Genomic DNA, 81,628 nt, shown 5'->3' with positions numbered 1-81,628 from the left:
AAGTTGGTTTGAGGCTTGTTTTTGGAAGATGACGCGTATAGTACGCGGGAAGGGAAGTAAGAAGAGAAAGAACGAGAGAAGCGAAGAGCGGAATAAGAAAGCGAAAGCGCGGAAAGGAGAGAGGATAGTCATCAAAGAATATTGGCGGCGATAGTGCGGTGGTACCACCTGAAACCATACCGAACTCAGAAGTGAAAGGCCGTAATGCCGATGGTAGTGTGGGGCATCCCCATGTGAGAGTAGGTCACCGCCAAGCCTGATAGTGAGCCCTGATGTGAGAGCATCGGGGCTTTTTGTTTTAGTGGAATAAATGGGATTGGAATTTGGGGTCAGGAAGGGGATAAAAAAACACTGAAATTTTTTACCGCACTTTATTGGCTAAATCTTCATTTTTCCAAGATGAATTATCCAGAATTTTACCAAAATGGCTTTCAATGAGGCGTTTGGTTACATCGGTTTTAGGCGCAGTAAATAAGGAATGCGTGTCGCCATATTCAATCATTTTCCCGTCTTCCATCACGAGAATCGTATCGGCAATATGTTTGATGATGCCGAGATTTTGTCCGACATAAATATAGGCAAGTTTGAGTTTTTTCTGTAATTCCAACACGAGATTAGTCAGTTGTGTTTTTACCGTGGCATCTAATGAACCAAGTGCATCATCAATAATAACGACCTCCGGATTTAAAATCAGTGCGCGGGCTAGGGCGATACGTTGCTTTTGGCTGACGGAAAGCGTATTGATTTTTATATTAGTGTGATCCGGGTGCATTCCTACGAGTTTTAAAATATCAAAAATTTTCTGATTGCGTTGCTGCTCATCAAATTTTGTCGTGAGAAGTAGGGGGGCATCCAGCACTTGACCAACATTTAGACGCGGATTAAAGGCGGTATTCGGATCTTGGAATACCATGCGAATATGCTTGGCACGATAATGATAATCGCCGAATACGAGGGGATTGTCTTTAAACAAGATGTTTCCTGATGTGGGTTTTGTGATACCTACAATCATTTTTGCTAGGGTTGATTTTCCTGAACCGTTTCTTCCGATAATTGCCAGGGTGTTACCTGCTTCAAGACTAAAGCTGATTTGTTCCACAGCGTGAAAATAGCCGGAGCTAAAGAGGCCGAGGCTACCCTTAAAGGATTTTGTTAAATCTTCCACTTGTAATAACGGCATTTCTTATTCCTGTTTATCGGTGTTTAGGGTGAGCGGTTGAATCTGCTCTTTTTCTTTGATTTTCTTTTCCCGTAAATTAATCGGGAAATGACAGAAAAATTCATGTTGTTTAATACGAAGTGCGGTCGGTTTTACAATACATTTTTTTTGCGCGAAAGGGCAACGCGGACCGAGGCGACAACCGATCGGCATTTGCTCCAATAATGGTACCGACCCCTTTAATGTACCCAGATAGCCTTTAAACGGTAAGGGCTGTGTAAAATCCGGGATGGAATGCAACAAGGCTTGCGTATAAGGATGATGAGGATTTTCCAAAATATTTTCCTTCGGTCCCGATTCCGCGTTTTGTCCGGAATAAAGCACAATAAAAGAGTCACACCATTCACTAATACTATTAATATCATTGCTGGCAAGCAAAATAGAAGTGCCTTGGTTTTGATTCATGCTCGATAAAAGGCGGAATATTTGTACCCTTGTAATGGATTCCACGGAATTTGCCGGTTCGTCGGCAATAAGTAAACGCGGTTGGTTTGCCACAGCGATGGCAACCATCACTTTTTGCCCTTCCCCTTCGGTCAGTTCGTGCGGGTAGCTGGCCATGATGTCTTTGTGTTCTTTGATCCCTACGCGATGCAATAATTCGATGGCGCGACGTTTTTTCCAATTGAATAAACGCTGCCACCAGTGCCCTTTAAACGTCCAGTTCGGGATGCTTTCAATCAGTTGCTTGCCGATTTTTTGGCTGGGATCAAGACAGGTGAGCGGATCCTGAAACACCATAGAAATTTCTTTACCGACAATTTTGCGCCGTTGGGGCGGTGTGAGTTTGAGTAATTCAATATCGTTAAAGCGAAAGCGGTCAGCTGTGACAATCCAGGAATCTTTGAAGGCATTGCAAATGACTTTAGCAATTAAACTTTTACCGGAACCGGATTCACCGACTAAGCCGCAAATTTCCCCTTCGTTTAAGGTTAAACTTACGTTATCAACAATCCGAATAAGCCCCGCCGGCGTTTTTATATCAATGCGTAAGTTACGAATATCCAATAAAGCCATTTCTTACCTACTCATAATATTTATCAATGGCTTTGCAGAGCCCGTTGGTGAAAATTAAGCTGATTAATACGCTCAGAATGATCGCCAGCCCGGGTAAAATCACAGTCCAAGGAGCGAGGTAAATCAGCTCTAAAGAATCTTGGATTATCGCGCCCCATTCCGGTGCGGGACGTTGTGCGCCGAGGGCGATAAAACTTAATGCGCTGATATCCAGAATGGCAATATTGAAGGCACGGGAAATTTCCTGAATATAGCGGGTGGCAATATTTGGTAAGATGGTATCCTTTAACAAAAGTCGCTTTGAAATGCCATCCAGACGTAACATGAGAACGTATTCTTTCTTTAATTCCTGTTGAATGCTGAGATAAATCTCATGTACGAAATACGGCAATAACGCCAGGCTGATTGCCAACATTGCATTGATCAAATTCGGTTCCATTAATGTCGCAATAATAATTGCCACTAAAAGTACCGGAATAGTGAGAAACGCATCAAGAAAATGTCCTAAAACACGGGATTTAATCCCTTGTGACATTCCTGCCAAAATGCCCAGTCCACCACCGACAAGGGCGGTCATCATAGCGACAATAACCGCGGCGCCGACAGTATAGCTGGTGCCGATAAGTATACGACTGAATACGTCGCGTCCAATATCATCGGTGCCAAAGAAGTAGGCGATTTGCCCATCACTTGCCCAAGAAGGCGGTGTCAGTTCTTTGCCGACAAATTGCATTTCACTTGGATAAGGCGCAAGTAATGGTCCGAAAAGTGCGGTCAAAATTAGCAGTAAAAATGCGTAGAAGCCGAATAACGCAATGCGGTCTTTACGAAATAACTGCCAAATATGTTTTAAGGTCGCAGTTTCACGAAAGTCTTTCGGTTCTCTATCTTGCATACCAACCCTTCTTATTTAACGGATCCAAAATAAAGATTAAGCTTTCGGAGAATAATTTGATGAAGATAATACATGATCCGATAGTAATAATACCTGCCGAAATACTGTTGTAATCCTGCTGGGTGACCGAATCAATAAGCCAGCGCCCGATCCCCGGCCAGCCGAGGGTGCTTTCTACCAGCATACATTGTGTGATGACCAAGGTGAATAAACGGGTCATTTGCGGAATAAGCAGAGGCAGGGTATTGCGTAAAATATATTTGCGTAGCACCTTAAATTTTGACCAACCGCGAGTGGCGGCCACTTTAACGTAATTTTGCTGAAAAATAGTTTCCGCTTGTTGCTGCACAAAACGGACAATTTCCATTGTCGGCAGGATGGTTAACACTAAGCTGGGCAATGCCAAATGTTGCAGCACGTTTTGAATGATTTTGAGCCGATAAGGCGCTTCGACAAACCATACGTCAATAATAGGGAAACCGGTTATCGGTTTAATTTCATAGAGTAAATTGTATTGCCCGATTGCGGCGATTTCCCAGCCATTTATCGCGGAGGCGTATAATAAAATCGGTGCAATCCAGAAGACTGGCATGGCCAATCCCATGGAAGATAAAGTGCGGGTGGTTTTTCCGATGAAATGTGATTGGTAAATGGCACCTAATAAACCAAGAGGAATGCCGAACAGCACCGCCAACAAAATGGCACAAAAGCACAATTCAAGGGTGGGGGGTAAAACAGTAAAAATCGTGGATTTTAACAGCTGCCCGCCATTGTAACTGATACCTAAATCACCACGGGTAAGGTTGCCTAAATAATTAAGGTAGCCATTGTAAAAATACGGTGTCGCCAGTTCGGCATTTAATGGATCCTGCATTAAAATAACGTAACTTATCAATGTGAGGATAATTGACGTTAAAACGAGAAAAACACATTGCCGAATCAGTGAATTAAACATTATTTGTGCCCTTTTCGCAGGGAGAGGGTTGAAAAATTCAGGCTACCGAACGGACTCATGTCGATATTTTGAACACGTGAACTGGCGACGAGAACCCGCTTAACGTTCGCGATCGGAATGATTGGTAACTCCGATAAAATTAACGTCTGTGCCTGATTATAAGCAGCGGAGCGTACGCGCTGATTGGAAGTATCCAATGCCTCATCCATAATTTGATCAAATTTTTCGCTGCACCAGTTGGATAAGTTGGTAATTTCATTTGAGGTGCTGCAACTTAAAATTGGGCGCATAAAACTGTCCGGATCTAAATTTCCCCCCAGCCAACCGGTTAAAATCATGTCGTAATCTTCGGCTTTTTTATGTAATTGCTCGATTAAAAAGGTGCGGGTGACAGAACGAATATTAACCTCAACGCCGGCATTTGCTAAATCCGCTTTGATGAGTTCTGCGGTTTTTAATGGCGCAGGGTTATACACCTGTTCTTCATTAATCACCCACATACTCAGGCTTAACTTTTTATCCTGTAAGATTCTCTTCGCCTGTTGCGGATTATAATCATAGTCAAAATCGGGAGTATTCACCGCGGAAGCCCAAGAAATGTTCGGGATGATATTATTCGCCACGGTAGCCGTATTGTGATAAATGGTTTTAATAATCCGTTGCCGATTAATCGCTTGCGAGATAGCGCGGCGTAATTGCTCGTCTTGAAGGGCAGTTTTTTGGAAATTAAACGCCAGATACGCCAAATTCATACCTTCGACACTTTTAATGTAATAACGTTCGTCATTTTCCTGTAATAAGCCCAGTTGGCTGACTTCGGGATAGGACGCAATCTGGCATTCGCCATTGAAAAATTTAATCAACCGCCCCGTACGATCCGTTGAGAGGTCAATAATGATGTCGTTAATTTTGGCGTCTTTTTTCCAATAATCTTTATTTTTTTCTAAACGCACATATTGGTTACGAAAGTAATTTTTCACTTTATACGGACCGGTTCCCACGGGCAATGTATCCAATTGTACCAAGTTGTCGTCCGCATTGAGCTGTACGGCATATTCCTGCGAGAAAATAATGGCGTACTGGCTTGCCAAATGGGACAAAATGGAGGAATCCGGTTTAAATAAGATAATTTCCACTGTATGCGGATTAATGGCTTTTACTGATTCGATTTTTTGATTCAATTTAATGCTTTCAAAATAAGGAAAACGCACCTTTTTTGCCTGTTCGTGAAAGATGCGATACTGAGGATTTTTATAGCTGACCGAGGTCTGTTCTAAGGTCGGTAAATAGGTTTCATAGCCCAGCACGCGATTTAGCGAAAAAACCACATCATCGGCATTGAAATCACGGGTCGGTTTAAACCAATCGGTGTGATGAAATTTAATGCCCTTGCGTAAATGAATCGTAATGACTTTGCCGTCAGGCGAGAGAGAATAGGATTGCGCCAATACCGGCGTTGGCACCGCACTGGTATTGGATATTTCAAAAAGTTTATTATAAATCTGCTCGGTGACCACATTCATGCTGGTGCCGGCATCGGCTGTTTGCGGATTAAAAGAAAAACCGGAAGCATGAGTACAATAAATCAATCCGTTGTTTGTCAACTCTTCCGGCACGCGTGGCGCCGCCATTGCGGAATTAACCGCAAAAGCGAGCAAACAACATGACGTAAGGATTCTTTTATTCAGCATAACAACAGATTTCGCGGTTCTAAAAAATGAATGTCAAATTGTAAAATATATTCCGTGGATATTCTAGCGAATATGCCTTTTCTTAGTATTCACCGTAGAAAATAACCGCACTTTTTAGAATAAGCGCCGTTAATTTAAGCCTAGCTTCATTTTTTCAGTATAATATTCGTCATGATTATTGCGCTATTGCACAAATACTGAAGAATGAAAACCATGCTAAATCATTTGCAAAAAGAATTAAACGATCTGGTTAATCGCGGATTAGACCGTACTTTACGCATTGCTGTGACAGGGTTGAGTCGAAGCGGGAAAACTGCTTTTATCACCAGCCTTATTAACCAATTGTTACATATCAATCGCGTGGATAATAGCCATCTGCCGCTCTTTGATGCGGCGCGGCGGCGCGGGATTATTGCGGTAAAACGTATTCCTCAACCGGATTTATCCGTTCCCCGTTTTGATTATGATGGCAATCTCAATGCCTTTTCGCAGCAACCGCCCGTTTGGCCGCAATCTACCAAAGGCGTAAGCGAAACCCGTTTGGCGATTCGTTATCAGCGCAGTTCGGGCTTATTGCGTCATGTTAAAGAAAAAGGCACATTGTATGTCGATATTTTTGACTACCCGGGCGAATGGCTGTTGGATTTGACTTTGCTGGAGCTGGATTTTCAACAGTGGTCGCAGGAATTGCAACGACAGCTCAATGCGACTCATCTGCAACTGGCGCAACCTTGGTTGGAGAAAACAAAGAAAATCAATTTAACCGATGTTGCCGATGAAGACATTTTGGCGCAACTTGCCAAAGACTACACGGACTATCTATGGCAGTGTAAAAAACACGGATTGCATTTTATTCAGCCGGGGCGATTTGTGTTACCCGGTGAATTGGATGGCGCACCTGCCTTGCAATTCTTTCCTTTGTTACATTTAACCGAGTCACAATGGCAGCAGCTGAAAAAAGAGGCGAAAGAGAACAGTTATTTTGTCGTGCTACGAAAACGCTACGATTATTACCGTCGGCGTATTGTGAAAGATTTCTATGAAAATTACTTTTCCACTTTTGATCGGCAGGTGATTCTGGCGGATTGTTTAACGCCCTTGAATCACAGCCGTGAAGCCTTCGGCGATATGCAGCTGGCGTTACATCAGCTGTTTCGGAATTTTCACTATGGAAAGCGCCATTTTCTTAATCGCCTTTTTTCACCGAAAATCGATAAATTGATGTTTACCGCAACCAAGGCGGATCATATTACTACGGATCAGTTTGCCAATTTGGTCAGCCTGATGCGTCAATTGGTACAGGAAGGCGGACGGTATGTAGAATTTGCCGATATTGCCACCGATTACACCGCTATTGCGGCAATTCGGGCGACGCAGCAGGTGGTAGTAAACCAAAACGGTCGCCAATTTAAAGCTATTCAGGGCGTTCGTAGCAGCGATCAGCAAAAGGTGACGATTTATCCCGGTAGCGTACCAGGTAAATTGCCGAGCGCCGATTTTTGGCAAACCCGGAAATTTGAATTTGACCAATTTGAACCACACCGTTTAGAACAGGGCGAAAATATACCGCACTTACGTATGGATGCCGTGTTGCAGTTTTTGCTGGGCGATAAGTTATAAAGGAGCGAGGATATGGATAAAAAAATGTTTGACCGAGCTGATGACGTGGAGCAACAGGAAGCGTTTATTGCCAAACAGGAATTCCGTGAAGAGCAGGCGGTGCCGGATACGGAAGCGGAAAATTTCCTATTGGATGGGGAATTATTGGAAGATCAATTTGAACAAAGCGTTCAACCGACGCCCCGCTGGTGGAAACGCGTGCTTATCGGCACTGCACTTTTATTTTTGACGGCGACGGTGGCGCAATTGGTGCAATGGCTGATCGATACCTGGCAACAAAATCAATGGATCTATTTTGCGTTTTCCTTGGTGTTATGTTTGGCGGTATTGCTTGGTTTATCCGCAATCATCGGTGAGTGGCGACGCTTGGTGCTGCTACGGAAACGTGGCGAAATGCAACATCAAAGCCGTGAATTGTTAAAAAGTGCGGTCGGTTTTCAGGGTGAATTTTCGAGTGTAAATAATCAACAAGCTGTCGAACTTTGCGGGCAAATCGGCAAACTGCTGCACCTTGAAGGACAACAAGAGGGATTAATCCAATGGCGACAGCAGGTGAATGAATCTTATTCGGCGTCGGAAGTGTTGCATTTGTTTAGTCAGAATGTACTGCAATCTTTTGATAAACAAGCGAAAAAACTGATTAATAAAGCCACTGCTGAATCGGCGGCTTTGGTGGCAATCAGCCCGCTGGCGTTGGCGGATATGTTTTTTATCGCGTGGCGTAATATTCGCTTGGTGAATCAAATTGCGTGTCTTTACGGCATTGAGCTGGGCTATATCAGTCGTCTCCGTTTATTGCGTATAGTATTGGTGAATATGGCATTTGCCGGTGCGACAGAATTAATTCAGGATCTTGGCGTGAATTGGCTTTCGCAAGATCTTACTGCCAAACTTTCTGCCCGAATGGCACAGGGCATTGGCGTCGGTTTGCTAACCGCCCGTTTGGGGATTAAAGCCATGGAATTTTGTCGTCCGCTGGCATTTCAAGCCGATGAAAAACCGCGTTTATCGCAAATTCATAAGGAATTATTAAGCCATCTCGGCTCAACTATTTTTGATAATGTAAAATTTAAACAGAAAGATAAGGTGTAAACTGTAAATAAAAGTTGCCAAATAGTTGGTGATTTTGTTTTGTAGCGGTATGATTATGCTGTTTTCTATTTATTGAGGCACTTATGGCAACTTCTTCAACCACCGATCCTTTTTCACACATCGTCAGCCGAAATCCGCGAATGCGGGATGTTATCGCGAAAGCCAGAAAATTTGCGTTATTGGATGCGCCGTTGGTGATTCAAGGTGAAACCGGCACGGGAAAAGACGTGATTGCCAAAGCCTGCCATGATTTTAGTGCGCGCCGAAATAAAGCATTTCTCGCCGTAAACTGTGCCGGCATTCCCGGCGAAGACGCGGAAACGGAAATGTTCGGGCGGCGTAATAAAGATGGTGAATTTATCGGTTTTTTTGAATATGCCGATGGCGGCACGGTGTTATTAGATGGTGTTGAGGAGTTGCCGCTGACTTTGCAGGCGAAGCTTCTGCGTTTTTTAAGCGACGGTACCTTCCGCCGTGTCGGCGAGGAAGAGGAGCATTATGCCAATGTACGTGTGATTTGCACGGCGCAGCAGCCGTTACAGCATTATGTCGAGCAGGGTAAAATGCGTAGCGATTTGTTCCATCGGCTAAACGTGCTGACGTTAAACCTGCCGTTGCTGCGTGAGCGCGTGGAAGATATTGAGCCTCTTGCCTGCCAATTTATTGCTGAAATCAGTGAAAAACTCGGCATTTCCGCACCGCACTTTGATGCCGAATTTTTGCATTATCTTCAACAATATCCTTGGTTTGGTAACATTCGTGAACTTTATAACGCGCTGTATCGTGCCGTTTCGTTAGCCAAAGAAAATCGTTTACTTATTGAAGATTTAGGGCTGGAGACGCAAGTTTCTACATCTCAGGCTATAGATGATCTTGTTCTGGAAGGTGAAACTTTAGAGGAAATCATGGGGCGATTTGAAGCGGCGGTGTTAAATAAATTTTATGCGAAATATCCCAGCTCCAGAAAACTTGCCGCCCGTTTAGGCGTATCTCACACGGCAATCGCCAATAAATTACGCCAATATGGCATTGGCAAATCTTAGTCTACAGGCTGAATCGGGTTAAATGCGGCAAACGGGGCAAAACGTTTAATCAGTTTCAGACACTCCATTTTTTCAATACGAATATTCGGCAAAAACTCACCGAATTGGTTGATCTCTTCTTTATTGTCCATTTCGCGCTGACCAATAAAATATTGTCTTGAGCGGATTTCGTGAGCAGTTGAAATTCATTTAAATCATCCGTATTTTTTTGTGAATCAAAAAGGCAATGCACGATAGTGGCATGATTCAATCCATGATTTTTCATGTGATGAGGGATTATCAGGCTTATCAGACGCAAAAAGTGCGGTGGAAATTTCCGCAGAATCCACCGCACTTTGGCTTAAATTATTGAGTAAAGGGTTCAATATTTTCAGCTTCGTTATTCTGCCTGAGCTTCAACATTGTTTTCGGCAGGAGTAGTTTCTTGCTGTTGTCCCTGATGTTGCTGCTGTTGGTTAGCATTGTGATGGGCGACGGAACGCGCCGGTACAACAGTCGAGATGGCGTGTTTATAAACCATTTGATTTACTGTGTTTTTCAGTAAAATCACGAATTGATCGAATGACTCGATTTGCCCCTGTAATTTGATACCGTTTACCAAATAAATTGAAACGGGAATGCGTTCACGACGAAGTGCGTTCAAGTAAGGATCTTGTAAAGATTGTCCTTTTGCCATTTTTCTTTCCTTCTATTTTCTACAAATTTTTATTAAAAAACAATACAGCCAAGCTGTACGGCCTCCGAGATTCAATATAACAACAATTGTTTAGAAAGTCACTAGGCGCAATAGGGTTTTACGCTTTATTTGAAAGCAAACTTAACACTTTCTCAAGCGCTTGAGCCGGTTGTAAACTGTCCAGCCATTGAATCGGTGATTTCCAACCGCGTAACCAAGTAATCTGACGCTTGGCTAATTGGCGGGTGGCGCAGATGCCACGAAAAACCATTTCATCATGGCTATAGTCACCACGCAAATATTCCCACATTTGACGATACCCCACACAGCGAATGGAGGGCAAATTCTCGTGCAAATCAGCGCGTCGGTACAGTTTTTCGACCTCTTGTTGAAAGCCAAGTTCAATCATTTTATGAAAACGTTGCTCAATGCGTTGATGCAACAGATCTCTCTGCTCCGGTGCAATGGCGAATTGCAGAATCTCATAGGGCAGCGCGTCGCCTTTTTGTTCGGTTAATTCCGTTAAGGTTTTGCCGCTTAAATAAAACACTTCCAGCGCGCGGTTAATCCGTTGCGAATCATTCGGGTTAATGCGTTGCGCCGAGATGGGGTCGATTTTGTTCAGTTCCTGATGTAATGCCGCCCAGCCGATACGTTCCGCTTTCGCTTCAATTTCTGACCGCACTTTTTCATCGGCGGAGGGCAATGGCGATAAGCCTTCGAGCAACGCTTTGTAATACAACATCGTGCCACCCACCAATAACGGGATTTTACCCAACGAGGTAATGTCCTGCATTTCACGTAGGGCGTCGGTGCGGAAATTGGCGGCGGAATAGCTTTCTGCCGGGTCGCAAATATCAATTAAACGGTGGGGCGCCAGTGCCAACTCGGCTTTTGAGGGCTTTGCCGTGCCAATATCCATGCCGTGATAAATGAGAGCTGAATCCACGCTTATTACTTCCACCGGCAGATGTTGGCGCAGTTGAATGGCTAAATCCGTTTTGCCGGAAGCGGTGGGACCCATTAAAAAAATCGCCAAAGATTTTTGTTCGGAATCTTGCATAGTTAGTGGGGCGGTTATGTCAGTTGGGTTAAATAAGGCTGCCAATCGATTTCCACAAGCAAATCCATCAGGCAGGTTTGCGCTTGTTTGGCAAGTAATTGTTCCGTATCGGTCAGCAAACTTACCGCATCGGCAAGCACGGTGATGGGCGCGAATTCTAAGGACGCCAAAAGTGCGGTCAAAAATTCAGGTAAATTTTCGATGGAGTGATTTAATAGCGAGATAATTATCTGCTGTAAATTTTGTTGGCGTAAATGTGCCGATACTTTTTGCAGCGTTATTTTATGTTGTGTCGCCTCTTCCGTAAAAGTAAAACCGATTTGCTCAAAGAACGTTTTTTGTTGTAACCATGCCTGCCATTGGTCATTAGATAAGCGAAAAATAATCGGGATTAACAATGGCTGAGATGTTGGCGCCAAGGTTAAATTCAACTCCAATTTTAAATGCTGCAAACGGGCTAATGACAACAAATAAAAATGCTGTCCTTGCTGTAACAATAATGCCTCGTCGTTGATAAGCGCAAGCGCGTGTAAAAAATCGGTATTGGGTTTGCTGACTTCCGCTATGGTCATTTCCGTTTGAGGCTGATTTTTTAACGCCGTCCACAAGGTTTTGTGGGCATTCAATACGTTCTGCGTAATTTGTTCACGATGGGCATTTTCACGATAAAAGTGCGGTGAACTTTGCCGGTGTTTTTGCGTGCCGTCATTCTTTTTTTCGGCGTAGGCAGTGGCGGAATAACCGGTAGTCGGTGCGAATATATTTTGCCCTGCCGCCGAGCGATTCGGTTTGGTGTAAGTCGGCGCTTCCCACACACCCGCAGGTTCTTCTACGGCATTTTCCATTGATGACGGGGTCAAGTGTATTTGTTCTGAAGCCAGCGCGTTACTAATGCCTTGGGTGATGAAATCATGCACCAATCGGGATTGCTGGAAACGCACTTCGTGTTTGGTCGGGTGCACATTCACATCCACCTCATTCGGATTGAGATCAATAAACAACACAAAAGCGGGATATTGTTCAGTGGTTAAATAATCCGCATAGGCTTGGCGGATCGCGTGCGTAATGGTTTTATCACGCACCATGCGCCCGTTGACATAGCAATAATTCAGGTCGTTTTGCGGACGGTTAAACTGCGGCAACGCCACCCAGCCGGATAAATGCAGGTCATCGTGTTTCCAGTCGATTTGTAACGCGTTTTGAATAAAATCCTGACCGCAAATAGCAGCGACGCGCTTTAATTTTTGTTCATGGGTGACCGCACTTTTATACTGGCGAAGCACTTTCCCATTGTGTGTCAGAGTAAAGTTAATGTGAAATTTGGCTAATGCAATGCGACGAATAACTTCATCAATATGGGAAAATTCGGTTTTTTCCGAACGTAAAAATTTGCGACGGGCAGGCGTGTTAAAAAATAAATTTGCCACTTCAACGGTAGTGCCCACAGGATGAGAGGCGGGTTGAATGATGGTTTTCATATCCCGCCCTTGGGCATAAACTTGCCAAGCTTCGCTTTGTTCGGCTGTGCGGGAGGTGAGGGTTAAGCGGGAGACAGAACTGATACTGGCGAGCGCTTCACCGCGAAATCCCAGGCTTAAAATGGCTTCCAAATCTGCTAAATCGGCAATTTTGCTGGTGGCATGGCGGGCAAGGGCTAAAGCTAGCTCCTCTTTAGCAATGCCGATGCCATTGTCACGAATGCGAATCAGCCCGGCGCCCCCGTTTTCAATATCAATTTGAATTTTATCGGCACCGGCATCAAGGCTGTTTTCCACCAATTCTTTCACCACCGAAGCAGGGCGTTCAACCACTTCCCCGGCGGCAATTTGGTTAGCTAATTGTGGCGATAAAATGCGTATGGTCATTATTTTTTCCCGTGTTTGTTTTCAACCAGTCGGATTTTTTGCCCGCTTAACACTTTGCCGTTTTTTAATTGCGGGTTCAGTTTTAGCAAGGTATTTGGCGAAAGATTATACTCACGTGCAATGGAGTAGAGCGTTTGATCTTTTTTCACCACATGGAAAGTCGGCACAGCTTGTTTTACTTCCGCTTTGCCTTTCCCCGAGGTGTTTTCGTCCTTGCTTTTCGTATTTTCTGCAGCTTTCCCTTTTTCCGTTTTGGCTTCGGTTTTCATGGTATCTTCCGCTTTGGCAACGGCAGGAATTTTAATGGTTTCACCCAGTTGCAGTTCTTTACGTTTTAGCTTATTGAGCGTAAGAATATCGTTACCGGAAACTTTATATCTTGCCGCAAGTTTAGTTAAAGTTTCGCCTTTTTTCACTTTATGGCGAATGCCGCTGTCTTTAATTTCCGCACTTTTCACCGGTTTAGTTTCGGTGTTTTCCTTCGTGTTGGTCGCGTTGTTTTTGCCATTATCAGGGATTTTAATGGTTTCGCCCACCCACAATTTTTTGCGTTTTAATTTGTTTAACGCAATGATATCCGCGATGTTAACATGGTATTTTTCAGCCAGTTTGCCTAAGCCTTCGCCTGATTTCACCTTATGACGAATGCCACTGTCCGTCACTTCAAGTGCGGTGGATTTTTCAGGTGTTTTTACGGTCGGAATTTTTGGCTCGTCTTTATAATTTTGACGACGATATTCGACCAAACCGTTATAAATGGCTTTTGCAATTTTTTTGCGGTAGGCGGGCGTGCTTAATTTCAGTTCTTCATCTTGATTGGAGAGAAAGCCCGTTTCTACCAAAATGGATGGAATATCCGGCGAACGTAAGACGCCAAGGCTTGCATGGCGTGGTGTCGGGCGGCTTAAAGAAGCAATTTGGGAAAAATGGCGCAGCACGATATTGCCTAATTCATAACCCACCCGTTGGCTATGTCCGAATTGTAAATCTAAAACCGTTTGATCCAAGTATTTTTCATTATGTGAAGCGAGCACGCTACCCGCTCCGCCCAACAGCTCCGAACGTTTTTCATGATCTTCCAGCCATTGCCCCATTTCGTCATTGGCGCGACGGTTTGACAACACCCATACGGAAGCGCCGCGTAAATTCGGGGTTTCTGAGGAATCTGCATGAATGGAAACCAAATAATTGGCTTTGTGCTTACGCGCAATTTCGGAACGTTGCGGCACGGAAATAAAGTAATCGCCGTTGCGGGTTAATACGGCATGAAAACGCGGATCCTTATCTAAAAGCGCTTTTAATTCACGGGCGATAGAAAGGGTTACATTTTTTTCATAAATTTTTAGGTTGCGCCCGATAGCGCCGGGGTCTTTCCCGCCATGACCGGGATCAACGGCAATTGTCCATGCGTTACCGGCGAGAACGGGCATTGCAAAGAAAAAAACGCTGTTGACAAGAAATAATTTAAAGATATTGCCGAGTTTCATTGTGGTACATCATCGTTATTTAATTGTTCAATAATCTGTCTGCCGATTGGCGATTGAGCAACCAATTCAATGTGACGGGCAGTTTCCGCATAGGCAATGTTGACCAACAAATCTGCCGCCATAAGCATGCCTGTTCCTTTCTCAGCCCACTCAATCAAGCAAAGCGTGTTTTCACTAAAATAATCACGAATGCCCATAAATTCCAGCTCTTCAGGATCGGCAAGACGATACAAATCAAAATGGTAAACGGTTTTGTTGCGGAATCGATATTCTTCCACTAACGTGTAAGTCGGGCTTTTTACTTTACCTTGATACCCCAAAGCTTGAATCATCCCACGGCTTAAGGTCGTTTTCCCAGCGCCAAGATCACCGTTCAAATAAAGTGCAATGCCTTGTTGATTCGGAACATGGCTTATCGCATTGATAAGTTTTGCTCCAAAGGCGCACATGGCATTTTCATCAGAAATGTATTGGCTAAATCTATCGATCATGCTGTTTGTCAGTTTAAAAAGTAGTAAGGAATTGTACCGCACTTTGGCGGGATTATGTAGTGGCTTTGAATTGATGTATGGTTACAGTGGGCATTTGGAATGAGAAAAAGTCATTATTTTAAAAAATGACTTTTTCTCATTACATTATAGTTAAGTTATTTGAGTTCGGGTTTAATAAATTTATATAAAATAATATTGGTGTTTTCATTGGCATCAATAAATTCAAGATAATCAGGTATATCTTTCTTATCTATTAATTTTTGAGCCATGATTTCTTTCCCCTTATATTTATCGGCTAAAACATTGGCAAAATTTTTCTCAATCAGAATATAATCCACATTATTTCTAATCAAGTATTTTTCTGCATCATCTGTATTAACTGACGTATAAAACCGCATTGTATCAGAATTTCCTCTTATATTTCTGTGGTAAGGCGCAGAAATAGAAGCATTGGATGTTGTAGCAATAACGGCAGCACCTAAATCAATAGGAGGTAATATAATTTTATTTTCTAAATTGTTTTTATTAAGTAATTTTTTCGTCGCATAGTAGCTATTATTATATTTTTCGTCATAAATCTCTTTGGATTCATTTTCATCGTTGAAATTTATGATTATTTTAGTTGAAATTAATAGAAATGTAGGTATTGATAAAAATAAAATGATAGTTTTTGTTATCGGTAATGAACATTTCTCTCTTAATGAGTAGCAAGTATAAGCTTGTAAAGGAATTGCAACAGACATTGCTGTATAGAACATTCTTACTTGCCAAAATATTGCCAGTAATAAATTAGTGATTAAAGCGATATATATAATCCAGTAATTTAATTCCTTTTTATCAGATAAAAATAATGGAGAAAGGATAGCGGGAAGAATCGCAATAAAATAACCTATATCTCCGATATCCTGAGATATTGTCACAGTTAATGGTCTTGCTTCAGAGACAAAAGATAGCCAGTTATCCTTAAGGAAAATAGGGTAGTCGGCATACCCTCCTTTTATTAGGTTTGGATAAATAATTATGATAGGCAGAACTAAAGCAATACCTGTTACACACAAAAAAGCAATTTTTTTAATTTTGTTAGTAAAATGAATAGAAAACTTAATCAATAAAGTACAAAGAATAGATCCTGCAATAAAACAAAGTAAGAATGGAAATGATAAAGCGTCATATTGTGGGATAAATAATTCATTTGCAGGTCTGTTTAGTATTAATACTGCAAAAGATAGAATACTACTATGCAGGCATATTTTTTTGGCTAATTCTAAGTAATATAAATTATTCAGTAAACCATATAAAACAAATAGCATTAAAATGGCAACAAAGCTATATATGTTTTCTAGCCCTATCCATAATGATAAAACTATACTTATCGCTATAAAGAATGGCTGCCCGTTTTGATTTTGTTTATTTTTTGCTATAGAGAAAATGCAAAAAGATATTAATAAAATAAACTGAAGATTATGGTGATCTAAAGCGCCCGGAAGAAAACGATAACTAATTGGTGCTAATAGTGGAAACAGCATTGCTATTTTAGCTGTCTCCAGCCCAAATAAACGGTAAGATATTAGTGATATAATTAATAAAAAAATTAATAGATAAAGGAGTGGTGTTATAACATTCGATATGGTGAATGCGGTGTTCCAATCGGTGAAAATAGAAGCAAGCAGGGCTACCCCGGCTAATGGAATATCCACAACTCTGGACCAGTGCATGATAACGCCGTCTTGTGGGTTAAATTGAGGATCCGGCAGTAAATACCAATTCCCATTTTTTAACCACTCACTATATTGATGATAGCGCATAAGATCATCAGTATCACTCAATGCGAAATTTGCGACATCACTCCAGTTCCGTATAATTAAAAAAGTGGCACATAATATCCAAATAATACAAGCGATATAAACTAATTTTTTTATGTCATTATTTATAAATAATTTATTATACATATTAACCTTTTTAGTGTTTAATTATTACTTATTATTTCGAAAAACAATATATCTGGAATATAAAAAACCTAGGATTAGGCTTATACCGGAAGAGGTTATTAGCGTAATTGCCGGGAGCGCTTCTATTTTATCGGCTATCAATCCTATGAGATAACTCATTAAACCCATGAAGGAAACATAGAAAACCATTCGTGTAATATTAATTTCTTTTTCAAATGTATATTTTGAATTTACAAAAAAAGAGAATATTACGGCGGTACTGAATCCTATAAGGTTGCTTAATGACTGTACGTATGTTAACCGATAGAAAATATAAAATACTCCCCAGTGTATTATTGTATTTATGATACCTACTGAGAAGTATCGAAAGAATTGCTTTATCATTTTTTATTTAATATTGAGATAATTCATTCTTTTAAGTTCTTTTCTTGCATTGGATATTGAGTCTAGAATTAATGCAATTGCAAAAAATAATATAGCCAGAATCCCCATGCTGGTAGCGAATACAGCAGTAGATATTTTTAGTACCGTACCAAGCTTGAGATACTGGAAGATAACGGAAGTACCGGTAATCAGTGAAAATAGTGTGCAAATTAAAGAGAGTGTCATAAAAAATAATAGCGGTTTTTGCTCTCTAATTAAGAAGAAAATAAAACTTAATATTTTAAACCCATCTCTATATGTTCTTAACTTGCTCTTACTATTTTCTTTTCTTGAACTATAGTTAGTGGGAATTTCCTTTATTGGCATATTTAATTGTAATGCTAATACCGTCATCTCTGTTTCAATTTCAAACCCATTACTGATTAATGGTAAAGATTTGACAAAGCGTTTCGTCATTATTCTATAGCCGGAAAAAAGATCATTTATAGTTGAATTAAAAAAATAACTAATTATTTTTGAAAAAATTTTATTACCCAGTATATGACCTTTAGGGTAGGATTCTGATTTTCTATTTCGCGCCCCGATTATCATATCTAAGTTTTCCTGAATCAGGGTGTTAACTAAATCCGGAGCAATGTTGGCATCATAGGTATTATCTCCATCCACCAGAATATAAATGTCTGCATCAATATCTGCAAACATTCTGCGAACGACGGCACCTTTTCCTTGTTTAGGTTCATTGCGTACAATACAATCTAGTTTACTTGCAATTTCAAAAGTTTTATCTGTCGAATTATTATCATAAACGTAGATTTTTGCCAAAGGCAAAGCGGATCTAAATGAGAGAACAGTATCGGATATACTATGTTCTTCATTATAACAAGGAATTAATATTGCAATTGATTGATTGATTGATTCATTCATAATTTACTTAATTAAAAAATCCATATTTATATTCTGTGATCATGTTTCCATCTGTAATTATTTCTAATGGGCGTCCTAAATTTTGGAAATTTATCTCTTCATAACGAATTAGAGGTTTTATAAAAATAGTATTAACGCCTTTCTCTAACTCTTCTTGTGAATTGAAGACATGACTTCCATTTTCCCATTTTAATCTTGATAATCCGGACGTAATTTGATCTTTGGTTAGTGCGCTGATCGGATTCAATGAAGCTAGTGACATATTCATATATTGATAAACATGAGGGAAAACTTCTTTTGAGGTGTAGTATGCATCATATGATTCCGTTGTGTTGAAATAGATAAAACCATTTTCATTTAAATGCGATTTTGTTAATTCTAAAAACTCTTTACTAAGTAAATTAGATGCATAATTTCTCCAATGGAATGTGGTATTCATTAGAATAAAGTCAAATTTTTTCTCAGGATTACGGTTTAACCAACGGCGACCATCATCAGTGATGAGATTGACCCGCTTGTCCTGCAGAAATTTGCCCATTTCAGAGTACATTCCGGCTAGCTGAGGATAGCCCGGATTTAATTCAATAACAGTCATTGATTCCAATTCGGGCATTGATGTTAAAACTCTTGTCCAAGAGGCTGTACTTAAACCGATAACAAGAATGTTTTTCGCATGAGGTGCAATAACCGGTAATAAATAAGCTCTTTCAATGCCATTATGACTGTGATTCAAATTTGTATTTAGCATACCATCATAAGCATTACCGCCGAATACGAGTTTGTCATTGTTTTCGCTTAAATATACTTGAATAAAACCGTGTTTATTTTCAATCAGTTTCTCTAATTTTAAATATTTCCCGTTTTCATCTTTTTTCTTGGCTAATGAATGAATCATATTTTCAGGTAAAACGAAGGTTATCGCTATAATAATAGTAGCTATAAGAGCGGTTGTGCTTTTTAGCCATTTTTCTTGTATACAGAATGCAGCTGTAACCAGGGTAATAAAAGTGATGATAAAATATGTTTGTTGTGTAGTAAAAATGTCAAGGAGGTAAAATCCAATTAATATCGGAGAAATTGTACATCCCAGAACATTAGCAAAATAGACATTAGAAATTGCTGCACCTGTTTTTTTCTGTTCCGCACCTAAATGATGAACAATTGGGAACACAATTCCTCTTAGTAGTGCGCTGTAAAATATGCATACGATAAAGATGCCTAACATACCCTCAATAGGGAAATTAACTATTAGTGAGATTGTTAAGCAATCAAAAATTGAAGATAGCAGAAAAGAATACCCAATATATTGAACAGTTCCTTTTTCTGATTGGCATAAGCGCTTGCCAATTAAAGAACCACAAGCGATACCCAATAAAAATAAGGCAAGCGTTAAAGAAAATATTTGGGGTAGAGAAATACCATAGAAACCAAAAAGTCTAATCCAAATCACTTCTAATCCTAAGCTTAGGAAGCCACTTAGAAAAGATAATATTATTGCTTTTTTAGTGATTGTCATGACTGATTCCTTTTTTCCCGTATTTTAAGAATATAACTGTCGCTACAAGATAATTAATAATTGCTGCCAAGTAGATTACTTGTGTGATTGTAAAATAATTGAATAAGATAAACCCGGTTGTTATACAGGCAAATGCCGCGCCTAAAGTATTGGTAAAGTATAACCAGCCTATATTATTGCCAATATTATCAAAGTGTTGATTTAAATATTGTGTCAGCAGGGGAAGAGTGCTTCCCATTAGAAACGTAGGGAATAGCAATAAAACAAAGTTAGAGAACGCGACAGTAAGAAGTGCCGAATGTAAAAATAACGCTTGGGTTAAATTAATTAGTGTGGGGCTTAAGAAACCGAATGTACCAATCCCGATTTCTGTTAATGCGAAGAGTAAAATAATTTGTTTAGGAAATTTATCGGCAATGCGTCCGCCAAAATAAGCACCTATGCCTAATCCGGCCATAAAGACGGCAATAATAACAGTGATTGATTCTAAGTCTACTCCAAAAGCAGTAAATAACATTCTTTGCCATGCTATTTGATAAATTAAGGCAGCAAAGCCCGACATAAAAAATACAGATTTTACCGTTCCGGCAGAATATTTATTCATTATGATATCCTATTGTTTTAGTTATAATTTAAAAATTCGGTATATTGTCGTTTTTTAATGTGTCATAAGAAATATTTTCTCTGAAATTAAATACTTTAATGTCTTTATCATCTTTATTTGAGAAAAACTCATAGCCATTATTTAATTCTTCTGTTTTTATTCCTAACCATTCGGCATAACCATAGATAAAATTAAATGCACTTCGCTTCACATTCACTAAATTTCTTGATGTGTCATCACTGGAAAGTTTAACAAAGGGTACTTCAAAATTTTGTTTTGATTCTTCACCAAAATCTAAATCTATTTCTTCTTTGCTTTCTTTATTTTTGTGCGATAATCCATGATCTGAAAAATAAATTAAAGAATAACTTTCATTCTGTGCTTTTAATAAATAGACGATCTCTTCAATTAATTTATCCGTTTTTAAAATACTATTGACATAACAGGATAAACTTTCATTTATAAATTCGTATTTCTTTTCATCTTTTGTGATTCTCTGGCAAAAATTACGATGAGATCCCATCAAATGAATGACAAATAGTCGTGTATTATTTGCATAACTTTTCTCTTTAAATTTGACTTTAAGTTCATCCAGTAATTTGAAATCATCGGTATTATTGGTAATAAATCCACCTTTTTTCGTGAAGTAATGAAAATCTGCACTTGCACCTGATCTGCTGGCAAGAGTGTCATATTTTCCTATACACCCTTGATTTGATAGCCAGAAGGTTTTTATACCGGCCGCCTTCGCTAACGTGATAATATTAAAAGAATAATTTTTTTCGCCCTTATCTTTGGGTTTAAAATATAATGTATTTAATAGTGAATGGTATGTTGCCGGCGCAGCAGAAATATAACCTGCATTAATATATCCATTCGTTTTATCCAGGAATGGTGTTGTCGGCAACTTAAAACCGTAGCTTGACATATAATCCTTTCTCTCACTTTCGCCGATAATTAACACATAATTTTTATATTTAGGATGACTGGAAATAATATGCCAAGGAGATCGCATACTTTTAGCTGATTCTAAGTCTTCTTTATCACTATAATATTCGCTCACACTGTCTATTATATTCGCATAAAACGAAATCAGATTTATTGGGCTGTTGGCTAAAGTCCAACGGGAATCTACTTGTTCTGTGGAAGCATAATCGAAATGATGTTTTGTAGGGAGCCAAATAATACTCAGAATTGCTACTGCCGTTAATGCATACTTTAAGATCTTTTGACGTTTCATTTCTTGTTGAGTCGGTGGGGTTTCCGGTATTGCTTGTTTTCTTAGTCTATATAAAATATATCCGGATAAAATAAATAAGAATGGCAGTAAAAATTGGCTAAATTTTAATTTTCCTAAAAATTCAAAAGATTCTTCCGGGTTGGTTTCAAAAAAAGCAGCAACAACTCCGGAGTTTAAGTTTCCATAAGATAAATATATAGGCTGATAAATAGATAACGTTATGATAACGAATGTAATAAGGCTCCAGAATAATTTCTGATTTAGTGAGAATATTAAATAATAGATAATGTATATTACAAACATGCCATAATAAATAGTATTCTCAGGTGATATAATAAGCGTAATAAATGAGAAAAAGAGTAGCCAAATCCAAAAGATTCGGCTATTTAGATAATTAAGAAATTTTTTAAACATAAATTGGTTCTTTAGGTTTAAGACTGAAGATAACAGAAAAGACAAAGTAAGAGTGCTAATTTTATACCTAATAACTTATAACCTCAATAGCATTAGGGATATGCCAATGTAAAGATAAGTTAAAGATTTGTCAGTTTGTATTGAAAAACACCGGGAATTCTGACCGACTTTTCAGTCTCAAGGTCGCGCACAGAATAAAAAATCCCTCGCTGAAAGGCGAGGGATTGTAAATTTGGAGCGGGAAACGAGGCTCGAACTCGCGACCCCGACCTTGGCAAGGTCGTGCTCTACCAACTGAGCTATTCCCGCGTTCACATAAAACGAATGAGACGGCATTATACGAATATTTTTGTGCAGTGCAAGTATAAAATCGTGGAAATTACGCGCTTGTTTATATATTCGACGATTTAGTCCATCTTCAAAAAATGTTCACGATAATAGGCTAACTCTTTGATAGATTCACGAATATCGTCCAGCGCCAAATGCGTATTTTGCTTATTAAAGCCGTTTAAAATGTCCGGTCTCCAGCGGGCGGCAAGTTCTTTTAAGGTGCTGACGTCAAGGTGGCGATAATGAAAATAGTCGGCAAGTTCAGGCATGTATTTAAACAGGAAGCGTTTGTCCTGCGCAACGCTGTTGCCACAAATCGGGGAGGCGCCTTTCGGAACGTATTTTTTTAAGAAATCAAGTGTTTGTAGCTCTGCCGCGCGTTTGGTGAGTTTGCTGGCTTTAACACGTTCGATCAAGCCGTTTGCCGTGTGGGTTTTTACACACCATTCACTCATTTTATTCAGTAACGCATCGGGCTGGCGAATAGCAAGGACAGGGCCCTCGGCAAGGATGTTTAAATTTTTATCGGTCACGATGGTGGCGATTTCAATAATACGTTCTTTTTCCGGATCAAGTCCGGTCATTTCTAAATCAATCCAAATCAGATTTTGTTTATCGAATGACATGATATAAGGTATCCTATGCAAAATTTTTGTTATTCTAGCGAAAAACGCCCCAAAAAACGACCGCACTTTTATGAGCAAACCGAAATTAACTCAGAATCAACAACGCCGTATTCAGTCCAACAACAAGAAAGTTTTGCATCGCGATCAGAAAAAAGAGATTGAGTGGCAGGATGACATGTTGGGCGCGTCGCAAGAAGGCTTGGTGGTGACCCGCTATGCCCGTCATGCGGATGTCGAAAATGAGCGGGGTGAGATTTTCCGTTGTAATTTGCGTCGGACCTTAGCTGGTGTAGTGGTCGGTGACCGTGTAATTTGGCGACAAGGCAACGAACAATTGCAGGGCGTGAGTGGGGTAATTGAAGGTGTTCATCCGCGCCAAAATGAAATTTCCCGCCCGGATTATTATGATGGAATGAAAGTGATCGCCGCCAATATTGATCGCATTATTATCATTTCTTCCGTATTGCCGAGTTTATCGTTAAATATTATCGATCGTTATTTAGTGGTGTGTGAAGAAGCCAAAATTGAACCGATTATCGTGTTAAATAAGGCGGATATGTTGACGGAGTTGCAGTGGCAGGAGGTGGATTCGCAACTGGAAATTTACCGTAAAATCGGTTACCAAACGTTGATGGTGTCTGCTCAGAGCGGAAAAAATCTGGAAAAACTGACCGCACTTTTATCCGACGGTGTATCTATTTTTGTCGGGCAATCCGGTGTGGGAAAATCCAGTTTGATTAATGCGGTGCTACCTCATGTTGAAGCGCAAGTCGGGGAAATCAGTTCCACTTCAGGTTTGGGACAGCATACCACCACATCATCCCGTTTATATCATTTGCCGCAAGGCGGCAGTCTGATTGATTCGCCGGGAATTCGGGAATTCGGTTTGTGGCATCTGGAAGATGAGCAGATTACAAGAGGTTATCGTGAATTTCAGACCGTGTTGGGAACTTGTAAATTCCGTGATTGTAAGCATTTAAATGACCCGGGGTGCGCTTTGCGACAAGCCGTGGAAGAAGGAAAAATTAGCGCTGTGCGCTACGAAAATTATCACCGCTTACTCACCAGCCGAAGGGACATGAAATCACAACGGCATTTTTCTATTGAGTGAGATGGTTTACTGCTTTTTAGGCATTGAATGTTAATTTTTGGTTAAAAGATTAATTTATTTTGAATTTTTTTGTGATCTGATTCAAACTTTTGGGTAAAACGGCTTGCATCAGAAGATGAAACACAAGATACTGTCATTTATTTTAGTATTTTAAATAAATAATTGAAAAAATACTGAAATGAATTAAATGCATTCTATTAACTTTTTAGAGGAAAGTAACATGTATTCAAAAGATGTTGAAATTACTGCAGCTAATGGTTTACACACGCGTCCGGCAGCGCAATTTGTAAAAGAAGCGAAAGCGTTTGCTTCTGACATTACGGTCACATCCGCCGGTAAAAGTGCCAGTGCGAAAAGTTTGTTTAAATTACAGACACTGGCGTTAACTCAGGGAACTGTGATTACTATCTCGGCAGAAGGTGAGGACGCGGAAAAAGCGGTTGAGCATCTTGTTGCATTAATTCCTACATTAGAATAATTAAGCAGCCATAATTTTCCTCCTTGTTGCTATAAGCTTTTGGATGGCGGGTTATGGCTTTTATTCTATTTAGTGAGTGATTGATTTTTGTTCAGTTTAATAAGAAGGTTACTATGATTTCAGGAATTCCGGCCTCTCCGGGTATTGTTTTTGGCAAAGCACTTGTGCTTAAAGAAGAAAAAATTGTACTTGATACGCAAAAAATTAAAGACAGCCAAATTGAAGATGAAGTGGCACGCTTTTATGCGGGACGCGATGCTGCGGTTGAACAGTTAAATTCTATTAAAGATCGGGCCTATCAATCTTTGGGGGAAGAGAAGGCGGCTATCTTTGAAGGTCATTTAATGATTTTGGAAGATGAGGAACTGGAAGAAGAAATCATTGATTACCTTCGTTCAAATCATGTCAATGCTGCAGTTGCCGCGAATGTGATTATCGATCAGCAAGTGGCGATGTTATCGGAAATTGATGATGAATATTTGAAAGAACGTGCCGGCGATATTCGCGATATTGGTAATCGTTTAATTAAAAATATTTTAGGTATGCATATCGTCGATTTAGGTGAAATTAACGAAGAAGCGATTTTGGTTGCCTATGATTTAACCCCTTCCGAAACCGCACAGTTAAATTTGGATAAAGTGTTAGGCTTTGTTACCGACATTGGTGGTCGCACCTCCCATACTTCAATTATGGCGCGCTCTTTGGAATTGCCGGCAATCGTGGGAACCAATAACGTTACCCATAAAGTGAATACCGGGGATTACCTGATCCTGGATGCGCTAAATAACGTAGTTTATGTCAATCCTTCTCAAGAAGATATTCAACGTTTGAAAGCATTACAAGCGAAATTGGTGGAAGAAAAAGCCGAATTAGCAAAATTAAAAGACTTACCGGCGCTCACGTTAGATGGTCACCGTGTCGATGTGGTGGCGAATATCGGTACAATCCGTGATGTGGAAGGCGCTGAACGTAACGGCGCGGAAGGTGTTGGTTTATACCGTACCGAATTTTTGTTCATGGACCGCGACCAGCTACCAACCGAAGAAGAACAGTTTATTGCGTATAAAGAAGTGGTAGAAGCCATGAATGGGAATCTCGTGGTGTTGCGTACCATGGATATCGGTGGCGATAAAGAACTGCCATATTTGAATCTGCCGAAAGAAATGAACCCGTTCCTTGGCTGGCGTGCAATTCGCATTGCGTTGGATCGTCGTGAGATTCTACATGCGCAATTAAGAGCCGTGTTGCGCGCTTCTGCTTACGGAAAACTAGCGGTGATGTTCCCGATGATTATTTCCGTGGAAGAAATTCGCGAATTAAAATCGGTGGTTGAAAAATTAAAAGTTGAATTGCGTAACGAAGGCAAAGCCTTTGATGAAGATATTCAAATCGGTGTAATGGTTGAAACCCCGGCGGCGGCCGTCAATGCCGGATTCTTAGCAAAAGAAGTGGATTTCTTTAGTATCGGTACCAATGATTTAGCACAATACACTTTGGCGGTTGACCGTGGTAACGAGTTAATTTCCCATCTCTATAACCCAATGAGTCCATCGGTGCTGAACTTAATTAAACAGGTGATTGATGCCTCTCATGCAGAAGGAAAATGGACCGGTATGTGTGGTGAGTTGGCAGGTGATGAACGCGCGACGATTCTATTGTTGGGTATGGGCTTGGATGAGTTCAGTATGAGTGCCATTTCTGTGCCGCGCATTAAGAAATTAATCCGTAATGTGAATTTCCAAGATGCAAAAGCCTTAGCTGAAAAAGCGTTACAGCAACCGACGGCTGCCGAAATTGAAAGTTTGGTCTCTGATTTTTTGTATGAAAAAGCATTAAATTAGATACAACTTTTAGATTTTAAGCTAAAATACGACCGCATTTTTTAACGTCAGGAGAGTAAAATGGGTTTATTTGACAAATTATTTGGTTCAAAAGACAAGAAAGCGATGGATGTGGAAATCTATGCGCCACTTTCCGGAGAAATCGTGAACATTGAAGATGTTCCGGATGTCGTATTCTCTGAAAAAATCGTTGGTGACGGTGTTGCAATTCGCCCGACCGGTAACAAACTGGTTGCACCGGTGGATGGCGTAGTTGGTAAAATCTTTGAAACTAATCATGCCTTTTCAATGGAATCAAAAGAAGGCGTTGAATTGTTTGTACACTTCGGCATTGATACCGTTGAATTGAAAGGCGAAGGATTTACCCGTGTTGCAAAAGAAGGTCAAACCGTAAAACGTGGTGATACCATTATTGAATTGGATCTTCCGTTATTAGAAGCAAAAGCCAAATCTGTATTAACGCCGGTGGTGATCTCTAATATGGACGAAATCAGTAATATGGAGAAAAAATCCGGTGAAGTGGTTGCCGGTGATTCCGTTGTATTGGTTCTGAAAAAATAACTCGGTTTTAAATAAGAAGGCTTACTTGTAATGAGTAAGCCTTTTTTCCATGGTAAAAAACACCTAAAATAATGACCGCACTTTATCGCCTGAAGGAAAAGTGCGGTCGTTTTCAACGGCGTTTTTTAATTTGCAATGCCTTTGTGGCGGAGTAGCGCATCTAATTGCGGTTCACGACCACGGAAGTTTTTGAATAACGTCATCGGCTCTTCGGAACCGCCTTTGGTGAGGATTTCATCCAAGAAAGATTGACCGGTTTTCGCATTGAAAATGCCTTCTTCCTCAAAGCGAGAATAAGCATCTGCCGATAACACTTCCGCCCATAAATAGCTGTAATAGCCCGCCGCATAACCGCCGGCAAAAATGTGGCTGAAGCTGTGCGGCATTCTTCCCCATTGTGCACCCGGAATCACCGCAACTTGGCGTTTCACGGCGTGTAGCATATCCAATACTTGATTCTGTTTATTCGGTTCAAAAGTATGATGCAAACGGAAATCAAACAACGCGAATTCCAGCTGACGCAAAACAAACATCGCCGCTTGGAAATTTTTCGCTTTGAGTAATTGGGTCAGTTTCTCTTTTGGTAACGGTTCACCCGTTTGATAATGACCGGAAATAAACTGCAACGCTTCTTCTTCCCAGCACCAGTTTTCCATAAATTGACTTGGCAATTCCACGGCATCCCAAGGCACACCGTTAATGCCGGCGACATCCGCCACATCGATTTTGGTGAGCATATGATGTAACCCATGCCCGAATTCATGGAACAGGGTAGTGACTTCATCATGGGTGAATAATGCCGGTTGATCACCGAGCGGACGATTGAAGTTACAGGTTAAATAGGCGACCGGTTTTTGTAGACTACCGTCGATGGTTTTGCGACGACCGATACAATCGTCCATCCATGCGCCGCCGCGTTTATGTTCACGGGCATACAAATCTAAATAGAAGCTGCCGCGAACTTCATCATTTTCATCAATTAAGTCAAAGAAGCGCACATCTTTATGCCAGGTTTCCACATCATGACGTTCTACGGCACGAATGTTGAAAATGCGTTTAATCAGTTCAAATAAGCCGTTAAGGACACGATCTTCCGGGAAATAAGGGCGCAATTCTTCATCGCTAATGGCATATAAATGTTGTTTTTGTTTCTCGCTGTAAAAGGACAAATCCCAAAGCTCAAGTGCGGTCAAATTATAGTGTGTTTTGCAGAAATCTTTTAATTCCTGTAATTCATGTTCGCCTTGTGCTTTGGCGCGGGTAGCGAGATTTTCTAAGAAGTCCAACACCTGTTGTGGATTTTCCGCCATTTTGGTGGCAAGGGATAATTCGGTATAGGTGTTGAAATCCAGCAATTTTGCTAATTCAACGCGCAGACTCAAAATTTCCTGCATAATTGCAGAATTATCCCATTTGCCCGCATTCGGACCTTGATCGGAGGCGCGGGTGGCGAAAGCACGATACATCTCTTCGCGCAATTCACGGTTTTCACAATATGTCATCACCGGAATGTAGCTCGGAAATTCCAAGGTAAAGCGATAGCCGCTTAACCCTTTGCTTTCCGCCGATTGTTTTGCCGCTTCCAGTGCGGATTCCGGCAAGCCTTTAAGAAGGTTTACGTCTTCAATGACTTTCTCCCAGCCCATGGTGGCGTCCAGCACGTTATTGCTGAATTGGGAGGTGAGCTCAGATAATCGCGCGGTGATTTCGCCATAACGTTGTTGTTTTTCCGGCGGCAAGGAGATGCCCGATAATTTGAAATCACGCAGGCTGTTTTCAATGGCTTTTTTCTGTGCTTGGCTGTAACCGGCAAATTCAGGGCTGTTTTTTAATTGCAAATAGGCTTCATATAACCCCTGATGTTGGCCGACCCACGTGCTGTATTCCGCCAATAGCGGCAGACAGGCTTGGTAGGCTTCGCGTAATTCGGAGCTATTTTTTACCGAATTCAAATGCGAAATCGGCGACCAAACTTTGCTTAAACGATCGCCGGCTTCCGTTAACGGCAGGATGAAATTTTCCCAAGTAAAGTGCGGTTGTTTTACCACGCGTTCGATGGTTTCACGATTTTCTTGAATCAGTTGCTTGATGGCAGGTTCGATATATTGCGGCTCGATTTTGGAAAATGCGGGTAAGGTGGTGGGTGTGAGTAATGGATTTGTCATTCAAATGTCCTTTTATTATAGAAAAAGCGAATATTATAGAAAAAACTGATTAATTAAATTGGGTTCGATTTTATGATTTCAAGCTTGAAAAATCCACCAATTCAAGGATAATTGCGAATAATTTTTATTTTGAGGTTCTCAATGAAGTATTTTTACATCGGACTTGGCTTTATCTTTTTGGCATTAGGTATTGTCGGTATTGTCCTTCCTCTTTTGCCTACTACGCCGTTTTTGCTGCTGACCTTATTTTGTTTTGCCAAGGGGTCTGACCGTTTGCATAACTGGTTCATCGGCACAAAAATCTATCAAAACCATCTGAAAGATTTCCAGCAACAACGCGCACTAACCAAGAAAGCGAAAATCTATATTTTGAGCTTTTCTACCTCTATGCTATTGCTAGGCTTTTATTTTACGCCGAGTATCATTGGTAAAAGTATTATTATTGCTGTCCTCCTGATTAAATATTGGTGCTTCTTTTTCTGGATCAAAACCCTCAAAGAAGAGTAAACAATCAAACAGACTGATGTATAATGTGCGCATTTATTTCATTGAATTCATTTAAATGCGTATTTTCCACTTTAAAAGTGCGGTGCTTTTTTTCAGTGTTTTTGGGTTGAACGGATGTGATGACCAACCCCAAAAGCCCGCCAAACCTGTTTCAACGGTTGACGTACCAACCGAACAACCCTCACCTCAAGCGAACCGCCAGTTGCTGGTGCGTGGTGTTTATTCCGACTTATTCTTGAACCCATTGCAAGCTTCAAATATTGAGCAAATCGCCTTTTTGCGCGATATTTTTGAAGGTTTGGTGATTTATGATCCTCAAGGCAATGTGGTGCCGGCAGTGGCGGAAAGCTGGCAAACCAAAGACAACAAAATCTGGCACTTCACCTTACGAAAAGAAGCAATATGGTCTAACGGCGAACCGGTGACTGCGCAGCAATTTGTTGCAAGCTGGCAACGGCTGGCGCAATCGGATTCTCCTTTAAAGCACTATTTACGCTATCTTAACTTAGTCAACGCGGAGAAAGTGTTACAGCAAACTCTGCTGCCAGAGCAGTTGGGAATTGTCGCGGAAAATGACCGCACTTTACGCTTAACTTTAGATAAAGCGACCCCTTACTTGCCGCAAATGCTGGCGCATATCAGCCTGTTGCCACAATATTTGTCGCCACATGAAGGCATTGTGACCAACGGGGCGTATCAAGTGATGGGGCAGCAAGGCAATCTCATCCATTTGGAAAAGAACCCGCAATATTGGGCGAAAGAAAAAGTGGCGTTTAAAAATGTGGATTATCAGAAAATCGCACTGCAACAGGACGTCAGCGCCTTAGATGTGGTGTGGCAGCCGCAGCAACAAACGGATCAAACGCAATACTTCCCGCAACTTTGCACCTATTTTTACACCTTTAATTTTAACACGCCACAACTGGCGCAAAGCCCGGTGCGTAAGGCATTGGCAATGATGACATCTGCCCGCAGTTTATTGCCGGAAAGTAAAAACAGGATTCCTTTAACGGATAATTTTTTACCAATTTCCATGCAAACCATCGACAGCCGGTGGGAGCAAACGCCGGTTGAACAATTATTAAGCCAAGCGCGAATTGGAGAGAAGGCACCGCTCAAACTGACCCTAAGTTACGATCAATCAGAAGTGCAAAGTCAACTGGTGCAGGGGTTGATTCGCACGTGGTCGCAATCGGACATGATTCAGATTATCGGCGAAGGGATGCCGAAACAACAATTGCTGGAGAACATTGCTAAAGGCGAGTTTCAAATCGCCCGCGCCGGTTGGTGTGCCGATTATAACGAACCATCCGCATTTTTAAGCCTGTTCTACAGCCGTAGCCCGGATAACAAAAGCGGTTATAGTAACGACGAACTGGATGGCTTATTTGAACAAAGCCTGAAAGTCATTCTACCGGCAGAACGCACCGCACTTTACGGACGAATCGAGCAAATCCTGCAAGAGGAAAATGTGGTTCTGCCGTTATATCAATCCACCGTTCCCGTCTATCTCAACCCCACACTAAACGGCTATGACCCCGCCAACCCGACGGAAGTGATTTATAGCAAGGATTTGTTTCGTAAGGTTAGATAATGTGCTGATAAAATTTAACTACATGCCTTAATAAATACTCAAAGCCTATTGAAATCGGTCAACAGGCTTTTTTATCCGGATATTCATTATTCCATACTTGACGCATCATTTAATTGAATAATCTTCTTAGTATAAAACAAAGCCAACGCCGGGTGGAAAATGTACGGATAATACGGTAATGGAACACTTTTTTGTAGTTTAAAGACGGATAAACTTTATTGTGAAAACGATGCCATTTTGTCTTTGTGATATTACAAATTTTTGAATCGTTACACTAATCATCCAATCCATTCAACGCATTAATCAATCTCACTTCCTCAAATAAGTGCAAATCCGTGGCTAAAATCGACCGCACTTTTATGCGTCCTTGGGTAAGTAATGTTGCCCGTTGGGTGCCTTCGAGCAGGGGCGTGTCGGGGGTGAACCATTGGGTGTTTTGGCGGAAGATGAGGTTGCCGATGGAACAATCGGTGACATAGCCGTTTTTGATGATCATGATTTCGTCACAATCGCCTTTTTGTGCGAACAGTGCATTTAACAAGGTGCGGTCGGCGTATTTTAATCCGTAGTCAATGTGGTCGCAGACGATAGGCTTAAAAGTGCGGTAGGTTTTGCGCGTGTAGGGAAAATAGCGACAAAGGATTTGTTCAGCGTTGTAATCAATTCGGCAGCGAATCAGCGGTTCGGCTCGCAATTCCGCCGGTACATGGATCTGTTTGGCAAGCTGAAAAACGTTTGGAAAAATGACCGCACTTTTGCCGTAAAACGTCTGTAAACTGCGTTCGTAGCGTTGTTGATGAAGTTTAATGTTGCGTACTTTGCCTTGTGCTATGGCAAGGGTTTCAAATAGGGGAAATTCCATGATTAACCTCGTTGTAACGGCACATATACTTTTTGAATCAGCTCACGATATTCTTCCTGCGCATCACTTTGAATAGTAATGCCGCCACCACTGCGGAAGAACAACCCCTTTCCCGTCTGTTCGATAAAACGAATTGCCACCGCGCTTTGCAATGATTCGCCGTCAAAAATGCCGAAAATGCCTGTGTAATACCCACGTGGTTGTTGTTCTGCCTGTTGAATGATTTGCACGGTTTTTTCTTTCGGCGCGCCGCTGATGGAACCCGCCGGCAATAAGTTGGCAAGTATAGATCCAATCTGTCCCTGCCAGTTTTCCGCCAATTCGCCGCAGATTTCCGAGCTGGTTTGCAAAATAGCGCCTTGTTCCGTTTGGATTTTTTCCACATAACGAAAACGTGTTACCTGAATATTTTTCGCCACTGTGGCTAAATCATTACGCATTAAATCCACGATGGTGTAATGCTCCCGTTGTTCCTTTTGATTATTGAGCAAGAGGGCTTGCGCGTCGGGCAGGGTAGCGTCAATAGTGCCTTTCATGGGGTAAGTGAAAATGCGGTTGTCACGCAAATTGACAAAACATTCGGGCGAGAAGCAAACGAACTGATCTTTGAATAACAATTTATATTTCGCCTGACTTTGCCAAAACAGCTGTCGTAGAGAATAATTGGTTTCAATGGGCGTTGGATAGGTGAGATTCAGCAAATAAGAATTGCCGAAGCGCAATTCCCGTTGCACTAAATCAAAACCTTGTTGATACGCCATAAAATCCATGGGTTTCTTGTGTAAATAAAAGGCTTCCGGTGGTTCTTTTTGCCAATTCACGTTGGTATAGCCTGGAAATTGCACGAAAATGCCTTGTTCTGCCGTTTCATTTAATGGGCAGAGTATCGGTTTTTGTTGTTCAAAATCGATTAAAAAGAAGAAGGGCGTTTTTGTTTTGCCAAATCGGTTTGCGTGTTGAATAAAATTTTGCCACATAACGTTATCTCGTGAAAAAACGACAAAAATTTTAGCCTAAATCGGCATAAAATTATATACTTTTGCGCCTATGTGAGAGCCTGTCCACCGAGAGAGAATGTATGTCCTTACTGATTATCAACAACCACGATTCCTTTACTTTCAATTTAGTGGATTTAATCCGCCGTTTGGCAGTGCCGTTTCAGGTGGTGAATGTGGAAGACCTGGATTTGGACGCGGTGGAAAATTTCTCCCATTTGCTTATTTCTCCCGGCCCCGATGTGCCGCGTGCGTATCCGCAATTATTTGCCTTGTTGGAACGTTATCACCGGTGCAAATCCATTTTCGGCGTGTGTTTAGGACATCAAATGTTGTGCGAATTTTTCGGTGCGGCATTATATAACCTGCCGTCGCCCCGCCACGGGCAGGCAAAGCTGTTGTATCTTGTGTCGGATTCGCCGTTATTCAAAAACTTGCCGCCAAGCTTTCAAATCGGTTTATACCATTCCTGGGCGGTGGGCGAACCGCATTGCCCCACGCAACTACAGATTACCGCCCGTTGTAGCGATAACATCATCATGGCAATGCAGCACAAAACTTTGCCCATTTACGGCGTACAGTTTCATCCCGAATCCTACATTTCCGAATACGGCGAGCAGATTTTACGAAACTGGTTGCAGGCGTCATAGGCTCCCGAGTGAAAAGTGCGGTGGTTTTTCTCAGCGTTTTTTAGATCGGGATCACACAAATCACAAAAATCCTGCCATTCCCTTGTTTTTCCTTAAAGGCCTCTTTAAAGTTATGAACCGCATTCAGAATTTATTACGCATAAAAGGAGTTTTTGATGAATATTGTTTTTTTAGACCGCACCGGCATTCCCGCCGGCCATGACATTCCACGCCCGAGTTTTCCACACACCTGGACTGAATATGACCGCACTTTGCCGCAAGAAACCTTTGAACGCACCAAAGATGCCGACATTGTGGTGACCAGCAAAGTGGTGTTCGACCGTGACTTATTAAGCCGCTTACCGAAATTAAAACTCATCGCCATCACCGCCACCGGCACCAATAACATTGATTTAGAGGCGGCGAAAGCGCTGGGTATCGCCGTGAAGAACGTTACGGGTTATTCCAGCGTCACCGTGCCGGAGCACGTTTTAGGTATGATTTTTGCGCTGAAACATAGCCTCATGAGCTATCACCGCGATCAAGTCACTTCTGATCGTTGGGCGACCTGCGGGCAATTTTGTTATACCGATTACCCGATTACCGATGTGCGTGGCGCGACTCTCGGCGTATTCGGCAAAGGCAACATCGGCACGGAAATCGGGCGCTTGGCGCAGTTGTTGGGCATGAAAGTATTGTATGCGGAACACAAAGGCGCAAGCCAAATTCGGGACGGCTATACCGATTTTGAAACCGTGCTGAAACAAGCGGACATCGTCACGCTGCATTGCCCGCTCACCGACACCACCAAAAATCTTATTAACTCCGATACCTTGGCATTAATGAAACCGACGGCTTATTTAATTAACACAGGTCGCGGTCCGTTGGTGGACGAAACCGCATTATTGGCGGCCTTAGAAAGCGGTAAAATTGCCGGGGCGGCGTTGGACGTGTTGGTGAAAGAACCGCCGGAAAAAGAAAATCCGCTCATTCAAGCGGCAAAACGCTTACCGAATCTTTTGCTTACCCCGCACGTTGCCTGGGCGAGCGATTCTGCTGTCACCACGCTGGTGAATAAAGTAGCGCAAAATATAGAAGATTTTGTGGCGAACGGTAAGTAATTTCCCCTGTGCTATATATGGCGCCGGAAACGGGCGCCATATTTTTTATATCTCACTGTGAAACTTGAAGACAACATAAAATGAGGAAAAATCTGATTACAACCGCGATTTAAAGTTATTTTTAAGTAAAATATTCTTACATTTACGATAAATAGGATTATCCATGCACTGGTTATTCCTGGCATTAACTATAGTGGGAGGAGTCTTCGGTTCATCAATGTTAAAAATAAGTAGCGGTTTTGTCCGTGCTTTTTATTTTTTGTCTATTGCGCTGCGCTAAAAAATATTCTGCTCGGCACTGTATATGCCATTTGGACTGGCATAGGTTTGGCACCACTTGAGCAGAGTTTTACATTATTTGGTGTCTACTTGTCGATTTCTTCGAATGCTATTATACGACTACCGCTGCGTCGTATTTCAGCACTGGTTTGGCGTATTTTTCATGTGTGGCATGAGAAACTTCTTGCTGTTCTGCTTTTTCTTTCCTTCTATGCTAAACTAGCGCGCAATTTTTCCGTATTTTTGACTATTTTTAAGCAGTTATGACTTTATCTACACCTCTTTTTATCGCGTTACGCTATTGGCGGGCGAAAAGTGCCGATCGTTTCGGGCGTTTGGTGACGAATTTGGCCGGCTTCGGGATCGTTCTCGGCGTGATGGCACTAATCATTGTGCTGTCCGTGATGAACGGATTGGAGGGCTACCAGAAGCAACAAGTGCTATCCACCATTCCGCACGCCATTGTCAGCCCGAACGGTAACGCCAAAATTGACGACGCACCGCCGACAATGCCGGATTTCGTGCAAAAAGCCGTGCCAATTAACATGACCAATGTGATTTTCCAGACGGCAGGCGGTGTCAGTGCGGGACAGGTGATTGGTATTCGGCAGTTTTCCGATGATCCGCTTTTGTTTGATTTTCCCGAGCAGGAATTCGACAAAATGCTGCCGACAGGCGGGTTTAGAATCATTATCGGTGATCAGCTGGCGCAGAAATTAAATCTGCATGTGGGCGATAAAGTGCGGTTGATGATCACCGAGAATAGCCAATATACGCCTTTCGGACGAGTACCTTTACAGCGCTTATTTACCGTGAGCGAAATCTATTTTGACAACAGCGAAGTGTCTGGCTATGAAGCCTTTACCAATCTAACGGACATCGGGCGTTTAATGCGTATTCAACCGGGCGAGGTGCAGGGCTTTCGCTTATTCTTAGCGGATCCTTTCCAGATTACAGCCTTGCCGACTGCGTTTCCGGCGGACTATCAAATCAGCGATTGGCGCACTCAAAAAGGCGAGTTTTTCCAAGCGGTGCGTATGGAAAAAAACATGATGGGCTTGTTGGTGAGCCTGATTATCGTGGTGGCGATTTCCAATATTATTACGTCTTTAAGCCTGATGGTGGTGGACAAACAGGGTGAAATCGCCATTTTGCAAACCCAAGGGCTGACCAAAGGGCAGGTACGTTCCATCTTTATTTATCAAGGTTTGTTGGTGGGCTTGATGGGAACGCTGCTAGGCTCGATTTTAGGTGTGCTGGTGACGTTAAATTTAGACGGCATTGTGAATTTATTCGGCGCACAAACGATGTATTTACCGACCGCACTTGAGCCTTGGCAAATTCTGACGATTATCGCCTTTTCTTTATTATTGTCTTTCTTATCCACCATTTATCCGGCATATCGGGCGGCAAAAGTTGAACCGGCGGAAGCCTTGCGTTACGAATAACAAGAGATGAAAACATGACTACAGCATTATTATCCTGCCAAAATATCAGTAAATTTTATCAAGAAGGCACGCAACAAACGGAAGTGTTGAAACAGGTTTCTTTCGCGATGCAACAGGGCGAATTGGTTGCTATTGTGGGCAGTTCCGGTTCGGGTAAAAGCACCTTGTTACACACTTTGGGCGGTTTAGATCAACCGAGCGGCGGAGAGGTGTTTATTAAAGGGCAGTCGCTGCAACAGATGACGCCGAATGCCTTGGCGAAATTGTGCAACCAGTATTTAGGCTTTGTTTATCAGTTTCATCATTTGATGGCGGATTTCACCGCACTTGAGAATGTCATGATGCCGATGTTAATCGGGCGACAAAATAAAAGTGAAGCGCAAGCACGCGCCGAGCAGATGTTAAGTGCGGTCGGTTTACAGCACAGAATTTCACATCGCCCATCCGCCTTGTCCGGTGGCGAGCGTCAACGTGTGGCGATTGCCCGTGCGCTGGTGAATAACCCGGCGCTCGTGCTGGCGGATGAACCCACGGGGAATTTGGATCATAAAACCACGGAAAGCATTTTTGAGTTGATTCAACAGTTAAACCAAGAAAAACACATCGCCTTTTTATTGGTAACGCATGATTTGAGTTTGGCGGAAAAACTCAATCGCCGTTTAATTATGCAAGACGGCGTGCTACGCGAGGAACATGCCTGATGAATACGCCATTTTTTATTAGCTGGCGTTATCAGCGCAGTAAACATAGAAATCGCCTGGTATCGCTGATTGCTTTTTTTTCCAGCATGGGCATTGCCTTGGGCGTGGCGGTACTCATTGTCGGCTTAAGTGCCATGAATGGTTTTGAGCGCGAGTTGAATCAACGTATTTTGGCAGTGGTGCCACACGCGGAAATTATTTCCGCCCCGGGGCAAGGGGATGCGCCCATCGATCATTGGCAGAATTTGGCGGCGAAACTTAAACAAAATCCGCAAATTCGCGGTATTTCACCTTTCGTAAGTTTTACCGCGTTGGTGGAAAACGGCGCAAAATTAAAAGTCGTGCAAATTAAAGGGGTGGAAACGGCGTTGCAGGATCAAGTGAGTTCTCTCGGGCGCTTCGTGTTAAATGCCGGTTGGCAGAATTTTGCGCAAAACGGCGGATTGGTCCTCGGTTCCGGTATTGCGCGGGATTTGGACGTGCAGGAAGGGGATTGGGTATCTTTGTTAATTTCCCAGCAAAAAGGCTCGGAAAATCTCACCCAGCCGTTGCGTGAACGTATTCAAGTGACCGGTATTCTACGTTTGGACGGTCAGTTGGATCACAGTTATGCTTTGATGCCGTTGGCACAGGCGCAGCAATTGATGAATTATCAGGCGGATCAGGTCACCGGCGTGGAACTGAAAACCGCAGATCCGTTTAGTGTGCAAAATATGGATTATTCCATGTTGCAGGATTATCCGCAGATGCTGTACCTGCAAAACTGGATCAGCAAATTTGGTTATATGTACCGCGATATTCAGCTGATCCGCACGGTGATGTATATCGCCATGGTGTTGGTTATCGGGGTCGCCTGTTTTAACATTGTTTCCACTTTAATTATGGCGGTAAAAGACAAAGCCGGCGATATTGCCATTATGCGCACCCTCGGCGCCAATAACCGTTTCATTAAACGGATTTTTATTTGGTACGGCTTGCAGGCGGGCATGAAAGGCTGCCTGATTGGCATTGTGTTTGGCATGATTTTAGCCTTGAATCTGACTCAATTAATTCAGTTATTGGAAAACGCCATTGGTAAGAAATTGTTGTCCGACGGTATTTATTTCGTGGATTTTCTGCCGACGGAACTACATTGGCAAGATGTGCTTTTGGTGTTGTTGTCCGCGTTAATTTTAAGTTTATTCGCCAGTCTTTATCCGGCAAACCGCGCGGCGAAATTACAACCGGCACAGGTGTTAAGCGGTCATTAAGAAGAAATTCAATAAACTCTTTTGCTAGTACAAGAGATGGTGGTAGAGTAGAGTCGCTTTTTTAAATTTAGTTTTGTTGTTGTGTAATAAAGAGTGAAAAATGAAAAAAAAAGATATTAATATTAAAAACGATGATACTCGAATCGGTAAGATTGAACAGGTATTGCCGCCCATCGCGTTATTAGAAAAATTTCCTGCCAGCGAGGTTGCGGTAAAAACCGTAGAACAAGCCCGCGAAGAAGCACACGACATTATTCATGGCAAAGATGATCGCCTGTTGGTGGTGATCGGGCCTTGCTCCATTCACGATCCGAAAGCGGCATTGGAATATGCGCAACGCATTAAATTAATGCGTGAAAAATTCAAAGATACCTTACAAATCATCATGCGCGTGTATTTTGAAAAGCCGCGTACCACCGTGGGCTGGAAAGGCTTAATTAATGACCCGCACTTAAATAATACTTATGCCTTGAACGACGGTTTGCGTATGGCGCGTAAATTATTATCCGACATTAACGATTTAACCGTGCCTTCCGCCGGTGAGTTTTTGGATATGATCACACCGCAGTATTTAGCGGATTTCATGAGCTGGGGTGCCATCGGTGCAAGAACCACCGAATCCCAAGTACACCGTGAACTGGCTTCCGGTTTATCCTGCGCGGTGGGCTTTAAAAATGCCACTAACGGTTGCGTGAAAATTGCTTTAGATGCTATCGGCGCTGCAGAAGCACCGCACCATTTTTTATCCGTAACCAAATTCGGTCATTCCGCCATTGTTTCTACCAAAGGCAACGAAGACTGCCACATTATTTTACGTGGTGGCGACAACGGTCCTAATTACAGTGAAGAAGATGTTTCCGACGTGTGTGCAAAACTTGCCAAAGCCGGTTACACACCGCATGTTATGGTGGATTTCAGCCATGCCAACAGCAGCAAACAATTCAAAAGACAATTAGACGTTAGCCATGAAGTGGCGCGCCAAATTGCCGGCGGCTCAAAACAAATCTTCGGCGTCATGATTGAAAGCCATTTGGTGGAAGGTCGTCAGGATTTGGTAGAAAGCAAAGAATTGACATACGGGCAAAGTATCACCGACAGTTGTATTGGCTGGGACGACAGTGAAAAAGTCTTGCAGGAATTATCTGACGCGGTAGCGGCAAGACGTAAATTAAACGGCTAATACTGATTTTAATTGTGCCTTTCTAAAGAAAAGTGCGGTGGATTTTTACGGAGAATTTCCACCGCACTTTTTTGTATTTTTAAGTTAAACCGCCCCCGGATTTGGTATATCATATAGCGACTTTTTTCCACTAACCGAGGCAACGATGGCGTCTAAGAATTCACCTCCTGCAAAAGAAAAAAATACCACCAATTTAAATATTCCCCCTCATTCCATTGAAGCCGAACAAGCGGTGTTAGGCAGTATTTTATTGAACAATTTTTATTGGGATGATGTAGCGGAAAATGTGGTGAAAGAGGATTTTTACCGCTTTGAGCATCGCCTGATTTTTGAGGAAATGGAAAAGCTCATTGCGCAACAGGCGCCGGTGGATTTAATCACTTTGGAACAAGCCCTCAAAAGCCGTGAAGTGATTGAACAGGTAGGCGGCTTCGCTTATTTGGCGGAACTTTCCAATAACACGCCAAGTGCCGCCAACGTGGTGGCGTATGCGAATGTGGTGCGGGAAAAAGCCATTATGCGCGAATTGATTTCCGTGGGGAATAAAATCGCGCAGAACAGTTATTCGCCGAAAGGGCAGGATGTGAAACATTTGCTGGACGAAGCGGAACGGGAAGTGTTTGCCATCGCGGAAAAACGTACCTCGGGCAATGAAGGTCCGCAAAATATTATCGCCATTCTGGAAAATACTATCAGTAAAATCGAACAACTCAGTCAAGCCAAAGATCATTCCGGCGTCACCGGCGTTTCTACCGGCTTTAAAGATTTGGATAAAAAAACCGCCGGCTTGCAAAAATCCGATTTGATTATTGTGGCGGCGCGTCCTTCCATGGGGAAAACCACGTTTGCTATGAATCTGTGTGAAAATGCGGCGTTAGGCAGTGAAAAACCGGTGTTGGTATTCAGTTTGGAGATGCCGGCGGAACAAATTATGATGCGTAGCCTTGCGTCACTTTCCCGCGTGGACCAAACTAAAATTCGTACCGGTCAGGGGTTGGACGATAACGACTGGGCGAAAATTTCCAGTACCATGGGCGTACTTGCTAAAAAGCCGAATTTATTTATTGATGACTCCTCAGGGTTAACGCCAACAGAGCTACGTTCCCGTGCCAGACGGGTGTATCGGGAAAACGGCGGATTAAGTTTAATCATGGTGGACTATCTTCAATTAATGCGCGCACCGGCATTTTCTGATAATCGAACGTTGGAAATTGCGGAAATTTCGCGTTCTTTAAAAGCCTTGGCAAAAGAATTGGAAGTGCCGGTGATCGCCCTGTCACAATTAAACCGTACGTTGGAAAACCGTCAGGATAAACGCCCCGTGAACTCGGATTTACGGGAATCTGGCTCCATTGAGCAGGATGCGGATTTGATCATGTTTATTTATCGTGATGAAGTGTATAACCGCGAGTCGGAAGAAAAAGGCATTGCGGAAATTATTATCGGTAAACAGCGTAACGGCCCTATCGGGCGCGTAAAACTGGCGTTCCAAGGACAATTTTCCCGGTTTGATAATTTGGCGGAACATCATTATTACGATGATGAATATTAAAGAATCAGCGAAGAGATTAAAAAATGCACATGAAGCCCGCGACAGCCAAAATCAGTTCTGTTGCTTTGAAGCACAATATTCAAACTATCAAACAAAAAGCTCCGGAAAGCAAAATTATTGCGGTAGTCAAAGCCAACGCCTACGGCCATGGCGTCGTGTTCGTGTCTTCTGCCGTAGAAAATCTGGTGGATTGCTTCGGCGTGGCGCGTTTGGAAGAAGCGTTAAAATTGCGTTCCAACGGTATTACCAAGCCGATTTTATTGCTGGAAGGTTTTTTCTCTGCTAAAGATTTACCCGTTCTGGCGGTGAACAACATTCAAACCGTGGTGCACAGCCAAGAACAGCTGGACGCGCTGGAACAGGCGAAAACCCCGAATCCGATCAAAGTCTGGTTAAAAATTGATACCGGTATGCACCGTTTAGGGGTACATTTAGACGAAGTGGATGCCTTTTATCAAAAATTAAAATCGTTACCCTGTGTTGACCCGAATATCGGTTTTGTTAGTCATTTTAGTCGCGCCGATGAATTGGCATGCGGTTATACCGAAAAACAATTGGCGCGTTTTTTACAGGCGACGGAAGGTAAAGGCGGTGAGCGTAGTATTTCCGCATCCGGCGGTATTTTATTCTGGCAGGACGCGCATTTGGATTGGATCCGCCCTGGTATTATTATGTACGGCATTTCACCGAATAATACCGCCGGCAAAGAATACGGTTTAATTCCGGTGATGAATCTTACGTCTTCCCTAATTGCCGTACGCGAACATAAAAAAGGCGAGCCGGTGGGCTACGGCGGCGTTTGGATGAGTGACAAAGATACCAAAATCGGCGTGGTGGCAATCGGCTACGGCGACGGTTATCCGCGTGACGTGCCGGAAGGTACGCCGGTTTACCTTAATGGTCGACGTGTGCCTATTGTCGGAAAGGTTTCCATGGATATGCTTACCGTGGATCTTGGTGCAGACAGTCAGGATAAGGTCGGTGATGAAGTGATCTTGTGGGGCAAAGAATTGCCTATTGAAGAAATTGCAGCAATTACCGGCGTTATCAGTTATGAATTAATCACCAAATTGACCCCGCGTGTTTTAACTGAATACATAGATTAAGTTTAAGGAGAGTTTATGCAAAATCTTAATCCAACCCAAACTAGCGCATGGAAAGCACTAACGCAACATCATGCACAATGCAAAAACGCTACGATTCAGGAATTATTTGCGCAAGAAAAAGATCGCTTTGCGCATTATTCTTTAACCTTCAACAATGAAATCTTAGTGGATTTTTCTAAAAATAATCTGACTCAGGAAACCCTCGACTTGTTGCGCCAACTCACCGAAGAGTGCGGTCTGGCGCAAGCGAAAGAAGCCATGTTCAACGGGGAAAAAATCAACCGTACGGAGAATCGTGCCGTTTTACACACCGCACTGCGTAATCGAGCCAATACGCCTGTCTTGGTGGATGGCAAAGACGTGATGCCGGAAGTGAATGCGGTGCTTGCGAAAATGAAATCTTTCTGTGAACGCGTGATTTCCGGCGAATGGAAAGGTTACACCGGCAAAGCCATTACCGACGTGATTAATATCGGGATCGGCGGTTCGGATCTCGGTCCTTATATGGTGACCGAAGCGTTGCGTCCGTATAAAAATCATTTAACCATGCACTTCGTGTCTAACGTGGACGGCACGCACATTGCGGAAACCTTAAAGAAAGTTAATCCGGAAACCACCCTTGTGTTGGTTGCCTCCAAAACTTTCACCACTCAAGAAACCATGACCAACGCCAACTCCGCCCGCGATTGGTTCTTAGCTACCGCAAAAGACGAAAAACACGTTGCAAAACATTTTGCGGCGCTTTCTACCAACGCCAAAGAAGTGGAAAAATTCGGTATCGACACCGACAATATGTTCGGTTTCTGGGATTGGGTCGGCGGACGTTATTCCTTATGGTCAGCCATCGGTTTATCCATCGCGCTTTCCATCGGCTTTGAAAACTTTGAAGCGCTTTTAAGCGGTGCGCACGAAATGGATAAACATTTCCGCAATGCGCCGTTGGAACAAAACATTCCGACCACATTGGCATTAGTGGGCTTGTGGAACACGAACTTCCTCGGCGCACAAACAGAAGCCATTTTGCCTTACGACCAATATTTACACCGTTTTGCCGCCTATTTCCAACAAGGCAACATGGAATCCAACGGTAAATACGTAGGACGTGACGGTAAAGTCATCGACAACTACCAAACCGGTCCGATTATCTGGGGTGAACCGGGCACTAACGGTCAACACGCGTTCTATCAATTGATTCACCAAGGTACCACATTAATTCCTTGTGATTTCATCGCGCCGGCGCAAACCCACAATCCGTTGTCCGATCATCACAACAAATTGCTTTCCAATTTCTTCGCGCAAACCGAAGCCTTGGCTTTCGGTAAAACCAAAGAGCAAGTGGAAGCGGAATTCCTGAAAGCGGGCAAAACCTTAGCGGAAGTAGAAGACATCGTGCCGTTCAAAGTATTCAACGGCAATAAACCGACCAACTCCATCTTGCTACAAAAAATCACCCCGTTCAGCCTTGGTGCCCTTATCGCCATGTATGAACACAAAATTTTCGTACAAGGCGTGCTGTTCAATATTTACAGCTTCGACCAATGGGGTGTGGAATTAGGGAAACAACTCGCCAACCGCATCCTGCCGGAATTGGTGAATAACGATAAAATCGAAAGCCACGACAGTTCAACCAATGGCTTGATTAATCAATTCAAAGCCTGGCGTTAATTCAGCCTGAACGGCATTAAAGTGCGGTCGAAATTCTCTGCGTTTTTTAACCGCACTTTTTCCTTTCTTACTGCCAGAAAAGGAATTTTATGCTAGAATTCACGCGCTATTTTTCATTAATATATCTATAGGAAAGAACATGAAAGTTTTAGAAGGTCATATCGCAACGCCGGAAGCTAAAGTCGCCGTGGTTATCAGCCGTTTCAACAGTTTTATCAACGAAAGCCTGCTTGAAGGCGCTCTGGATGCGTTAAAACGTGTCGGTCAAGTGAAAGATGAAAATATCACTTTAGTGCGTGTACCGGGTGCATATGAACTGCCGTTAGTAGCGCGCCGTTTGGCGGAAAGCAAAAAATTCGATGCCATTGTTGCTCTGGGTACGGTAATCCGTGGCGGCACGGCGCATTTTGAATATGTGGCGGGTGAGGCCAGCAGCGGTTTAGGCAAAGTGGCGATGGAATCCGAAATTCCGGTGGCATTCGGCGTATTAACTACCGAAAACATCGAACAAGCCATTGAACGTGCAGGCACCAAAGCCGGTAATAAAGGTGCGGAAGCTGCCTTAGTTGCGTTAGAAATGGTGAATCTGTTAAATCAAATTCAGGCTGCGTAAGTAACAATGGCTGAACAAACAAAAAAAATCTCTCCTCGTCGCCGCGCCCGTGAATGCGCCGTTCAGGCGTTATATTCTTGGGCGATTTCAAAAAATTCCCCGGAAATAGTGGAACTGAATTTCATCACCGAACAGGATATGAAAGGCGTTGATACACCGTATTTCCGCAAATTATTCCGTCAAACGGTGGAAAATGTGGAAGCGGTGGATGCCACCATGCAATGCTATTTGGATCGCACGTTAGAAGAATTGGATCCTATCGAAAAAGCCATTTTGCGTTTGGCGGTGTATGAGCTGCAATTTGAAGCGAACGTGCCTTACAAAGTGGTCATCAACGAAGCCATTGAAGTGGCGAAAGTGTTCGGCGCAGACGAAAGCCATAAATATATCAACGGTGTATTAGACAAAATTGCACCGGTTGTGCGTGCGTAAATGGCGCAGAGAGGCAGTATGAGCGAAGGTGAATTTGACATCATTCAACGTTATTTTACTGCTTCCAAGCGTCCTCCGCGCAAAGATGTAGTGCTTTCGGTGGGCGATGATTGTGCCATCACCGAATTGAACACCAATCAGCATTTAGCCATCACCACCGACACCATGGTGGAAAACGTTCACTTCTTATCGACCATTCGCCCTGCTGATTTAGCCTACAAAGCGGTCGCCACTAATTTAAGCGATCTTGCCTCTATGGGTGCCGAACCCGCTTGGATTTCCCTCGCTTTAACCTTGCCGAAAATCGATCATGATTGGCTGGCGGAATTCAGTGAAAGTTTCTTTGCCATTTTGGATCATTACAACGTCGATTTAATCGGTGGCGACACCACGAAAGGCCCGTTAGGGTTGACCATTACCGCGCAAGGCATTATTGCGAAAAATAAAGGGTTATGTCGCCATCAGGCGAAAGTGGGGGATTGGATTTACGTTTCCGGCACCTTGGGCGACAGCGCGGCAGGCTTATCTTTTATCTTGCAGGGCAAAAGTGCGGTGAATTCTGCGCAAGAATTTTTAATTCAACGCCATCTGCGCCCGACACCAAGGGTGCTGCTGGGATTGGAACTTTCCGTTTCCGGTTTAGCAAATGCGGCAATCGACATCTCAGACGGGCTGGTTGCCGATTTAGGGCATATTTTAGAACGCAGCCAATGCGGTGCGATGATTGAATTGGATAAATTGCCCCTTTCCGCCGAGTTGGTCGCCGAAGTCGGTTTGGCGAAAGCGGAACAGTTTGCCTTGTCCGGCGGCGAAGACTACGAACTTTGTTTCACCGTACCTGACAACAATATCGTCAAATTAGAAAAAGCCCTGGCGCATCTCGGCGTGCCATATACCTGTATCGGACAAATTCGTCACGCGGGCAAAAAACGTATTCAGTTTCAACGCAGCGGGCTGGCGGTCGAGCTTGAGTTGCCACGCGGTTTCGATCATTTCAAATAGGTTTCACTTATGACGTCATCACAACATCCGCTCGAACGGGTGAATTTGCGCAATCCTATTCATTTCTTCGCGCTGGGGTTCGGCTCCGGTTTATTGCGTCCCGCGCCCGGTACCTGGGGCAGTTTGGTCGGCGTGATTTTAGGCGCGTTATTGCTACCGGCACTCGGTGCAAAAACATTTTTTATTTTGACCGCACTTTGCTTCTTCATCGGCATTTGGCTATGCGAACGCACCAGTCATGACATGGGCGTGCACGATCACGGCCGCATCGTGTGGGATGAAATCGTGGCGGTTTTCCTGGTGTTGTTAGCCGTGCCGCAAGTGTCATTATTATGGTGCGCCATCGCTTTCGTGACTTTCCGTCTGTTTGATATTTTAAAACCTTATCCTATTCGCTATTTTGACGAAAAACTCACCAACGGCTTCGGCATTATGGCAGATGATATTCTGGCGGCAGGCTACAGCATCGTTGTTATTCTCGTCTTAGCACATTTTATCTAGGCAATCAGATGTTAAATTTAATGTTCGTTCATTTGATGGGATTGCTTTCCCCCGGACCGGATTTTTTCTATGTGAGCCGTGTGGCGGCAATCCGTTCACGACGTACCGCTATTTACGGCGTTATGGGCATTACGCTCGGCGTGTTCCTCTGGGCAACCGCTGCCGTGTTGAGGCTTGCCATCGTCTTTAAAACCTCGCCGGCATTGCAAGGCGTGGTGATGGCATTGGGGGGCAGTTATTTGTTTTATCTTGGCGTGAAAATGACGCGCGTCAAAACCAACGCGGTGTTTAATGATTCAGCGGAAGGGCAAAGCGCGGGTGCCAAAAGTGAGTTGCTGAAAGGCTTATTGGTGAATTTATCCAATGCCAAAGTGGTGATTTATTTCAGTAGCGTAATGTCTTTTGTGTTGGTCAACATCACCGAAACGCGGCAAATTCTGACCGCACTTTTGATTATCACGGTGGAAACTTTTTTGTATTTTTACGTCATTTCTATTTTATTCTCACGCCCTTTTGCCAGACAGTTTTACAGTCGATACAGTCGCTATATTGATAATGTGTCGGGCGTAATTTTTATTTTATTCGGCATCTACTTAATTTATAGTGGTGGGCTGAAAGTGTTAGGCTAATTTATTTTCGGGAGAAACAACATGACATTAAAAATTGCCGTAGTGGGCGCAGGCGGACGCATGGGGCGCCAATTAATTCAGGCGGTATATAACGCAGAAGGCGTGGAATTAGGCGCGGCGTTTGAGCGCAAAGGTTCCTCATTGGTGGGCGCCGATGCCGGCGAATTGGCAGGGATCGGCAACTTAGGCATTAAGGTCGGCGATGACTTAAACGCGGCGAAAGATCGTTTCGATTTGCTGATTGATTTCACCCGCCCGGAAGGCACATTGGAACACTTGGCATTTTGTGTCACCAATCGTAAAAAAATCGTTATCGGCACCACGGGTTTTGATGATGCCGGCAAAGCGGCAATTAAATCGGCAGCCGAAAAGACCGCTATCGTGTTTGCTTCAAATTTCAGTGTCGGAGTGAATTTGGTCTTTAAATTATTGGAAAAAGCCGCCAAGGTGATGGGCGATTATTGCGACATCGAAATCATCGAAGCGCACCACCGCCACAAAGTCGATGCGCCGTCCGGTACCGCGCTTTCCATGGGCGAACATATTGCCAAAACCCTCGGACGGGATTTGAAAAACCACGGCGTATTTTGCCGCGACGGTATTATTGGCGAACGTAAACGTGATGAAATCGGCTTCTCCACCATCCGCGCCTCCGATGTGGTGGGCGAACACAGCGTCTGGTTTGCCGACATCGGCGAACGGGTAGAAATCGCCCACAAAGCCTCTAGCCGCATGACTTTTGCCAACGGTGCCGTACGTGCCGCCAAATGGCTTGAAGGTAAAAACAACGGCTTGTTCGACATGACGGACGTGTTGGATTTGAATAATTTATAAGGTCGGGTGCGTGTCAACGCACCTTTTTTGTTTGTGTGGGTGGTGCAACAAGTTGCACCCTACAAAGTGCGGTCGTTTTTTCCTTTGTTTTTACACCTTAATTCCAAAATTTTACAACTCAATTTCCAAATCTTCTTCCACCCGACAACAACACAATAAAATCTCATCTTTTTGTAAAAAGGCTAACGGGGTTTCCGCGTAGGACACCTTGCCTTTTTTGATTTTTACCCGACAGGAACCGCAATAGCCGCTGCGACATTGGTATTCGTGATGAATGCCGTGTTGTTCCAGACGGTTGAGAAGCGGAATTCGGTTATCGTGTTCGATGGTTTGTTGGCGGAGTAATAAATGGATTTTCATGATCGTTAAAATAAAAAGAGCAGCTAGAAGACTGTGCTAAATAGCATTATCTCTATTGTAATAGAAATTAGATCGACGCGGAATACGCCGGTTCGTGATTTTCCTGTGGAGAGAAAGGAGGGGCGTTAATTAACACCAACATCAAAATAAAATCGAAATCTAAAATGAAAATAATCAGGCTGTTATATTGAGAAAAAAGTTGTTTCGGTTTGGTAATAGGTTCAAGTTTGTGGCGGATGTTAGGCGGTTGGAGGGTGGTAGAAAGTGCGGTGACTTTTAGAGGCGTTTTTGGGGGATGTACCTGCTCGAAAATCGAATATAAAAAGGGTGGGTACATGACCCGCCCCACAAGGGATGATTACAAATCAAAATCATCAAAATCTTTGGTATCGACTTTGGAATCGATTTGACCCACAAGATAAGAACTCACTTCCACTTCTTGCGGTGCCACCTGTACGTTGTCGGAAACCAACCAGGCGTTGATCCAAGGAATCGGATTAGAGCGCGCTTGGAACGGCAACGGCAAGCCTACCGCCTGCATACGGATATTGGTGATGTATTCCACATATTGCACCAAAATGTCTTTGTTCAAACCGATCATGGAACCGTCTTTAAACAAATAATCCGCCCAGTCTTTTTCCTGTTCCGCCGCGGCGAGGAACAAATCGTAGGCTTCCTGTTTGCATTCTTCGGCAATTTCCGCCATTTCAGGATCGTCCTGACCCGCCGTCATAATGTTCAAAATGTGCTGCGTACCGGTTAAGTGTAATGCTTCATCACGAGCGATGAATTTAATGATTTTTGCATTACCTTCCATTAATTGGCGTTCTGCAAAAGCGAAGGAACAGGCAAAAGACACATAGAAGCGAATGGCTTCCAAGGCGTTGACGCTCATTAAGCACAGGTAAAGTTGTTTTTTCAGGTTACGCAGGCTCACCACGCATTCTTTACCGTCCACAGTGTAAGTGCCTTCGCCGTAGAGGCTGTAAAGCTGGCTGTCGCGGATTAAATCGTCGTAGTAAGAAGAAATATCGCGTGCGCGTTTGATGATTTCTTCGTTGGTCACGATGTCATCAAACACGATGGACGGATCGTTTACGATGTTACGAATAATGTGGGTGTAAGAACGGGAATGGATGGTTTCGGAGAAGGTCCAGGTCTCGATCCAGGTTTCCAATTCCGGAATGGACACCAACGGCAACAACGCCACATTCGGGCTTCTGCCTTGAATGGAATCCAACAAGGTTTGATATTTTAAGTTGCTGATGAAAATGTGTTTTTCATGTTCAGGCAACGCCGCGTAGTCGATACGGTCTTGCGACACATCCACTTCTTCCGGACGCCAGAAGAAGGAAAGTTGTTTTTCAATGAGCTTTTCAAAAGTCTCATATTTTTGTTGATCGTAACGCGCTACGTTGACGTTTTGACCAAAGAACATCGGTTCTTTTAATTGGTCGTTTTTTTTTTGTGAGAAAGTGGTGTATGCCATAGTATTTACCTATTTAACTTAACTATTTATGACTAACAGGAGGAGTTGTGGGTTTTACTGGAGCAGACTGTTGTTCCCTAACCTTTATATTAAAATCATCTGACTTTAATTTATAGTTTTCTGTGGATAATCTTTCATTTGTGGTTCTTAATGTTATACCATCCATTACAATGGCTTCATGGTTTTGGTTATATCTCATATCTATTCTCCTTTTGAAGGTTGTTGTGTAGTTGAAATTATAAGGTTTTTATATGGCTCACATATTGAAAGTCTAAGAGCTGTGTAAATTTTTGTTGCTTTACCTTTTGATGTTTTATAAACATCAGCATTTTCAATGTATATTTCGAATAGTTCTTTATCTTCATGAAAGGAATTTACAATACCCCTAATAAATAAATTTTTATCCCAAATAGTGATATCTATGTATTGATCTTTGTTATCTTTTAATAACTGGGGGAATACTCCATAATCACCATATTTTCTAGAAATATTAAATTTAAGAAGAAATTTGGCAAGGTATTCTTTGTGATCTATGTAAATAAATAATAAACCAAGAAAAAATGACACTATTCCTGAAGCAATTACTTCATTATAAGGTAGGTTAATACTTGAATTAACATCCCATACTTGAAGATACTCTGCATTATTTAATGTGAAATTTTCGTACCCGATTTTGGCACATTGATTTAATAGCGATAGAATTTGTAATATTAAGTAAGATAATATTCCATATGAAATAACAAACAATGAATATTTATAGTTATTCCATTCTTTATGTTCAGTGAACTTATCTATAAGCATTGTAATTATAATGCCAGGTAATAAAAGCATTACAATTTTTATTGTCAATTCATTCATATGAACTCGCTAAGAGTAATCTAATCCCTCCAATGAGGAGGGATTATTAATAATTAAATCTTACACGCCCCACCGGCACAACCATCATCCAAATCTTCTTGGCTGTCTTCGGCGCCGTCGCGGGTGTTCTGGTAGTAGAGGGTTTTTAAGCCGTATTTGTAAGCGGTTAAGAGATCTTTTAACAACACTTTCATCGGCACTTTGCCGTCTTCAAAACGTTTCGGATCGTAATTGGTATTAGCGGAAATCGCTTGATCCACGAATTTTTGCATGATGCCCACTAAGTGTAAGTAACCGTCATTGCTTGGAATATCCCAAAGCAATTCGTAGTTTTCGCCGAGGTTTTCGTAATCCGGCACCACTTGTTTCAAAATGCCGTCTTTGGAGGCTTTCACGCTCACATGACCGCGTGGCGGTTCGATGCCGTTGGTGGCGTTGGAAATCTGGGAAGAGGTTTCCGACGGCATTAAGGCGGTGAGGGTGGAGTTACGCAAGCCGAATTCTTGGATGTCGCGGCGCAGGCTTTCCCAGTCGTAATGCAGCGGTTCGGTGGTTAGGCTGTCGATGTCTTTTTTGTAAGTATCGATTGGCAAAATGCCTTGGGCGTAAGTGGTTTCGTTGAAATACTCGCACGCGCCTTGTTCTTTTGCCAAATTCATGGAGGCTTTCAGTAAATAATATTGAATGGCTTCAAAAGTGCGGTGGGTTAAATCGTTGGCGCTGCCGTCGGAATAACGCACGCCGTGTTTCGCCAAGTAATATGCATAGTTAATCACGCCGATACCCAAAGAACGACGGGCAAGGGAACTGCGTTTCGCCGCAATCACCGGATAATCTTGGTAATCCAATAAGGCATCTAAGGTGCGAACAGCAAGATCTGCCAGGTTGTCTAACTCGTCTAAGTTTTCCAGTTTGCCTAAGTTAAAGGCGGAAAGGGTACAAAGGGCTATTTCGCCATTTTCATCGTGGAAATGTTGTAACGGTTTGGTCGGCAGGGCGATTTCCAGGCAAAGATTGGATTGACGCACCGGTGCTACTTTCGGATCGAACGGTGAATGGGTGTTACAGTGGTCCACGTTATGAATATAAATACGACCGGTGGAAGCACGCTCCTGCATTAATAAGGAGAATAATTCCACGGCTTTCACGGTGCGTTTACGAATGTTTGGATCCTGTTCGTATTGCACATAAAGTTGCTCGAATTTATCTTGATCGGCAAAGAACGTTTCATAAAGCCCCGGCACATCGGACGGGCTGAATAGGGTAATGTCGCCGCCTTTAATTAAGCGTTGATACATTAATTTGTTGAGTTGCACACCGTAGTCCATGTGACGCACACGGTTGTCTTCCACGCCACGGTTGTTTTTCAACACCAACAGGCTTTCCACTTCCAAGTGCCAAATCGGGTAATACACCGTTGCCGCACCGCCGCGCACACCGCCCTGTGAGCAGGATTTGACGGCAGTTTGGAAGTGTTTGTAGAATGGAATACAACCGGTATGGAAGGCTTCGCCGCCACGAATCGGGCTGCCAAGAGCGCGAATAGCGCCCGCGTTGATCCCGATACCGGCGCGTTGGGAAACGTATTTCACAATGGCGGAGGCGGTCGCGTTAATGGAATCTAGGCTGTCGCCGCATTCGATCAGCACGCAAGAGCTGAATTGACGGGTTGGGGTGCGCACGCCTGCCATGATTGGGGTCGGCAGGGAAATTTTAAAGGTGGAGGTGGCATCGTAAAAACGGCGCACATAATCCAAACGGGTTTCCTGCGGGTATTTGGAGAACAGGCTCGCCGCTACCAATAAATAGAGGAATTGGGCGGATTCGTAGATCTCACCGGTCACACGGTTTTGGACTAAATATTTGCCTTCTAATTGCTTCACTGCCGCATAAGAGAAGGTCATATCGCGCCAATGGTCGATAAAACCGTCCATTTCATCCCATTCTTCGCGAGTGTAGTCATCCAATAAAGACGGATCGTATTTGCCCATACGTACCAGTTTTTTCACGTGATCGTATAAACGCGGCGGATCAAAATGCCCGTACGCTTTTTTACGCAAATGGAACACCGCAAGGCGCGCGGCAAGGTATTGATAATCCGGGGAATCTTTGCTGATCAGATCCGCCGCCGCTTTAATAATGGTTTCGTGAATGTCGGAGGTGCGAATCCCTTCATAAAACTGAATGTGAGAACGCAATTCCACTTGAGACACGGACACATTGTCCAACCCTTCCGCCGCCCAAGTGATCACGCGGTGAATTTTATCAAGATTAATCGGTTCCGGTTTTCCGTCACGTTTGGTGACCATCAATGCCTTGTTCATGGAAGATACCTATTTCTCTAAAATATATGAAAAACACAACATATAGTTGCGTTATAAAAATTTTGCACAAGATAATGTGTTGGATGTGAAAATTCAAGTACTAAATTTTTTACTTGAATTATTGACATAAAATAACTGCTTATAAACCAAGAAGAATTTTTTGCGTGGTAAAAATCGCATTATTAAAATTTGTGTAAAGGGACAAATTTTATGCGAAATGATGAGGGTAGGGCGTTTTGAAAGAAAAAAGTGCGGTGAAAAAACACCTTAAATTTCCACCGCACTTTTTAGGGGAAAGGTGATTAGATACTTCCACCGATGCCCTTAAATTTCTCAACAAATTCCGCAATTTTTTGGAAAATACTTTTCTTTTTCTTCAGATATTCCGGATTGAGCGGACTCATCTTAGGCAGGGCTTCATTTAAATCCGTGCCGTTTTCGCTGGCGTACTCGCGTTTTAATGAAACACTAATATAACGTTTAGCCGCTTCTATGTTTAAGTTTTCCGAAGCAATGAGTTCATTAGCCTCTTTTTGTTGCTCTGTTTGAGCAAATTTAAAGAACGCTTCAATGATACTTGCCTTGTCGGCAATAGCATCTAAATCTGTTTGATGAATAAAATCGATGATTAAACTTTCTTTGGCGCGGTTTCCCAAACTTGAGCGGATAATTGAACGAATTTCTTCAACCAAGGTTTCTTTGTCTTTGGTTTTTTATTGTGCTCAAAAATCAGCTCTAAAATATAATCCAGATTGATTTCTTGGGATTTTAATAAATCCACCTCAAAGACTACATCATCCCAATCAATGGTTGATTTGCCTTTTTCTTCGCCATCTTTTTGCCGGCGAAGCCAATCACGAATGTCATTATAAGTAGATCGATAATTTTGAATAGCGCGTTCGCTTGGTATATCAATTTTTTGTATTTCAGCAAGGGCTTCATCGCTAAGATAATACTTTTCTTTAAATGCTTGTATTGCTTGTTCATCAGTTTTATCAACGGATTGAAATGCCTGCAAAGCGGAAAATTCATCATAATTTTGCAGGATATTTTCAACGCGTAAATATTCACCGAATAATTTAACAAAGGCTTTTTTGCCTTTTTCCGTTTCAATTTCAGTTGGATCAGGAAAACGATCGCTGAGTTCGGTAATGACGTCTAAATAGCCGCGGCGATCGATGCCTGCATCGGTATAGCCTTCCATATATTCTTGATAGCTTTTTTCCAGTACTACGTTACGCGTATTGGCGTTGCCAAAAAGCGTAATGGCATCAATGGTGTTTTGCTCCAAATCGCGGAAAGTAACGATATTGCCAAAGGTTTTGGTCGCATTATAAATTCGATTGGTGCGGGAAAAAGCTTGAATTAACCCGTGATAACGTAGATTTTTATCGACAAACAAGGTGTTTAGCGTTGGCGCATCAAACCCGGTTAAAAACATACCGACAACAATAAGCAGGTCAATTTCTTTATTTTTTACCCGTTTTGCCAAATCTCGATAATAATTTTGGAAGGATTTTCCATCTACATCATAGTTGGTTGCAAAATACTTGTTGTAGTCATCAATAGCAGATTTTAAGAATTCTTTGGCGCTCGAATTCATGGCTTCCACTTCAAAACTTTCATCGGTAATATCGCCTACCGCGTCTTGTTCTTCATTAGCGGCAAAAGAAAAGATAGTGGCAATTTTAAGCGGATTTTCTACCGCACTTTGTTGCTTTTTAAATGCTTCATAATAAAACTTTGCCGCCTCCACACTACTCACCGCAAACATCGCATTAAAGCCTTGATTGCCGGCGTTGAAACGATGTGTCTTTTGTTTGAAGTTGTTCAAAATGTATTGTGTGATTTCTTCAATGCGCTTGGGCTGTAAAAAAGCCGCTTTTTGCTCAAGTGCGGTTAGTTTTTTCCGTGTTTTTAGCCGGTGATTGGTTGTACCTGTTTTTCATCAGCGCAAAAAATAAACGTGATTTATTTAGTATTTTGCATTCAATGGCATATAATCCTGAGCAATCAATGATGATTAATTTATGAGGGATTGAATATGCAAAAATGGTTTAAACGCAGTTTAGGTTTGGTTTGTCTTTCGCCTTTTTTCTTCGCCCAGCAGGCACAGGCGGAAGGGCGCTTGACGGTGTATTGCACGGTGCAAAATAAAGTGTGTGAAAAAGTGACGCAGGATTTCGGCGCGAAATACAACGTGGAAACGCAATTCGTACACGGCGGCACGGAAACCATTTTTGGCAAGATCAAAGCGGAAAAAGACAATCCGCAGGCGGATTTTTGGTATGGCGGAACTATCGAACCGCATTTTCAGGCGGGAGAGTTAGGTTTATTGGAAGTCTACCGTTCGCCGAAACAGGCGGAAATCCTACCGCAGTTTAAAACCTTGATGGCAGAAAAAGGCGAGTTTACGTCCGTGGCGTATATGCTGGTGTTAGGTTTCGGCGTGAATACGCAAAAATTAGCCCAACTCGGTTTGCCGACACCGCAAACCTGGGAAGATTTGTTAAAGCCGGAATACAAAGGCGAGGTTCAACTGCCCGATCCGCGCGCTTCCGGCACCACTTACACGATTATGGCGACTTTAATTCAGCTTTGGGGCGAAGAAAAAGCTTTTGATTACCTCAAAAAACTCAATGAAAACGTGTCGCAATATGTGAAAAGCAATTTGGTGACGGCGAATTTATCCCGTGGCGAAACGGTGATCAGTATTGGATTCGTGCATTCTTACGCCACGGAAAAAGAAAAAGGCGCGCCGGTAGAGGCGGTGATTCCGCAAGGCAAAACGGGTTACGCCTTGGGCGGTGCGAGCATCATCAAAGGTGCGCGTAATTTGGATAACGCCAAACTGTTCATGGATTATGTGCTTTCCAAAGAGGTGGAAGAAATCCCGTGGCGTGAATTCGGTTTGTATCAAATCCCGACGAACGTGAATGCCGAGGCTTCACCGAAATCCGTTAATCCGAAGACCTTACAATTATTGAATTTTGATTTTGTGAAATTCGGTTCCAGTGAAGAAGGCAAACGCTTGATTAATAAATGGTTGGCGGAAATTAAATTGGCGAAATAGCCTTATCGTGGGGAATAACTTCTCCATGAAATCAGCTCAGATTTTCTATCAATGCTAAAAAAACAATTTCGCCACAACATCTCGATTTTGCTTGCATTTACGGCATTTGCGTTATTGCCTGTGCGAGCCTTGGATTACGGCATTTTTGATGCCACCCGGAGCGAATATTTCGCGGCGCTGGGCTGGGCGCAACCGAATATCAGCTGGTTGTGGTTTGCGGCGTTATTGTTTTTCCCTTTTCTTTCCCGAAGCGCCCTCGGGCGACCTAAAATTACCTTATTTTTAGCCGTTTCACTCGGTGTCTTCATTTGGTTTTCCGCCGAATTTTTCCGCTTTCGTTTTGGCTATGCCGTTATTTTTCTGGCATTGGCTCTGGGCGCCATTTTGGTGGATGCTTTGGCGCGCTTGCGGTTTATGCAGGGCGATCGTTTTTTATTAAGTGTTGCCTTGGGGCTGTCCTGTTTAGTCATCGGGTTTATTTTTTATCCCATCGGCAAATTATTCGCCGTCTTTTTTAGCGCAGAACAGGGCGATTGGCAGAATATCTCTGCCTTAATGGCGAATGCCGGCTTATGGCAGGTGGTGGGGAATTCTTTGGCGGTGTCCGCTTCGGTCGGGCTTTTTTCCGTATTATTCGGCTTGATTTTCGCCCTTTATACCACCCGCATCGCTAAACGTAGTTTATGGGTTAGCAAACTCTTTTCGATTTTACCCATGGTTACGCCGCCCTTTGTGGTAAGTCTCGGCGTGATGCTTATGTTTGGACGCAACGGTGCCGTCACGCCGTTTTTAACGCAACATTTCGGTATTACGGCAAATTGGCTGTACGGCTTCAACGGCATTTTAATTTCCCATACGCTGGCGCTCACGCCCATGGCATTTATGCTTATTGAAGGCGCGTTAAAAGCCTTATCGTCCAAGCTGGAAGAAGCGGGCGTGATGTTAGGGGCAAACCGTTGGCAAAGTTTCCGTTTTATTGTGTTGCCGCTACTTAAACCGGCGTTAGCCAATGCGTTTTTGATCGTGATGGTGCAATCGCTAGCAGATTTCAGTACGCCTTTCGTGCTGGGCGGCAATTTTGATGTGTTGGCAACGCAGATTTATTTTTATATTGTCGGTGCACAAAACGATTATTTAGCCGCCAGTACCCTAGGCGTGATTTTGCTTGCTATCTCGTTGAGCATATTCTGGCTGCAATACCGTTTTATCGGCAGCCAAAACTATGTCACGGTATCGGGCAAATCTTTTGAAGGTCGGGTAACGCCGTTGGCTACCGGTTTGAACGTGTTGGTGACGACGGTTTTTATCCTTTGGGTGGGCTTTAACGGTATTTTGTACGGCAGCATTTTTTACGGCAGTTTCATGCAAAGCTGGGGCATTAATAACCAGTTTACTTTTCAGCATTATATCACCTTATTCGGACAAGGTTGGAACAGCGGTGCTATTCCGTCTTTAGTACAAACCGCGTTATTCGCGTTAATTGCCGCGCCTTTTACTGCCATCAGCGGTTTTCTGTTAGCCTATTTTTTCGCCCGTCGGCATTTTTTCGGCAAAAAATACGCGGAATTTTTCACTTTATTAAGTTTTGCCGCGCCCGGCACGGTGGCGGGCGTCTCTTACATTCTGGCGTTTAATCATGTGCCATTGTATTTAACCGGCACCGGCGTCATCATTGTGCTTTCCATGATTACGCGCAATATGCCTATCGGGTTGCGTGCGGCGTTGGTGAATTTCAAACAGTTGGATCCGAGCTTAGATGAAGCGGGTTATACGCTAAAAGCGAGCAGTTTTCAGGTATTACGCTTTATTATTCTGCCTTTATCAAAACCGGCGTTATTATCCGCCTTAGTGACCGGTTTCGTGCGTGCCATGACTACCATCAGCGCCATTATTTTCTTAGTCACGCCAAGCACCCGCGTTGCCACGTCTTATATTTTAAATCGCGTGGAAGACGGTGATTACGGACTTGCGGTGGCATACGGCGCAACCCTCATTGTGGTGATGATGCTGGTGATCGGGCTATTCGGGCGCTGGGTCGGCGATTTCAATTTGCAGAGAAAAAAACATGACAGAACAGATTGAATTAAAACACATCTATAAATCCTTCGGGCAAACCAAGGTGTTGCAGGATTTCAATTTATCTTTTCAAAAGCATAAATTCACCACTTTGCTTGGTGCCTCCGGCTGTGGCAAAACCACCATTTTGCGTCTGATTGCGGGGCTAGAAGAGCCGGATAAAGGGCAGATTTTGTGCGACGGACGGGATCTCAGTCGGCTTGCGCCGCAACAACGTGGCGTGGGCTTCGTGTTTCAGTCTTATGCCTTATTTCCCCATTTAACGGTGAGTGAAAACGTGGCGTTCGGCTTAAAAATGCAGGATGAAAACGCAACGAACATTGCCGCTAAAGTGAAAAATGTGTTGAAAATGGTGGAGTTGGACGGTTTTGAAACGCGTCGTATTGAGCAGCTTTCCGGCGGGCAACAACAGCGGGTGGCACTTGCCCGTGCCTTGGTTATCGCGCCGCAGATTTTATTGTTTGATGAACCTTTGAGCAACCTGGATACCAATTTACGCCGCACATTACGCGAAATGATTCGTCATTTACAGCAACAACTGAATATCACTACCTTATATGTTACCCACGATCAAAGCGAAGCTTTTGCCATTTCTGATGAAGTAGTGGTGATGAATCAGGGCAAGGTTGAACAAATCGGCACCCCAAGCGAGCTCTACCGCGCGCCTGCCTCCCGCTTCACCGCCACCTTCATGGGCGATGCCTCATTCTTTCCCGTGCAATCAAAAAACGGCAAATTATTCATGGATAAAAATCCATTATCATTAGTCTCTCAAACAGGGGCGACGGATGGCAATTATCAGCTAGGCATTCGCCCGGAAGGCGTGTTACTTGGTTTGCAAGGTGAGTCGGCTGCACAATGCACGATTCAGTCGGCAGTATTCATGGGAAATTATTGGGAAATCCGCGCCCTATGGCAGGGCTTGCCGCTATTGATTCACCTGAACCCGAACGATTACATACCGAACCAACCGCGTTATTTCGTGCAGCTACGCCCCATAGGCTGGTTTTTGCTGCCGGCAGAAGGGTAAAAGTGCGGTCGATTTAAAAAACGTTTTTTGAAATGACCGCACTTTTTGCAGTAATCTTACTCTCCTGCCCAAATAACCATCACTTTATCGCCGTCCAATTCACGGCTAAAGGCGTAATATTTATTCGTTTTCGCAGTGGTTTGTTTACCTGCGCCGATTGCCGGATGCGCTTGGCGGAAGCGGGCGAGTGTTTGCCAGTGGGTGAGCAGGGCTTGTTTGTCGGCGTTTGTACCGAGATCCTGCCAATTCATGTCGGAACGCGTGCCTTGCATCGGGTCTGAGCCTGTCGGTCCGAATTCCCGTCCGCTTTCATCGCCGTAATAGATTTGCACGGCGCCCGGCGCCAGTAATAACAGGTTGGCGGCGATTTTTTGTTTCGCGTTGTTGCCTTGGCTGTCCGAATGATAGAACAAACGGGTATCGTGGGAGGAAAGGTAACTCAACACATTGAAATCTTTCAGTTTGTCGCTCATGTCCTGATACACGGGATCAATGTGGGCGAAACAATCCAAGGCGTTTTTCGCCTGATCCTGAAAGTCGAAATTGATCATGGCGTCAAAACCGTTTTGATAATAATCGCTTTTCAGCACGCCATGTCCCCAGGCTTCGCCCGTCATCCAAAAGGGTTCGCCGCTACTCTCGGAAGGATGTTTTTGCTGCCACTGGCGCAATGCCGCATCCGCCGATTGTTTTAATGCCAGCCAAGTGGATTTTTCAACGTGTTTGGCGGTATCCACACGGAAGCCGTCCACGCCGTAGTTACGCACCCAGTCGGACAACCAGCCGATGAGATAATCGCGCACTTTGGCATTCGGCAGGGCTTTGGCGTGGGTTTGTTTATGGTGATAAAAAGGCGGCAAACCCACTGCATTATCGCTTTCGGTTTTGAGATCGGGCAGTGAAGCGAGAGACATTTTCAGATCGTCGAATTTCGGGCTGTCGTAATTGCCGATATCGGAGCGCACCCAATCCTTGCCCCACCATTTCGCCCAGCCGGCGCTATCGCCGAAATTGATGTAGTCGTTAAAACTATGCCAATTCTGACCGCGCTTCGGTTTCCAATTCGTCCATTTTTCACCTAATACGGATTGCATTTCTTCCGGTTTCAGGTAAAACGAACCGAAACCGAATTCCTGCATATCCGCAAGGGTAGCGTAGCCGGTGTGATTCATCACCACGTCGAAAATCACTTTCATGCCGCGTTTATGGGCTTGCTCAATGAAATGGCTGAGATCCTGCTCCGTCCCCATGTTGGCGTCAATTTTCGTCCAGTCCTGATGATAATAGCCGTGGTAGGCGTAATGCGGAAAATCGCCTTTATCCCCACCGCCGACCCAGCCGTGCATTTGTTCCAGTGGCGAGGAAATCCAGATGACGTTCACGCCGAGCTGTTGCAGGTAATCCAGTTTTTCCGTTAAGCCTTTTAAATCGCCACCATGGAACGTACCGATTTCCTGCATACCGTCTTTTTGTCGTCCGTAGCTGTGATCGTTGTGCGGGTTGCCGTTATGAAAGCGATCGGTCAACACAAAATAGACGGTGGCATTCTTCCAGTGAAAAACACTTGGATTTTTAACCGCACTTTTTTCCAAGAGCAGCAAGCCGCCCGCCAACGGATCTGGCGTCAAGGTCACTTTACCGTTTTTCACCACCGCACTTTTACCTGAATAAGCATCACGCACGGTATCGCCGTCGGCGAAGGTTTGGCTCACATCAATTTCCAACGGTTTCTGATCCCACTTCGGACAGGTTTTCGCCACGGCTTCCGGTTCCGGCTGTCGTTCAATGCTGATGCGTAAAGTCGGCGTGCCACTGCGGGTGTCGATTTGGGCGAGATAATTGCCGTGACGGAAAATACGTAATTGCGGCGCGTCGCCATGACAAGGTTCGAGGGAGGCGGTTTGATTGAGTTTTACGGCAGTTTGCGGTTGGAAGCATTTGCCGTCGTTTTGAAATTGTAACGAATAATTGCCTTTGTCCAGCGTTGCCTGCCCTTGGAAAAGTTGCTTTTCGGCGTTTTCGTTCAGTTCGTTAAACTGCGGGTGCTGCCACGCGGCAAAGGCATTGCCGGCGCAGAACAGGGAAAAATAGAGAATGGATTTTTGCATGAAACGCCTCCTGATGAACAAAAGTGCGGTGGTTTTTGGAGATAGATTTAATGTCTGAAAAAAATCCCCCTCTTTGGTAAAGAGGGGAGTTTCTTTACCCCTTCACCCCNCCTGCCGTTAATCCGCCGATTAACCAGCGTTGTGCCAGTAAGAATACGAGGGTAATCGGAATGGCGGAAAGTACTGCCGCAGCAGCGAAGTCGCCCCAGAGGTAGTTTTGCGGGTAGAGATATTGTTGCATTCCCACCGCCAGGGTGTAGCTGTTGACATCGCGTAATAATAGCGAGGCGACCGGCACTTCGGTAATGGCGGCGATAAAGGACAGAATGAAAACCACCGCCAGAATCGGTACGGAGAGAGGTAGTAAAATTAAGCGGAATGCCTGCCATGGGGTAGCGCCGTCTAAGGCGGCAGCTTCTTCCAGGGATCCGTCGATGGTTTCAAAATAGCCTTTGATGGTCCAAACGTGCAAGGCGATACCGCCCAAGTAAGCGAAAATCACGCCGCCGTGGGTGTTTAAGCCGAGGAACGGGATATATTGACCGAGGCGATCGAATAAGGCGTATAAGGCGACCAAAGACAACACCGCAGGGAACATTTGGAAAATTAACATGCCTTGCAAGATGGTTTTTTTGCCTTTGAATTTCATCCGCGCGAAAGCGTAGGCGCAAGTGGTGGACAGAACAACGATACCCACGGAGGTGATGGTCGCCACTTTAATGGAGTTCCACAACCACAACAACACCGGGAACGGCGGTGGTGTGACAGAACCGTCGGCGTGTACCACATCAAAGCCAAGCGCCGCCTGCCAGTGTTCCCAGGAAATTTGTTTCGGAATCAAATCGCCCAAAGCGAGGTTGCCCGGGCGCAGGGAAATGCCGATCACCATCAGTAACGGGAAAATAATCAGACAAATAAATGCAATCAGCAGCAAATGGGTCACCCATAAACGGTAGCGGGCAGATTTGGATTGTACGATAGCCATAATTCGGTTCTCCTGAATGCGTTAGTCTAATTTCATTTTAGTGGCTTTGATGTTGAGTAATGCCAAGCCGCCTACGAGCAAGAAGATGATGGTGGCAATCGCTGCCGCCAAGCCGAAGTCTTGCGTGCCGCTGCCTTCAAAGGCGATGCGGTAGGTGTAGCTGACGAGCAAGTCGGTGTAACCTGCCGGCGTGGTGGTGCCGATCATGTCCGGGCGACCGTTGGTTAATAATTGAATCAACACGAAGTTGTTAAAGTTAAAGGCGAAGGACGCAATCATTAACGGAGTCAACGGTTTTAACAGCAACGGGAAGGTGATTTTGCTAAAGTTCTGCCAGGTGGATGCGCCGTCCATGGCGGAGGCTTCGTATAAATCCGACGGAATGGCTTTCAATAAGCCCATGCACAAAATCATCATGTACGGGTAACCCAACCAGGTATTGACGATAAGAATCATGGTTTTCGCCAGGAACGGATCGTTAAACCATTCCGGGCTAATGCCGAATAATTGATTCAGAATGACATTGATTTCCCCGAAACTTTGGTTGAATAACCCTTTGAAAATCAAGATGGAAATAAAGGACGGCACGGCATACGGCAAGATTAACAGCAAGCGATATACGCCTTTGCCTTTCAGCGCTTCCCATTGCACCACGCAAGCCAACACCATGCCGAGAATAACGGTGAAAACAACGGTGAGTAAGGAGAAAATCACCGTCCAGATAAAAATTTGAATGAACGGTTTTTGGATACCTTCATCGGTGAAGATTTTCACGAAATTCAGCCAGCCCACAGACACCGTATAACCCGGCTCTAAGGTTTCATTTAACCATTCGCCGGTTTCATTAACCGCTTGGAAAAAGCCGATATCATTGTTGGCTTTGTAGATTTTGCCGTTTTCGTTGTTGGTTAAGGTATTGGTTTCGCTGTTAAAGGTGTAACGCGGTTTTTGTTCGGAAAATTGACGTAATGAACTCATGGTCAATTCATTGCCGCTTGGCAAGGTCACGCGCATGGCTTGTAAGGCGCTGCGGTTTTGCGTAATCACTTTAAGCGGTGCCGCTTCGCTTTGCGGTGCGGCTTGTTCGGTTACCGTGATTTCCTTATCGGTGAGTTTAATAGGAACGGAAGCGAAATCCTGTCCGGTATTGTTATTGTGTAGGGCAAGGATATAGCTGTTGTCCTGTTGCGGGTAGAGTTTGAAATCGTATTTATCACCGGCGAAGTAACGTTGTTCGCCTAATACGGCAACGGCACGTTCAAAGGAAAGCTGGTTGGTGCCGCTGTAATTGGTGAAGGCGATGGCGATGGTGGCGACCAACGGGAATAAAATAAAAATCGCCATGCCCGTTAAGCCGGGATACACATAACGCCATGCGTACACTTTTTTGCTGCTGAAAATGTACACGCCGGAAGTCAGAATCACCAAGGTTAAAATGGCGAACAAATATTCTCCCTGCGAATACATTAAAACCACTAAATATAAGTCAATCAACAATACGACGCCGGCTAACAAATATTTCAGCCACGGGGATTGCGATGTCGCTTGAGTCGGAGATTGTTGCATAAAACACCTCGAGAACAGAATGACTAATCGGCTACGGCATAGAAAACACTAAAAATTTGCACCGCACTTTTTGAATTGTTAATGTGCCGAACCGTCAATTCGGCTCGGCACATCAGGCTTGGTTTATTGTTGTTTTTGGATACGTGCGCGGGCATCGTCCAAGGCTTGTTTTACGCTTTGACGACCGCTGACGGCATTGCCGATTGCCGCTTTTTCGGCATACCAGAAGGCACTCATTTGCGCGATATTCGGCATGATTTCACCGTTTTTCGCATTTTCCATGGTGGCGGCGATACGCGGATCTTTCGCTAATTTTTCTTGGTAGGATTTCAATGCCACAGCGCCTAGTGGTTTGTCTTTATTGACGGTTTCCAAACCGTCATCGGTCAACAGGTAGTTTTCCATGAATTCCACCGCGAGATCTTTGTTCGGGCTGGCGGAGTTAATACCGGCACTTAACACGCCGACGAACGGTTTGGCATTGTGACCGTTTAAGGTCGGCAACACGGCAACGCCGTAATTGATTTTGCTTTTCTCAATGTTGCCCCAAGACCAAGGACCGTTAATGGTTAACGCCGCATCGCCTTTGTTAAATGCCGCTTCCGCGATGGCATAGTCCATATCGGCGCTGATGACTTTATTTTTCACCATATTCACCACGAATTGCAGGGCTTTTTGTGAACCTTCGTTGTTTACGCCGATGTCGTTAATGTCATATTTGCCGTTGACAAATTTGAAGGCATAACCGCCGTTAGAAGCGACGATAGGCCAAGTGAAATACGGCTCGGACAGGTTCCACATAATGGCGTTTTTCTTGTCTTTTTTGAGTTTGGCATCCAGCTCAAGAATTTCTTCCCAGGATTTCGGCGGGGTAGGAACCAAGTCTTTGTTGTAGATTAAAGACAGGGATTCAATCGCCACCGGATAGCCGATGACTTTGCCGTTATAGGTTTCCGCATCCCAGGCAAAATCTACGAATTTATCTTTAAATTCTTTGCTTGGGGTAAGTTCGGTCAATAAACCCGCTTGCGCATAGCCGCCAAAACGGTCATGTGCCCAGAAGATAATGTCCGGGCCGTCACCGGTGGACGCCACTTGAGCAAATTTTTCTTCCAGTCTGTCCGGATGTTCTACCAAAACGGAAATGCCGGTGTCTTTTTCAAATTTTTTACCCACTTCAGCCAAGCCGTTATAGCCTTTGTCGCCGTTGATCCAAATAACCAATTTTCCTTCGGTCATTTTTGCCATTACAGCGGAAGACATAACTAAGCCCGCCACGGCGGTTAAAGTGAATTTAACGAGTTTGTTTTTCATGTTGTAAGTCCTTGTTGGTTATTTACTGATACCGGAGCGAATACGTTGAGCCGCTTCGTCCGGTGCCTGTTTAGCGGTTTGACGTTCGGTAACTGCAAGTTGAGTGGCGGTATTTTCCAGTGAGCATGAAACACTTAAAAAGCCTTTTTACACATTATTGGCATTATCCGTAAATATTTTATTTTGTTATCCTCCCCCTGACTACTCCTTGTCTGTAACACTGTGATCTCATCGACATTTTTTATAAGTTTGTGACTTCGATCACATAAATTAATTAAAAAAATTAGAGCTGGATCACAAAATTTTATGCGCCTACCAAAAAAGAAAATATTTGAATAAATTTTGAACGATTTTATCTAATCCCCCTAAATTTTTTATCAGGGAGGATTTTTTCTTTATACGTATAAGTATGATTAGCCCGAACATATAAAAGACAAGGTATCGAGAGGTTTCATTATGGCAAGTGTAACATTGCGCAATGTGGGCAAATCTTACGGAAACGTACATATTTCCAAAGATATTAATTTGGATATTGAAGAAGGCGAATTTGTCGTCTTTGTCGGACCGTCCGGTTGCGGTAAATCCACATTATTGCGAATGATTGCCGGACTTGAGGATATTACCACCGGTGAACTTTACATCGGTGAAAAACGGATGAACTATGTGCCGCCGGCAAAGCGCGGTATCGGTATGGTGTTCCAATCTTACGCCCTGTACCCGCACTTGGATGTGGCAGAAAATATGTCTTTCGGGCTGAAATTAGCCGGTGTAAATAAAACGGAACGGGATCAGCGCGTTAATCAGGTTGCCGAAATTTTACAGCTTGCCCATTTGCTTGAACGTAAACCGAAAGCCTTGTCGGGCGGTCAGCGTCAACGTGTGGCGATTGGGCGAACCCTTGTTTCCCAGCCAGAAGTATTCTTGCTGGACGAACCGCTTTCCAACTTAGATGCCGCCTTGCGCGTACAAATGCGGGTGGAAATCTCCAAATTACACAAAAAACTCAACCGCACCATGATTTATGTTACCCATGACCAAGTGGAAGCCATGACCCTGGCGGACAAAATCGTGGTGTTGAATGCGGGCGGTATTGCGCAGGTGGGGAAACCGCTGGAACTTTACCATTATCCGCAAAATCGTTTCGTGGCCGGTTTTATCGGTTCACCGAAAATGAATTTCCTGCCGGTGAAAGTGACTGCTGTGGAAAAAGAGCGGGTGCAAATCGAATTGCCCGACGCCAACCATCATAACTTCTGGATCCCGGTTTCCGGTAATGGCGTGAAAGTGGGTGAAAACCTTTCATTAGGTATACGCCCTGAGCATTTAATTCCGTCTGATGAGGCAGAAGTTACGTTGCGCAGCAATGTGCAGGTGGTGGAATTGCTTGGTAACGAAACGCAAATTCACCTTGAAATCCCTGAAATTAAACAACCGACCTTAATTTATCGCCAAAATGATGTGGTGTTGGTGAAGGAGGGGGAAACGATGGACATCGGCATCATTCCGGAACGTTGCCATCTGTTTAAAGAAGACGGCACCGCCTGCCAACGTTTGTATAAAGAAAAAGGCGTTTAAAGGAATTGATTACACCGTAGAGGCCACGGGCTACCGGTGGCTTAAGGTTATTAACTCAATGCAAGAGAGGTCTCTTATGAAAATTCAAAAAACACTTCTGACAGTTGCCATTAGCGGCACATTATTTGCAACAAGCGCAAGTGCGGTGGATTTCCACGGTTACGCCCGTTCCGGTATTGGTTGGACATCGGGCGGTGGCGAACTGACCGCATTTTCCGCCAACGGCGCACCGGCAAAATACCGTTTAGGTAACGAATCCGATACCTATGCGGAATTAGGCTTCGGTCAAGAATTATGGAAAGAAGGCAACAAACGCTTCTATTTCGACAGCTTAATTGCCTATAGTGGTAATTTGCATAAAGGCGACTGGACCGAAACCAGCCCGGCAGTGCGTGAATTAAATGTGAAATTTGAAAACTTCGCTGACAGCTTACCGGGCGCCACATTATGGGCAGGTAAACGTTTCTACCAACGTCATGACGTACACATGAACGACTTCTACTACTGGGATATTTCCGGTCCGGGTGCGGGGGTTGAAGGCATTGATTTGGGTTTTGGTAAATTATCTCTTGCGGTAACCCGTAATACAGAAGCAGGCGGTGCATTTAGCTACTACTATGATCGCGCAAATAAAAGATGGGATACTACCCGTAAAGTACAAAAAGATGTTTACAACGATGTATTCGATGTTCGTTTAGCTGAAGTTCAAGTTAGCGAAAACGGTAAATTAGAATTCGGTTTTGATTACGCCCGATCTCATAAAAAAGACGATGCCCGCTATGTAAATGATGACGCGACCAAAAACGGTCACATGTTCACTATCGAACATACTCAAAGCGAGTTCTTCGGCGGCTTCAATAAATTCACCGTGCAATATGCCAAAGATTCCATGGCATCTGACGGTTGGAACTACGGCCATGCGCAAGGTTCATTAACCAGCAACCGTGGTCACATGATCCGTTTAATTGACCAAGGTACCGTTCAATTCAGCGATAAAGTTGAAATGATGTACGCCTTGATTTATCAAAAAACCGATTTAAATAACAAACAAGGCAAAACCTGGTACTCCGCCGGTGTTCGTCCGATGTATAAATGGACTAATACTATGAGTACCTTAATGGAACTCGGTTATGACCGCGTGAAAGATCAAGCCACCGGTAAGAAAAATGATTTAGCCAAAGTTACTCTTGCGCAACAATGGCAGGCAGGTAGTAGCATCTGGGCGCGTCCGGCAATTCGTGTGTTCGGAACTTACGCGCACTGGAATGATAAATTCAACACTGAGAATCGTATTGAACATGGTTACAAAGCAAAAGATGGCGAATTTATCGCTGGTGTTCAATTTGAAGCATGGTGGTAATCACCGTAAAATGTGCTATCCGCCAGTGCGGGTAGCACAATAACTTCCCAACTCTTTCATAAAGTACATTTTTTCTGAGGTTAATATGAAAAAAACGATAAAATTTTTGACCGCACTTTTATTGGCGAATATCGCAGTAGCCTCGCCAAGCCGGGCTAATACGCCTGTTCATATTAACTCAACGGCACTGGCAAATCTGCAATGGCAGGACGTATCCTTTTCCGAAAAAGTCACCACCAATTTATCCGAACAACAAAAACAAGCCTTTACCGCCTCTTTTGCCGGTGTAGAAAGCCCGATTGCCGCCTATCGCATTCCGGCGAACCAAGGCACTTTGGAAGTGGAAATTATCAGTCCTATTGAAAACAAAAGCGCATTCGTCCCAAGTGCGGTGGTTTTAGATAGCAATTTTAATGTGGCGGCGACTTACCCTTCATCCGAATTCAAATTCCAAGAAGAACGCGGTATGCAACCGAATCGCTTTGCCGCCGAGCTAAACCTTACGCCTGCCGCTTCACAAAGTTATATTTACCTGTTGATTTACACCACCCAACAAGATTTGGCAAAAACCACCATGATCCCGCATCCGGCGAAACTGTATGCCAAAGGCACCGGGCACCAACCGCCGGCATTGAATGATATTGAAGTGAAACACAGTTTGAATGGTCAGATTATCGTGAACGTCACTAACGCTAACGGCACGCGCTTTATCGGTATGCCAACCAATATTTTCTCCTCTTCCGATAAAAAAGCGGTTCAACCGGTAGGGGCAGCGCCTACACCGGCGCCGACAGCAAACATTGTGTCGTCTAAAGCGGTGAATGTGCCGGTGGATCGAGACACTGAAGCCTACTTCAATCAGGCAATCACCAAAGCGTTAAAAGGCGGTGATGTAAACAAAGCGATGAATTTAGTTAACGAAGCAGAAAAACTTGGCTTAACCTCACCGCGCCAAACCTTCTTAAAACAGGTTTCCTCGAAATAACCAACTCGCTTTTTCATGCATTTTTCATGATTTGCCACCGATTTTCGGTGGCTTTTTTATGATTGGAATAATGCAATTGCAGGAAAAGTGCGGTGGTTCTTGGCGGTGTTTTTTAGGAACGGGGCCTGGGGAGTTGAAAAATGATATTTACGAAGAAAAGAATCGATTGAATACAGGTGCGCTGATGGCGCGCGTTTCCTAACCAAAATAGCTCGAAGCAGATAGTGCACGTCTTCCAACGCATACTTCTAGTATTCAGGTAATGTAATGGTTGCTAGCCGAAAAAACATCTGAAATTTTAACTGCACTTTTCATTTATGATGGTTAAGAGCCCACGCTTGGAGTAACGGAAGCACCGGCTTAGTGCCGTTGCTATCTATATATTACCCTTCCCCGTCAACTTCACTTCCCTTACCGACATCGTCATCCCATCAATTAACAACAACCGACCGCATAAATTCGTGCCGATTTTTAACCGCACTTTGATAGCTTCCAAGGCCTGAATGGAGCCGATCAAACCCACGATAGGCGCCAGTACGCCGGCTTCTACGCAACTTAAGGCGTTATCGCCGAACAAACGGCTGAGGCTGTGATAGGTTGGAGTGTTGTCTTCGTAGGTGAACACGGAAACCTGACCTTCCATACGAATCGCCGCGCCGGAAACTAGCGGGATTTTATGGGCTGAACAAGCGGTATCCAATTGATTGCGGGTGGTGACGTTATCGGTGCAATCCAGCACCACATCAAATTTGCTGACCAATTCCTTGAGCTGTTGTTCGTCCAATAACTGATTGATAGCGTCCACTTCAATATGCGGATTTAAACGCGCTAAAGAACGTTTTGCCGAGTCTACTTTCGGCATGCCGAGACGACTGTCATCATGCAACACCTGACGTTGTAAGTTGGATATATCTACGGTGTCGAAATCCAGCAGCGTCAAATGTCCCACACCGGCGACGGCTAAATATTGGCTGGCAGCGCAACCTAAACCGCCCAAACCGACAATGAGCATTTTGCTGTCTTTCAGCGTTTCCTGTCCGTCAAAATCAATGTTTTTCAATACGATCTGGCGGTTGTAGCGTAATTCTTCCTGATGGGTTAATTCCATAATAGACTCAATGAATTAGTGTAATAAATCGGTAAAAGGCTCAATGGTGACCGTTTCGCCCGCTGCAACATTACCGCGTTCCTGTTCCAGCACGATAAAACAATTACTTTTCACAAAGGAGCTGAATAAATGGGAGCCTTGGAAACCCACCGGTTGCACTTCAATTTGCCCTTGAACGTTGACGTGATAATATCCGCGTTGGAAATCCAACCGTCCCGGCGCTTTTTTCAAGTTCACGGCGGCTACGGCAGGTAAACGCGCGGGCGCTTGCCATTGGCTGTAACCGCTGAGTTTGGCGATGGCGGGCTGCACTAATTGATAAAACGTCACCAACGCCGACACTGGATTGCCCGGCAAACCGCAGAACCAGGCGTTTTTTAATTTGCCGAAAGCAAAAGGTTTACCCGGTTTAATGGCGATTTTCCAGAAATTGATTTTGCCCACTTTCTCTAAAATATGTTTGGTGAAATCCGCTTCGCCCACGGAAACGCCGCCGCTGGTAATCACCAAATCCGCCTGTTGTTGCGCTTCAATAAAGGCGTTTTCAAATTGCGCCTCGTTATCTGGCAAAATACCGAAATCCAACACTTCGCAGTTTAATTTTTCCAATAATAATTTCACGGCGAAACGGTTGGTGTCATAAATTTGCCCGGTTTGTAGCGGTTTGCCCACCGGCACCAATTCATCACCGGTAGAAAGCACCGCCACTTTTAAACGCGGGAAAACCTTCACGTTTTCAATGCCAAGGGAGGCGAGTAACGGCAGGGAAATCGCATTTAATAAGGTGCCTTGTCGCAACACCACATCCCCCTGTTTGACATCTTCCCCGATACGACGAATATTTTGATTTACTTTCGGCAGATTTTGGAAGGTTACCGTGCCGTCATTGTTCACCTGAACCTCTTCTTGCATCACCACCGCGTCCGCACTTTGTGGAATCATGGCGCCGGCCATAATTCTGACCGCACTTTGTACCTTCCATTCGCCCTCAAACGGCGTACCGGCAAAGGCTTTGCCCGCCACGGCAAGTGTCATGGATTGTTGCAAATCCGCCAACCGCACGGCATAACCGTCCATGGCGGAATTGTCGAAAGAGGGAACGTTAATAGGGGAAATAATATTTTCAGCGCAAATGCGTTGGCTTGCCAGGTGAGTCGGCAGTGCTTCCGTAGAAGTGGGAAAGGGAAGTTGGTTTAACATTTGCTCAAGGGCTTGGGATAACGGCAACATAGTGGATCCTTAAATAAAAAAGTGCGGTCATTATACTAAAAGTTTTCATGGTACATAGTCATTATCTTCATTTTATTATTGCCTTGGAGTTTGCTAAAATGCGCCATTATTTTCATTGGGAGCAGTAAATGAACGATATTTCACCTGAAGCAGAGAAAGTCCGCACGGCGCTGGTTCAGAAAGGAATTGAAACACCGATGATTGTGTTGGACGAAAGCAAAGATAAACGTCGCACAAAAATCGAACAACATATGCGCGAAGTGTTGCGTTTAATCGGCTTGGATTTGCGTGACGATAGCATCGAAGAAACCCCGTCACGTCTTGCAAAAATGTTCGTTGATGAAATTTTTAGCGGCTTGGATTACACCAATTTTCCTAAGATTACGAACATTGCTAATCGTATGAAAGTGAGTGAAATGGTGTTGGTTAATGATGTCACATTAACCAGCACCTGCGAACATCATTTCGTTACCATCGACGGAAAAGTTTCCGTGGCGTATTACCCGAAGAAATGGGTTATCGGCTTATCTAAAATTAATCGCATAGTGACATTTTTCGCTCAACGTCCGCAAGTGCAGGAGCGTTTAACGGAACAAATTTTGTTGGCATTCCAAACCATTTTGGAAACGGAAGATGTGGCAGTTTATGTGAAAGCCACCCATTTCTGCGTGAAATGCCGTGGCATTAAAGATGCCAACAGCTATACCGTGACCTCCGCTTTCGGCGGCATGTTTTTAGAAGATCGCGAAACGCGCAAAGAGTTTTTGAGCTTAATTAATAAATAATTCGACATAGCTCATAAAAAAAGTGCGGTGGATTTTCTCGGCGTTTTAAAAACGTTTGAAAAATCCACCGCACTTTTTGTCTTTTTAATCCTGCGAAATTAATCCTGATACAGCGCGTTATACACGCCGCTTTCAAATTGCACTAGCGGGGCGCGTTTGGTTTTGCTTTCCGGATCGCCGGTGGAGTAGCCGTTGATAAATTGCACGAACGCCACTTTTTCTCCGCGCGCGTTGGTGAGATAGCCCGCCAGATTGTACACGCCTTTCAATGCGCCGGTTTTGGCGATGACGTTTTTCACCAACGGCGGATTGATTAATGACCCGCGCCCGCTTAAGGTGCCGTCCACGCCGGCGATAGGGAAGCTGTCCAATAAATGTAATTTTTCTTCATTTTTTGCAATGTAATCCAACACCTGCAACATTGTTTGTGGCGCCACCAAATTGTGGCGGGATAAGCCTGAGCCGTCGGCGATAACGCTGTTGCCGAATTTAATGCCTACTTGCGATAACACTTTTTTCATCGCCAAGGCACCTAATTGGAAGGACGCGGGGCGTTTATATTGATTATAAGCGATGGTGCGGAACAAGGCATCGGCAATTTGGTTGTCGGATTTTTTCATCATTTTTTTGATGAGATCCGGCAGCGGTTTAGATAAATGTTGCGCCAATACTTGCCCTTGTTGCTGACGATAAGGTTGTTGCACCTGTCCGTTAAATTCAATATTCAGGCGTTTTAGCTGGCGTTGAATAATCGCCGCTGCGTAAGCGTTGGGATCCTGCACGGCGAAACTTAACCCGAAAGGCTTGCTTTGACGCGCCAGACAGCCTTTCACCTGATAGCGGTTGTTGTCATGCACGATAGCATCCAACTGGCAATAACCGGCTTGCTCTTTACCTGCCACATAAACCTGCCCGAACACCTGAATCGGGTATTGCGACGGCACGTTGAATTTTACCGGTTGCCCTTCCGGCTGGTTGGCATCAATATCGACATAGAAGCAGTTATTATCAATATTTACCGCGGCAGGTGGCGCGTTAAAACACATGGTCAGATCGTTCCAGATCCAGCCTAAACCGCGATCGTGACCGATAAACACCGAAGTGTCTAAAATCAGATTGCCGTTGATTTTATTAATATTCTGTTGCTTTAATTGCGATAATAAATTGAATAATTGCCCGCTGGTTAAATCCGGGTCGCCGGTAAAACGCACAATTAAATCGCCGTTGAGTTGACCGTTTTGTACTTTGCCGTTGGTTAAAAGTGCGGTTTGAAATTGAAATGAATCGCCGAGCGCCAATTTTGCCGCCAAAGCGGTAAATACTTTTTGCGTGCTGGCGGGGAGCATGAACGTTTGTCCGTTATAATCGGCGATAATGTTATCTTGATTGATGTTTTTGGCGATGAATGCCAAATTTGCCCCCTCGGGAAGATTGGCGGTGTAATTGGCAATATTGACTTCGGCGAAAGAGGTGGTGGTGATGCCAAGACTGAGTAATAAGAATGTTTCTTGAAAAATATGACGTGGTGAAAATTTATACATGATCCGTGCTTGAGGTTGCTATTTTTTGAAAGACGAACAATAATAGTACGCGAATACGCGGGAGTAAATGCTTTTCTCCCGCCATAACCGATTAATTTACGCTGTGGAATCCGGAGGATTCCACGGTTTTTTCTTTTATTTAAATTTAGGGAAAAGAAGAATGCAACAAATTCCAATGACTGTTCGCGGCGCACAATTACTGCGTGAAGAACTGGATTATCTTAAAAACGAACGTCGCCCGGAAATCATCAAAGCCATTGCGGAAGCCCGTGAACATGGCGATTTAAAAGAAAATGCGGAATATCACGCCGCCCGTGAGCAACAAGGTTTCTGCGAAGGACGCATTCAGGAAATCGAAGGCAAATTAGCCAATAGCCAAGTGATCGACGTCACTAAAATCCCGAATAACGGCAAAGTAATCTTCGGTGCCACTGTAGTGTTGCTTAACACCAATACGGACGAAGAAGTGAGTTACCGCATTGTGGGCGATGACGAAGCAGACATCAAAAACGGCTTAATTTCCGTTAATTCACCGATTGCTCGCGGTTTGGTCGGCAAAGAAGTGGACGATGTGGTCAATATCTCGACGCCGGGTGGCACGGTGGAATTTGAAATCATTGAAGTGGATTATGTTTAAAGATGATTGCACTCCGTGCATCGATAACAAAAAAGCAGTTTTTTTAACTGCCTTTTTTCGTGTTCGCTTTTCTATTATTTACGTGGAAGCGGAATTTTATTTTCTTCACTCGGACGATATAGCACCAGCACATGACCGATGGTTTGCACCGCCGCCGCGCCGGTTTCCCGCACAATCGCATCAATAATTAATTGCTTGGTTTCACGATCGGAACCGCTGATTTTCACCTTAATTAATTCATGATGATTCAACGATAAATCAATTTCCGCCAGTACGCCTTCCGTTAATCCGTTGCCACCGAGCATCACCACCGGGCTTAAATGATGAGCCAGTCCTTTTAGATACTGTTTTTGTTTGGTTGATAATGTAATTGACATAATAATCTCTTTGAAAAAATTGATGGCTGATTCTAATGCAATATTTATTTCGATACAACATATCGGGTGAAAGAACCTTATGTTGATAAAGGTAAAGTGTTAACTATACTTGACACTTTTAAGCTAAAGACTATACTTAGGCGAAACAAATAACGACAATTAATTCAATGATGATACAAATTAAGACGACTTTTCTTTTTGATGAATGGTTGAAGAAACTCAAAAACCTAAGAGCTAAAGCAAAAATCAACGCACGAATTAAACGGTTACAGTTTGGTAATTTCGGTGATTTAAAAAGCGTTAATGACGGCATATTTGAAATGCGGATTGATGAAGGTCAGGGGTATCGAGTTTATCTGAAAAATCAAAATGGCATACTTGTTATCTTGCTTTGTGGCGGAGACAAATCCACTCAAGAGAAAGATATCAAGAAAGCAAAACAACTTGCACAGGAAATGGGACTATGGGTGAACAATTGAAAGATTTTGATCCTGCAGAATATTTATCTACCGAAGAAGATATTCAGCTTTATTTAAATGAAGTGCTACAAGAAAATAATATTGAGCTTATTTTGTCTGCGTTAGGCGATATCGCACGAACCAGAAATATGAGCCAAATTGCCCGCGAAACCGGTATGAGTAGAGAAGGGCTTTATAAAGCCCTGTCCGGTACGGGCAATCCTACCTTTGCCACCGTGATTAAAGTCATGAAAGCCTTAAATTTACAACTCCAAGTGCAACCTTCCGGTTACGCTTCTTAGTCGAAAAGTGCGGTCAAAATCCACCGCACTTTTTACGCCTCTTTCTGCGCTAAGTAACGTTCAACGGTATCCACAATTGCCTGGGTTTGCGGGTCGATTTCGATATTCACTTTGTCACCCTCCGCTTTCTTACCGATAAGGGTGCGGTGGAGGGTTTCCGGGATCAGGTTCACGAAGAAGCTTTGTTCGCGTACTTCGCCGATGGTTAAGCTAATGCCGTCTACGGCGATAAAACCTTTGGTCAGCACATATTTCATCACCTCTTTATTCGGCAGTTTGAACCAAATTTGCAGGTTGTTTTCGGAAGGCAGGCGTTCGATGATTTCCGCCGTGCAATACACATGGCCGGATAAAATATGCCCGCCGATTTCCGTGCCCATTTGCATGGCGCGTTCGATATTCACGGGATCGCCGACTTTTAATTCGCCTAAATTGGTGATTTTCAACGTTTCTTGCATTAAATCGAAACTGACCAGATTATCTTTAATTTCCGTTACGGTTAAACATACGCCGTTATGGGCAACGGAGGCGCCGATTTGTAATCCTTTCAGCATTTCTTGTGGCATTTCCACGGTGTGTGTTCTAAAATTAGCCTTTTCCGTGATCGCCTTAATTTGTGCGGTACCTTGCACAATGCCTGTAAACATAATTACCTCGAAATTTATCTATTTTTATGAAGTTAACAACCGTCAAAGAATATCATATTGAAGCTAAAAAGTTAATTGCTATTGCCCTCCCGATTTTGCTCGCGCAAATTGCGCAGAATTCCATGGGATTGGTGGACACCATTATGGCAGGACGTGTCAGTGCGGTGGACATGGCAGCGATTTCCGTGGGGGCGTCCATCTGGTTGCCGTTGGTGTTGTTCGGGCATGGCTTATTGCTTGCGTTGCCGCCGACCATTTCCTATTTGAACGGTTCGGGGCAACGCCGGCGCATTGCCCATCAGGTGCGCCAAGGCATTTGGATTGTGCTTTTTAGCTGCATTCCGCTGGTGTGGCTGATTTATAACAGCGATTTCGTGTTGCAAAAAATGGATATGGAACAGCGCTTAGCGGACATTACCTTCGGCTATTTGCACGCCATGGTTTGGGGCTTACCGTGCTATTTGTTGATGGTGAATTTCCGTTGTTTAAATGACGGCATCGCGAAAACCAAACCGGCGATGGTGATCACCTCTCTCGGCTTGCTGAACAATATTCCCCTTAATTATATTTTCATTTACGGCAAACTGGGCGTGCCGGCATTCGGCGCTGTGGGCTGTGGCATTGCCACGGCAATTGTAAACTGGGTGATGTGTTTGTTGATGCTGGCATACTGTATGCGGGCGAAAAATCAACGTGATTTGAAGGTTTTCGCAAATATCATTGAACGCCCTAATCGGCGTACGCTGGGGAAATTGCTGAAGCTGGGTTTCCCCATTGCTATGGCGTTGTGCTGTGAAGTAGCATTGTTTGCGCTAACCTCTTTATTCTTATCGCCTTTGGGCGCCGACGTGGTGGCAAGTCATCAAATTGCACTAAATACCGGTTCTTTTGTGTTTATGTTGCCTATGTCTCTCGGCATGGCAACGACCATTTTGGTGGGGCAGCGTTTGGGTGAAAAATCCCCGGAAGGCGCAAAGCAGGTGACCTATTCTGCGCTGGTTATGGGGTTATTTATTGCGGTGATAACGGCATTTTTAATCGTAATTTTGAAGGAGCAAATTGCTAACATTTTCGTGAAAGATGCCGAAGTCATTGCCATGGCGGGCACCCTGTTGCTATTGGCGGCGTTGTATCAATTCTCCGACACCATACAAGTGATTATTGGCAGTGTGTTGCGCGGCTACAAGGACACGCAAGCGATTTTATACATCACCTTATTTTGTTATTGGGTTGTAGGAATGCCGCTCGGTTACGTTCTGGCACGCACGGATCTCATCGTTCCCGGCGGCATTGCGGCAAAAGGCTTCTGGATTGCTTTCGTGGTGAGCCTGACGATTGCGGCGGTTTTACTGTTTTTCCGTCTGCGAAAAACACAAGGGCAGCCGGACGATATTTTACTGGCAAGGCTGGAGAAATTGAAATAATCCTGTAGGTGGGCTTGTCCCACCTTTTTTTGTCTTTCGATACGATAAATCCCTCCCGCGTACATAAAGTGCGGTCACAAAAAATTCCGTTTTTTGAACGTTGGCTATGCCAACGGCCCCGAAGGGGTGAATAAATCACTTCAGTGATTTATGAATATTTTTACAAATGTTTTTTGTTAGCTCAGAAAAAAGAGAATGATTATATTTTACGCCTGAAACTTTTCAGCTATACTGACGCGATTTTTTTGACTCGAGAAAGGTAACTTTTATGAAATTTAAATTAAGTTTAATTTCCACCGCACTTTTACCCCTCATCCACAATATCCAAAAACGTCGCATTCAATATTTTCGCCAAATCCTGCGGGGCGATTTCAACGCTTAATCCGCGTTTACCGCCGGAGACGAAAATCTTGTCGAAATTCAGCGCAGATTGTTCAATGACGGTGGTTAGGCGTTTCTTTTGACCTAATGGGCTGATTCCGCCCACCAAGTAGCCGGTACTTTTTTGTGCCGCGTCTTTGTCCGCCATTTCCACTTTTTTGACGCCCAAGGCTTTTGCCACTTTTTTCAGGCTTAACAGATGGCTGGTGGGCAGCACGAAACAGGCGAGCTTTTTCTGATCGCCGTTTTCCGCAACCAATAAAGTCTTGAAAGATTGATCGGGATTTATGCCTAATTTCTCGGCGGCTTCATCGCCGAAATGGGTGTTGTCCGGGTCGTGATCGTAATGATGTAAGGTGAAAGGGACTTTTTGCTTTTTCAATAAGTCAATCGCCGGTGTCATTGTATTTCCTCGTGATAATTCAGTAAAATGGAGCCCGTTTATTTTACTGCGGAGAGAAAAATGAGTACAAGATTAAATATCGCCCTGGTCGCCGAATTCGATTTATGCGAGAAATTGGCGGAGGCGTTGGAGCAGAGCAGTTTAGCCATTGAGACCCTGTCCGTGGTCGAACTTTTCCCTTTTAGCGAAGAACAGGGCATTCGATTCAACAACAAAAGCGTGGCGCAAATTCCGTTAGAGGAAACGGAATGGTCAGAATTTAATTATGTGTTATTTGCCGGTGAATTTGCTCATGCGACACATATTGCCAATACGGCGCAAGCGGGTTGTGTGGTGATTGATTTGAAAGGCGTGTGCGCTTCGCTAAATGATGTGCCGCTTATCGTCCCGAGCATTAACGATGAACAGTTGGTTTTATTGAAACGTAACATTGTGTCTTTGCCAGATCCGCAGGTTACACAATTCATTTTCTCTGTGTCACAATTTGCCCGCGAAAATACATTGTCTCAAGTGTTGGTTACGTCATTATTACCGGCATCTTATGTTGACAGCGACACCGTGAATAAACTTGCCGGACAAACCGCGCAACTATTGAACGGCATTCCGTTAGATGAAGATCAACAACGTTTGGCATTTGATGTGTTCCCGCTCGCCAAGCCGACCACAAACTTTGCTGCACAAGTAGAAAAAATTTTTCCGCAACTGCCGAATGTGATTTTTCATCAGGCGCAAGTGCCGGTGTTTTATGGCATGGCGCAAATGGTCACGCTGCTTTCCGAGTATGAATTTGATGAACAGCCGCAGATCCAGGCATGGCAGGCGAATGATCTGGTGGATTATCGCCAAGACCACTTATTCACCCCCGTCACCAACGGCGAAACCGAAGCGGGAGAAGAGCCGAAATTGCATATCGGCGGGCTCACCACCTTGGAAAACGGCTTACAATTCTGGCTGGTCGCCGACGAACAACGTTTTAATATTGCCCTGTTGGGCGTGAAACTGGCGGAATTGATTTATCAAAAAGGGTATTAATCAAAGAAAGTGCGGTGAAAAATAACCGCACTTTTTTATCTACTCGGAGTTCATCATGTCTTTATTTTCAAAAATCAAAAGGGCGGTAAATAAATTTCACCGAAAATCCATCAATCGTGAGCTAAAAAATCGTCTGCAAAATCACGGTATGCCCGTGTTGTCGAGTAATTGCTTGGGGGCGTTTATTTTGCACGATTTGAATGAGCCTTTTAATTTGCCTTTTGTGAATTTGTATGTGAAACCACGGAATTTGATTCGTTATTTGCAAAATATGTCCCATTATCATCAACAGACGTTAGTGTTTAAATCTGCCGATAAACCTTATCCGGTGGTGTTGGCTGCCGTGTGTTTCAAACCTGTTATCGAGGTTTTATACTAACGATTAACCTCTGGCGAAAAAACCGAAAAAAAGTTGCTTTCGTTGCGTGTATGCCGCCTACGGTTTGGAAAATAACAAGCGATCCCATAATCTACCTCTATACACCCTATTTCCACAGTTTTACCCACACTGTGTACTTGCCGCTCACAGCTTCTTTATCGCCAATAATAATTTTTTTCAAAATCATTACGTGTTTTTTTAAAAGGTTTCACGCAAGCAGTACAGCGTTAAACTGCTATAATTCGCTTTAGAATGGGTTTGTTACTTAACGGTAAGAGGAAAAGTATTCTATGCCCTAATTGAGTTATTTCACGGAGTATTTTTCAGTTGAATCTAGTTCTATGGAGTGAGATCATAAACAAAGCTATTTACAAATGCATAGGAGCGAATGAGTGATAATATAATTTTGCCGAGTAACCCACACAAGAAAAAAAGGGTTTCTCGGGAAATAAAAAATTCATTTTAATCCGTAGAAAGTGTGGATAAGTGTCGGGTCGCATCCCATTTATTATTGTGTTCGAATAAAGCATTGATGATAGCTAGAAGTTTATGCAATCTATTCATAAGTTATCCGCACGGTCGGCGGTAGCCGACTGCTCCTTTAAACCCTCTACAGTTTTGGTAGAGTGAAAAGAATAAAAAGACAGAAATTTATCAGATCGAAGAATTATCCATATAAATTGAATTTTTTATTTTATATTCAGTAGATATTCTTTGTGGAGTGTAAGATTTTTGAAAAAAAGTTGGTACTTTAAAGATTTTTATCGGATAATAACACGACAACTTTATTGTGTAAAAAACTCACACGTTTAGTACTGTAGAGTATTGTTTTGCACCTAAAAATACTTAAAGGAGAATTATTTACTGGTTAGCTGATATAAGCTTACAGGTCAAGAAAATAAACTCATTTAACTAGAAAGTACAATCGTTAGACTTAGTATTTATTAAATATGTTCAACCCTATTTATTCAAATTGAAAAAGTTTATTTAATAATGATGGAGAAAGTTCTTCATATTCTGATTTTAGTTAGAGAGTTTAAACGCAGTATCCTTAAACCGGTTTTAAAAGATCCCGGTCAGTATTCTAATATGATTGTTAGCATTAAAACAAAGATTGATTAAAAACAGACCTAAACCCGAAACTGTAAGTAATGAATCTCAACAAGTAATACGTGAAAGCGTTTCAAAAACTTTTAAATTCTAATTGGAGAAAATCTAATGAACTTTTTATCAAAAGTAAAAGGCAAGTTAAATGCCGGAAAAACGGCGGTAGTTGGTGCTATGGTGTTAGCCGCTACAAATTCATCTCAAGCAGCGGGGTTGCAGAAGGTAAATACCCTTGTTGATAACATTTTAAATTCACTAACTTATATTCAGATTGGGGTTGTTACAATTGCGGTAATTGTTGCCGGTTATAAAGTTCTCTTTCAGGGGCAAACTTTCCGCGAAGTTGCGCCTATCCTTGTGGGTGGTATCATTATTGGGGCTGCAGCGGAAATTGCAAAATTATTAGTTGGCTAACACATTCATTATACCCACTACCACGAATGGTGCAGCGTATCTGCACCTTTAACCACTTGCATAGATTTTAAAATGAATAGAGACCCATTATTCAAAGCGCTCACTCGTCCCGCTATGTTCTTAGGCGTTCCGCTTACCCCTTT

76 protein-coding genes, 1 tRNA gene, 1 rRNA gene and 1 pseudogene are annotated in these 81,628 nt (G+C 43.5%); 40 read left to right on the top strand and 39 right to left on the bottom strand.

Features of this window, described 5'->3' with window-relative positions; genetic code table 11:
* Nucleotides 1–140 precede the first annotated feature (140 nt).
* Nucleotides 141–256, top strand: a 5S ribosomal RNA gene (gene rrf, locus A3CS_RS0108410).
* Between the two features lie 105 nt (nt 257–361).
* On the opposite strand, the gene A3CS_RS0108405 is transcribed toward rrf, so the two are convergent.
* From A3CS_RS0108405 to A3CS_RS0108385, 5 genes are read right to left on the bottom strand one after another with little or no spacing between them, the layout of a single operon-like run.
* Nucleotides 362–1,180: a peptide ABC transporter ATP-binding protein gene (locus tag A3CS_RS0108405; RefSeq protein ID WP_005545405.1), complete on the bottom strand. Its 819-nt coding sequence runs from the start codon at nt 1,178–1,180 to the stop codon at nt 362–364.
* Between the two features lie 3 nt (nt 1,181–1,183).
* The gene (locus A3CS_RS0108400) at nt 1,184–2,236 is read right to left on the bottom strand and encodes a peptide ABC transporter ATP-binding protein (RefSeq protein WP_005545403.1); all 1,053 of its coding nucleotides are present in this window, start codon (nt 2,234–2,236) and stop codon (nt 1,184–1,186) included.
* A 7-nt stretch (nt 2,237–2,243) separates the two neighbouring features.
* Nucleotides 2,244–3,131, bottom strand: coding sequence for an ABC transporter permease subunit (locus A3CS_RS0108395; RefSeq protein WP_005542341.1), 888 nt, complete (start codon nt 3,129–3,131; stop codon nt 2,244–2,246).
* On the bottom strand, nt 3,121–4,086 hold the full coding sequence (locus A3CS_RS0108390) for an ABC transporter permease (RefSeq protein ID WP_005542342.1): 966 nt from the start codon (nt 4,084–4,086) through the stop codon (nt 3,121–3,123). Before A3CS_RS0108390 ends, A3CS_RS0108395 begins: the two co-directional genes overlap by 11 nt.
* Nucleotides 4,086–5,777 carry an ABC transporter substrate-binding protein gene (locus A3CS_RS0108385; protein WP_005545401.1) on the bottom strand — a complete coding sequence of 564 codons (1,692 nt, stop codon included), beginning with the start codon at nt 5,775–5,777 and terminating at the stop codon, nt 4,086–4,088. Before A3CS_RS0108385 ends, A3CS_RS0108390 begins: the two co-directional genes overlap by 1 nt.
* A 213-nt stretch (nt 5,778–5,990) precedes the next feature.
* Between A3CS_RS0108385 and A3CS_RS0108380 the strand changes: the two genes are divergently transcribed.
* The 3 genes from A3CS_RS0108380 (at nt 5,991) to A3CS_RS0108370 (ending at nt 9,532) form a co-directional block, all read left to right on the top strand.
* Nucleotides 5,991–7,397 carry a YcjX family GTP-binding protein gene (locus tag A3CS_RS0108380; RefSeq protein ID WP_005575338.1) on the top strand — a complete coding sequence of 469 codons (1,407 nt, stop codon included), beginning with the start codon at nt 5,991–5,993 and terminating at the stop codon, nt 7,395–7,397.
* Nucleotides 7,398–7,409: 12 nt separating this feature from the next.
* Complete coding sequence (locus tag A3CS_RS0108375; protein WP_019518405.1) at nt 7,410–8,489, top strand: TIGR01620 family protein; 1,080 nt, start codon at nt 7,410–7,412, stop codon at nt 8,487–8,489.
* 83 nt (nt 8,490–8,572) lie between these two features.
* On the top strand, nt 8,573–9,532 hold the full coding sequence (locus A3CS_RS0108370) for a sigma 54-interacting transcriptional regulator (protein ID WP_005545394.1): 960 nt from the start codon (nt 8,573–8,575) through the stop codon (nt 9,530–9,532).
* On the opposite strand, the gene A3CS_RS1000000112410 is transcribed toward A3CS_RS0108370, so the two are convergent.
* From A3CS_RS1000000112410 to orn, 14 genes are all read right to left on the bottom strand, one after another.
* Nucleotides 9,529–9,663, bottom strand: a complete 135-nt coding sequence (locus A3CS_RS1000000112410) for a hypothetical protein (protein ID WP_005545392.1) — start codon at nt 9,661–9,663, stop codon at nt 9,529–9,531. The genes A3CS_RS0108370 and A3CS_RS1000000112410 overlap by 4 nt on opposite strands.
* A gap of 248 nt (nt 9,664–9,911) precedes the next feature.
* Nucleotides 9,912–10,208: an RNA chaperone Hfq gene (gene hfq / locus A3CS_RS0108360; RefSeq protein ID WP_005542348.1), complete on the bottom strand. Its 297-nt coding sequence runs from the start codon at nt 10,206–10,208 to the stop codon at nt 9,912–9,914.
* A 118-nt stretch (nt 10,209–10,326) separates the two neighbouring features.
* On the bottom strand, nt 10,327–11,271 hold the full coding sequence (miaA, locus tag A3CS_RS0108355; protein ID WP_019518404.1) for a tRNA (adenosine(37)-N6)-dimethylallyltransferase MiaA: 945 nt from the start codon (nt 11,269–11,271) through the stop codon (nt 10,327–10,329).
* Between the two features lie 14 nt (nt 11,272–11,285).
* Nucleotides 11,286–13,136: a DNA mismatch repair endonuclease MutL gene (mutL, locus tag A3CS_RS0108350; RefSeq protein WP_005568210.1), complete on the bottom strand. Its 1,851-nt coding sequence runs from the start codon at nt 13,134–13,136 to the stop codon at nt 11,286–11,288.
* Complete coding sequence (locus tag A3CS_RS0108345) at nt 13,136–14,623, bottom strand: N-acetylmuramoyl-L-alanine amidase (protein ID WP_005588703.1); 1,488 nt, start codon at nt 14,621–14,623, stop codon at nt 13,136–13,138. The genes mutL and A3CS_RS0108345 overlap by 1 nt, the downstream gene beginning before the upstream one ends.
* Entirely contained in the window at nt 14,620–15,114 is a 495-nt protein-coding gene (gene tsaE / locus A3CS_RS0108340) for a tRNA (adenosine(37)-N6)-threonylcarbamoyltransferase complex ATPase subunit type 1 TsaE (protein WP_005545380.1), read from the bottom strand. Before tsaE ends, A3CS_RS0108345 begins: the two co-directional genes overlap by 4 nt.
* Before the next feature lie 155 nt (nt 15,115–15,269).
* Complete coding sequence (locus tag A3CS_RS0108335) at nt 15,270–17,063, bottom strand: hypothetical protein (protein ID WP_005545377.1); 1,794 nt, start codon at nt 17,061–17,063, stop codon at nt 15,270–15,272.
* Nucleotides 17,064–17,087: 24 nt separating this feature from the next.
* Nucleotides 17,088–17,447, bottom strand: a complete 360-nt coding sequence (locus tag A3CS_RS1000000111655) for a GtrA family protein (protein ID WP_014167692.1) — start codon at nt 17,445–17,447, stop codon at nt 17,088–17,090.
* Nucleotides 17,448–17,450: 3 nt separating this feature from the next.
* Nucleotides 17,451–18,371, bottom strand: coding sequence for a glycosyltransferase family 2 protein (locus A3CS_RS0108330; RefSeq protein ID WP_012820939.1), 921 nt, complete (start codon nt 18,369–18,371; stop codon nt 17,451–17,453).
* 7 nt (nt 18,372–18,378) lie between these two features.
* Nucleotides 18,379–19,887, bottom strand: a complete 1,509-nt coding sequence (locus A3CS_RS0108325) for a fused MFS/spermidine synthase (protein ID WP_005545374.1) — start codon at nt 19,885–19,887, stop codon at nt 18,379–18,381.
* Complete coding sequence (locus tag A3CS_RS0108320; RefSeq protein ID WP_019518403.1) at nt 19,874–20,491, bottom strand: fused MFS/spermidine synthase; 618 nt, start codon at nt 20,489–20,491, stop codon at nt 19,874–19,876. The genes A3CS_RS0108325 and A3CS_RS0108320 overlap by 14 nt, the downstream gene beginning before the upstream one ends.
* Before the next feature lie 28 nt (nt 20,492–20,519).
* On the bottom strand, nt 20,520–22,145 hold the full coding sequence (locus A3CS_RS0108315) for a phosphoethanolamine transferase (RefSeq protein ID WP_005565827.1): 1,626 nt from the start codon (nt 22,143–22,145) through the stop codon (nt 20,520–20,522).
* A gap of 233 nt (nt 22,146–22,378) precedes the next feature.
* Nucleotides 22,379–22,454 (bottom strand) — tRNA-Gly (locus A3CS_RS0108310).
* Between the two features lie 98 nt (nt 22,455–22,552).
* Nucleotides 22,553–23,101 (bottom strand): oligoribonuclease, encoded by a 549-nt coding sequence (gene orn / locus A3CS_RS0108305; protein ID WP_005545363.1) that lies wholly within the window; start codon nt 23,099–23,101, stop codon nt 22,553–22,555.
* A 70-nt stretch (nt 23,102–23,171) separates the two neighbouring features.
* Here orn and rsgA point away from each other — a divergent pair, with 70 nt between their 5' ends.
* The 4 genes from rsgA to crr all read left to right on the top strand — a co-directional run bounded on the left by rsgA (nt 23,172) and on the right by crr (nt 27,092).
* Nucleotides 23,172–24,212 carry a small ribosomal subunit biogenesis GTPase RsgA gene (gene rsgA, locus A3CS_RS0108300; protein WP_005545361.1) on the top strand — a complete coding sequence of 347 codons (1,041 nt, stop codon included), beginning with the start codon at nt 23,172–23,174 and terminating at the stop codon, nt 24,210–24,212.
* Between the two features lie 220 nt (nt 24,213–24,432).
* Nucleotides 24,433–24,690 (top strand): phosphocarrier protein Hpr, encoded by a 258-nt coding sequence (gene ptsH / locus A3CS_RS0108295; RefSeq protein WP_005540961.1) that lies wholly within the window; start codon nt 24,433–24,435, stop codon nt 24,688–24,690.
* Between the two features lie 113 nt (nt 24,691–24,803).
* Nucleotides 24,804–26,531: a phosphoenolpyruvate-protein phosphotransferase PtsI gene (ptsI, locus tag A3CS_RS0108290; RefSeq protein WP_005545359.1), complete on the top strand. Its 1,728-nt coding sequence runs from the start codon at nt 24,804–24,806 to the stop codon at nt 26,529–26,531.
* A gap of 60 nt (nt 26,532–26,591) precedes the next feature.
* A complete protein-coding gene (gene crr, locus A3CS_RS0108285; RefSeq protein ID WP_005540965.1) occupies nt 26,592–27,092 on the top strand; it encodes a PTS glucose transporter subunit IIA in 501 nt (166 codons plus the stop codon).
* 125 nt (nt 27,093–27,217) lie between these two features.
* Here the strand turns inward: crr and prlC are convergent, their stop codons facing one another.
* Entirely contained in the window at nt 27,218–29,257 is a 2,040-nt protein-coding gene (prlC, locus tag A3CS_RS0108280) for an oligopeptidase A (RefSeq protein WP_005568192.1), read from the bottom strand.
* A 141-nt stretch (nt 29,258–29,398) separates the two neighbouring features.
* Here prlC and A3CS_RS0108275 point away from each other — a divergent pair, with 141 nt between their 5' ends.
* Together A3CS_RS0108275 and A3CS_RS0108270 are read left to right on the top strand one after the other, a co-directional pair.
* Nucleotides 29,399–29,764 carry a YbaN family protein gene (locus A3CS_RS0108275; RefSeq protein ID WP_005540969.1) on the top strand — a complete coding sequence of 122 codons (366 nt, stop codon included), beginning with the start codon at nt 29,399–29,401 and terminating at the stop codon, nt 29,762–29,764.
* Between the two features lie 55 nt (nt 29,765–29,819).
* Nucleotides 29,820–31,358 carry a peptide ABC transporter substrate-binding protein gene (locus A3CS_RS0108270; RefSeq protein WP_005545353.1) on the top strand — a complete coding sequence of 513 codons (1,539 nt, stop codon included), beginning with the start codon at nt 29,820–29,822 and terminating at the stop codon, nt 31,356–31,358.
* 274 nt (nt 31,359–31,632) lie between these two features.
* On the opposite strand, the gene A3CS_RS0108265 is transcribed toward A3CS_RS0108270, so the two are convergent.
* Nucleotides 31,633–32,220, bottom strand: coding sequence for an aminotransferase class IV family protein (locus A3CS_RS0108265; protein WP_005545351.1), 588 nt, complete (start codon nt 32,218–32,220; stop codon nt 31,633–31,635).
* Between the two features lie 2 nt (nt 32,221–32,222).
* Entirely contained in the window at nt 32,223–33,197 is a 975-nt protein-coding gene (locus A3CS_RS0108260; RefSeq protein WP_005545348.1) for an aminodeoxychorismate synthase component I, read from the bottom strand.
* Nucleotides 33,198–33,298: 101 nt separating this feature from the next.
* Here A3CS_RS0108260 and A3CS_RS0108255 point away from each other — a divergent pair, with 101 nt between their 5' ends.
* The 15 genes from A3CS_RS0108255 (at nt 33,299) to dapB (ending at nt 48,157) form a co-directional block, all read left to right on the top strand.
* Nucleotides 33,299–33,865, top strand: coding sequence for an anthranilate synthase component II (locus A3CS_RS0108255; RefSeq protein ID WP_005545346.1), 567 nt, complete (start codon nt 33,299–33,301; stop codon nt 33,863–33,865).
* 155 nt (nt 33,866–34,020) lie between these two features.
* The gene (locus A3CS_RS0108250; protein WP_005545345.1) at nt 34,021–34,965 is read left to right on the top strand and encodes a 2-hydroxyacid dehydrogenase; all 945 of its coding nucleotides are present in this window, start codon (nt 34,021–34,023) and stop codon (nt 34,963–34,965) included.
* Between the two features lie 542 nt (nt 34,966–35,507).
* The gene (locus A3CS_RS0108245) at nt 35,508–36,692 is read left to right on the top strand and encodes a lipoprotein-releasing ABC transporter permease subunit (protein WP_005545341.1); all 1,185 of its coding nucleotides are present in this window, start codon (nt 35,508–35,510) and stop codon (nt 36,690–36,692) included.
* Nucleotides 36,693–36,706: 14 nt separating this feature from the next.
* On the top strand, nt 36,707–37,393 hold the full coding sequence (gene lolD / locus A3CS_RS0108240) for a lipoprotein-releasing ABC transporter ATP-binding protein LolD (protein WP_019518402.1): 687 nt from the start codon (nt 36,707–36,709) through the stop codon (nt 37,391–37,393).
* Nucleotides 37,393–38,643 carry a lipoprotein-releasing ABC transporter permease subunit LolE gene (lolE, locus tag A3CS_RS0108235; protein ID WP_005545337.1) on the top strand — a complete coding sequence of 417 codons (1,251 nt, stop codon included), beginning with the start codon at nt 37,393–37,395 and terminating at the stop codon, nt 38,641–38,643. Before lolD ends, lolE begins: the two co-directional genes overlap by 1 nt.
* Before the next feature lie 100 nt (nt 38,644–38,743).
* Nucleotides 38,744–39,823, top strand: coding sequence for a 3-deoxy-7-phosphoheptulonate synthase AroG (gene aroG, locus A3CS_RS0108230; protein ID WP_019518401.1), 1,080 nt, complete (start codon nt 38,744–38,746; stop codon nt 39,821–39,823).
* A 145-nt stretch (nt 39,824–39,968) separates the two neighbouring features.
* Nucleotides 39,969–41,375: a replicative DNA helicase gene (locus A3CS_RS0108225; protein ID WP_005545332.1), complete on the top strand. Its 1,407-nt coding sequence runs from the start codon at nt 39,969–39,971 to the stop codon at nt 41,373–41,375.
* Between the two features lie 23 nt (nt 41,376–41,398).
* Nucleotides 41,399–42,481: an alanine racemase gene (gene alr, locus A3CS_RS0108220; protein ID WP_005544553.1), complete on the top strand. Its 1,083-nt coding sequence runs from the start codon at nt 41,399–41,401 to the stop codon at nt 42,479–42,481.
* 15 nt (nt 42,482–42,496) lie between these two features.
* Entirely contained in the window at nt 42,497–44,146 is a 1,650-nt protein-coding gene (pgi, locus tag A3CS_RS0108215) for a glucose-6-phosphate isomerase (protein ID WP_005545329.1), read from the top strand.
* A 139-nt stretch (nt 44,147–44,285) separates the two neighbouring features.
* The gene (gene ribH, locus A3CS_RS0108210; protein WP_005537755.1) at nt 44,286–44,759 is read left to right on the top strand and encodes a 6,7-dimethyl-8-ribityllumazine synthase; all 474 of its coding nucleotides are present in this window, start codon (nt 44,286–44,288) and stop codon (nt 44,757–44,759) included.
* 6 nt (nt 44,760–44,765) lie between these two features.
* Nucleotides 44,766–45,191, top strand: coding sequence for a transcription antitermination factor NusB (gene nusB / locus A3CS_RS0108205; protein WP_005545327.1), 426 nt, complete (start codon nt 44,766–44,768; stop codon nt 45,189–45,191).
* 18 nt (nt 45,192–45,209) lie between these two features.
* Entirely contained in the window at nt 45,210–46,193 is a 984-nt protein-coding gene (gene thiL, locus A3CS_RS0108200; protein ID WP_005545326.1) for a thiamine-phosphate kinase, read from the top strand.
* Between the two features lie 9 nt (nt 46,194–46,202).
* The gene (locus tag A3CS_RS0108195; RefSeq protein WP_019518400.1) at nt 46,203–46,694 is read left to right on the top strand and encodes a phosphatidylglycerophosphatase A family protein; all 492 of its coding nucleotides are present in this window, start codon (nt 46,203–46,205) and stop codon (nt 46,692–46,694) included.
* An 8-nt stretch (nt 46,695–46,702) separates the two neighbouring features.
* The gene (locus tag A3CS_RS0108190) at nt 46,703–47,323 is read left to right on the top strand and encodes a LysE family transporter (protein WP_019518399.1); all 621 of its coding nucleotides are present in this window, start codon (nt 46,703–46,705) and stop codon (nt 47,321–47,323) included.
* Nucleotides 47,324–47,344: 21 nt separating this feature from the next.
* Nucleotides 47,345–48,157 (top strand): 4-hydroxy-tetrahydrodipicolinate reductase, encoded by an 813-nt coding sequence (gene dapB, locus A3CS_RS0108185; protein WP_005545320.1) that lies wholly within the window; start codon nt 47,345–47,347, stop codon nt 48,155–48,157.
* A 111-nt stretch (nt 48,158–48,268) separates the two neighbouring features.
* On the opposite strand, the gene yfaE is transcribed toward dapB, so the two are convergent.
* The 7 genes and pseudogenes from yfaE to A3CS_RS1000000111895 all read right to left on the bottom strand — a co-directional run.
* Nucleotides 48,269–48,517, bottom strand: a complete 249-nt coding sequence (gene yfaE, locus A3CS_RS0108180; RefSeq protein ID WP_005545316.1) for a class I ribonucleotide reductase maintenance protein YfaE — start codon at nt 48,515–48,517, stop codon at nt 48,269–48,271.
* A 67-nt stretch (nt 48,518–48,584) separates the two neighbouring features.
* Nucleotides 48,585–48,854, bottom strand: coding sequence for a hypothetical protein (locus A3CS_RS0108175; protein ID WP_005575381.1), 270 nt, complete (start codon nt 48,852–48,854; stop codon nt 48,585–48,587).
* A gap of 21 nt (nt 48,855–48,875) precedes the next feature.
* Nucleotides 48,876–50,006 carry a class Ia ribonucleoside-diphosphate reductase subunit beta gene (nrdB, locus tag A3CS_RS0108170; RefSeq protein ID WP_019518398.1) on the bottom strand — a complete coding sequence of 377 codons (1,131 nt, stop codon included), beginning with the start codon at nt 50,004–50,006 and terminating at the stop codon, nt 48,876–48,878.
* 22 nt (nt 50,007–50,028) lie between these two features.
* The gene (locus tag A3CS_RS1000000111900) at nt 50,029–50,205 is read right to left on the bottom strand and encodes a hypothetical protein (protein WP_019518397.1); all 177 of its coding nucleotides are present in this window, start codon (nt 50,203–50,205) and stop codon (nt 50,029–50,031) included.
* Between the two features lie 2 nt (nt 50,206–50,207).
* Entirely contained in the window at nt 50,208–50,864 is a 657-nt protein-coding gene (locus tag A3CS_RS0108160; RefSeq protein ID WP_019518396.1) for a hypothetical protein, read from the bottom strand.
* 53 nt (nt 50,865–50,917) lie between these two features.
* On the bottom strand, nt 50,918–53,188 hold the full coding sequence (gene nrdA, locus A3CS_RS0108155) for a class 1a ribonucleoside-diphosphate reductase subunit alpha (protein WP_005545205.1): 2,271 nt from the start codon (nt 53,186–53,188) through the stop codon (nt 50,918–50,920).
* A 302-nt stretch (nt 53,189–53,490) separates the two neighbouring features.
* Nucleotides 53,491–55,106, bottom strand: a pseudogene (locus A3CS_RS1000000111895) (type I restriction endonuclease subunit R, EcoR124 family); the annotation flags it as partial.
* A 126-nt stretch (nt 55,107–55,232) separates the two neighbouring features.
* Between A3CS_RS1000000111895 and A3CS_RS0108145 the strand changes: the two are divergent.
* From A3CS_RS0108145 to A3CS_RS0108135, 3 genes are read left to right on the top strand one after another with little or no spacing between them, the layout of a single operon-like run.
* Nucleotides 55,233–56,261, top strand: a complete 1,029-nt coding sequence (locus A3CS_RS0108145; RefSeq protein ID WP_019518395.1) for an ABC transporter substrate-binding protein — start codon at nt 55,233–55,235, stop codon at nt 56,259–56,261.
* 51 nt (nt 56,262–56,312) lie between these two features.
* The gene (locus A3CS_RS0108140; RefSeq protein WP_005588383.1) at nt 56,313–58,343 is read left to right on the top strand and encodes an ABC transporter permease; all 2,031 of its coding nucleotides are present in this window, start codon (nt 56,313–56,315) and stop codon (nt 58,341–58,343) included.
* On the top strand, nt 58,327–59,367 hold the full coding sequence (locus A3CS_RS0108135; protein WP_005588380.1) for an ATP-binding cassette domain-containing protein: 1,041 nt from the start codon (nt 58,327–58,329) through the stop codon (nt 59,365–59,367). Before A3CS_RS0108140 ends, A3CS_RS0108135 begins: the two co-directional genes overlap by 17 nt.
* A 56-nt stretch (nt 59,368–59,423) precedes the next feature.
* Here A3CS_RS0108135 and A3CS_RS0108130 read toward each other — a convergent pair whose 3' ends face one another.
* From A3CS_RS0108130 to malE, 4 genes are all read right to left on the bottom strand, one after another.
* The gene (locus A3CS_RS0108130) at nt 59,424–61,475 is read right to left on the bottom strand and encodes an alpha-amylase (protein WP_005545220.1); all 2,052 of its coding nucleotides are present in this window, start codon (nt 61,473–61,475) and stop codon (nt 59,424–59,426) included.
* Between the two features lie 94 nt (nt 61,476–61,569).
* Nucleotides 61,570–62,460, bottom strand: a complete 891-nt coding sequence (malG, locus tag A3CS_RS0108125) for a maltose ABC transporter permease MalG (RefSeq protein ID WP_005537798.1) — start codon at nt 62,458–62,460, stop codon at nt 61,570–61,572.
* A gap of 21 nt (nt 62,461–62,481) precedes the next feature.
* Complete coding sequence (malF, locus tag A3CS_RS0108120) at nt 62,482–64,026, bottom strand: maltose ABC transporter permease MalF (protein WP_005545222.1); 1,545 nt, start codon at nt 64,024–64,026, stop codon at nt 62,482–62,484.
* Nucleotides 64,027–64,149: 123 nt separating this feature from the next.
* Nucleotides 64,150–65,340, bottom strand: a complete 1,191-nt coding sequence (gene malE, locus A3CS_RS0108115) for a maltose/maltodextrin ABC transporter substrate-binding protein MalE (RefSeq protein WP_005545224.1) — start codon at nt 65,338–65,340, stop codon at nt 64,150–64,152.
* Between the two features lie 456 nt (nt 65,341–65,796).
* Here malE and malK point away from each other — a divergent pair, with 456 nt between their 5' ends.
* From malK to malM, 3 genes are all read left to right on the top strand, one after another.
* Nucleotides 65,797–66,915: a maltose/maltodextrin ABC transporter ATP-binding protein MalK gene (gene malK, locus A3CS_RS0108110; RefSeq protein ID WP_005545226.1), complete on the top strand. Its 1,119-nt coding sequence runs from the start codon at nt 65,797–65,799 to the stop codon at nt 66,913–66,915.
* Nucleotides 66,916–66,991: 76 nt separating this feature from the next.
* The gene (locus A3CS_RS0108105; RefSeq protein ID WP_019518394.1) at nt 66,992–68,275 is read left to right on the top strand and encodes a maltoporin; all 1,284 of its coding nucleotides are present in this window, start codon (nt 66,992–66,994) and stop codon (nt 68,273–68,275) included.
* An 85-nt stretch (nt 68,276–68,360) separates the two neighbouring features.
* Nucleotides 68,361–69,260 carry a maltose operon protein MalM gene (gene malM / locus A3CS_RS0108100; protein ID WP_005545230.1) on the top strand — a complete coding sequence of 300 codons (900 nt, stop codon included), beginning with the start codon at nt 68,361–68,363 and terminating at the stop codon, nt 69,258–69,260.
* Between the two features lie 376 nt (nt 69,261–69,636).
* On the opposite strand, the gene moeB is transcribed toward malM, so the two are convergent.
* Nucleotides 69,637–70,368, bottom strand: a complete 732-nt coding sequence (gene moeB, locus A3CS_RS0108095; protein ID WP_005545232.1) for a molybdopterin-synthase adenylyltransferase MoeB — start codon at nt 70,366–70,368, stop codon at nt 69,637–69,639.
* 15 nt (nt 70,369–70,383) lie between these two features.
* A complete protein-coding gene (gene moeA / locus A3CS_RS0108090) occupies nt 70,384–71,598 on the bottom strand; it encodes a molybdopterin molybdotransferase MoeA (protein ID WP_005545234.1) in 1,215 nt (404 codons plus the stop codon).
* Between the two features lie 128 nt (nt 71,599–71,726).
* Between moeA and folE the strand changes: the two genes are divergently transcribed.
* Nucleotides 71,727–72,383 carry a GTP cyclohydrolase I FolE gene (folE, locus tag A3CS_RS0108085; protein WP_005545236.1) on the top strand — a complete coding sequence of 219 codons (657 nt, stop codon included), beginning with the start codon at nt 71,727–71,729 and terminating at the stop codon, nt 72,381–72,383.
* A gap of 98 nt (nt 72,384–72,481) precedes the next feature.
* On the opposite strand, the gene dacB is transcribed toward folE, so the two are convergent.
* Complete coding sequence (gene dacB, locus A3CS_RS0108080; RefSeq protein ID WP_005545239.1) at nt 72,482–73,924, bottom strand: serine-type D-Ala-D-Ala carboxypeptidase; 1,443 nt, start codon at nt 73,922–73,924, stop codon at nt 72,482–72,484.
* A gap of 160 nt (nt 73,925–74,084) precedes the next feature.
* On the opposite strand from dacB, the gene greA reads away from it, so the two are divergent.
* Nucleotides 74,085–74,561 (top strand): transcription elongation factor GreA, encoded by a 477-nt coding sequence (gene greA, locus A3CS_RS0108075; protein ID WP_005542429.1) that lies wholly within the window; start codon nt 74,085–74,087, stop codon nt 74,559–74,561.
* Nucleotides 74,562–74,635: 74 nt separating this feature from the next.
* On the opposite strand, the gene yhbY is transcribed toward greA, so the two are convergent.
* Nucleotides 74,636–74,938, bottom strand: a complete 303-nt coding sequence (gene yhbY, locus A3CS_RS0108070) for a ribosome assembly RNA-binding protein YhbY (protein ID WP_005545243.1) — start codon at nt 74,936–74,938, stop codon at nt 74,636–74,638.
* 167 nt (nt 74,939–75,105) lie between these two features.
* Here yhbY and A3CS_RS0108065 point away from each other — a divergent pair, with 167 nt between their 5' ends.
* Complete coding sequence (locus A3CS_RS0108065; protein WP_012820951.1) at nt 75,106–75,417, top strand: type II toxin-antitoxin system RelE/ParE family toxin; 312 nt, start codon at nt 75,106–75,108, stop codon at nt 75,415–75,417.
* Nucleotides 75,402–75,698: an addiction module antidote protein gene (locus A3CS_RS0108060; RefSeq protein WP_005545245.1), complete on the top strand. Its 297-nt coding sequence runs from the start codon at nt 75,402–75,404 to the stop codon at nt 75,696–75,698. Before A3CS_RS0108065 ends, A3CS_RS0108060 begins: the two co-directional genes overlap by 16 nt.
* A 32-nt stretch (nt 75,699–75,730) precedes the next feature.
* Here the strand turns inward: A3CS_RS0108060 and A3CS_RS0108055 are convergent, their stop codons facing one another.
* A complete protein-coding gene (locus A3CS_RS0108055; RefSeq protein WP_005575423.1) occupies nt 75,731–76,345 on the bottom strand; it encodes a riboflavin synthase in 615 nt (204 codons plus the stop codon).
* A gap of 26 nt (nt 76,346–76,371) precedes the next feature.
* Here A3CS_RS0108055 and A3CS_RS0108050 point away from each other — a divergent pair, with 26 nt between their 5' ends.
* Nucleotides 76,372–77,769, top strand: coding sequence for an MATE family efflux transporter (locus A3CS_RS0108050; protein WP_019518393.1), 1,398 nt, complete (start codon nt 76,372–76,374; stop codon nt 77,767–77,769).
* A 304-nt stretch (nt 77,770–78,073) separates the two neighbouring features.
* Here the strand turns inward: A3CS_RS0108050 and ybaK are convergent, their stop codons facing one another.
* A complete protein-coding gene (gene ybaK, locus A3CS_RS0108045) occupies nt 78,074–78,553 on the bottom strand; it encodes a Cys-tRNA(Pro) deacylase (RefSeq protein WP_019518392.1) in 480 nt (159 codons plus the stop codon).
* Between the two features lie 60 nt (nt 78,554–78,613).
* Here ybaK and A3CS_RS0108040 point away from each other — a divergent pair, with 60 nt between their 5' ends.
* The 4 genes from A3CS_RS0108040 to A3CS_RS1000000112535 all read left to right on the top strand — a co-directional run.
* Nucleotides 78,614–79,585: an oxidoreductase gene (locus tag A3CS_RS0108040; RefSeq protein ID WP_005545253.1), complete on the top strand. Its 972-nt coding sequence runs from the start codon at nt 78,614–78,616 to the stop codon at nt 79,583–79,585.
* Between the two features lie 55 nt (nt 79,586–79,640).
* Complete coding sequence (locus tag A3CS_RS0108035; protein WP_019518391.1) at nt 79,641–79,964, top strand: DUF1919 domain-containing protein; 324 nt, start codon at nt 79,641–79,643, stop codon at nt 79,962–79,964.
* A gap of 1,218 nt (nt 79,965–81,182) precedes the next feature.
* Nucleotides 81,183–81,485 (top strand): TrbC/VirB2 family protein, encoded by a 303-nt coding sequence (locus A3CS_RS0108030; protein WP_005558885.1) that lies wholly within the window; start codon nt 81,183–81,185, stop codon nt 81,483–81,485.
* 72 nt (nt 81,486–81,557) lie between these two features.
* Nucleotides 81,558–81,628, top strand: a 71-nt coding sequence (locus A3CS_RS1000000112535; protein ID WP_211205775.1) for a VirB3 family type IV secretion system protein, incomplete at its 3' end; no start/stop codon positions are given.

Origin of the sequence: Aggregatibacter actinomycetemcomitans DSM 8324 (assembly GCF_000372365.1) — a bacterium.
Lineage (GTDB): Bacteria > Pseudomonadota > Gammaproteobacteria > Enterobacterales > Pasteurellaceae > Aggregatibacter > Aggregatibacter actinomycetemcomitans.
The sequence above is the reverse complement of the archived record's forward strand: the minus strand, read 5'-3'. Positions and strand labels throughout refer to the sequence as shown.

What these genes read in the sequence shown, in the direction of transcription:
- A3CS_RS0108265 (WP_005545351.1), bottom strand. Translation starts at nt 32,220, where the DNA reads ATGGAATTTCCCCTATTTGAAACCCTTGCCATAGCACAAGGCAAAGTA.
- alr (WP_005544553.1), top strand. Translation starts at nt 41,399, where the DNA reads ATGCACATGAAGCCCGCGACAGCCAAAATCAGTTCTGTTGCTTTGAAG.
- A3CS_RS0108315 (WP_005565827.1), bottom strand. Translation starts at nt 22,145, where the DNA reads ATGTTTAAAAAATTTCTTAATTATCTAAATAGCCGAATCTTTTGGATT.
- mutL (WP_005568210.1), bottom strand. Translation starts at nt 13,136, where the DNA reads ATGACCATACGCATTTTATCGCCACAATTAGCTAACCAAATTGCCGCC.
- ybaK (WP_019518392.1), bottom strand. Translation starts at nt 78,553, where the DNA reads ATGACACCGGCGATTGACTTATTGAAAAAGCAAAAAGTCCCTTTCACC.
- crr (WP_005540965.1), top strand. Translation starts at nt 26,592, where the DNA reads ATGGGTTTATTTGACAAATTATTTGGTTCAAAAGACAAGAAAGCGATG.
- dacB (WP_005545239.1), bottom strand. Translation starts at nt 73,924, where the DNA reads ATGTATAAATTTTCACCACGTCATATTTTTCAAGAAACATTCTTATTA.
- A3CS_RS0108385 (WP_005545401.1), bottom strand. Translation starts at nt 5,777, where the DNA reads ATGCTGAATAAAAGAATCCTTACGTCATGTTGTTTGCTCGCTTTTGCG.
- A3CS_RS0108040 (WP_005545253.1), top strand. Translation starts at nt 78,614, where the DNA reads ATGAGTACAAGATTAAATATCGCCCTGGTCGCCGAATTCGATTTATGC.
- A3CS_RS0108130 (WP_005545220.1), bottom strand. Translation starts at nt 61,475, where the DNA reads ATGCAAAAATCCATTCTCTATTTTTCCCTGTTCTGCGCCGGCAATGCC.
- rsgA (WP_005545361.1), top strand. Translation starts at nt 23,172, where the DNA reads ATGAGCAAACCGAAATTAACTCAGAATCAACAACGCCGTATTCAGTCC.
- A3CS_RS0108060 (WP_005545245.1), top strand. Translation starts at nt 75,402, where the DNA reads ATGGGTGAACAATTGAAAGATTTTGATCCTGCAGAATATTTATCTACC.
- malK (WP_005545226.1), top strand. Translation starts at nt 65,797, where the DNA reads ATGGCAAGTGTAACATTGCGCAATGTGGGCAAATCTTACGGAAACGTA.
- A3CS_RS0108320 (WP_019518403.1), bottom strand. Translation starts at nt 20,491, where the DNA reads ATGAATAAATATTCTGCCGGAACGGTAAAATCTGTATTTTTTATGTCG.
- tsaE (WP_005545380.1), bottom strand. Translation starts at nt 15,114, where the DNA reads ATGATCGATAGATTTAGCCAATACATTTCTGATGAAAATGCCATGTGC.
- A3CS_RS0108195 (WP_019518400.1), top strand. Translation starts at nt 46,203, where the DNA reads ATGACGTCATCACAACATCCGCTCGAACGGGTGAATTTGCGCAATCCT.
- A3CS_RS0108055 (WP_005575423.1), bottom strand. Translation starts at nt 76,345, where the DNA reads ATGTTTACAGGCATTGTGCAAGGTACCGCACAAATTAAGGCGATCACG.
- yfaE (WP_005545316.1), bottom strand. Translation starts at nt 48,517, where the DNA reads ATGAAAATCCATTTATTACTCCGCCAACAAACCATCGAACACGATAAC.
- A3CS_RS0108105 (WP_019518394.1), top strand. Translation starts at nt 66,992, where the DNA reads ATGAAAATTCAAAAAACACTTCTGACAGTTGCCATTAGCGGCACATTA.
- A3CS_RS0108255 (WP_005545346.1), top strand. Translation starts at nt 33,299, where the DNA reads ATGTCCTTACTGATTATCAACAACCACGATTCCTTTACTTTCAATTTA.
- A3CS_RS0108065 (WP_012820951.1), top strand. Translation starts at nt 75,106, where the DNA reads ATGATGATACAAATTAAGACGACTTTTCTTTTTGATGAATGGTTGAAG.
- thiL (WP_005545326.1), top strand. Translation starts at nt 45,210, where the DNA reads ATGAGCGAAGGTGAATTTGACATCATTCAACGTTATTTTACTGCTTCC.
- miaA (WP_019518404.1), bottom strand. Translation starts at nt 11,271, where the DNA reads ATGCAAGATTCCGAACAAAAATCTTTGGCGATTTTTTTAATGGGTCCC.
- aroG (WP_019518401.1), top strand. Translation starts at nt 38,744, where the DNA reads ATGAAAAAAAAAGATATTAATATTAAAAACGATGATACTCGAATCGGT.
- A3CS_RS0108380 (WP_005575338.1), top strand. Translation starts at nt 5,991, where the DNA reads ATGCTAAATCATTTGCAAAAAGAATTAAACGATCTGGTTAATCGCGGA.
- malF (WP_005545222.1), bottom strand. Translation starts at nt 64,026, where the DNA reads ATGCAACAATCTCCGACTCAAGCGACATCGCAATCCCCGTGGCTGAAA.
- malM (WP_005545230.1), top strand. Translation starts at nt 68,361, where the DNA reads ATGAAAAAAACGATAAAATTTTTGACCGCACTTTTATTGGCGAATATC.
- A3CS_RS0108270 (WP_005545353.1), top strand. Translation starts at nt 29,820, where the DNA reads ATGCGTATTTTCCACTTTAAAAGTGCGGTGCTTTTTTTCAGTGTTTTT.
- A3CS_RS0108145 (WP_019518395.1), top strand. Translation starts at nt 55,233, where the DNA reads ATGCAAAAATGGTTTAAACGCAGTTTAGGTTTGGTTTGTCTTTCGCCT.
- A3CS_RS0108370 (WP_005545394.1), top strand. Translation starts at nt 8,573, where the DNA reads ATGGCAACTTCTTCAACCACCGATCCTTTTTCACACATCGTCAGCCGA.
- lolD (WP_019518402.1), top strand. Translation starts at nt 36,707, where the DNA reads ATGACTACAGCATTATTATCCTGCCAAAATATCAGTAAATTTTATCAA.
- A3CS_RS0108175 (WP_005575381.1), bottom strand. Translation starts at nt 48,854, where the DNA reads ATGTACCCACCCTTTTTATATTCGATTTTCGAGCAGGTACATCCCCCA.
- A3CS_RS0108400 (WP_005545403.1), bottom strand. Translation starts at nt 2,236, where the DNA reads ATGGCTTTATTGGATATTCGTAACTTACGCATTGATATAAAAACGCCG.
- nrdA (WP_005545205.1), bottom strand. Translation starts at nt 53,188, where the DNA reads ATGAACAAGGCATTGATGGTCACCAAACGTGACGGAAAACCGGAACCG.
- ptsH (WP_005540961.1), top strand. Translation starts at nt 24,433, where the DNA reads ATGTATTCAAAAGATGTTGAAATTACTGCAGCTAATGGTTTACACACG.
- ptsI (WP_005545359.1), top strand. Translation starts at nt 24,804, where the DNA reads ATGATTTCAGGAATTCCGGCCTCTCCGGGTATTGTTTTTGGCAAAGCA.
- A3CS_RS0108325 (WP_005545374.1), bottom strand. Translation starts at nt 19,887, where the DNA reads ATGACAATCACTAAAAAAGCAATAATATTATCTTTTCTAAGTGGCTTC.
- A3CS_RS0108260 (WP_005545348.1), bottom strand. Translation starts at nt 33,197, where the DNA reads ATGTGGCAAAATTTTATTCAACACGCAAACCGATTTGGCAAAACAAAA.
- A3CS_RS1000000111655 (WP_014167692.1), bottom strand. Translation starts at nt 17,447, where the DNA reads ATGATAAAGCAATTCTTTCGATACTTCTCAGTAGGTATCATAAATACA.
- A3CS_RS0108275 (WP_005540969.1), top strand. Translation starts at nt 29,399, where the DNA reads ATGAAGTATTTTTACATCGGACTTGGCTTTATCTTTTTGGCATTAGGT.
- ribH (WP_005537755.1), top strand. Translation starts at nt 44,286, where the DNA reads ATGAAAGTTTTAGAAGGTCATATCGCAACGCCGGAAGCTAAAGTCGCC.
- A3CS_RS0108225 (WP_005545332.1), top strand. Translation starts at nt 39,969, where the DNA reads ATGGCGTCTAAGAATTCACCTCCTGCAAAAGAAAAAAATACCACCAAT.
- folE (WP_005545236.1), top strand. Translation starts at nt 71,727, where the DNA reads ATGAACGATATTTCACCTGAAGCAGAGAAAGTCCGCACGGCGCTGGTT.
- A3CS_RS1000000111900 (WP_019518397.1), bottom strand. Translation starts at nt 50,205, where the DNA reads ATGAGATATAACCAAAACCATGAAGCCATTGTAATGGATGGTATAACA.
- A3CS_RS0108140 (WP_005588383.1), top strand. Translation starts at nt 56,313, where the DNA reads ATGCTAAAAAAACAATTTCGCCACAACATCTCGATTTTGCTTGCATTT.
- moeA (WP_005545234.1), bottom strand. Translation starts at nt 71,598, where the DNA reads ATGTTGCCGTTATCCCAAGCCCTTGAGCAAATGTTAAACCAACTTCCC.
- A3CS_RS0108330 (WP_012820939.1), bottom strand. Translation starts at nt 18,371, where the DNA reads ATGAATGAATCAATCAATCAATCAATTGCAATATTAATTCCTTGTTAT.
- A3CS_RS0108135 (WP_005588380.1), top strand. Translation starts at nt 58,327, where the DNA reads ATGACAGAACAGATTGAATTAAAACACATCTATAAATCCTTCGGGCAA.
- A3CS_RS0108395 (WP_005542341.1), bottom strand. Translation starts at nt 3,131, where the DNA reads ATGCAAGATAGAGAACCGAAAGACTTTCGTGAAACTGCGACCTTAAAA.
- hfq (WP_005542348.1), bottom strand. Translation starts at nt 10,208, where the DNA reads ATGGCAAAAGGACAATCTTTACAAGATCCTTACTTGAACGCACTTCGT.
- A3CS_RS0108050 (WP_019518393.1), top strand. Translation starts at nt 76,372, where the DNA reads ATGAAGTTAACAACCGTCAAAGAATATCATATTGAAGCTAAAAAGTTA.
- nrdB (WP_019518398.1), bottom strand. Translation starts at nt 50,006, where the DNA reads ATGGCATACACCACTTTCTCACAAAAAAAAAACGACCAATTAAAAGAA.
- dapB (WP_005545320.1), top strand. Translation starts at nt 47,345, where the DNA reads ATGACATTAAAAATTGCCGTAGTGGGCGCAGGCGGACGCATGGGGCGC.
- A3CS_RS0108190 (WP_019518399.1), top strand. Translation starts at nt 46,703, where the DNA reads ATGTTAAATTTAATGTTCGTTCATTTGATGGGATTGCTTTCCCCCGGA.
- moeB (WP_005545232.1), bottom strand. Translation starts at nt 70,368, where the DNA reads ATGGAATTAACCCATCAGGAAGAATTACGCTACAACCGCCAGATCGTA.
- A3CS_RS0108160 (WP_019518396.1), bottom strand. Translation starts at nt 50,864, where the DNA reads ATGAATGAATTGACAATAAAAATTGTAATGCTTTTATTACCTGGCATT.
- orn (WP_005545363.1), bottom strand. Translation starts at nt 23,101, where the DNA reads ATGTCATTCGATAAACAAAATCTGATTTGGATTGATTTAGAAATGACC.
- nusB (WP_005545327.1), top strand. Translation starts at nt 44,766, where the DNA reads ATGGCTGAACAAACAAAAAAAATCTCTCCTCGTCGCCGCGCCCGTGAA.
- pgi (WP_005545329.1), top strand. Translation starts at nt 42,497, where the DNA reads ATGCAAAATCTTAATCCAACCCAAACTAGCGCATGGAAAGCACTAACG.
- A3CS_RS0108245 (WP_005545341.1), top strand. Translation starts at nt 35,508, where the DNA reads ATGACTTTATCTACACCTCTTTTTATCGCGTTACGCTATTGGCGGGCG.
- A3CS_RS0108345 (WP_005588703.1), bottom strand. Translation starts at nt 14,623, where the DNA reads ATGAAACTCGGCAATATCTTTAAATTATTTCTTGTCAACAGCGTTTTT.
- yhbY (WP_005545243.1), bottom strand. Translation starts at nt 74,938, where the DNA reads ATGTCAATTACATTATCAACCAAACAAAAACAGTATCTAAAAGGACTG.
- prlC (WP_005568192.1), bottom strand. Translation starts at nt 29,257, where the DNA reads ATGACAAATCCATTACTCACACCCACCACCTTACCCGCATTTTCCAAA.
- A3CS_RS0108390 (WP_005542342.1), bottom strand. Translation starts at nt 4,086, where the DNA reads ATGTTTAATTCACTGATTCGGCAATGTGTTTTTCTCGTTTTAACGTCA.
- A3CS_RS0108335 (WP_005545377.1), bottom strand. Translation starts at nt 17,063, where the DNA reads ATGTATAATAAATTATTTATAAATAATGACATAAAAAAATTAGTTTAT.
- lolE (WP_005545337.1), top strand. Translation starts at nt 37,393, where the DNA reads ATGAATACGCCATTTTTTATTAGCTGGCGTTATCAGCGCAGTAAACAT.
- A3CS_RS0108250 (WP_005545345.1), top strand. Translation starts at nt 34,021, where the DNA reads ATGAATATTGTTTTTTTAGACCGCACCGGCATTCCCGCCGGCCATGAC.
- A3CS_RS0108375 (WP_019518405.1), top strand. Translation starts at nt 7,410, where the DNA reads ATGGATAAAAAAATGTTTGACCGAGCTGATGACGTGGAGCAACAGGAA.
- A3CS_RS1000000112410 (WP_005545392.1), bottom strand. Translation starts at nt 9,663, where the DNA reads ATGGACAATAAAGAAGAGATCAACCAATTCGGTGAGTTTTTGCCGAAT.
- A3CS_RS0108035 (WP_019518391.1), top strand. Translation starts at nt 79,641, where the DNA reads ATGTCTTTATTTTCAAAAATCAAAAGGGCGGTAAATAAATTTCACCGA.
- malE (WP_005545224.1), bottom strand. Translation starts at nt 65,340, where the DNA reads ATGAAAAACAAACTCGTTAAATTCACTTTAACCGCCGTGGCGGGCTTA.
- A3CS_RS0108030 (WP_005558885.1), top strand. Translation starts at nt 81,183, where the DNA reads ATGAACTTTTTATCAAAAGTAAAAGGCAAGTTAAATGCCGGAAAAACG.
- greA (WP_005542429.1), top strand. Translation starts at nt 74,085, where the DNA reads ATGCAACAAATTCCAATGACTGTTCGCGGCGCACAATTACTGCGTGAA.
- A3CS_RS0108405 (WP_005545405.1), bottom strand. Translation starts at nt 1,180, where the DNA reads ATGCCGTTATTACAAGTGGAAGATTTAACAAAATCCTTTAAGGGTAGC.